The sequence below is a fragment of the Proteus sp. HMSC14B05 genome (assembly GCF_001808035.1).
Lineage (GTDB): Bacteria > Pseudomonadota > Gammaproteobacteria > Enterobacterales > Enterobacteriaceae > Proteus > Proteus mirabilis.
This window is the reverse complement of record NZ_KV791984.1, coordinates 299,080-407,312: the sequence shown is the minus strand read 5'-3', so window position 1 is coordinate 407,312 and position 108,233 is coordinate 299,080. Positions and strand designations below refer to the sequence as shown.

81 protein-coding genes and 1 riboswitch are annotated in these 108,233 nt (G+C 38.8%); of the genes, 45 read left to right on the top strand and 36 right to left on the bottom strand.

Annotation, left to right across the window (positions count from 1 at the left end; all coding sequences use genetic code 11):
- Positions 1-108: 108 nt before the first annotated feature.
- The 8 genes from HMPREF3129_RS08675 to HMPREF3129_RS08640 form a co-directional block, all read right to left on the bottom strand.
- A complete protein-coding gene (locus HMPREF3129_RS08675) occupies positions 109-3,150 on the bottom strand; it encodes a chondroitinase family polysaccharide lyase (RefSeq protein ID WP_070486947.1) in 3,042 nt (1,013 codons plus the stop codon).
- A gap of 57 nt (positions 3,151-3,207) precedes the next feature.
- Complete coding sequence (locus HMPREF3129_RS08670; RefSeq protein ID WP_012368258.1) at positions 3,208-6,273, bottom strand: chondroitinase family polysaccharide lyase; 3,066 nt, start codon at positions 6,271-6,273, stop codon at positions 3,208-3,210.
- Between the two features lie 12 nt (positions 6,274-6,285).
- Positions 6,286-8,451 carry an autotransporter family protein gene (locus HMPREF3129_RS08665; protein WP_070486945.1) on the bottom strand — a complete coding sequence of 722 codons (2,166 nt, stop codon included), beginning with the start codon at positions 8,449-8,451 and terminating at the stop codon, positions 6,286-6,288.
- A gap of 37 nt (positions 8,452-8,488) precedes the next feature.
- Complete coding sequence (locus tag HMPREF3129_RS08660; protein WP_004244192.1) at positions 8,489-9,373, bottom strand: OmpG porin family protein; 885 nt, start codon at positions 9,371-9,373, stop codon at positions 8,489-8,491.
- 144 nt (positions 9,374-9,517) lie between these two features.
- The gene (locus tag HMPREF3129_RS08655; RefSeq protein WP_036918854.1) at positions 9,518-11,077 is read right to left on the bottom strand and encodes a sulfatase-like hydrolase/transferase; all 1,560 of its coding nucleotides are present in this window, start codon (positions 11,075-11,077) and stop codon (positions 9,518-9,520) included.
- A 331-nt stretch (positions 11,078-11,408) separates the two neighbouring features.
- Positions 11,409-11,897, bottom strand: a complete 489-nt coding sequence (locus tag HMPREF3129_RS08650) for a GNAT family N-acetyltransferase (protein ID WP_036918853.1) — start codon at positions 11,895-11,897, stop codon at positions 11,409-11,411.
- A gap of 209 nt (positions 11,898-12,106) precedes the next feature.
- Positions 12,107-12,862 carry a trimeric autotransporter adhesin AipA gene (aipA, locus tag HMPREF3129_RS08645; RefSeq protein ID WP_036918851.1) on the bottom strand — a complete coding sequence of 252 codons (756 nt, stop codon included), beginning with the start codon at positions 12,860-12,862 and terminating at the stop codon, positions 12,107-12,109.
- A 203-nt stretch (positions 12,863-13,065) separates the two neighbouring features.
- Positions 13,066-13,890, bottom strand: a complete 825-nt coding sequence (locus HMPREF3129_RS08640) for a MurR/RpiR family transcriptional regulator (protein WP_004244186.1) — start codon at positions 13,888-13,890, stop codon at positions 13,066-13,068.
- A gap of 1,075 nt (positions 13,891-14,965) precedes the next feature.
- Between HMPREF3129_RS08640 and HMPREF3129_RS08630 the strand changes: the two genes are divergently transcribed.
- From HMPREF3129_RS08630 to tehB, 5 genes are all read left to right on the top strand, one after another.
- Positions 14,966-15,520, top strand: a complete 555-nt coding sequence (locus tag HMPREF3129_RS08630; protein WP_004244184.1) for a cytochrome b — start codon at positions 14,966-14,968, stop codon at positions 15,518-15,520.
- Positions 15,521-15,565: 45 nt separating this feature from the next.
- On the top strand, positions 15,566-16,144 hold the full coding sequence (locus tag HMPREF3129_RS08625; protein ID WP_004248606.1) for a YceI family protein: 579 nt from the start codon (positions 15,566-15,568) through the stop codon (positions 16,142-16,144).
- A 245-nt stretch (positions 16,145-16,389) separates the two neighbouring features.
- Positions 16,390-17,475 (top strand): linear amide C-N hydrolase, encoded by a 1,086-nt coding sequence (locus HMPREF3129_RS08620; RefSeq protein WP_036918849.1) that lies wholly within the window; start codon positions 16,390-16,392, stop codon positions 17,473-17,475.
- A 16-nt stretch (positions 17,476-17,491) separates the two neighbouring features.
- Positions 17,492-18,661, top strand: a complete 1,170-nt coding sequence (locus HMPREF3129_RS08615) for an NAD-binding protein (RefSeq protein ID WP_017627913.1) — start codon at positions 17,492-17,494, stop codon at positions 18,659-18,661.
- 81 nt (positions 18,662-18,742) lie between these two features.
- Positions 18,743-19,597, top strand: coding sequence for an SAM-dependent methyltransferase TehB (gene tehB / locus HMPREF3129_RS08610; protein WP_036918847.1), 855 nt, complete (start codon positions 18,743-18,745; stop codon positions 19,595-19,597).
- 64 nt (positions 19,598-19,661) lie between these two features.
- Here tehB and clcA read toward each other — a convergent pair whose 3' ends face one another.
- A complete protein-coding gene (gene clcA / locus HMPREF3129_RS08605) occupies positions 19,662-21,062 on the bottom strand; it encodes a H(+)/Cl(-) exchange transporter ClcA (protein ID WP_020946041.1) in 1,401 nt (466 codons plus the stop codon).
- Between the two features lie 196 nt (positions 21,063-21,258).
- Between clcA and HMPREF3129_RS08600 the strand changes: the two genes are divergently transcribed.
- A complete protein-coding gene (locus HMPREF3129_RS08600) occupies positions 21,259-22,659 on the top strand; it encodes an alanine/glycine:cation symporter family protein (protein ID WP_004244176.1) in 1,401 nt (466 codons plus the stop codon).
- 190 nt (positions 22,660-22,849) lie between these two features.
- Here HMPREF3129_RS08600 and HMPREF3129_RS08595 read toward each other — a convergent pair whose 3' ends face one another.
- Positions 22,850-24,331, bottom strand: coding sequence for an aldehyde dehydrogenase family protein (locus tag HMPREF3129_RS08595; RefSeq protein ID WP_036918844.1), 1,482 nt, complete (start codon positions 24,329-24,331; stop codon positions 22,850-22,852).
- 485 nt (positions 24,332-24,816) lie between these two features.
- Between HMPREF3129_RS08595 and hcp the strand changes: the two genes are divergently transcribed.
- The 4 genes from hcp (at position 24,817) to HMPREF3129_RS08575 (ending at position 29,586) form a co-directional block, all read left to right on the top strand.
- Positions 24,817-26,469, top strand: coding sequence for a hydroxylamine reductase (gene hcp, locus HMPREF3129_RS08590; RefSeq protein WP_004244173.1), 1,653 nt, complete (start codon positions 24,817-24,819; stop codon positions 26,467-26,469).
- Positions 26,470-26,526: 57 nt separating this feature from the next.
- Complete coding sequence (gene hcr / locus HMPREF3129_RS08585) at positions 26,527-27,531, top strand: NADH oxidoreductase (RefSeq protein WP_004248592.1); 1,005 nt, start codon at positions 26,527-26,529, stop codon at positions 27,529-27,531.
- A gap of 220 nt (positions 27,532-27,751) precedes the next feature.
- Positions 27,752-28,084 carry a DUF6694 family lipoprotein gene (locus HMPREF3129_RS08580; protein WP_004248591.1) on the top strand — a complete coding sequence of 111 codons (333 nt, stop codon included), beginning with the start codon at positions 27,752-27,754 and terminating at the stop codon, positions 28,082-28,084.
- Positions 28,085-28,264: 180 nt separating this feature from the next.
- Positions 28,265-28,436, top strand: a riboswitch (M-box (ykoK) riboswitch).
- Positions 28,437-28,512: 76 nt separating this feature from the next.
- On the top strand, positions 28,513-29,586 hold the full coding sequence (locus HMPREF3129_RS08575) for a magnesium transporter (protein ID WP_004244168.1): 1,074 nt from the start codon (positions 28,513-28,515) through the stop codon (positions 29,584-29,586).
- A gap of 164 nt (positions 29,587-29,750) precedes the next feature.
- On the opposite strand, the gene HMPREF3129_RS08570 is transcribed toward HMPREF3129_RS08575, so the two are convergent.
- From HMPREF3129_RS08570 to HMPREF3129_RS08555, 3 genes are all read right to left on the bottom strand, one after another.
- On the bottom strand, positions 29,751-30,161 hold the full coding sequence (locus tag HMPREF3129_RS08570) for a type II toxin-antitoxin system YafO family toxin (protein WP_004248590.1): 411 nt from the start codon (positions 30,159-30,161) through the stop codon (positions 29,751-29,753).
- Entirely contained in the window at positions 30,152-30,748 is a 597-nt protein-coding gene (locus HMPREF3129_RS08565; RefSeq protein ID WP_036918840.1) for a hypothetical protein, read from the bottom strand. Before HMPREF3129_RS08565 ends, HMPREF3129_RS08570 begins: the two co-directional genes overlap by 10 nt.
- A 488-nt stretch (positions 30,749-31,236) precedes the next feature.
- Positions 31,237-31,743, bottom strand: coding sequence for a SprT family zinc-dependent metalloprotease (locus tag HMPREF3129_RS08555; RefSeq protein ID WP_012368246.1), 507 nt, complete (start codon positions 31,741-31,743; stop codon positions 31,237-31,239).
- Between the two features lie 104 nt (positions 31,744-31,847).
- Between HMPREF3129_RS08555 and HMPREF3129_RS08550 the strand changes: the two genes are divergently transcribed.
- From HMPREF3129_RS08550 to HMPREF3129_RS08540, 3 genes are read left to right on the top strand one after another with little or no spacing between them, the layout of a single operon-like run.
- Positions 31,848-32,171 carry an ArsR/SmtB family transcription factor gene (locus tag HMPREF3129_RS08550; RefSeq protein WP_004248583.1) on the top strand — a complete coding sequence of 108 codons (324 nt, stop codon included), beginning with the start codon at positions 31,848-31,850 and terminating at the stop codon, positions 32,169-32,171.
- A gap of 3 nt (positions 32,172-32,174) precedes the next feature.
- Positions 32,175-32,609: a YeeE/YedE family protein gene (locus HMPREF3129_RS08545; protein WP_004244158.1), complete on the top strand. Its 435-nt coding sequence runs from the start codon at positions 32,175-32,177 to the stop codon at positions 32,607-32,609.
- Between the two features lie 4 nt (positions 32,610-32,613).
- Positions 32,614-33,027 carry a DUF6691 family protein gene (locus HMPREF3129_RS08540; RefSeq protein ID WP_004250328.1) on the top strand — a complete coding sequence of 138 codons (414 nt, stop codon included), beginning with the start codon at positions 32,614-32,616 and terminating at the stop codon, positions 33,025-33,027.
- Between the two features lie 84 nt (positions 33,028-33,111).
- On the opposite strand, the gene bcsC is transcribed toward HMPREF3129_RS08540, so the two are convergent.
- From bcsC to bcsR, 5 genes are all read right to left on the bottom strand, one after another.
- Positions 33,112-36,387: a cellulose synthase complex outer membrane protein BcsC gene (gene bcsC, locus HMPREF3129_RS08535; RefSeq protein WP_070486943.1), complete on the bottom strand. Its 3,276-nt coding sequence runs from the start codon at positions 36,385-36,387 to the stop codon at positions 33,112-33,114.
- A gap of 3 nt (positions 36,388-36,390) precedes the next feature.
- Positions 36,391-38,682 (bottom strand): cellulose biosynthesis cyclic di-GMP-binding regulatory protein BcsB, encoded by a 2,292-nt coding sequence (gene bcsB / locus HMPREF3129_RS08530; protein WP_036918838.1) that lies wholly within the window; start codon positions 38,680-38,682, stop codon positions 36,391-36,393.
- Positions 38,683-38,748: 66 nt separating this feature from the next.
- A complete protein-coding gene (bcsA, locus tag HMPREF3129_RS08525) occupies positions 38,749-41,346 on the bottom strand; it encodes a UDP-forming cellulose synthase catalytic subunit (RefSeq protein ID WP_036918835.1) in 2,598 nt (865 codons plus the stop codon).
- A 5-nt stretch (positions 41,347-41,351) separates the two neighbouring features.
- On the bottom strand, positions 41,352-42,083 hold the full coding sequence (locus HMPREF3129_RS08520; protein ID WP_036918833.1) for a cellulose synthase operon protein YhjQ/BcsQ: 732 nt from the start codon (positions 42,081-42,083) through the stop codon (positions 41,352-41,354).
- An 8-nt stretch (positions 42,084-42,091) separates the two neighbouring features.
- Positions 42,092-42,283 (bottom strand): BcsR/BcsP family cellulose biosynthesis protein, encoded by a 192-nt coding sequence (bcsR, locus tag HMPREF3129_RS08515; protein WP_004244150.1) that lies wholly within the window; start codon positions 42,281-42,283, stop codon positions 42,092-42,094.
- Between the two features lie 827 nt (positions 42,284-43,110).
- Here bcsR and bcsG point away from each other — a divergent pair.
- Positions 43,111-44,820: a cellulose biosynthesis protein BcsG gene (bcsG, locus tag HMPREF3129_RS08510; RefSeq protein WP_036918831.1), complete on the top strand. Its 1,710-nt coding sequence runs from the start codon at positions 43,111-43,113 to the stop codon at positions 44,818-44,820.
- Between the two features lie 160 nt (positions 44,821-44,980).
- Here the strand turns inward: bcsG and metK are convergent, their stop codons facing one another.
- Positions 44,981-46,135, bottom strand: a complete 1,155-nt coding sequence (metK, locus tag HMPREF3129_RS08505; protein WP_004244148.1) for a methionine adenosyltransferase — start codon at positions 46,133-46,135, stop codon at positions 44,981-44,983.
- Between the two features lie 691 nt (positions 46,136-46,826).
- On the opposite strand from metK, the gene speA reads away from it, so the two are divergent.
- The 5 genes from speA to HMPREF3129_RS08480 all read left to right on the top strand — a co-directional run bounded on the left by speA (position 46,827) and on the right by HMPREF3129_RS08480 (position 51,719).
- Positions 46,827-48,734 (top strand): biosynthetic arginine decarboxylase, encoded by a 1,908-nt coding sequence (gene speA / locus HMPREF3129_RS08500; RefSeq protein WP_004244147.1) that lies wholly within the window; start codon positions 46,827-46,829, stop codon positions 48,732-48,734.
- A gap of 98 nt (positions 48,735-48,832) precedes the next feature.
- Positions 48,833-49,753: an agmatinase gene (speB, locus tag HMPREF3129_RS08495; protein WP_004248574.1), complete on the top strand. Its 921-nt coding sequence runs from the start codon at positions 48,833-48,835 to the stop codon at positions 49,751-49,753.
- A 330-nt stretch (positions 49,754-50,083) separates the two neighbouring features.
- Positions 50,084-50,863 carry an acetoin reductase gene (locus HMPREF3129_RS08490; RefSeq protein ID WP_004248573.1) on the top strand — a complete coding sequence of 260 codons (780 nt, stop codon included), beginning with the start codon at positions 50,084-50,086 and terminating at the stop codon, positions 50,861-50,863.
- Between the two features lie 180 nt (positions 50,864-51,043).
- Positions 51,044-51,385: a type II toxin-antitoxin system RelE/ParE family toxin gene (locus HMPREF3129_RS08485; protein ID WP_004244144.1), complete on the top strand. Its 342-nt coding sequence runs from the start codon at positions 51,044-51,046 to the stop codon at positions 51,383-51,385.
- Complete coding sequence (locus HMPREF3129_RS08480) at positions 51,375-51,719, top strand: helix-turn-helix domain-containing transcriptional regulator (RefSeq protein ID WP_004244143.1); 345 nt, start codon at positions 51,375-51,377, stop codon at positions 51,717-51,719. Before HMPREF3129_RS08485 ends, HMPREF3129_RS08480 begins: the two co-directional genes overlap by 11 nt.
- A 78-nt stretch (positions 51,720-51,797) precedes the next feature.
- On the opposite strand, the gene mutH is transcribed toward HMPREF3129_RS08480, so the two are convergent.
- The 6 genes from mutH to leuA all read right to left on the bottom strand — a co-directional run bounded on the left by mutH (position 51,798) and on the right by leuA (position 59,721).
- Positions 51,798-52,475: a DNA mismatch repair endonuclease MutH gene (mutH, locus tag HMPREF3129_RS08475; protein WP_004248572.1), complete on the bottom strand. Its 678-nt coding sequence runs from the start codon at positions 52,473-52,475 to the stop codon at positions 51,798-51,800.
- A 602-nt stretch (positions 52,476-53,077) separates the two neighbouring features.
- Positions 53,078-54,757, bottom strand: a complete 1,680-nt coding sequence (sgrR, locus tag HMPREF3129_RS08470; protein WP_036918829.1) for an HTH-type transcriptional regulator SgrR — start codon at positions 54,755-54,757, stop codon at positions 53,078-53,080.
- A gap of 282 nt (positions 54,758-55,039) precedes the next feature.
- On the bottom strand, positions 55,040-55,642 hold the full coding sequence (gene leuD, locus HMPREF3129_RS08465) for a 3-isopropylmalate dehydratase small subunit (protein ID WP_036918827.1): 603 nt from the start codon (positions 55,640-55,642) through the stop codon (positions 55,040-55,042).
- A gap of 11 nt (positions 55,643-55,653) precedes the next feature.
- On the bottom strand, positions 55,654-57,063 hold the full coding sequence (leuC, locus tag HMPREF3129_RS08460; protein ID WP_004248569.1) for a 3-isopropylmalate dehydratase large subunit: 1,410 nt from the start codon (positions 57,061-57,063) through the stop codon (positions 55,654-55,656).
- A 1-nt stretch (position 57,064) separates the two neighbouring features.
- A complete protein-coding gene (gene leuB / locus HMPREF3129_RS08455) occupies positions 57,065-58,156 on the bottom strand; it encodes a 3-isopropylmalate dehydrogenase (protein WP_004244138.1) in 1,092 nt (363 codons plus the stop codon).
- A gap of 5 nt (positions 58,157-58,161) precedes the next feature.
- On the bottom strand, positions 58,162-59,721 hold the full coding sequence (gene leuA / locus HMPREF3129_RS08450) for a 2-isopropylmalate synthase (RefSeq protein WP_004244137.1): 1,560 nt from the start codon (positions 59,719-59,721) through the stop codon (positions 58,162-58,164).
- Between the two features lie 882 nt (positions 59,722-60,603).
- Between leuA and leuO the strand changes: the two genes are divergently transcribed.
- From leuO to lpxC, 19 genes are all read left to right on the top strand, one after another.
- On the top strand, positions 60,604-61,548 hold the full coding sequence (gene leuO, locus HMPREF3129_RS08445; RefSeq protein ID WP_036918822.1) for a transcriptional regulator LeuO: 945 nt from the start codon (positions 60,604-60,606) through the stop codon (positions 61,546-61,548).
- A 529-nt stretch (positions 61,549-62,077) separates the two neighbouring features.
- Positions 62,078-63,886 (top strand): AMP-dependent synthetase/ligase, encoded by a 1,809-nt coding sequence (locus HMPREF3129_RS08440; RefSeq protein WP_036918820.1) that lies wholly within the window; start codon positions 62,078-62,080, stop codon positions 63,884-63,886.
- 221 nt (positions 63,887-64,107) lie between these two features.
- Positions 64,108-65,115: a catabolite repressor/activator gene (gene cra / locus HMPREF3129_RS08435; RefSeq protein WP_004244128.1), complete on the top strand. Its 1,008-nt coding sequence runs from the start codon at positions 64,108-64,110 to the stop codon at positions 65,113-65,115.
- Positions 65,116-65,802: 687 nt separating this feature from the next.
- Positions 65,803-66,261, top strand: coding sequence for a division/cell wall cluster transcriptional repressor MraZ (gene mraZ / locus HMPREF3129_RS08430; RefSeq protein WP_004248567.1), 459 nt, complete (start codon positions 65,803-65,805; stop codon positions 66,259-66,261).
- Positions 66,262-66,264: 3 nt separating this feature from the next.
- Positions 66,265-67,212 carry a 16S rRNA (cytosine(1402)-N(4))-methyltransferase RsmH gene (gene rsmH, locus HMPREF3129_RS08425; protein WP_004244125.1) on the top strand — a complete coding sequence of 316 codons (948 nt, stop codon included), beginning with the start codon at positions 66,265-66,267 and terminating at the stop codon, positions 67,210-67,212.
- Entirely contained in the window at positions 67,213-67,530 is a 318-nt protein-coding gene (ftsL, locus tag HMPREF3129_RS08420; protein WP_004244124.1) for a cell division protein FtsL, read from the top strand.
- Between the two features lie 11 nt (positions 67,531-67,541).
- Positions 67,542-69,338, top strand: coding sequence for a peptidoglycan glycosyltransferase FtsI (gene ftsI, locus HMPREF3129_RS08415; protein ID WP_004248565.1), 1,797 nt, complete (start codon positions 67,542-67,544; stop codon positions 69,336-69,338).
- Positions 69,325-70,812, top strand: coding sequence for a UDP-N-acetylmuramoyl-L-alanyl-D-glutamate--2,6-diaminopimelate ligase (murE, locus tag HMPREF3129_RS08410; RefSeq protein ID WP_017827190.1), 1,488 nt, complete (start codon positions 69,325-69,327; stop codon positions 70,810-70,812). The genes ftsI and murE overlap by 14 nt, the downstream gene beginning before the upstream one ends.
- The gene (gene murF, locus HMPREF3129_RS08405; RefSeq protein WP_036918816.1) at positions 70,809-72,191 is read left to right on the top strand and encodes a UDP-N-acetylmuramoyl-tripeptide--D-alanyl-D-alanine ligase; all 1,383 of its coding nucleotides are present in this window, start codon (positions 70,809-70,811) and stop codon (positions 72,189-72,191) included. Before murE ends, murF begins: the two co-directional genes overlap by 4 nt.
- Positions 72,185-73,267 (top strand): phospho-N-acetylmuramoyl-pentapeptide-transferase, encoded by a 1,083-nt coding sequence (gene mraY, locus HMPREF3129_RS08400; protein WP_004248563.1) that lies wholly within the window; start codon positions 72,185-72,187, stop codon positions 73,265-73,267. Before murF ends, mraY begins: the two co-directional genes overlap by 7 nt.
- Position 73,268: 1 nt before the next feature.
- Positions 73,269-74,579: a UDP-N-acetylmuramoyl-L-alanine--D-glutamate ligase gene (murD, locus tag HMPREF3129_RS08395; protein ID WP_036918813.1), complete on the top strand. Its 1,311-nt coding sequence runs from the start codon at positions 73,269-73,271 to the stop codon at positions 74,577-74,579.
- Positions 74,579-75,772, top strand: a complete 1,194-nt coding sequence (ftsW, locus tag HMPREF3129_RS08390) for a cell division protein FtsW (protein ID WP_004244117.1) — start codon at positions 74,579-74,581, stop codon at positions 75,770-75,772. The genes murD and ftsW overlap by 1 nt, the downstream gene beginning before the upstream one ends.
- Positions 75,769-76,851 (top strand): undecaprenyldiphospho-muramoylpentapeptide beta-N-acetylglucosaminyltransferase, encoded by a 1,083-nt coding sequence (gene murG / locus HMPREF3129_RS08385; protein WP_004244116.1) that lies wholly within the window; start codon positions 75,769-75,771, stop codon positions 76,849-76,851. Before ftsW ends, murG begins: the two co-directional genes overlap by 4 nt.
- Before the next feature lie 41 nt (positions 76,852-76,892).
- Positions 76,893-78,356, top strand: a complete 1,464-nt coding sequence (gene murC, locus HMPREF3129_RS08380) for a UDP-N-acetylmuramate--L-alanine ligase (protein WP_004244115.1) — start codon at positions 76,893-76,895, stop codon at positions 78,354-78,356.
- Between the two features lie 5 nt (positions 78,357-78,361).
- Positions 78,362-78,709: a hypothetical protein gene (locus HMPREF3129_RS08375; RefSeq protein WP_004244114.1), complete on the top strand. Its 348-nt coding sequence runs from the start codon at positions 78,362-78,364 to the stop codon at positions 78,707-78,709.
- Positions 78,710-78,720: 11 nt separating this feature from the next.
- Positions 78,721-79,509, top strand: coding sequence for a cell division protein FtsQ (gene ftsQ / locus HMPREF3129_RS08370; protein WP_012368234.1), 789 nt, complete (start codon positions 78,721-78,723; stop codon positions 79,507-79,509).
- Positions 79,510-79,554: 45 nt separating this feature from the next.
- The gene (ftsA, locus tag HMPREF3129_RS08365; RefSeq protein WP_004244110.1) at positions 79,555-80,811 is read left to right on the top strand and encodes a cell division protein FtsA; all 1,257 of its coding nucleotides are present in this window, start codon (positions 79,555-79,557) and stop codon (positions 80,809-80,811) included.
- Positions 80,812-80,880: 69 nt separating this feature from the next.
- Positions 80,881-82,047: a cell division protein FtsZ gene (gene ftsZ, locus HMPREF3129_RS08360; protein ID WP_004244108.1), complete on the top strand. Its 1,167-nt coding sequence runs from the start codon at positions 80,881-80,883 to the stop codon at positions 82,045-82,047.
- A gap of 98 nt (positions 82,048-82,145) precedes the next feature.
- A complete protein-coding gene (lpxC, locus tag HMPREF3129_RS08355; protein WP_012368233.1) occupies positions 82,146-83,063 on the top strand; it encodes a UDP-3-O-acyl-N-acetylglucosamine deacetylase in 918 nt (305 codons plus the stop codon).
- A 30-nt stretch (positions 83,064-83,093) separates the two neighbouring features.
- On the opposite strand, the gene HMPREF3129_RS08350 is transcribed toward lpxC, so the two are convergent.
- Entirely contained in the window at positions 83,094-83,612 is a 519-nt protein-coding gene (locus HMPREF3129_RS08350) for a DUF721 domain-containing protein (RefSeq protein ID WP_004244106.1), read from the bottom strand.
- Between the two features lie 43 nt (positions 83,613-83,655).
- On the opposite strand from HMPREF3129_RS08350, the gene secM reads away from it, so the two are divergent.
- Positions 83,656-84,183: a secA translation cis-regulator SecM gene (gene secM, locus HMPREF3129_RS08345; RefSeq protein WP_004244104.1), complete on the top strand. Its 528-nt coding sequence runs from the start codon at positions 83,656-83,658 to the stop codon at positions 84,181-84,183.
- Between the two features lie 107 nt (positions 84,184-84,290).
- Positions 84,291-86,999 (top strand): preprotein translocase subunit SecA, encoded by a 2,709-nt coding sequence (gene secA / locus HMPREF3129_RS08340; protein ID WP_004244101.1) that lies wholly within the window; start codon positions 84,291-84,293, stop codon positions 86,997-86,999.
- Positions 87,000-87,145: 146 nt separating this feature from the next.
- On the opposite strand, the gene cueR is transcribed toward secA, so the two are convergent.
- The 4 genes from cueR to hpmB all read right to left on the bottom strand — a co-directional run bounded on the left by cueR (position 87,146) and on the right by hpmB (position 96,860).
- Complete coding sequence (cueR, locus tag HMPREF3129_RS08335; RefSeq protein ID WP_036918811.1) at positions 87,146-87,553, bottom strand: Cu(I)-responsive transcriptional regulator; 408 nt, start codon at positions 87,551-87,553, stop codon at positions 87,146-87,148.
- Between the two features lie 108 nt (positions 87,554-87,661).
- Positions 87,662-90,151, bottom strand: coding sequence for a heavy metal translocating P-type ATPase (locus HMPREF3129_RS08330; RefSeq protein WP_004248556.1), 2,490 nt, complete (start codon positions 90,149-90,151; stop codon positions 87,662-87,664).
- 268 nt (positions 90,152-90,419) lie between these two features.
- Positions 90,420-95,141 (bottom strand): calcium-independent hemolysin HpmA, encoded by a 4,722-nt coding sequence (hpmA, locus tag HMPREF3129_RS08325; protein ID WP_070486941.1) that lies wholly within the window; start codon positions 95,139-95,141, stop codon positions 90,420-90,422.
- A 33-nt stretch (positions 95,142-95,174) separates the two neighbouring features.
- Positions 95,175-96,860 (bottom strand): hemolysin secretion/activation protein HpmB, encoded by a 1,686-nt coding sequence (hpmB, locus tag HMPREF3129_RS08320; protein WP_070486938.1) that lies wholly within the window; start codon positions 96,858-96,860, stop codon positions 95,175-95,177.
- A gap of 695 nt (positions 96,861-97,555) precedes the next feature.
- Between hpmB and mutT the strand changes: the two genes are divergently transcribed.
- Positions 97,556-97,951 (top strand): 8-oxo-dGTP diphosphatase MutT, encoded by a 396-nt coding sequence (mutT, locus tag HMPREF3129_RS08315; protein WP_017627934.1) that lies wholly within the window; start codon positions 97,556-97,558, stop codon positions 97,949-97,951.
- Positions 97,952-98,003: 52 nt separating this feature from the next.
- Here the strand turns inward: mutT and yacG are convergent, their stop codons facing one another.
- The 6 genes from yacG to ppdD form a co-directional block, all read right to left on the bottom strand.
- Positions 98,004-98,219, bottom strand: a complete 216-nt coding sequence (gene yacG / locus HMPREF3129_RS08310) for a DNA gyrase inhibitor YacG (protein ID WP_004244091.1) — start codon at positions 98,217-98,219, stop codon at positions 98,004-98,006.
- 52 nt (positions 98,220-98,271) lie between these two features.
- Complete coding sequence (gene zapD / locus HMPREF3129_RS08305; RefSeq protein WP_036918808.1) at positions 98,272-99,024, bottom strand: cell division protein ZapD; 753 nt, start codon at positions 99,022-99,024, stop codon at positions 98,272-98,274.
- A 2-nt stretch (positions 99,025-99,026) separates the two neighbouring features.
- Positions 99,027-99,641 (bottom strand): dephospho-CoA kinase, encoded by a 615-nt coding sequence (coaE, locus tag HMPREF3129_RS08300; protein WP_004244087.1) that lies wholly within the window; start codon positions 99,639-99,641, stop codon positions 99,027-99,029.
- Positions 99,642-99,918: 277 nt separating this feature from the next.
- Entirely contained in the window at positions 99,919-101,118 is a 1,200-nt protein-coding gene (locus HMPREF3129_RS08295) for a type II secretion system F family protein (RefSeq protein ID WP_036918804.1), read from the bottom strand.
- Positions 101,115-102,218 (bottom strand): ATPase, T2SS/T4P/T4SS family, encoded by a 1,104-nt coding sequence (locus HMPREF3129_RS08290; protein WP_004248550.1) that lies wholly within the window; start codon positions 102,216-102,218, stop codon positions 101,115-101,117. The genes HMPREF3129_RS08295 and HMPREF3129_RS08290 overlap by 4 nt, the downstream gene beginning before the upstream one ends.
- Before the next feature lie 98 nt (positions 102,219-102,316).
- A complete protein-coding gene (gene ppdD / locus HMPREF3129_RS08285) occupies positions 102,317-102,760 on the bottom strand; it encodes a prepilin peptidase-dependent pilin (RefSeq protein ID WP_004248548.1) in 444 nt (147 codons plus the stop codon).
- 210 nt (positions 102,761-102,970) lie between these two features.
- On the opposite strand from ppdD, the gene ampD reads away from it, so the two are divergent.
- The 4 genes from ampD to HMPREF3129_RS18915 form a co-directional block, all read left to right on the top strand.
- Positions 102,971-103,513: a 1,6-anhydro-N-acetylmuramyl-L-alanine amidase AmpD gene (gene ampD / locus HMPREF3129_RS08280; RefSeq protein WP_004250361.1), complete on the top strand. Its 543-nt coding sequence runs from the start codon at positions 102,971-102,973 to the stop codon at positions 103,511-103,513.
- Between the two features lie 326 nt (positions 103,514-103,839).
- Complete coding sequence (gene pdhR, locus HMPREF3129_RS08275; RefSeq protein WP_012368227.1) at positions 103,840-104,610, top strand: pyruvate dehydrogenase complex transcriptional repressor PdhR; 771 nt, start codon at positions 103,840-103,842, stop codon at positions 104,608-104,610.
- 163 nt (positions 104,611-104,773) lie between these two features.
- Positions 104,774-107,440 carry a pyruvate dehydrogenase (acetyl-transferring), homodimeric type gene (aceE, locus tag HMPREF3129_RS08270; RefSeq protein WP_070486936.1) on the top strand — a complete coding sequence of 889 codons (2,667 nt, stop codon included), beginning with the start codon at positions 104,774-104,776 and terminating at the stop codon, positions 107,438-107,440.
- Positions 107,441-107,452: 12 nt separating this feature from the next.
- On the top strand, positions 107,453-108,233 hold a 781-nt coding region (locus tag HMPREF3129_RS18915), incomplete at its 3' end, for a biotin/lipoyl-containing protein (protein WP_302622746.1).

The window sequence follows — 108,233 nt, the reverse complement described above, 5'->3', positions numbered from 1 at the left end:
AATAAACAACAGGCTTCTGCTCTAATAATAGATTCGCTAAATTGATTTATAAATAAAAAGAGTCTCGATGTTTTATATCGAGACTCTTTAATTTAAAAGTTACGACTTTTACTTGATTAAATAAACTGTTATTGGTATTGCTTGTATAGTCGTTGTTGTAATTAGCGTATTACTATTTTGATATCTAATATTAACACCTAATTGTGGTGTGGCTAATTTCCAAATCCCTTTTACAGTAACTGTACTACTTATTGGTTGAGGATCGGCTGTAAGCCATTGGCGAGAATAAACACTCACTTCAACCTGGTTACCCTTATTATCAATTTGGTCAGCTTCAATACCCTGATATAAATTTAAATCAGGATTAACAATACTTAGCGTTAATTGTTGTTTTTGTTTTTTTACCATTACCATAGTGGGGGAATCACTTGATAATAATAAAGCTTGAGATGAATTGACTTCGGTGGCATTAAAAAAAGCATATCCCTCTTCTTGCGTGATTTTATCTTTTACTGCATGAAGTTGATTATTATGCTGCAATACGGTGTATTCAGGCGCTTTATTATCTTGTGCTTCTATGGCTATTGCATATTCATAATTTGCATTTTTAGGGGCTTTACCGTGAGAGATAACGGCTGTTGCAAACAATTGTTCTGTTTGCTGTGAATTTCTGTCATCAACAGAGTATTGTTTTTGATAACTAAATTCTACCGTTTGCCCTTTAGCTAATTTATACAAGTTACCCGCCGGATCAATTAATGTATCGGCATTATTTAAGGTTAATTGAGTACCGAGTTGGTTCACTTTTTTACCATTAATTATAATTGATTGTAACTTAGGAACAGCAAACTGGAACAGTGTCGTTTCTGTTGTATGTTGTTTATCATTATTTTCAATACCAGAGCCTAATGCGATCACTCTATTATCAAATAAGAAATAGGATTTATTCGCTCTTAGACTTTGTTGTTGATATTTACTGTGACCATGTAATTTCATGGCAAACATACTGTTATTATTTAGTGTATTGGCACCAGCATAACGTTGTGTTGAAAGCAACATTTCTTCTATGCCTGCACTTGGCAATTGGCTTAGTTTTGCTTCTAGTTCATCATAAGGAAGGTGGATCGTAGTCGTTCCTGGATATCGATTCCAATCCCAACCTGCATGACTAAAACCAGATTTAGTTAAATCCGCAGGAATAATTTCAAGTTGCCCATATTGCAAGTAACGACCATAACGGTTGTTATTCTCATAACTTTCATTACCCACTAAATAACGACTAAAACCACGAGCGATAGCAAGCCAGCTTTGCTGTGGCGCTGTTATTGATGCTCTACGCTGGATTGCCATTGAAGCATAATTCATTGCCCATGCACCTACCGGTTCATTTTCTGCTTTAATACCTTCAAAGCTATCTTTGTTTGCTAATTTTGCATAAGCGGCTGCTAATGTAGTATCTAGCTCTTGTTTACCATCGGGCGTACCTGCAAGAGCCATCCATTTGAAGGGATCAATACTTATTTTATGTAACCCCGTAGGATGTCTGCCACTTAATACCAGAGGAATTTGTGTTTCTTTGGTATAGATACGCATTTTTAATAATACATCTTTTAAGCGTGCATGTGCTGGTGATGAAAGACGAAAAGGGGAATGACTTAAGGCATAAACACTAGGCGCTAAGCCACCAAATGCATCTTTGGCATAAGCTGGATAATGTTGTGAATGGTGAAAAATAGAGCCATCAGATTTAAAGCCACCAGCGACACCTTTAGAACTAAGAATGGTTTTGTTTAGCCAACTTTGCAATTGTGCTAAGGCTTGTTGGCGCTGTTGATAATCTGGCAACATCAATAAACTTTTTATCATCCACTGTAATTGGGTATTGAGAATATCGACATTTGCATCAACGATTTCATTATCTTTTTCAAATATGCGCCCTGTTGCGTTATACCACATCATGGCTTGTTGTGTCGGTGCTAACAGATTATGTTTTGCTAGAATATGGCGACCAATAAACCATGCATCAAAAAGCTCTCTTGTTTGATAACCTACGTGAGTAATAATTTGGTAACCACTCCCCCGTGTGAAACCTTGTTCAAGAACGTAACGAGTGCCTAATAAATAGAGCGTTTCTAATTTTTTTCTATCGATTGCTGATAAGGAGTGACTACGCAAGTAAATCGCTGTTTGAAGAAGCGTTTTGCCTACATCTCTTAGCATGTTGGCATCAAGTAATGCTTTTTGGGTTTCTTCACTAAAGACCCCCTCGACTTTGATAAAATTCTGGCGATTAGGATGATCAAGGGCTTTTGCGGTTATTGAGCCATCAGCATGTTGTTCTAAGGCTAATTTTTTCCATAATGCTAAATTTTTGTCGATCATTTCAGCGGTGATTTTTTTATCACGACTGACACCTTGATAGTATTCAAAACGTTGATAAATAGATGCCACTTCAGGCTGATCATCGCGAAACTCAGTCGCAAAATTTAATGTAGGATAATGCGCTGTGAACATTTGATCGTACATCAATAATGCACTCCAATTTTTACTCACCATTGTATTTACTGCATTATTAACATATGGAATTTGATAGTCAGGAATAGGCCAACGATTATCTAAAGGTACGCTCATAATTATTTGATCAAAAAAAAGCGTACCTGCTTGATCTGGTGCAGTAATGACTAATTTATCTAATTTGCCTGTTGCTGAGCCTTTCATATCACGAAAAGGAACTGCAATACCTCGCCAACCCGTGAAATTCAGTTCCGTGTTAAAACTTAATGCTACTTGATTATTTTGTTTAAATTGTAATGTAAGGGGCGTTGACTGTGGTTTTTCATTGTAAATCCACATCATAAAAGTGAGTGGTGTTGCTGTATTTTTATCATCTTGATAATTAACTTCATTATTAAGTGTTAATGTTGATTGGGGTTGATACTGCCATTTGAGTGACTGTACGCCATCTTTAGCATGCTCTTTACTTAGTGATAGCTGATGGTCATTTGAGGTGCTCAAGGTATTTGGCATTTCATCTTCAAAAAGATAAAGATCGCCAAAAGGTTCATGAGAAAGAGAAGGTAATGCTTGTGCGGGTAAGGATAAGCAGAAACTTAGTGTAATCGCATAAGCTAAAGAATTTTTTATTAGCATAATCAGATTTCCTGCAAAATAAAAAAGGAACGCGAATGCGCTCCTTTAAAGGTTTAATCAAGAGAGAGGAGAGAGTTTAATTTCTTGTGGAATGCCAAAGTAACTGGTGAAAATAAGTTCGGTATTATCCCCAGAAACGTTATATTTTACCTCACTGTCTTGAGCTGTGGGTTGCCATTTCCCTTTCACTGTCACATTAATGGTGACGGGGGTTGCCGCTTTTTGGCGAGTCATATTTAAATCAGGTGTTACAGCACTCACCGTCAGTATATTTCCTTCCTGATGTGTCATAACAATGGACGGCTTATCGACTTTTTTGATCCATTTATCGTCAATGACTGCTGGTTGATAAAATGCATAACCTGTTATTTGACTGAGTTTATCGTAAATAATATGTACATCTTTATCTTTACGAATAACTTGGTATAACCCATTGTTAGCACGGAATTTCTCGGCTAATTGCGCCATTTTTTCCGGTGTTGCATCTAAGAAAACCATGTACTCATAACTATGATCTTTGGGTTGAATACCGTGGTCGATCCATGCGGAGCTAAAATTTCCTTGCGTGGGTTGACGATTTTTATTTTCAGCCGAAGTCTGGTGTTGGCGGCTGACATTCACTTTTTCTGCTTGAGTAATTAAATAACCGTTACCATTACTATCGATTATCCAATCTCCTTGTTTTAGCGTAGTTTGATAAGGAAAACCTTCTATTTTTTGGCCATTAATCCAAATAGTGTTTAACTCAGGCGTAATAGCATGTTGGAATAACGTTGTTTCCACAGGGTGATCTTTATCGCTGCTATTAATATTGCTACCGACAAAAATTAAATGGTTATCCGCCGCTAAGACGGTTTTTTTAGCGGTAAAGTTAGCATCAAAACGCGCAAGATTAGCGGGATAAAGAAGATCAAACGCCATCATGCCATATTTTCCTTCAAGGGCTGATGTGCCGCTAAATCCTCGCTCACCTCGTTGCATCAAGGTGTGTGGGTTAGGGCTATCAAGTTCTTTAAGCGGAAGATGAATGGTTGTGGCGCCAGGCATTCTATTCCAATCCCAGCCTTCTTGCTGATAGCCTTGTGAAAGTTGAGATCCATTGCGAACGATTTGAGCAACACCATGACTTTGATAACGGCCATAACGGTTATCTTTATTGTAAATTTCAGATGACCATACATTGGTATTATAGGCTTTTAATGTCACCATTTTGTCTTGCCAACGGTGAATACCAAAGGCACCACCGTTAAAGGCATAGAACCCTTGAGGAAGGGACGCTGGCGTTATCTCTTCACCAAAAATAGTGGGAGATTCATTTCGCGATTTACCACTAATTGCTAAATAAATAGATGCTAACTGTTTATCTGGCGCTGGTTGGGCAGACATCGCGAGCCAATAGTAACCTTGTGCTATAGATTGTAGGGAAGGTGAGTTAAAGGGGTGTCTTCCCGCTAAAGGTAAGCCAACTTCAGGATTACTATAGATCCATGCTGAAATCATTGCCTTTTTTAGGTTATTCCAGCCACTTTCACCTACAGCAAAAGGTGTTTCTCGTAATAAATAAATCAGCTGTGAGGCATTTTTAAATGCTGGGAAAGAGTAGCCGGGATAATTACCTTCATGTCGCCATGCCGTACCATCAGGACGCAAACCGTCTTTACTCCCCGGTGGTACTTGAGTTAAGGCACCAGTGATATAATGACTAAAAGAATTGACTAAGTTAATACGTTTTTGATCATCGGGTTCAAGTAATAATAGCGCTAAATGTTGACGAGATAAGGTATTAAAATAGTCTAAATCAGAGCTATTTGCGCCAACTTTCATATCAAAACTACTTTTAAATTCTCGTGAATACCAAAGTAGAGAATCATAGACTTCTGTCTGTAGATTAGCTTCTTTTAGTGCATCAGCCATTAATAATGTAGAGATATACCACCAACGTGAACTATATCCCCAGTGGTGAGTGGTTACTAGGGCACTACCTTTGACAAATCCTTGATCTAATAGATGCTTGGTCATCAAGAGGTACATCTGTTTTAGCTGTTCTTTTTGTGTTGGATCTTTTTCGAGCACATAAGCACGGCTAATATTAAACATTAATGTGGTGTAGTTACCAAGAATGACGTAATTATCAAAAAGTTGCTTGTCTTGAGAATTAAGCTGTTCTGGCTGATAGATGATAGTTTGTTTATCGGTGATAAGATGTCGACCTTGCATTCCTCCATCCGAAAGAGGGCGAATATTCAGTGCTTCAAAATCCGTTTTTAGCTTGCTGATATTCTCTTCTAAAGCAAGATTCGTCTCTTTTTCACCACCAACAAATTCATTGATAAGACGTTGGCGAATAAGATCTATCGCAGCTAAATTTTCTGGTGTTACAGGTAATTGAGGTTGTACGGTGTGAAATTCAATTTCCGGCTCTGATAATCGTGTTTTTATTTGATAATCAGACCATTGGTAACGGGCGTCATCAATAGAAAACATAATACGGTCGATATAGATTTCACCCTGACTGATATTAGAAGGGGCTTTAAAACGAATGCTGTCAACATTCGCACCTAAAGAGCGACCAATACTATCTTGAGTACCATCGGATGATGTATTTGTTGCATTTAAAGTCATCTCACGATTTTCAAGATCGTTATTTAAAGAGATACCAATAGCACGCCAGCCAGTGAAATTTAGTTTTACTTTAAAGCCAGCTTGGGCTTCGCTGGTGGCATTGAGCTTTTCCCCTAAATCAACAGTGAGATAACCATCAATAGGTTTTTCGTTGTAAAGCCAAAATGATAAAACAGGTGTAGAAGCGCGTCCCCATGCTTTAGAGGCTTCTTTATCTGTGGGAACTATAAGCTTTTTATGTAAAGTAAAACTACTGCCACCTTTCCATTGCCATAAAAGGGATTGGTTTCCCATAATGCTACGTTTATCAGATAAAGTTAGTGTTGAATTTTTATCTGATGAAAAATCAGCTAATGGATCACTTTGTGCAAAATGATAAATTTCTGATTGCATAAGATGATTGGGATCAAATGCAGGATTGCTGGTGGCAGCAATAACATGATAGGGGGTTGATAATAACCCCAATGTCATTGCAAGCGCAGTAAAACGAAATATCGGCATTATATTTTCTCCTTAGAAACGCTGGCTAACAGTAAAGCCGATACGCCCTTCATTGAATTTGTCATAACGCTGATATCCCATTGTTGTACCTAAATTTAACGATTGGGTAATATCAAGGTTTGCACCTAATTCAGCACTAATGATGTCACCACCAACGGTATTTCCTTTAATATCGAAGGTGCTTCCTCCAGTATTAAAATAGGTAAGGCTGTGGCGTTGATTAATATCGTTATTACCTGCAATATCTTTGATATAACGAAGGTTAAGAGAAGGGGTTAATTTGCCATAAGAGGTTTGGTAGTCATTCCATAAAGCAACAGAGCCACCTAATTGATTAACTGCGTAGCGTTGGCCATAAGTACGCATAGATAATGTAGAGCCTGTTTCTTCCCAAGAATCAATATTGAGCCATTGATATTGGTAAGTTAGCATCGGTTTAATATGGATAAAATCAAAATCCAAATAGGTGCCAGCGTTAATCTGATAGCCTAATTGCACACCAGAGTAGTCACCTTTTGCTTTGGTATTTCCTTGCCATCCCGTATTACCACCGATATCCCTCTCACTATCGACAGTGTAATAACCAATATTTAAATTACCGTTTAAGAGTAATGTATCACTATACCAACCGGCATAAGGCATAAATTCAAAATGGCTAATTTCTTTGCTTGCATTACGTTGTTTAGCATCGGCTTTAGCGTAGTTATATGCTAAAGAAACGCCAATTAGCGCATCTTGATTTATTTCATAATCAGTACCGATTTGAATACCAGTGCGATAAGTATTGTAGCCGTTAATTCCACCTTGTTGACTTTGCGTACCATAACCGTACAGAATATTTGCCCAGCTATTCCAACCTATTTCTCTTTCTTCAATGGGGAGCTGATTATCATAGCGTAAGTAGCGATGAGCAATATTGTTGCGCATATCTTCAACCATGATTAATCCTGCTTGAATATCACTACCGTCAGCAATGGGCGCCAGATCATTTGATAGTGCAGCAATATTATTATCATTATTACCAGCGGCGACTAATAAACTTAAAGCTTCATCTGAAATCTGGCTACGTGTATTATTAAATTCATTTAATACTGTTGGAATAATAAAATTAGCTGCTGCTAATCCATTCTCTGTGACATTGCCACGTTCAGCAGCGCTAATAAAATTATCCCCCCCTTCGTAGCTAATACCATAACGCGCAATTAATTGATTACCACTGACACCACCGCTAATATTTGGTGGTGTCGTTTCTAACCATGAATCTGTTTTTTCTAATAAAGGTGAAATATCTGGCGCTATGGCATTTGCATCAGTCACTGTAATGCCCGCTTCATCTTTAATTGCCGAGTCTGAAGCAATTAATACAATATCTTTATTAATGATGTTATCAACACTGGTGCCTTTAAAATCAAGTTTTGCTTGGCTACCTTTTTTAAAGGTGACATCGCCGGTAACATGTAAGATAGTTTCATCAGTATTGGTATTATCATCAAGGCGGAAAATAAGCTGGCTATTTTCCTTATTCATGAAGTTACCTTCCCATTGAATGGTTTTATCTTTACCTTGGATAGTTAAATTGCCATGGTTTTCAATTAAAGGAACACCGGTAATTTTATAGCCGTCAAATAATGCATTTTGTGCTCCTCCCTGATAAGCAAAATTGATTTTGGTATCCACATGATTATTCCCTAAAATATCACCGTGGATCTCGCCATTAACATCACTTCTAAAGCCTGTTTTTAAAGTGCTAAAATCAATCGCTGCGGTTTTTCCTCTGATAATAGCGCCATCTCGGATATAAACACCTGTTCCTCGTTTAGGAAAGTTACCTTCAACTAATATTGCTGTACCATTTTCACTAGTAACGTTAGCGCCATTTAAATTAATATTACTACTAAAAGTAGCTCCCTGATTTATTTTAATTGCATTTGCTCCATTACCAGTAACAGTAATATTTTTTGTAATTGCTTGAGCTTTATATTCTGTTGATGAGCCATTAAATACTACACCGTCACCTTGTGATATATTAACATATTTATTTATTTGCGCTGTATCGCCATTATTAATGTTTACGGTTTCACAAATGTTTAAAGTACTATCGCAATCAGCCGCTACGGCTGAGCCATATATAGCTGAAAGGACAGCAGCACTTAAAAATAACAAATTTTTATTTTTCATGAGATATAACCTTATGACTATTATATGGTTTTAATTATTAGAAAGTTGCTCTTACTGATACTTTAAAATAATCTTGAGTTGACTTGCTGCCGTTATTTTTATTCTCAACACGCTCATTATAATATTCTGTCATAACACGCCATTGAGGAGATATTTGGTAAGCCATTTGTAAGGTATAACGAGTCATATCTTTATCGATATATTCACCTTTATTTGTTCTGTCTTCTATTTTTCCAAAAATAGACTTACGCATTGAGGGAGAAATAATAACACCGATAGGTGTCGTCCAGTTTACATACATACGTAATTGCTGGTTGTGATTTGTTTCTTTTGTATCATACTCTTCATGTCTTATTGCTTGTTTTCCACCATCAAAATAAGCCACTGTTGTATTGAGATTCGGGGTGATAAAGTAGCGAATACCGGGTTCAATTTCCCAACCTAAATAATCCGTATTAGTGACGCCATTACTTCGTTTGTCCTCTTTTTTTTGTAATCCAAACAAAACACTACCGGTTAAAACCCAGTCTTTATTAATAGGAAATTGATAATTTGTTTTTGATTCATAAAAGTCGATAGTTAAACGGCTACCATTATCATAGTTAGTTAAATCTTGACGTATTTTTAATCCTGGTTGTATCCAACCATTATTTAATTTAAAACGATAACTACCTTGTAAATCATAACGCTGATAACGATTTTTATTGTCATGTTCACGCTGACGAAAACCGACGTCAAAATACCAGTTCGATTTGTCTGGATTAATGTTAAAATCAACACGATAACCAGAATAGTTATTCGATGTATCATAATCAGCAGATTCCCACGAGAACATCGCATTAACTGTTGCTGCGTGAGAATGAAAAGAAGTTAAAGCTAAGCCAAAAAGAGGTAAGAAAAGCACAATACGAAGTTTGTTCATGGTCTATATCCAATTCTTTATTCGCTTTTATTTATATCTATTTTTAGATGTAGGACGTCTTCCTTTTATTTTATTAAAAGGATTTTTATATTAGCGAATTAGGTTTATATATAGCGCCATAAGGTTATGGCGCAGATGTTTTTATTATTTTTCTTCACATATTGATATTTTTTTATTTAATTTATTCGTTGTCGCTGTAATAAACTCAGTCGCTCTCCAAGAATCTCCTGTTTTTTCTAACCAAGGGGTTAATTCTTCTTTAATTAATTTATCAATTAAAGGCATATTATCTTTGGCAATATTTTTCATTTGATATGGATCGTTCACATTGTCATATAAAGTATATTTTAATGGTTGCCCATCTTGCCTATCTATCACCAAAGTATGAGTTTTTGTTCTTACACCTCGTTTACCGAATGAAGGTTCACCATAAGGAATAAAAAGATAAAGCTGAGAGTTTGCTGTGTCGCCTTTGCCTGTGATGACTCTATCTGCAAGATCTGTGCCTTCTACTGAATCAGGGATCCATTCTGATAAACCAAGTAACCCTAAAATAGTTGGGTAAATATCAGGTGCTGACATTAATGCATCATCAAAACCTGGTTTGATTTTACCCGGTAAGCGAAACATCATAGGGACACGCATCGATTCTTCATACGGATTATTTTTTGTTGCTTGTCCATTTGATCCTAAGCAACTGCCATGATCAGAGAAGAAAACGACGAGAGTATTATCTGCAAGGCCCTGTTTTTCTAATTCATCGACAATGCGACCAAATTGCTCATCAACACCGTTGACCATTGCCATATATTCTTTGAAATATTGAGGCCCATAACCTTCTTGATATTCACTGTCCCACTGTACATTAGGGCGTGTATTTAACTCTTTTGATGTCTTACCTTGATAAGCATCGAGGTATTTTTTCGGTACTTGATCATAAGGAGAGTGAGGTGGGTTCATTGAAACCACTAATGCAAATGGTTTTGAATTATCTCTAAATTGATTATTTTCATTTTTGAGGAACTTGATTGCCATATCGGCTTCATGTTCAGGCCCCCATTGATCGATATAAATCGGTTTATCACGAGGTGTATCGTTTGCCCAATACATCGGTTTCAAGTGTAAGTCATAAGTACCATAAGAATACCAAAAATCAAAACCATGACGCCTATCTGGAGCAGCCCATTCATTCCAATAACGACCTTCCATTGGATTATTGTAACTTTCAATAAAAGGCTCATAGGGAGCATCAAGGTGCCATTTGCCAATATACCCAGTGCTATAATCTAAGGATTTAAGTACGTCAGACCAGCATTTTGCGTAAGGAGACAAGTCAATACCTACTTTTCCACCGTAATCATGGGCATTACCTGTGATACCATTACGCACAGGGTACTGACCCGTCATAAACATGCCTCGAAAAGGGGAGCATAGAGGGTAATTTGATGCCATTTGTGTCATTACTTTGGCTTGTTTGGCAAATTTATTAAGATTTGGTGTAATCGATGGATCTTCCCCCATAAACTGTAGAGCATGGGCTCGCATTTCATCAGGAAAAACAATTAATAAGTTAGGTGCATTTTCTGGTCGAGTGTGTTTGCTTGCTGTAAAGTCACCTGAAGTAGCAAGAGCAGGTGTAGAAACAGAGATTGCAGCCCCACTGGCGGCAAGACCTTTGATAAAAGTTCTACGGGAAACAGTCATTGCTTCCTCCTATTTTACGTTTGCTTTCGAATTGGTGGTATTTATCTTATTTATACTTTTATGTAAGATCAAAAAGTAAGTTAACGAAAGATCTAGAATTGAAGGAGAGATCACAGAATGGTGTCAAATTGTAAGCAATTTGATAGAGAAAAGTCGGATTCAAATATTGTTAATAATTATGAGTTAATTTATGAAATATTAATAAATTATTGATTTTTAATTAATTTTATATATAAATTGATTTTTATTATAAATAATACTCATTATCACTGTTCGATATCGTAACTCATTGAAGAATACATATGCGTACTTTTTCTTTCATTTGTTTTCATTATCCACTAATTACCCACCATGCTTTTCCTTGAAATTGAAAATTTTCAACAATATTCATACCTAATTTTTGATGTGCTTTTAGCGAGCGGATGTTTTCACTATTAATAAATGCAATCGGGCGACCACCTTGTAACGCACCAATATATTGGTAAAGCTCGGTTAATAGCGATTTTCCGCGGTATGATTTATCAATACATACAGGACCGTAAAACCAATTATGGTATGTAAGGCTAGGAAAACGTCGAGTAATTTCTTGAGCAATAGGTGGAAGAGAAAAAGAACTGACCGGAAAGCTGAAAACAACCGCTATAATCTGTTCTTGGTCAGTTGCGACTATGGCATTGGTACTACTTTGGTACATAGCTTCAACTTTATCGTGTGGATAATCACCATATAATCCACCTTGCTGTGACTGTGAGTTTTCTTGTAGTAATGAAGTCACTGCTTTGATATCAGCGAAGGTCATTTTTCGTAATGGATAACTCATGTTGTGTCTCTTTTAGTCATGGGGAATTATGTCATTATAGGAAAAATGTCACTATCACAAAAGGGAATAAAAACAGAAGATAAGCTTATCTTTTTAATAAGTGTAATGCATTTATTTTATTTAGAAAAATATTGTTAAGCAGCAATAAGGATACTACTGCTTAAATAATAAAAAACTTTCTTATTAAGTGGTGAGGCTAATTAATAAGATCACCAGCCATAAGCTAATCCGCCACCAAAAATAAGCTCTTGTTCACTATTAATTGATGAGTTAAATCGAAATGCTATATCGTTATTTGGCTGATATTGGATACCTCCAGCAAGTGCTATGCCAGTACGATAATTACTAATACCGAGGCCACCACTAAAAGTATGATGAGTAAGATAAGGAATATTGGTCATGGCAATTGAGGAAGCAATACCTGCATAGACTTTTTTTTCTAATGAAATAACTTTTTTATCCAGTGCTTCAATTGCATCGGTAATTGATGCTTGGCGTCTTCGATAATAATCATCAAATTCATGGATGGTTTTTTTGATGGTGTTTAAGTTATTATTAGTTTGATTTCTAAAAACATTTATTTGGCTATCAGTTAACCTTTTATTTTTACTAAGTAGTGCTTTTGTTTGTGCCAGATTGACTGCATCAGTATTATTTTTACCTTCACTGACATTGGTGAGTCGTGCTGTTTGTTTCTCTTCACTATTACCAAATGAAACCGTATTTTCCTCATTGGCTAATGCACCATAACCAATAGCAACCGCTCGAGTATTGGTGGCTTGGCTATTGATACCTATAGCAGTGGCACCGCTGCCGGATGCTTGACTATTGTCACCGAGTGAAAAACGGGCAAGATTATCATGGTTGGGAGTTAGTGAATTATCTATATTTGATGTTGGTAAGGTATTAGCGTAAGAGAGAGTAGGGAATAAAAAAGACACTAAAAATATTTTTTTTAATAGCATGTTATTCGTCCTGTAATGGATAACAGAGTTGCCAATAAATGCTAAATGATTCTTTTTCTCATCACAATCTAGAATAAATGAAATCACTCTTAAAATTAATTTTGTTTAATATAGCATGCTATTTAATTTATTTTTATTAATTATTATTTATTCTATTTTTAATAAAACCGCACCTTATATAAGATGCAGTTTTAAATAATATGTTAATGGCTCTTTTTTCTAAAAGCGAATGCAACTGAAAGTGCTTGTAGTAAACATAATGTTGAGGTTTGAGAACGAAACATTTTTATTTGTGCTTCTTTTACAGTTAAACAAACATCACTTAGACTTGCTAATGGGCTTATGGGGCTATCTGTTACAATAATTTGTTTAGCCTCTTTATAAGCTGCAATCTCACACATTTTTTGCATTTCTTCTGAATAAGGGTGGAAATGGATGCCAAACAGCACATCTCTATGTGTAATATTCCTAAGTTGTTCTTTATACATTCCCCCTAGGCAATTAACAAAGACGGTTTCACAAGGGATATGAGAAAGCGCGTGAAAAAAATAGCTCGCAGCACTAAAAGAATGGTGAAAACCACCTATATAGATAGTTTCTGCATACTCAAGTAGTTGTATAGTTTTATTTAACATATCCTTATGGGTTTGATGAGCTAACTGTTGCAAAGCGTGGCTATTGGCTTGTGCAAACTCTTGCAGAATATAATCTGGCTCATTTAAGTTTGGTGGTTCCTTTTTGTATTGCTGCTTATAGGTTAATTTTTCATTGTCCATTTCACCCATTAAATGACGTTGAAATAAAAGTTTCATTTCATTAAATCCTTTGAAATGAAATGCATTGGCAAAACGGATTAATGTTGATGGAGGAACATTTGCTTTATCTGCAAGGATCGCGATTGTATCAAATGCTACACTGTTTTTATTATCCAAAAGATAATGTGCAACCTGCTGTAGCCTTTTACTTAATCCATTATAGCGGGAGCGAACTTGTTCCTGTAGTTCATTCAGATTTGTTGCAGTAGACATAGTGCCCTCAATAAAAATACGGCTACAATTGTAGTGTTTTTTCAAGTCAAATTGAATGTTTTTAGTTAATAACTATTAAAATGAAATCATGAGTTAATTTTAATTAAATAAATAACCTAAAGGTAATTATTCAATGTTAAAATCTCTATTCGTGTTAAAAGTAAGATGGTTTATTATCATAATGTGAAACTATTTTTTTGAGTTTAACTTTGGGTGAAATAATTATTTCAAGTCTAAAGTAAAACCCATTATATTATTTTAAGTCTTATGGTGGGCTATTTTTTATTTGTGATTGTATTTTTTAATTCATTTTAAATTTAACTTATTGCCATATTTTAAGTTGTTTTGTTGGTGTTTATTACTAATTTAAAATAGATTAGTGTTTTTGTGCGCAATGGCTAATATTTATAATAGGTTACTTGCCTTATTAGATAATAATAGTAATTTATTGCTATCTTTATTTTAAATTATTTTGAAGGCTTAGATTGTTGTATGGATAGTGAGGATGTTTGGTTTTATTTCTTGATGTGTTATTTTCATGAACACTATTCTGAACTTATTTCAGTTATTTTTATTATTAGCTTTATTGGAATTATTTGGGGTATTATTCATGAAATGCGCTGGCTATCTGTTTTTTTTACACTACCGCTGTTAATTTTTGTGGTTGGACTCATTTTTTCTAATTCTTGAGTTTAGGTGATGTTAAGTAAATCATATATAGCTTTGTAAATTTTTTCGATATTAAAATTAACTGACTCGCCTATTTATTCTCACTTCATTCGCTACTTTTCTTTTATCGTAACAATATTAATACAGTAACAATATTAAGTTAATTTTTTGTTACACCTTCGACTTTACTGTTACATAAATCGCCTATATACTGTTTTTTGTATATATTATAATCAATAATTATATTGATAAATTAATCAATAAGGCAACTAATAAGCGATAATGACTCATTGATTATTATTGAAAAAGATAAACAAATAATTTGTTGAATTTTAGACTAACATTTTATATTTAATCTACTAATATAGTTAACGGCTTGTTAATAAAATATCGATTGAGGATCATTATGCAGTGGCGGAATACATCTACTCGCTATGGGCACTTGTCGCTTCTTTTACATTGGGGGACAGCATTAACCGTCTATGGCATGTTTGCCCTAGGATTGTGGATGGTAAATTTAGGCTATTACGATAGCTGGTATCATTCAGCCCCTGAAATACATAAAAGTATAGGGATAATTCTATTTATTGTTCTTCTTTTCCGAGCAATTTGGCGTTGGATTTCTCCTCCACCAACAGCATTATCCAGCTATAGCCGACTTACTCGCATTAGTGCCCATGTGGCTCATATGCTGTTATATCTAATTTTATTTGCCATCATTATAAGTGGCTATTTAATTTCTACTGCTGATGGTCAGCCAATATCTGTATTCGATTGGTTCTCAGTACCTGCTGTTTTCACAGGGGAAGGGGAACAAGCTGATTTAGCCGGTGATGTACATCTTTATTTAGCCTGGGCGGTTGTTGTGTTATCGCTATTACATGCCGCGGGTGCATTAAAACATCACTTTATAGATAAAGATATTACATTGAAACGTATGCTTGGCATAAAAACACAATAATTAAATTTATATTACCCTGTTAATAACAATATTATGGAGAGAACAATGTTTAAGAAGGCGTTATTGAGTTTAACTGCAGGTGCATTATTATTTAATGCTAGTTCAGCATTAGCGGCTGATTATCAAATTGATAAACAAGGGCAACATGCTTTTGTGCAATTTCGTATCCAACACTTAGGTTATAGCTGGTTATACGGCACATTTAAAGATTTTGATGGAAGCTTCACTTACGATAAAGAAGATCCTTCAAAAGATAAAGTCGATGTTGTGATTAAAACGGGTAGTTTAGATACTAATCACGCTGAACGTGACAAACACTTACGTAGTGCTGATTTCTTTAACGTCAGTAAATATCCTGAAGCTAAGTTTGTCTCAACCAAAGTGACTCGTGATGGTGAAAATTATACGGTGACGGGTGATTTAACACTTAATGGCGTTACAAAACCAATTTCACTAAATGCAAAATTAATTGGTGAAGGTACTGATCCGTGGAAAGGGTATCGCGCTGGTTTTGAAGCAACAGGTAAAGTTAATCTGAAAGAGTTTAACTTTAAATCAGATTTAGGACCAAAATCGCAAGAAGCAGAATTAATCATCTCTGTTGAAGGCGTGAAAAAAAATTAAACGTAGTGAATATTGATAAGCAATAATTTGCGATATCACCTAATAGATTAAAAACTGATGCTTTTAGCATCAGTTTTTTTTTACTTAAGATACGTAACTTGTCTTATACTTACTTAAGAAAATTTCTGTAAGATAGATAAATCGTTATTAATTATTAGAGAGTTTATTTTTTATAAGTGATAAGAAAGTGGTCAAAATGAGGAAAATAAGATTAAGCTTATCTAATAATTTAAAGGTGAAAAATTATGCTAAAAAAATTACGACATACTTTATTAAGTACATTAATTATTTCAGGTACCTTCTTAGGTAGTATAACTACGGCGCAAGCTTGTACCCGAGTTGTTTATTTAGGTGAAAATAACCAAATAATTACTGCTCGTTCTATGGACTGGAAATACGAAATTGGTACTAATTTATGGATATTCCCTCAAGGAATGCAACGTTCTGGTGAGGCTGGTGATAATTCAATTCAATGGCAATCAAAATATGGTAGTGTGATTGCATCAGGTTATGATATTTCTACTACTGATGGTATTAATGAAAAAGGATTAGTGGCTAATTTATTATGGCTTGCTGAATCAGATTACCCAAGTTATTCCAAAGATAAGCCTGCAATGGCTATTTCTGCATGGGCACAATATGTATTAGATAATTTTGCTACTGTTGAAGAGGCGGTAACTGCTTTAAAAGATGAGCCTTTTATTGTCTTAACAGACAAAGTACCCGGACAGGATAGAGTCGCAACGTTACATTTATCATTGTCTGACAGTTCTGGTGATAGCGCAATTATTGAATATATTGATGGTAAACAGGTGATCCACCATAGCCGAAAATATCAAGTGATGACTAACTCCCCTATATTTTCTGAACAGTTAGCATTAAATAGCTATTGGCAGCAGATTGGTGGTACGGTAATGTTACCGGGTACTAATAGAGCATCGGATCGTTTTGCAAGAGCCTCTTTTTATATTAATGCTATTCCTAAATCGCAATCGAGCAAAAAATCACTTGCCAGTGTATTTGGGGTGATCCGCAATGTTTCGGTGCCTTATGGATTAAGTACCGTAGAATCTCCAGAAATATCATCGACTCGTTGGAGAACTGTCGCTGATCATAAAAATCAGCTCTACTTTTTTGAATCTGCATTATCACCAAATACTTTTTGGGTTGATTTGAAACAAATTGATTTTTCAAAAGAAACAGGAAAAGTGATGATGTTAGCGTTAGGGCAAGAGCAGTCAACGATTTATTCAGGAGATGCAAGCTCTCAGTTTAAGCCAGCGAAACCTTTTAAATTTAAAGGGTTAGAAAATATACCAATACAAAATTAATAGAAATTAGATAAAAATGAAGTTATCGGCAGTCGTTAATTTTATGGAGACATCGTCTTTTAGCAGAAAGATGATGTCTTTCTTATTGATCTTGAATAGTCTTTTTATTATTTACTCAATATTACTTTCTCGTGGTGTTTATCTTGATTGGGAAATACACGGTTTTGCTGACTGGCTAAAATCGTTAGGTATATTGAAATTACTTGACATTCCTAAAGTGATGTTAGCGAGTGCACTTATTTTGCTCTCTTTCTTTATGTATATGGGGGCGCGGATTGCGTGGTGCGTTTCATTAATATTATTAGTGACGATCGTTTTTTTAGATGTCGCGGTTTATCACCAAGCTGGTACTCAAGCCTATACTTCATTAGCATTAGCCATTGTATTGGTTATCAGCCGGCGTGCTTTTCCTCATCATAGCTTAACCAGTGCCGGTTTTGTTGCTTTTATCTGTACGATTTCGCTACTGTGTTTCTCTATGTTAGGCAGCCTCTATATTGGTGATGAATTTAAACCACATATCACAACGTTAATGGATGCTTTCTACTTTTCCATTGTCTGTATGACAACACTTGGTTTTGGCGATATCGTTCCTATCTCAAGTAATGCGAGAATGTTTACCCTAACAGTGGTTATTTTGGGGATCACTGTTTTTACGACTTCTATTGTTTATGTGATGGGATTTTTGGCTCGTGGTACTCGCGATATTGTGAAGAAAAGGATCGCTAAAATGCATGATCATTTTATTATTATTGGCTCTTCAATGTTGGCAGCACAATTAGAGAAAGGGCTTAGAGAGCAAGGTAAACCGGTTATTGCGATTTGTTCGGATAAAAAGCAAGCCATGTATGATAAAGAAGCCAATATTATTGAAGGTGATCCAACCAATGTAAAAACATTACAAACGGCAAATATTCGCCAAGCGAGTTGGGTGGCGACGTTATCTGAAAGTGATGCGGAAAATACCTTTATTTTATTAACTATTCAAGAGTGTCCAGACCTTCAAGCGAAATTAATCACTATCATTAATAAAGATGAGAATAGAGAAAAAATAAGTCGATTACGTCCAGATATGCTGTTGTCTTTAGCTTCGTTAGGCAAAGAAATTATGATGAAAGTCCTTTGTGGTGAATCTATTAATTCGTCTGATGTTACTGATTTGTTAATCAATAAATATTTAAAATAATGTATGTCAAAAATCACCCTTTACCTAAGAGAGTGATTGCAATAAGATGTATTTAAAATGCATCTTAAGAGAGGTTGAATTATGGAACTTGTTACGTATAAAACGCTACCTGAATGGCACTTAACAGCGATCCCTTTAGCATTATTAGAGCGTCATAACACAAAAGAAGGCACTTATGCGCAAATGCGGATATTACAAGGGAGTATGACATTTGTGCTATTTAAGGATGATGGAGAACAAGTGTTCTTAGAGTGTGATAGCGAAAATCAGCCTCCGCTTATTCAACCTCAGCAATGGCATAAAATCGATAAAGCGAGTGATGATGTACTTTGCCAGCTCTCTTTTTTATGCACTCCCGAAGATAAATTTTTTAAAGAAAATGATTTGTCATTACCTCATTCAGAAGTGCGTTATATGGCAACATTGACTACCCCATGTAAAGTGCTTGATTTAGGCGCAGGACGTGGTCGTAATAGCTTCTATTTAGCATTACAAGGTTATGATGTGACCGCATTAGATATTAATGCCGCTCATATTGATGCGATTGAAGCCGTCAAAGCTAAAACCGGTTTAGCGATCAAAAGCGGCTTATATGATATTAATGAAGCAGCATTAAATGAGAAATACGATATTATTATTTCTACTGTGGTTTTGATGTTTTGCCAGCGTCAACGTATCGCAGATATTATTAAAAATATGCAGGAGTGTACAAATCCTGAGGGGATTAATGTCATTGTTTGCCCTGTTGAAACAGCAAATAGTGGATCTGATGAAGTTCCTTTCAAAACCTTTTTGCGCCAAGGTGAATTAGCGGATTATTACCAAGACTGGGATATTATTAAATATAATGAAAACCCTGGGCATCTACATAAAACTGATGCTAATGGTAATCGTATCAAACTTAATTTTGCGACATTAATTGCGCGTAAAAAATAATAAATAGATGGTGAGAAAAAATACCCTCGTTAGATCACAGCGAGGGTATTTTAGTATTTGAAAACTATAGGGGCTCTTTGGGAGCCTCTGTTTTTTCTTTGGCTTCTGAGCGTTGTAGTATTCTTTCGAGTAGAACCGTATAAATAGGTCGTCCGCCTAATAATTGCGCCAGCATGGTTGCGCCAAGACAGGTAATTATCATCGGCAAAATAAGTTGATAGTTATCGGTCATTTCTAGAACTAACACAATCCCAGTTAGTGGTGCTCTCACCGTTGCGGCAAATAAAGCACCCATTCCAGCAATAGCAAAAGTGCCAATTTGAATTTGATAATCGGGGAAAAGATAGGTTGCCATTAATCCAAAAGCGCTACCAAAGAGTGTGCCTAAGGCTAATGTGGGGGCAAAAATTCCTCCTGGTGCTCCGGAGGAGAAGCTGATAATGGTGGTGATGGTGCGTAACACAAAAAATATTAGCAGTGCAGTTAACGAATATCCTCCGGCACTTAATGCAGGAATAATACTAAAACCGCCTCCGGTTATTTCAGGAATAATCAACGCAAGTAAACCACATGCACCACCAATCACGCCACCGGCTAAAACAAAACGTGAGGTTTTATCTTGATAAAAATGTTGGAATTGTGTTTGAACATAAAATAGTAATTTACTAAAAATAACCCCAACAACACCAAATAACATTCCTAACACTAAATAGAGCCACAGTGTATTCATCGGCGCTGAAGAAAATTTACCTATCTGTATTACGCCTCCTTCACCATTAATTAGGCGAAATACAATACAAGACATGATCACGCCAATGAAGACGGATTTAATAGAGATAAGATTATATTTAAATTGTGGTCTCATCTCTTCAATAATAAATAGAATGCCTGCCAAGGGAGCATTAAAGGCAGCCGTTAAACCGGCAGCAGCACCTGTGGCTAATAGTGTTTGGCGTGTTCCTTTATCTTTAACGCGAGAGACATCATTAACGAGTTGACCAATATTAGCCCCTAGTTGCACGGTGGGGCCTTCACGACCAAGTACCATACCTGAGCCTAAGGTACCGATACTGGCTATAAATTTTACTGGCAATACCCGCCACCAACGAACTGGCCGAATATCTATCATTGCCCCTTCAATTTCCGGTATACCTGAACCACCAGATTCTGGAGAAAACTTCTTCACTAAGTAGTAGCCACTCATGGCTAAAAGAGAGGAAACAAGTAACGTGCCAATAGCCAAAAGATAAGGGTTGGTTAATGCCTCAGCTAATTTAGCTTGTCTTAAATGAATGACCCAGCCAACGGCTTTTTCAAATAGTACCCCAATTAATCCGGCTAACGTACCGATAATGGCGGAAAGAATAAGCGTTTTCACCGGGGCAAGGTTAGTTTCTTTCGCTTTTCTAAACCAATTAAAGCGTTGTTGATTTTGCGATTTTTTGATCGTGTTTCGCTGATACATAATTTATGTTTTATATATAAATAACAATGTATCTAATAATAGCGTAATTTAATCATCAAGTGATATTTCTCACATAATGTAATCAATTTCATAATTAGTTGATTTTTTTTCTAGCATATTTCCTTTTTTTCATCTTTAGTGTATCTGATAACAAAAAATATATATTTACATAACATTTGGATAAAAAGGGTAACGTATGGATTTCATCACAAATATATTAAGCGCTATTAATGGCGTGGTGTGGGGAGTACCGATGTTAGTCGGTATTCTAGGCATCGGTCTATTTATGCAGTTTAGACTCTCTTTTCTGCCAATTAGAAAATTAGGTACAGGATTTAAACTCTTATTTGAGAAAAATGATAAAAGAGGTGAGGGGCAAATCTCACCTTTTAATGCATTAATGACGGCGCTTTCTGCCACTATCGGTACGGGCAATATTGCTGGAGTCGCTACAGCGGTTGTATTAGGTGGACCGGGAGCGCTATTTTGGATGTGGATGACTGCTTTAGTCGGTATGGCGACTAAATATTCAGAAGCTGTGTTAGCGGTACGTTTTCGTGAGGTTGATAAATACGGCAACTACGTTGGCGGACCGATGTATTATATTAAAAACGGTTTAGGTAAAAAATGGCTTTGGTTAGGAACGCTATTTGCTATTTTTGGTAGTTTTGCCGGCTTCGGTATAGGTAATACGGTACAGGCAAACTCAGTGGCGGATGTTTTGCAAAGTAATTTTGGTATTTCTACCACAGTGACAGCAATTGCATTAGTTATTTTAGTCGGTGCTGTATTAATTGGTGGAATTAAGCGTATTGCTGATGTTGCCGGTAAATTAGTGCCCATTATGACAGTAGGGTATTTTGGGGCAGGGATTGTCGTACTCGCACTGAATATTACTGCTATTCCTGATGCATTTATGTTGATTGTAAAATCTGCTTTCACACCGGTTGCTGCGCAAGGTGGGTTTGCTGGTGCGGCTGTTTGGGCGGCAATACGTTTTGGTGTTGCACGAGGTGTATTCTCCAATGAAGCAGGATTAGGTAGTGCACCCATTGCTCATGCGACAGCCAAAACACAAAACCCGATCCGTCAAGGCTTAATTGCCATGTTGGGGACTTTCATTGATACCATTATTGTCTGTTCTGTCACCGGATTAACGATTGTGATCACCGGACAGTGGCTGACAGGGCAAAGTGGGGCAACACTTACTGCAAGTTCGTTCTCTATGGCTATCCCTGGAGGTAACTATATTGTTGCGATCGCATTGGCTGTTTTTGCTTTTACCACTATTTTAGGTTGGAGCTATTACGGTGAGAAATGTGTGCAATATCTATTTGGACCGAAAGCCATTATGCCTTTTCGTATTGCATGGTTAATTGCCTTGCCAATTGGCGCGACTCAATCCTTAGAATTTGTTTGGTTACTTGCTGATACATTAAATGCGATGATGGCTATTCCTAACTTAATTGCATTAGCACTGCTTAGCCCCATCGTTTATCGTCTAACAAAAGACTATATAAAAGATGTTAATGCGGTTGATATTGATCTAAATGAACAAGTGAATTCTGTAAGCAAAAAAGAAGCAGAAGCGGAATAAACGCGTTTGTTTATCTAAGGATAAATGACCATCTAAACGAATAACCGTATGTGAGCAGTTAATATTAGATATTAGGAAAAGCGCATACGGTTTTTTGTTGCTTACAGCAAATAAAAAGCCTTCTGGGGAGAAGGCTAAGAGATGAGTATAGATAATTATATTTATAAGAATATGCTTAACTAGAGGTTAATTATTCTTTGGTACTAATGAAGATGTTTTTCACTTGGCTGTAGGCATCTAACATCATTTTATGCGTTTCACGACCTAAGCCTGATTTTTTATAACCGCCAAATGGTGCATGGGCAGGAAGTTCATGATAAGTATTTACCCACATACGGCCAGTTCTAACGGCTTTTGCAACTCGTAGTGCGCGGTTAATATCTTGAGTCCAGACACCACCACCAAGGCCATATTCAGAGTCATTAGCCATTTCAATAACATCTTCTTCATTATCAAATGGGATCACACATAATACAGGGCCAAAAATTTCTTCACGTGCGACACGCATTTGGTTTGTGGCATTGATAATAATGGTTGGGCGAACAAAAAAGCCATCATCAAACCCTTCACCCGTAATACGCTCACCTCCTGTGAGTATGGTTGCACCTTCTTTTTTGGCCAGCTCAACATAACCTAAAATGGTATCCATTTGCGCTTGGCTGACTTGGGTACCCATTTGTGTATTAGGATCAAGTGGATCACCAACACGGATACGCTCAAATTCTTCTTTTAACTCTTTTAAGAATGCGTCATGAATATCTCTATGTAAGAATAAACGGGAGCCAGATTCACAGGCCTGTCCTTGGTTCATTAATATCGCTAATGCGGAATATTTAACGGCTTTTTTCATATTCGCATCAGGGAAGACGATATTGGCTGACTTACCCCCCAATTCTAAAGTGGCTGGTACCATTTTTTTCGCCGCCGCAGCTGCAACGGTATAACCTACATTGGTTGAACCGGTAAATGCTAGTTTATCAATGTCTTGGTGTTCTAGAATAGCTTGTCCAGCAACAGATCCACGACCAGTAACAATATTTATAACACCGGCTGGTAATATTTCATTTAAAATACGACCTAGCTCTAATAATGAAAGTGAGGTGAGTGTGGCTGGATTAATAACAACGGTATCTCCAGCGGCGATGGCAGGGGCTAATTTCCAAGCAGCCATTAATAATGGAAAATTCCATGGAATAATTTGTCCAACGACACCAATGGGCTCACGAATAACAAGACTCAGGGTATTTTCGTCTAAGACAGCACTTTCATCGGTATGAGAGCGTATCACGCCTGCAAAATATCGAAAATGGTCAATAGAGGCGGGTAAATCGATGTTTTTCGATTCATTGAGTGGTTTACCGTTATCAAGAGACTCAATCCAAGCAAAACGTTCTTGCTCTTGTTCTAAACGGTCAGCAATTTTTAATAATAGCGCTTGGCGTTGAGCAGGAGAGGTTTTACGCCAATGATCAAAAGCTTTACGAGCCGCTTTTACAGCAAGATCAACGTCTTCAGCTGTACCTGATGGATATTCACTTAATAACTCACCGGTTGCGGGACTATAGGTTTTGGTCGTTTGTTGCGATGTACTGGATACCCATTCGCCGCCGATTAACATTTTGTAGCTTTCTAAGGGACGAAATTCGGATGGAACATTATTTAATTTAATCATTTTTAATCTCCAGTGTAGGGGGAGTATCGTCAAATTCTATAGTTTCATTTCGTAATACTCGTACTATTAAAATATATCAATTGTAGTAATTTTATTAGCTATTGATGCAATAGGTAATATTAACTATCAAAAATAATAAATAGATATTATATATACAATGAGAACTAATTAATTTAATCGATTCATCTCACTCTTTTTTAGCTGAGATGTAACAAAATCATCCCGTGCGACACTGCAACATTTCTTCTCAATTTCCCTTATAAGAAAAGCCCTTTAGTTTGTTTACTCACCCTCTTACGAGGTGTGAAGCCAAATCAACAGAAAAAAAAGCAAGCTCTTAAGCACAGCAATAAATTGCGTTAGATCAAACATGGCGTAGATTATTTCATCTGACACTTTTCCTACTATAAAAATGGCGTATTCTTATGTTGCATATTTAATGCAACTTATAAAAATAAAGCGTCATCTTATAGAAGGAATTCGATATGTATTGTGTGCAATGTGAACAAACAATGAGAACACCTGTTGGTAATGGTTGTGCCTATGCACAAGGTATGTGCGGTAAAACAGCAGAAACCTCTGATCTACAAGACTTATTGGTGGCAGTATTAGAAGGGCTGTCAGCATGGGCATTAGCTGCCCGTAGTGTTGATATTATTGATCACGATATAGACAGCTTTGCGCCACGGGCTTTCTTCTCGACGTTAACCAATGTTAATTTTGATTCTGAACGTATTGTTGGATATGCCAAAGAGGCTATTTATTTACGTGAAAGCTTAAAATCACGTACGTTAGCCAAAAATGCAGCCATCCAAGTCGCTCATCCTAAAGCCGAAATTCAATTAGAAGGCAACGACTTAGCCAGTCTACAGAAACAAGCCCAACGCTTTGCATTAAATAATGATAAAGCGCAAGTGGGGGATGATTTACATGGTTTACGTATGCTTTGCTTGTATGGCTTAAAAGGTGCTGCTGCTTATATGGAGCATGCTCATGTTTTAGGCCAGTACGATGATGAAATTTATGCTGAATATCATCGTTACATGGCATGGTTAGGTACCGATCCTGCGGATATGAATGAGCTGCTAGACAATGCAATGGGCATTGGTCAAATGAACTTTCGTATTATGGCGTTATTGGATAAAGGTGAAACTCAAGCTTATGGTGATCCAACCCCTGTTTCCGTTAATGTACGCCCAGTAGCAGGTAAAGCTATTTTAATTTCAGGCCATGATCTGAAAGATTTACAGATGCTACTTGAACAGACCGAAGGTAAAGGCATTAATGTTTATACGCACGGTGAAATGTTACCCGCCCATGGTTATCCAGAGCTGAAAAAATATAAACACTTAGTCGGTAACTACGGAAGTGGTTGGCAGAATCAACAAAGTGAATTTGCCAAATTTCCTGGCCCTGTGTTAATGACATCTAACTGTATTATTGATCCTAATGTGGGGAACTATGGCGATCGTATTTGGACGCGTAGTATTGTTGGTTGGCCGGGTGTGAAACACATTAAAGGTGATGATTTCTCTGAAATGATTGAGCAAGCGCTCTCTTTAGAGGGATTTCCGTACAGTGAAATTGAACACTTAATTACTGTTGGATTTGGTCGTCAAACACTCTTAAATGCGGCTGATACAGTGATTGATTTAGTTTCACAGAAAAAACTTCGTCATGTCTTCTTAGTTGGGGGATGTGATGGTAGTCGTGGTGAACGTAGCTACTATACCGATCTTGCTCGTGCCATTCCCCAAGATTGCTTAATTATGACATTAGCTTGTGGTAAATATCGCTTTAATAAACTTGATTTTGGCACATTAGAGGGCTTACCGCGCTTACTTGATGTGGGTCAGTGTAACGATGCCTACTCTGCGATTATGCTAGCGGTTAATCTTGCAGAAAAATTAGGTTGTGGTGTAAATGATTTACCCCTGTCCTTGATTTTGTCGTGGTTTGAACAAAAAGCGATTGTTATTTTATTAACCCTACTCTCATTAGGAGTAAAAAATATTTATACTGGGCCGACTGCGCCTGCATTTTTAACCGATAATTTGCTCGCAATACTTAATGAAAAATTTGGTATGCGTGCGATCACCACGCCAGAACAAGATCTTCAAGAAATTCTTTCTGCTTAATTTATTTATTCATCATCATTGCCGAAGCCTAAAGGCTTCGGTAAGGAAGCAATATCCATGACGATGCCAACAGCTCTTTGTCCTAATCGTATGCAAGTTCACTCTATCCATCAGGAAACCCCGGAAGTGTGGACACTGAATTTAATTAACCATGATTTTTATCGCTATAAACCCGGCCAATTTGCACTAGTCAGTATTAATAATAGCGATGAAACGATGCGAGCTTATACGCTCTCGTCTTCTCCGGGATTAAGTCCTTTTGTCTCTTTAACGGTTCGTCGTATCGACAATGGGGTGGGGTCAACGTGGTTAACATCTCAAGTTAAGCCGGGTGATTATCTCTGGCTATCAGATGCACAAGGGGAGTTCACCTGTGCAGATAGAGAAGGAACGCGTTATTTAATGCTCGCTGCGGGGTGCGGTGTGACCCCTATTATGTCGATGACGCGTTGGTTGTTAAATAATCAACCTAAAGCGGATATCACGGTCATCTTTAATATTCGCGAACAGAGCCAATTTATTTTTGAAAAAGAGTGGTTAGAGTTAGCTAATGCTTATCCCTATAATCTCAATTTTATTATGATGCCTAAGTTGCCGGATGATAAGGGAATTTTTAGTGGACGTATTTCTCAAGAAAAACTAGCCGCTTTAGTGCCTGATATTGCCAGTCGTACTGTTATGTGTTGTGGGCCTAATAGTTATATGGAAGATACTGCGCGTTTTGCCAAAAATCTTGGTGTTTGTGCAGAGAATATTTTTATGGAACGTTTTGGTGATGAGCCAATGTGTGTTGATGAAGCACAACAACTTACTATGACTATTCGTCATCCGTTAAAGCAAATTAACGTACCGGTGGGGATGACATTATTAACAGCGATGGAAGAAAACAGTGTTCCTGTTTTGGCTGCTTGTCGTGCTGGAGTGTGTGGTAGCTGTAAAACACGCATTGTGAAAGGTGATTATGAGGTCACCAGCACCAGTACTTTAACTGCTGATGAGATAGCACAAGGTTATGTTTTAGCCTGTAGTTGTCGATTAACAGGTGATGTTGAACTAGCCTAATCATTCATTTTATTATCTATTCTTTATCTATCCTTCTATTTTACCCTGCTAATTTATTAGCGGGGTTTTTTGTTATTATTTTTAAAAAGAGAGTTTATTTATTCAATATAATATATAACACGTAAAGCTATAATGAATTAAATATTTATTTTACTTAATTAGCAGTTTACTGATACACATTCTGCTATTATTTAATTTATGATAGGGAAAGGGGGGATATATGAGAAAATTGTTATTTATTTGTTTATTTACTGTCATACTTTCTGGTTGCGAAAAAAATCAAACCCTAGATGGCTCTAATGTTGAGTCATTACGAATATCGATTGTAGAAATGCGCAATTCATTACCGCTTGAAGAGCAGCAACGCTTTGATGAAGCAATAGAATTAGCCATGCTAAATGATATTAATTTTAATGATTTAGTCATTGCTGGGCGCAATAAAAATGCTGATATCATCACGCGAAAAATGTGTCAATCGTTAGATGGTAAAACAGTCAATGAGATCTTCTCACAAGCTGAAGAAATAAAAGTACAAAAATTAGCATTAAAATAATCAATTAATAACCAATTTATTTAAAACTATTTTATTCATCTCTATTTGAGGTGAGTATTTAATTAATGATGTAAAAAATAAGCGATTTAAGATTTATCAATAGAACTTAAACAAAACTACGATGAGACTTTTCATTATAATGTGAGTGGTTATAATGCGCGCCGCATTCGCAAGAAAAGTGCAGTATCTCGTTAGGCGAGGCTCCTATACAAACACAGGTTACTGATCTGACGACGTCGAGAGACGCCCAAGATTAGGACAAGATATATCGACCGAAGGTATATCTCCATGTAACTTCCAGTATTCATCGGATACGTTGTATAGTGCTAAAACCGAGACGTGTAGATAGCTTTTGCATTCTCGCATCTGGTTTCGCCCCTATTGAGAACTGATTTGCTAAACACAAACAGTCATAGGGAACCAAAAAAATGAAATTTACTCCTCAACATAAAATGGATGCTGCATTAATGGCAGGCGCATCCTTAAACACACCCAATAATCATTCAATACAAGAGCAACATCATCGTTTAAAAGATGATGCTACCGTTAGTGCTTATATGAGCCAGAATTATATTTCTGTTTCTGTCGCAGATTCGGTTGAACATGTAAAAGCACAGCTGGTTAATGATTTAAAAGATGAATTAATTCCGACTTATCTGTATGTCGTAGATAAAGATAATTATCTTAACGGTATTTTGCCGGTTAAATCATTACTACTTGCTGATAATGGGCTTTTTGTTTCGGATATTATGCGCCAAACATTTTTCTCAGTTTCACCGGAGCAAAGCCGACATGATGTTTATCAGTTAATTAGCCAAAGTGGTTTAGACAGTGTACCTGTGATGCATTTTGGTAAGTTAGTTGGTGTATTACGACCTCAAGATATTGCTGATTTAATTGAAGATGAAAATACGCTAGATGCACAAATGCAGGGGGCAACGTCGCCATTAGAACAACCTTATTTAGAGACAAGTCCGGTTACTTTGTGGCGTAAACGTGTTGTCTGGCTATTAATGCTGTTTATTGCTGAAGCTTATACCAGTACGGTGTTACATGCTTTTGAAGACAGACTTGAAGCTGCTATCTCTTTAGCTTTCTTTATTCCATTATTAATTGGTACTGGTGGCAATAGCGGTACACAAATTACCTCAACATTAGTACGTGCCATGGCATTAGGTGAGGTGAGCTTGCGTAATGTATGGTCAGTATTAAGAAAAGAGATCACGACCTCGATAATGGTGGCTTTAACCATGGGAATAGCAGGATTTATTCGTGCTTGGACCTTAGGGGTTGGCATGGAAGTGATGATAGTGGTGGGATTAACGCTAATTTCAATTACGGTTTGGAGTGCTATTGTCTCTTCTATTATTCCAATGGTATTAAAGCGTATTGGTGTTGATCCAGCGGTGGTGTCTGCACCTTTTATTGCAACATTTATTGATGGTACTGGGCTTATTATCTACTTTGAAATAGCATCTCATACCATGAGTGTGTTTGCTTAATATATCAATCCTCTCTTATTTATACCGAATAAAGCCGATAAACTAACAAGTTATCGGCTTTATTTTTTGTTATGGGCTTTAGCCTGTTTAAGTCGCGTCAGCGTCTTAAATATAAAACCACCCGCTATGTGATCTCAAGCAAGTCGTCCTTGAGCTATGTGTGGCTAGAACTGATCTAATCCAGCTAACTCTTTAAGCGATAAAGAATGAAAATAAGTTTCTGCCATATCTGCCAATATTGGAAGCAACGCATCTGAACGAGCATGTGCATCAGGAGTTATGATTGCCAGAATTTGGTAATAATCATCGTACATACAGTGCTTACAAAACACTAAAAAGTTATCGCTCACTCTAACAGCCTGTCGAGTTTCGCCATCCCAAGGTTTTTCATTTGGCGTTCTTATATGAACCTTTTCAATGAATGACTGACGCGCTATGGCGCTATTCCTAAAATCAGCAAATTTACCTACATACCCAGAGAGGGATGAGCCATTAAGAGCAGCTGATAGCTTAGCCGCATACTTCCGATAAACACCGTTATCTTTATATCTGGGCGTGATTGTGACTATCGGCATTGCAAGTTACCTGCAAGCAGATCTTGATTAAATTCAGCTATTGAGGAATTAAACAATGCTATATCCTCTTCACCGAATCCATCTTCAACCTCCATTGCGGGTAACGGGTTAATATGCTGATTAAATTGTCTATAAAGTGCTTGTGTATGGTTTCTTAGTGCAGCCATTTTAAGAATAACTTCTTTGAAGTAACCATCAGCTATGCTTTCAAATGGATGAAAAACCTTGGTAGTTTTAGCAATGCTATACATTGCCTCAATCATCATAATTACATTATTACCATGGTTAATCACTCGTTCCAATTCACGCATAACCTCATCAGGGTTATTACCTGCATATTTTTTTATGTCATCTTTTGTTGGGTCATCAAGTAAAGCCACTATTTCATCGATTGATGTAACAAGGGTCGTTAGCACGGTCTTACCACCAACAATTAAATCTATAATTTCATCTGGTGATACATCACCTTTTGCCTTTTTATCAACAATGGTAGCTATCGACATGGCTAAATTAGCCAAGCCTGAATCCACATCTTTTTTATCCATTGGATTTGATAGCATTGCCATCATAATAGCCTCAGAAATCATAGTTTATTACCTTCGCTGAAATAGATACGCATACAAAGTATACATCATTTAAAGCTAAAGGATATATACCATCACCCATCCCAAGGATGGGCTAGATGATTTGATCTTGGCTATATGACTCAGTGAGAAATTACTCTTGATCTTTTTTAGGAGGAATATTTTTCTTTGGCTCTTCAGGCTTTACTTGAATTACATGCGATATTGCATTTGCCTTTCTATTTTCATCATAAACTTCCTTACTTGCAATGATGCAACGCTTGATAAATTCACTGTAATTTTGTGAAGTATTTGAATATAGTTTGCATAAAATTCAATAAGTTTCTCTATCTTTTTGCCTGATATACTTTTACTTAATTGATCATTTGAATTCATCAAAATTTGAAATGACTTCCCGCAGTTTTATTGCCAGTGTTTATACTAACATCCCTGCTCAGTGTCACTCAGAACCTCGGCTGACGTTTAGTCTTAAAGACCAAGCTTACTTTTTTTTACTCTTTAATTAATTGTAAAATCGCCTGACAATGACGACAACGATACTGGGTTTCTCCTCGTTGTACTTTATTGTGTCGGCGAAGAGTTAACTGATGTATTTCTTGGCAGCGACAAGCATAGCTAAACGTTTTTGCTGTTACATTGCTGATATCAAAATGATGGGTCCGTTTCGCACTCACCTGTAACACAGTTTCCATCATCCATTTCCACTCCTTGCCATGAGGTGCCACACGACCAAAATGGCGACTAACTAGCAGATGTGCTAATTCATGAGGAATAACTTCTTCAATAAAATTCTGTTTATTTTCAATCAATAATGTAGGATTAAGACGGATCTCCCAATTTGCATAATAGGCACTGCCTGCAATAGTTCCTCTCTGGTTATATTGTAGAGTGGGTTCTGGGTAATCTGTATTAAGATATTTATTGGCCTGTTGCAGTTTTTCACGCAGTGTACGCATAACACTTTGCACTAAGGCGATAGGGACTCTTACTGTTTTCATATTAGAGAGCATATAGCGCCTTATTAAAACACGCAATAAAAGAAAACTTGCACAATATATAAATTAACATATTATTAAAAAGTATATTGATTATGGAGTTTACCATGACACAACGAGTTCAACCTGATTTATTGGAAGCCATGAAATTAGCGGCTAATGAAGCCTCTAGTATGCTGAAAACGCTAGGCAATGGTGATCGACTACTCTTATTGTGCCAATTAAGTCAGGGCGAAAAAAGTGTCAGTGAATTGGAAGAAAGTTTAGGGATCCGCCAGCCTACGCTTTCTCAACAACTTACTGTGTTAAGAAATGAAGGGCTTGTGAATACTCGTCGTGATGGAAAACGTATTTTTTATTCTATTGCTGATGAAAAAGTATTGGTGCTATTAAATACACTTTATCAGCTATATTGTCCTATAGCAGGTTAACTTATGAATATAGATTGGGTTCACTTTACGCCTTGGAGCTCGGCATTGGGTGGGCTATTAATAGGTTTAGCAGCGGCTATTTTATTACTGTTTAATGGTCGTATTGCAGGTATTAGTGGGATTTTAGGAGGAGTATTAACCACTAACCAACAAGGTAATGGGTGGCGATGGGCATTTTTACTCGGTATGTTGATTACACCGACACTATTTTATCTATTTGATAAACCGTTAACACCTATTATCGACGTTTCACCTTGGCAGTTGATCATTGCCGGTGTACTGGTGGGAGCAGGTACACGTCTGGGGAATGGCTGTACCAGTGGGCATGGAATTTGCGGATTAGCACGATTATCGCGTCGTTCTATTGTTGCAGTTCTTGTCTTTATGGTGACGGCATTTGTGACTGTGTATATTCAACGCCATGTCATCGGAGGCTAAGATAATGACCAAATTAATTGCTTTTATTAGTGGCCTATTATTTAGTGCTGGATTGATCATCGGTGGTATGAGCAACCCACAAAAGATCTTGGCATTTTTAGATATTCGTGGGGATTGGGATCCGTCATTGTTATTTATTATGGGGGCGGGGCTTATCGTCAGTGCTATTAGTTACCAAATTGCACGTCATCGTCAACAAAGTTTATTAGCCTGTCCTCTGGCCATTCCAACTAAAACAGTGATTGATAAACCTCTCGTCTTCGGCAGTATCTTATTTGGTTTAGGATGGGGGCTTGCGGGTATTTGCCCCGGACCGGGTTTGGTATTAGCGGGGGGGGGTTTTACCCAAGGTGTATTATTTGTGTCAGCTATGATTGTTGGGTGGCTATTTATTGGGTTAATTCGCAAACCACAATAATCATCACTATTTTAATCACGCGCGATAAAAAACAACAAACGGACCGCATTAGCTGTCTGTTTGTTGTTTAATCTTGTTACGGGATTATTTAAAATCTGCGTAAGGAATAAGCGGGTTAGGCGGAAGATCTAAATCACCATTCCATCCATCAAATGAATAGCGTAAATACATTAGTGCATGGCTTGGCGTATAGTTTTTCGCTTGCTGAATATCGATAGCGGCACCTATAAACCAATGTGGTGTTATTCGATGTTCAATTAATGCTCTTGCTGTATAACCAAAACCATGACCCGAATCCCCCTTATCAATGATATTTCTCTCATGCTTAAATATTTCTTTTATGGGATCAGAATTAAATTTATCGCTTGAAACGAGATTTTGTAATGGATAACGTCTGCTATCATCGGTTTTTGAATAAGACCAAGAGAGAGAGCCAGATACTTCCCATGACCAATTTTCAGTACGTTGACGGTAATTAACGGGCAGTGAGAATGAGAGATATTGTTGTGGGCTATAATAACCCCCTTGCCCCAAGGTATAGCCACTAAGATCTTTATTGTAATGCCAAAGCATGCTATTTAAGCCAACAGAAATGCGACGATCATTTTCATTGATTAACTTATAGTAATAACCACCCATGGCTTTTACACTGCTGTTATTTTTAACATTTTTTCCTGTTAATCTATCAAACGATATTTCTCCCCAATACCCATCCTTGCCTCCCAGATCATAACTGCCACTTAAACGAAGCCCCGTTTTTCTTACTCCCCCCCAAACTTGATTGGTCCAACTATCACGTTGGCCTGCAAAGGCAAGTAATGAGCTATTTACCGAGCGACGGTGAAGATCTACACTCCAACCGAGATGATAAAAACTATCGTTATAAGCAATTTTACCTACCCAATCAGTCACATTAAAACCGAGTGGCGTGGTACCTAAATCCCATTGCCATTGCTCATTTTCCCAACCGATAGCAGGACTAACACCAAAGGCTTTTTGCTTTAGAGGGAAACAACCTGTGCGATAACAACTACCAAATTTAGCATCGTATGGCGCTGTACCTAATGTGCCACTATTTAAGTGCACAAAATCAGTACGCCAAAAGAAACGGCCATGATAAATAGGATGATCCAGTTGTAACATGGTGGTATGAGCGCGTAATTTAGAGTATCCCTCACTGCCATTTGATCCCCAATAATCATGCTCTAGGGTAAAACGCCACTCTTGTTGACGATAAAGGGTACTTGCATCATCACGTACACTACGTGATAGCCAATTATCATTTGGGTTGTTACGCATAAGTGTGGTGTATTCAATATTGTTTTTTGGCAGTGTATGCGTGATACCCTCTTTTAGCATCGCTTGTTGATAATAGTGATGAGCGGATTGAACTTGTTGGCTATCACGATAAAAACGACCAATATCACGTAAAATTAATCCATCAGCACTATCTGGCTCCTTGTCAACTTGGCGAGCTAAATAGATAAAATAGTGTTTGGCTTTATCAATATTTCCCGCCGTTTTTTCAGCGTTTGCTAAACGTCTTAGTGAATAGTGGTTAAATTTTTCAGGAGATAATTGTTTTATCTGAGCTAAGTAATAACGAGCTTGATCTATTTGATGTTGCGCTAAAGATATCTCTGTTGCACCTAATAGTGCTGTTTCATTATTAGGCGCTAAATTTAATACTGTATGATAATAATTTAATGCTTGATTGAGTTGGTCATCTTCTTCGGCCCATTGCGCTAATAACAGATAGCTTTCTATTTTTTGCTCAGGAGGAATATGGGTGAAAAGATATTCGACAGCTTGCTGTTGTTGGTTATGTTCTCTTAGTGATTGCACATGCGCCATAATTTGACCAAAACGTAATTGGCTATCTAAGGCGTTCATACTTTCACTGCGCTGCGATAAAGGGATCGTCTTTAAGGTGTTAAGTGCTTGTTGTTCTCGCCCTGTTTTATTGAGATATAACGCATAGGCATATCGTCGAGAGGGATCATTAGGTCGTCGTTGATTAAGTTGATTAAAGTAATCCTCGGCAAGTTGGGGTTGTTGAGTGATAAGTAAATCATCCGCCAGACGATAAATATTCCAGACTTCATCGGGATACGCTTTAGCGATAGCCTTACGTTTCTCAATCGCACTGAGATAGTGTTGTTGCTGTTCATCATCAGCAGCTAAGTCTTGTTGTATACCTGAAATGATATACCCATAGTCTTGGGCTAAATTTTTGTATTGCTGTGATGTTAAGTTAGCCATAAATTGGGCGGCTTTTTGATGCGATTGTTGACGATAGAGCTTGGTCAGGCTATGCAAAGTCGCCGCATCATTAGGCTGATATTGTAGCGCTTGTTGGTAATAACGTTCAGCTTGCTCTAATTGATGTTGCGCTAACTCGATATCCCCTAAACCAATATAAGCTTCACTTTTATAGGGGCTGAGTTGACGTACTTGGGTAAAATAGCGCTTAGCGGTAGAGTACTCTTGATTTAATAACGCTTCATCAGCCTTGGCAAGTAAATGCCAATATTGATTTGATTGCAACAGCGTACGCCACAAATCACTATCGTTGTGTTTGGGAGCCAATGTGAGTGCTTGAGAAAGATAATAAATCGCGGGTGCTCGTTGATTTGCGCGCGAATAGCGCACGCCTAATGTTCCGATTATATCTGCATTATCAGGCTGCTGGCGTAACTGCTGTTTTAATGCACGAATAGATATTGTGTTATTGGGGGCAGAGGTCGCTGAGGCAGTAGATAATGCTGGGGTAAGATGATATTGCTGATAGATATTAGCTATCTGTTGGTTATTGGGATAAGTGTGATAAATCTGCTTAATACGTGCCATTTTGTTGGCATGGTTTGCAGCAATTAATACATTGAGATACTCAAGGGCTAACCCTTCATCGGGGGGCGTGCCTTGGTAAATATCATCATATAATTGCAAGGCTTCATCATAACGACCCGCAGTCTGATAAAGGTAGGCTTTTTGTAGGATTTGGCGGTTATCTTCATGGGTTAATGATAGTAGCTTAATCGCACGTTGATATTGTTCAGTATTTTCGCCATGCATACGTAATTGCTCAACCAGTTGTTGTGCTTTTGCTGTTTCTTTTTGTTTTACAGCAAATTGGATACGCATTAACAACACACTAGGATCGTTCGGTTTTATAAGTGATAAACGATACAGTGATTGAGAAACTAAAACATCGTTACTTTTCGAGTTACCTAGTCTAACTTGCTCATATAAAAAAGTTTCAGTCGGATCATCTGCGGCTTGCGTGACAGGCAATATGCCTGCCAGCAAACCAAGAGCAAGGAGATATTGGCGATATTGATAACAAATGCGCCACATCATAACTTACTCCTTATCCGCAAGACGACGTTGGCTTCTTATTTTCATTGCTCGCCAAATAAGAAGAGAAATAAGCACAATACCGACAATGGCAGCTAACCCCAGCCAAATAGGGTGTGAAGCAAAAACATACCAAACCTCTTCCCACCAAGGTAAATAACCGACGAAATAGGTATCACCAACACGTAAACTATGGACACCAGACTCTCTGACTAATACTACAGAGCCATGCATTGCATCACGTTTACCACTATCACTTATCGCTTCATTTAATAATCGATAACCTTGGGGACTATCGGCTAATAGCGCCACGACACTACGCTGTGAAAAGAACGGAGATTGAAAACCAATAATAGTGCCGAGTGATCCGGTTGATGTTAAAGATGTTCTGCTATCTGGACGCTTATCTAGATCTTGATAATTGGTATGACTAAAAATGGTGATTTCACGTGATGGCAGTGTAATTTCGCTACGAGCTTTATCAATCAAGACATTCATCTGTTTATCATTATTGAGTGCTGGGGGAATTGTCCCGATTAATAATAAATCAGCTTCTTGTTTTGATAATTCCTCTAATGATGCAGTTAAAGAGACATTTAACGCGGGATAGCCAGTTTGTGCACCAATATTACCTAATGATATCAATAACGTTGTTAATTGCTCAGGTGAAGGGGATTGGTTGACATAAATAAGAGTTTCTGACAAATCTGCATAACGGCTAAATGGGAACCCAGCATGACTATAAACACGCAAATCAGGTAGAGCAATATAGTGGCGATAGTTACCAGTAAAATTAAAGCTTGATAATTCATCTAATGCTACCGTGTTAGGGACTGGGTGATAAGTAATACATTGATCAACGGAGCCTCCGGGGATCGGATTTGTATAGTCAAAAGAGAAACGGATCTGATTACGTTCACCTAATTTTACCGCGGGGATATTGAGGAGATTTTTGTTTTCGATCCAACCTTGAATTAACGGTAGATAAGCCACAATAAAGTTCTCTTTTTTATCTCTCTCTAAAGGGTAGGCTTTGATAAAGTGATCGTTGACTGAAATCGACATACGAGAATCATCTTGAAATGCCGGAGCGGTATAACGATAACGCAATTGCATCTGTAGTCCTGTATTATTAAACATAAATAAATCAGGAGGTAAGGTCATATTGAGTGTGATGGGAGCAGGCTCTAGTCCACGAGATTGCAACTGACCTTGATAATCTTGCAAGGTATTAAAGTAGATTGGTTTATTTAATTGTACCCACTTAGGTGCATCATAAGGCTCACGTGGTGCCAATAGATTGACATCATTAATGGTGACGCTATCCCCTCTAAAAATAACTTGTCCCCGGGCAATACCATTGACGGCGGTAATTAAGTCATTGTCATCGCGACCCATTACTAACAGCAGTTTTACATAAGGATCCGTTGGGTGTGAGACTAATTCAATGGTGGGAGCATTGACATTGGCATGTGTATTAAGAAAGTCGGGGCGCTGTTTATTAGTGGCAAATACAATGCTGTGTTGATTGGGCAACTGATTGTAATACACAGGATAGTGTTGCTGGCGCCAATCGACTTGTGTACCAAACCAAGAAGCGAGTATTCCCGCCGCTTTTTGTTGGGTAAGATTAGGGGATTGGCTAAACACCATAGGTAAGGTAAAAGTACCAAAATCGCGACTATCAAAGAAAGGCTCGGGGAAATTGGCTAATTCGTTACTCAATTTCAATGATTGATAGGTGAGATGCAGTTGGCTATTTTTGCTGATATCAAGCCATAAGGTGGTATTGGCTTGGTTTTCACAAATTTCTCGGTAATGGCCGATAAAAGTAAATTTTAAATGATTAAAATCTTGAATAAACCGTGGATCGAGCGGTAATGTAATGTGGTTTTTATGGCCGAGATCTTCTTTTTTCAGGGGGATCACGCCCATGATTTCATCATTTAAATAGATATTAAGATGTGATTCTATAGGCAGTAATGAAGGCGAGGGGGTAAACTCTAGATCTAATATTGCCTGTGAAACATATTCATCACTACGAACACCAAATTCTAGATAACCATCAGGGCTAGCGCCTTGTAATTTTAGAGCACCATAAGTAGGTGCTGTTGTTGCAAATAGTCGTGTTTCTTGGCGAGATGGGATTATCTGATCCGGTGATGTTAAAGTGATTTTCTCTTCTTCAACCGTTATGAAAGGTTGTTCTGTTATAACCGCTGGCGCTTCTTTTTCGTCATCACTATAAGCTAAACCGGAAAGCATAAGTAAGGCGAATAGTAGAAAATATTTTTTCATTATTATTACCCATAGATCTTATTGTTCATTAATAAATTCCCAAAAAGCTGAGTTTTACCGTTAAGATTAATGAAATATTTGTGAAACATTGACACGTCGTGGAAGTAGCGATAATAGCCACAATAAACACTGCCCTAATAAACGAAATAAGAGGTAAACAAGATACGGGGCGCGTTTAAGTAAGGTGTTATAGCCCCGCATACTGATATAAATGATATTTCTTAAACTATTCAGTGGATTATCGGCAGGGAGAGCGTGTTGCCAATTAGCCCAAGTGTCGGCTCGTTCAAAAGTACAGGCGGTAAAATCAATGGATTTTTGTGTATCCATATTAAGCAGTTGTAAGCCAATAATGCGATTATCAATCCGTAAAATACGTGCTTCAAAAGCATATTCACGTTGATTTTGTTTGAGAATAACGGTGATCTCTTGGTGACAAGATAAGGGAACTGTAAAATTATCTGGTAATACAATGGCACAGCCATTATCAGAGAAGTCATTGAGCTGACAAGAATAAAGCGAACCGTCTTGGAGTAATAGCATTGCGGGCACTTTTAGACGTACCCGTGGGAACTGGCGCTCTTGCTTTGCTTCTACAGAAACAGCAATGGCAACACCTAGTAATACTAAGTTATAGCATACCCAAACTAAGCACATGAGTACGGCTAACCTTTCATCGGGATCGCCTGTTGCGATACGCCAGAAAGCAAATAGAATTCCTAACAAATTAAGATTAAGAAACAGAATATAGGGGCGATTAATTTGCCAATCGACAAAACTTTTCTTCATAATTGCCCCTTTCTCTGTGACATTAAATTTACCTTTATAAGGTGAGAATAGGGTGCTTAATACGGGGCGAGTGGTGTACCAAGCTAAAATCGTTTCATAAATCTCTCCCCAAAATGAGTGGCGATAAGGACCTTGTAATTTGGTCGCGGCTAACCAAATGTGTAATAAATAAGGCACGACATACAAAGCGATAGCGATGGCGGGTGCGTAAATAATATAGGCATGAAAGATAAGGAACGTTAGTGGTGCTAATAAGAAGATTATCCTTGGTATGCCTGATAAAAAGTGCAACATGGCATTGAGGTAACAAAAGCGCTGTGGCAGTGTCAGCCCTTTGCCAAAGAGTGGATTATCTAAACGAAATATTTGTATCATTCCTTTTGCCCAACGTATGCGTTGGCCAATATGTGCTGAAAGTGATCCTGTTGCTAATCCTGCGGCAAGAGGGATACGAATATAAGCGGAAGTCCAACCATGGCGATGTAAGCGTAATGAGGTATGTGCGTCTTCGGTTACAGTTTCAACTGCCAGCCCGCCAATTTCATCCAAAGCACAACGACGTAATACAGCACAGGAGCCGCAGAAAAAAGCTGCATTCCAAGTATCATTACCATCTTGCACTAATCCATAAAAAAGCGTGCCTTCATTCGGTGTTTCGCGGAAATTGCCTAAATTACGTTCAAAGGGATCAGGAGAGAAAAAATGGTGTGGTGTTTGTACCAATGCCATTTTTTCGTCTTTTAGGAACCAGCCCATAGTAAATTGTAAGAATGAGCGTGTCGGAATATGGTCACAGTCAAAAATAGCGACATATTCTCCGCAGGCTTTGCTCAATGCATGGTTGATATTACCGGCTTTAGCAAAATCATGTTTTTCACGAGTGATATATTGAATACCAATTTCTTTAGCAAAAGCCGCAAACTCAGGGCGAGAGCCATCATCTAATAAATAGATAGTTAATTTATCTTTAGGCCAATCAATGTTTAAACAGGCATAAAGTGTTGGTTTTACAACTTGTAGCGCTTCGTTATATGTGGGAATAAAAATATCGACAGTAGGCCATTGTGTTGTATCTTGAGGCATTGAAATAGGTTGTCGATGGAGTGGCCAAATACATTGCATAAAACTAAGAAATAACACAATCCATGCATAGGTTTCAGCCAGTAATAGTAAGATCCCAAAGAAAAGGCTCAGATTATCCACCCAGTAGAGTGTGTATTGATAGCGCCACCAAATATATCGGCAAGCAATAGTCAGCGATAAAATAATAATGGTAATAGAAGACAGTCGTCCAGGGATATCGCGGATAGCTAAGGCTATCAGCCAAATCACGAGAACAAAAACAAATTGTAGTTTTAAATCAAAAGGTTGAGTAATACTTAATAAGATAATAAAAATGGCAAAAACAGCAACGAGCGATAATAGAGCGTATTGCCATAGTGGCGTGTTTGTTTTCTTATGATGGATCATATCTCGCGCAACAGGAGATAAGCGAGCAAAGAGATTTTGATAATACTGTCTAATATAGACAATAAATTGAATCGGTTTTTTCACCAAGGTGAGCATCAAATAATGGCAAATAAGCCAAATACTTTGTAATAAGTATCGGATCGGATCGCATAATTTAGGGCGACGCGGATTAATATGAGGAAATAGTTGTTGTTGTTTTTGTGCTATTTTCTGCCAAAAAGGGGATTCCATACGCAAAAAGAGCCACATTAATACCCAGAAAAGCTCATTCACGATAGCCGCACTGAATGAAGCCCCATTATGACGATAAAATTTGTAATAACGGGTTAAGATATGCGACTGCATAGTAGCCTGTTGCCTTATCGAGCGGGACGCTTTTTTCTCTGGATAATCGATAGTTGACATTGTGGCTATCCTTTTTTGCTTAACAATAAAGGCAAACACCATTGTAGAAGTTGATTAATTTCTTCAACTAACATGCAATTAGCGCGGTAATCATATAAAGGTAAGCGTGAAGCACAGGCTTCTAATAATGCTTCATCGCGATGAAGTTTTATTGGGCAGAAAGGAAACTGACTGGTTTGCCAAAATTGATAAAAATCTTGATGGATTTGGCTAGTGGCACAAAATTGATTCACCAGAATATACTCATTGGCAGCAAAGGTATGTTGGTTAAGCCGAATATGACAGTTACTTTCAGGTGTGGTAAGGGTTAATACGATATTGGCTTTCGCAACCCATGATTTAAAAAGGGTATCGTGCTCTGGTTGTAAATCGAGAAAAATTAAAGTGTCTGGGTATTGTTGAGTAAAAGTGGTAAAAAAATGCTGCAGATGTTGATTGGCAGCGGCAGATGCTTGCAAGTGCAATTTATCTTCTAAATTAACGACTCCAAAAGGTAAAATTTGATAACCGTTTTGATAATCACAAATCGCTTGTTCTATTGGGGTATGCGCGAGTAGTGCTTGTCCTAATGTGGTGACTTGTGATTTTTCTGGAAAATAGAAATGTAAGATATTATTCACACAGTTATCGATAACAATGACATTGTATTTATGGTGATGAAATTGGCGAGCCAGTGCAACGGTTATTGAGGTGGTTCCTACTCCACCTCTGAGACCTTTTAATACAATTAGTGGCATAGTTTTTCTCATTTAGTTATTGAATTAAATGTGTTGAGTAATGGCCAACGATAAATAAGGCTATGTTGATTTTCTTCGTTATTAATATCTCTATAGTGATAGTTGTTTATTGAAAATAATTTCTTTAATTTATTTATATCTTGGTTTGTACTCTCTTTTTCTCTTTTTATCTCTGAGCGAATAAATTTTTTATTTTCCATTTTTTAACCCTCATATAAAAATAAATTCTTAATCTGTAATTTTATTTTTCTTAGTCAGGGAAGGGGTAAGTGTTAAATAAAATATTAATATTCTTTATTTAAGGATATGCCTTAAAAATAGTTATTTCAATTACGTATAAATACATAAATTAAATATACGAATTTAAACTCCATTGGGAATGAATAATAACCCTCTTTGACAATGATAATATTATCAATAAATTCATTTAAATAATAACTAAACCATTGTTAGTCAAAAAAATGAAATATAAGATAATTGTAAATTACCTATTTATAACAAATTCTAAGGTAGTCTTTTTTAGATGATCAAAAAAGATTTGATTTTTATCAAGTAAAATACCATTAAATTAGTTAAATCATCTATTTATTCTTGTTTTCATTTTATTTTTTAGCTTTATGTTCTTGTGGTGTTTGTTTTGTAATGCTCATGTTAATTTAATCGATCTATTTGTGATTATTTTGTTTGGTTTCGGATATAGGAAAATAAGATAACTCTGTGTTGCTATTTATTTTTTAAAATAACAACACAAATATAAAATTTATGTCTATTATATAAATATAAAGTGGCGTTTTGTTTATTAATCAACTTAATTGTTTTTAAGTTGATTGCTTATATTTATTTGTCAGTAATTTATTTTTATGTACTCTTTCTTTTACATATAAGTAGTTTTACTAATTGATGGGGGAATATTCTATTAAGAGTTAACTTTATAGTTATTTATAAAAATAAGAAGTATAAAAAGGCAAATATGAATATTCATATCAATGTCGGATATTATATAGATACGAATAAGTAGGTAATTAAAATGAACAAGACTAAAACAACCCGGTTAAGTTTTTTACATTACTGGCATGGGTTGGGTGCCTGGAATTTTTATTTTTTGCTAAAGTTTGTTTTGCTTTGGTATGGTTATTTAAAATTTGATGCATTTAGCAATTTACTCTTTCTAGCATTTTTATTATTTCCATTACCGAAAACATTTTGGCATAAATTACGTAATTGGATAGCGATCCCTATAGGGGTTATGCTTTTCTACCACGACACTTGGCTACCTAGTTTTTCAACGGTATTAGAACAAGGAGGGCAGTTAAAAAACTTTTCATTCTCTTACCTCATTGAATTAGCTGTTAATTTTATTAACTTAAAGATGATCGGGGTGGCATTTATTTTACTGGTAGGGTATCTCTTTATTGAACAGTGGGTAAGAGTGTCGGTGTTTATTATCGCGGGTGTAGTGTGGCTTAATATTAGTGGTTTTACCCATTTTTCAGGCGCTATGGCTTCTGCTGTTTCTGCCAATAGCTTTACTCAGCAAACCAACACATCTATCGATCAGCCACAACCGCAAAATACAGAAATATTATCGACAGCGCAGACTAGAGCGCCAAATAATAACGTACTGAGTTCACCTTACCCGCCACAAAAACAGCCGGCTAATAACAAAGTGTTAGATGAATGGCTTGCTCAGTTTTATCGTTACGAAAATAAACGCAGCACACCCGCTCCCGCCCAGCTCTCTTCCCATGCACAACCCTTTGATATTTTAATTATTAATATTTGTTCACTCTCTACGGCAGATGCGGCAGCCGTCGGATTACAGCAACATCCTATTTGGGGCAACTTTGATGTGTTATTTAATCGCTTTAATAGTGTTGCTTCTTATAGTGGTCCCGCTTCATTACGTTTATTAAGAGCCAGTTGTGGGCAAACACAACACGCTGATTTGTATGATCCTGCCGATATGCAATGCTTATTGATGGATAATCTGGCTGCTTTAGGTTTTGAGAAGAAATTGGTGCTCGATCATAATGGCGAGTTTGGTCATTATCTTCAAGAAATTAGGGAGTTAGGTAATCTTAATGTGCCGTTGCAAGATCAACGCGGACTCTCTCATCAAATTACCGCTTTTGATGGCTCTAAAATCTATAACGATAAAGAGACCTTAGAGCGTTGGTTAAAAGCACGAGAAAAATCAGATGAAAAATGGACGGTGACCTTTGTCAATTTAGTGTCACTTCATGATGGTAATAGGTTCGTTGGCGAAAATACAACGGCTGATTATGGTAAAAGAGCCTCAGCGCTACTTGATAACTTAAATGCTTTTATTAATACCCTTGATAAACGTGGCAGAAAAGTGATGGTGGTAATTGTTCCTGAACATGGAGCCGCATTACAAGGTGATATAACTCAGATGTCTGGTTTGAGAGATATTCCAAGCCGAAGTATTACTACGGTTCCTGTCGGTATTCGTTTTACTGGACTTAAAAATCAACGTTTACCTCATACGCCTATGATGATCGATAAACCAAGCAGTTATTTAGCATTATCCGATTTTATTCTCCGTAATGTGAATGGCGATATCTTTAATCAACCCACCATTGATTGGAATGCTTTAACCCGTGAATTACCACAAACCGCGACGGTATCAGAAAATCAAAATACCATTGTGGTTGATTATCAAGGGAAATCTTATATCAAATTAAATGAAGGAGAGTGGATAGACTACCCTGATTGATTTGTTTATTTCATCATCACTCCCTGTTCTCTTACTGACTTTGAGTTCCCCGTTAATATTGCGGGGTTTTTTTATGGTTAACAAAGAGATAAATTTCAGGAATAAAAAAACCACACCTAAAAGATGTGGTTTAATGAGTTTGCTATGAAACAAGGGAAATTTATTTTAAACCCGCAGCTTCACGTAAAATCTCAGCTTTATCTGTTGCTTCCCAAGGGAATTCAGCACGACCAAAATGACCGTATGCTGCTGTTTTTTGGTAGATCGGATGCAGTAAATCCAGCATTTGAATTAAGCCATAAGGGCGTAAATCAAAGAACTCACGTACTAATAAGATCAGTTGTGAGGTAGGGATTTTTTCAGTACCAAATGTTTCGACCATAATAGATGTTGGCTCTGCAACACCAATAGCGTAAGACACTTGAATTTCACAGCGATCTGCTAAGCCCGCAGCAACAATATTTTTTGCAACATAACGTGCAGCATAAGCCGCAGAACGGTCAACTTTGGAAGGATCTTTACCAGAGAATGCCCCACCGCCGTGGCGTGCCATACCACCATAAGTATCAACAATGATCTTACGACCTGTTAATCCACAGTCGCCCATTGGGCCACCGATAACAAAACGACCTGTTGGGTTAATGAAATATTTGGTTTGTTCATTTAACCATTCTGTTGGCAGAATAGGTTTAATGATCTCTTCCATTACCGCTTCATGTAAGTCTTTTTGTGAAATATCCTCAGCATGCTGAGTTGATAAAACCACGGCATCAATACCAACAATGTTGTTATTGTCGTATTGGAAAGTGATCTGGCTTTTAGCATCTGGACGTAACCATGGTAGTGTGCCATTTTTACGTACTTGAGCTTGGCGCTGGACTAAGCGGTGAGCATAAGTAATAGGCGCTGGCATCAGAACGTCGGTTTCATTAGTGGCATAACCAAACATTAAGCCTTGGTCACCGGCACCTTGTTCAAGAGGATCTGCGCGGTCAACACCTTGGTTGATATCTGGGGATTGTTTACCAATCGCACTGATAACGGCGCAGGAATTAGCATCAAAGCCCATATCTGAACTGGTATAACCGATTTCACGTACTGTTTTACGTGTGATCTCTTCGATATCAACCCAAGCTTTGGTGGTAATTTCTCCGCCTACCATCACCATGCCTGTTTTAACGTAAGTTTCACAGGCAACACGTGCTTTTGGATCTTGTTCTAAAATTGCATCCAATACGGCATCAGAAATTTGATCCGCAATTTTGTCTGGATGACCTTCTGATACTGATTCAGAAGTAAAAAGGTGTGTAGTCATTATATCTCGTTACCTTAATACAGATGGTCTAAGGATGGATGTTTTAACATCTAGACGTCCATTTTAGGACTATTTTCTCTTTAATTCCAGCTTTTTTTAATCAAATATAGGGATAAACTCGCATCCAATAGTTGATATCATTTTTTGTGTGACACAATTTTTCAAGTGAGCAAAAAGAAAAATAATAAAAAAAAGCGATTTATCTATTTTGTTTTTGCATTTTGATTCAACTACAGGTATAACCTCGCCGTTACTGTGAAAACTGAATCACAGTGTAAACCGCAGGATTGCTGATCCTGTTTCTCTGTTAGGGAAATGGCTTATAAGGTTAAGCCATGTGTGGAGTGAATGGGTAATGATCCATTGTCTACTGGTTATTCTTTTCAAAAACCAAAACAGTACTCGCCAATACTATACCCGTAGTATGTCTAGAGTGATTTCCTCTTTGAGCTCTTTTTCTTTAGAGCGAAGTTGTCTGTTACTTGCCAATAGGTGATTGTGTTAACTATTAGTCGGTTAACTTCATCGCTTTCTACTACTATATCCTGCATTAGGCTGGATAATCATACAAAAATATATAGTGAGTCATTACTTCTAACTGTTATTTATCGGTCATTTCAGCTAGCCATGAAATTATTGACTACTATAGTGACAGGCAAGGTATAAACTCATACTCCCTAAGGAGAATGTCATGAATGATAACATCGCTCGTAAGATGCAACAGACTTATAACATCACATATTGGGGGGGAGGATACTACTGCGCGAATAATCGCGGCAATATTAGTGTTTGCCCAAATCCTGATGTGCCTGAAGCAACGCTGGATTTAACAGAATTAGTTAAGCAAGTACAAGAAGAGCATTCACATTTACGCCTTCCTGCGCTGTTTTGTTTTCCACAAATTTTACAGCACCGTTTGCGCTCAATTAATGCCGCTTTTCATCGTGCACGTGAGTCTTATGGCTACAAAGGGGATTACTTTTTAGTTTATCCAATTAAAGTCAATCAACAGCGTCGTGTGATTGAATCGCTAATTAATGCTGGAGAGCCATTAGGATTAGAAGCTGGCTCTAAAGCTGAATTAATGGCAGTGCTTGCTCATGCCAACATGACCAGTTCGGTGATTGTTTGTAATGGTTACAAAGATCGCGAATATATTCGTTTAGCCCTTACAGGAGAAAAGCTCGGTCATAAAGTGTTCTTGGTCATTGAAAAAATGTCTGAGATAAAAATGGTACTTGAAGAAGCCGAACGTTTAGAAGTGATCCCCCGCTTAGGGGTTCGTGCTCGCCTTGCTTCTCAAGGCTCCGGTAAATGGCAAGCCAGTGGGGGTGAAAAATCTAAATTCGGCCTAGCTGCAACACAAGTACTACAACTGATTGATACGCTACGCCAAGCTGGTCGTTTAGATAGTTTGCAGTTATTGCATTTTCACCTTGGATCACAGATGGCTAATATCCGTGATATTGCGACAGGTGTGCGTGAATCAGCCCGTTTTTATGTTGAGTTACATAAATTAGGGGTCAATATTCAGTATTTTGATGTTGGTGGTGGCTTGGGCGTTGATTATGAAGGTACGCGCTCACAATCTGATTGCTCTGTTAACTATGGCCTGAATGAATACGCTAATAACGTGATTTGGGCGATTGGTGATGCTTGTGATGAAAATGAATTACCTCATCCAACCGTTATTACAGAATCAGGTCGAGCATTAACTGCGCATCATACGGTGCTTATTTCCAATGTTATTGGTGTTGAACGTAACGAATTTACTGCAATCACGCCGCCGGCCGAAGATGCTCCAAGACCTATCGCAAGCCTTTGGGAAACATGGGAAGAGATGCAAACCAAAGGGAATAGCCGTTCATTGCGTGAATGGCTGCATGATAGCCAATTAGATTTACATGATGTCCATACTCAATATGTACACGGTATGTTAAGTCTGACAGAGCGTGCATGGGCGGAAGAGTTATATCTGAATATCTGTCGTCATATTCAATATGATTTAGATCCAAGTAATCGAGCCCATCGCCCGATTATTGATGAACTGCAAGAGCGTATGTCAGATAAGTTCTATGTCAACTTTTCACTGTTCCAGTCATTGCCTGATGCTTGGGGAATTGATCAATTATTCCCTGTATTGCCAATTGAAGGTTTAGATAAACCGCTCGATCGCCGTGCTGTATTGCTAGATATCACTTGTGATTCAGATGGTATTATCGATCATTATGTCGATGGTGATGGGGTCGAAACCACGATGCCAATGCCAGCTTATGATCCTGAATATCCACCAATGATTGGCTTCTTTATGGTGGGGGCGTATCAGGAAATCCTTGGTAATATGCATAACTTATTTGGTGATACAGCAGCCGTTGATGTTTATCTTGATGAGAAAGGCAATCTTACTTATCAGTTGAGTGAAGAGGGTGATACCGTTGCGGATATGCTTCAATATGTAAAACTTAATCCAGCGGTATTGTTGGAGCGCTTCCGTACTCAAGTGAAAAATGCACAGTTAGATAAAGCACTCCAAGAGCAGTTCCTAACTGAATTTGAAAGTGGCTTATACGGTTATACCTATCTGGAAGAAGAGGAGTAATGCTTACTTCCTAATGCAGAGTGGTGTTGATACATCACTCTTTATCTATCATATTGATTTATATGTTGCTTGTTAAAATAAGTAACAGAGGTAATGGCATGAAAAATTGTACGTTAGGTAATGAGACTGATAATTCTTTGATCTCAAATGCATTTGGTTTTTTACGTTTTCCACTGAATTTTCAACCTTATAGCAGTGATGCTGATTGGGTGATCACTGGGGTGCCTTTTGATATGGCAACTTCAGGTCGTGCAGGTACTCGCCATGGGCCCGGCGCTATTCGCCAGATTTCGACTAACTTAGCGTGGGAAGGACATCGCTGGCCTTGGCACTTCGATATGCGTGAACGCCTCAAAGTTGTTGATTGTGGTGATTTAGTATTTAACTTCGGTGATGCACAAGATATGAGTGATAAGCTACAAGCTCATACGGAAAAATTGCTAGCAGCAGGTAAAAGATGTTTAACCTTTGGTGGTGATCACTTTGTGACATTACCTCTATTACGTGCTCACGCTAAACACTTTGGCAAAATGGCCTTGGTGCATTTTGATGCTCATACCGATACTTATGCTAATGGCAGTAAGTTTGATCACGGTACAATGTTCTATCATGCTCCTAATGAAGGTTTAATTGATCCACAGCATTCAGTGCAAATTGGTATTCGTACCGAGCATGACACTAATAACGGCTTTACTGTCTTGGATGCTGCACAAGTTAATGATCGTGGGGTTGATGATTTAGTCGCGCAAATTAAAGAGATTGTGGGTTCACTTCCTGTTTATTTGACTTTTGATATTGATTGCCTTGATCCCGCATTTGCACCGGGTACAGGAACACCGGTTGTGGGTGGATTAACCACGGATAAGGCGCTGAAAATGCTGCGTGCTTTACAGCCGTTAAATATTGTAGGCATGGACTTAGTTGAAGTATCGCCAGCGTATGATCAATCAGATATTACTGCCCTTGCCGGAGCAACCATTGCACTTGATATGCTATATCTGCAAGCGGCTAAAAAATAATTACTTTTTTTGTCATAAATAATGTCAAGGCAATATCTATTTAGATATTGCCTTATTTTTATCCATTAAATGAATGAGTTAAGCATTTTTTGCTAACTATAAAGTTAATGAGTAAAAAAGATCATCTGCTCTTTTGCAACAGATGATGGCCTTTTGGTAACTTGTTATTCTAAATGATAATTATTTTCACTACATTCTATTCTACTTATTGTGTTTACTAGTGAATGATCATTTCTTTGTCACATCGCACTTTAATTGCTACTGTTAAATTATTAATAAAGTTCTTTTTTGGAAGAGCTTTTTCATCTGTAAATATTCAGGAGAAAGACAATGGCTTTGAATGGTAAAGTAATTTTAGTTACAGGTGCTGCTCAGGGAATTGGTCGTGGTATCGCATTACGTCTTGCTAAAGAGGGTGCCGATATTGCTCTGGTTGACTTAAAAGCAGATAAATTATCCGATGTAGCAAAAGAAATTAAAGCGTTAGGGCGTAAAGTAACGACCTTTGCTGCAGATATTAGCAACCGTGATGAAGTCTTTGCGGCTGTTGAACATGCTGAAAAAACCTTAGGCGGTTTTGATGTTATGATCAATAACGCAGGTATTGCACAGGTGAAACCTCTTGCAGATGTGACTCCGGAAGATATGGATCGGATCTTCAAAATTAACGTTAATGGTGTGATGTGGGGTATTCAGGCCGCTTCTGAGAAATTTAAAGCATTAGGCCATAAAGGGAAGATTATTAATGCATCTTCTATTGCTGGGCACGATGGTTTTGCCATGTTAGGGGTTTATTCTGCCACTAAATTTGCAGTACGTGCATTAACACAAGCGGCAGCTAAAGAGTATGCGAGCGCAGGCATCACTGTTAATGCTTATTGCCCGGGCATTGTCGGCACCGATATGTGGGTTGAGATTGACGAGCGTTTCGCTGAAATTACTGGAGCACCAAAAGGTGAGACCTATAAAAAATATGTGGACGGTATTGCTCTAGGACGTGCTCAAACTCCTGATGACGTAGCTGCGTTAGTTTCCTTCTTGGCAAGTGATGATTCCGACTATATTACGGGCCAAGCTATCTTAACCGATGGCGGTATTGTCTATCGTTAATTATTGATTACTTAATCATAATTGTTATTTGTGCCCCGAGTTATTCACTAAGATAACTCGGGGCATTTTTTTATGATATGTGTACGAAAAATATTTCCTATTTGATTTTTGTCTGTTATAAGTTACATTTTTAGTGTGATTTATAAGCAACAATTAGGACTTTGGCAATAAGGAAAGCAAATGCCATATAAAATAGTGCGTTATCAGGACAGAAACCAAAAAGTACCCTATCGAGAGTGGATACAAAAGCTTAGGAAACGAGATCCTCAAGCGGCTGCTAAAATTGAAGTACAAGTAACTCGAGCATGTTATGGTAACTTCGCCGATCATAAATTTGTTCGTGATGGAGTCTGGGCTTTACGAATAAACTTCGGGCAGGGATATCGGGTTTATTATTCAATAGAAAATGAATTTATTATTCTTTTACTTGTTGGAGGGAATAAAAGTACTCAACAAGCAGATATTGATAAAGCAGTGAACTATCTTGAAGATTATCATGTAAGGATGAAAAATGACCAATAAAATAGATGTAGTAAAAAGAAAAACTGTTCCTGCATATCTTGACCATGATTTAGAGATGATAAATGAACTACGAGAAGATCCTGATTATGCTGAGGTGTATTTGCAAACGGCGTTAGAAGGTATTTATGAGCCTGGGGGAATAGGTGCATTTTTAATTGCATTACGGCAAATTATTGAGGCTCATGGTGGAGTGGGCGTGATTGCGAAAAAATCAGGATTATCTCGACAACATATTTATCGAGCATTATCTGAAAATGGTAATCCAACACTGACAACATTGACAGAAATCACCAGAGCAGTAGGCGTTCGATTAGCATCAACTCACTGTGTTTAATAATTTACCAGCAAAAAATACGATGTGCCCCGAGTTATTCACTAAGATAACTCGGGGCATTTTGTTTACTGTAACGCATTAAAGTTGGAAATAACGAGCAATCAGTGGCGCAGTAAAGTTCTTTTTTAAATAAAAACCACGGGGAAGTGTCATGATGCGTTGTCCATTTTCACCAATGGCTTCGGTTAATGCCTTACTGTTAGCAGCCTTAGGGCGAATTTGTAATACTTGTCCGTGACGCGCAGTAATGCTTTCTACTTTTCCTAAGACAATCATATCCATTAACTCTTCCCAATCGTGACGCAGTAGCTCTTCTTCAAGATGATTGGGGCTCCAAAGTAGCGGGGAAGCGACTCTACGCTGTGCTAATGGGATCTCCCGTTCTCCCTCTACAGGCACCCATAATACTTTTGACAGCTTACGTTTTACATGGCTATTCTCCCATGTGATCCCACTGTTTCCTGTAAGTGCGGCTACACAAACAAAGGTCGTTTCTAATGGCATACCAAAACGGTCGATAGGGATGGTTTTTAGCTCAACTCCGATATGAGAAAAATCTTGTTCAGGTTTACTGCCGGCACTGGCACCTAAATAGTATTCCAATAGCATACCGACCCAACCTTTATCACGCTTTAAATTTTCAGGAATAGGAAGCTGTGCAAAAGCGGCGAGTTCACCGAAGGTATAACCAGCCAGCGCTTGTGCTCGTGCGAGTAAAACGGATTCATTTTCAGGTGCTGCTGGTGGCGTAAACATAAATAACTGTCTTCCTGTACAATAAATAAACAGAAAAAAAGGATGATGGAAAATGTTTTTTCACTGATTTAAGTTAAAACATAATAGCATGATATATCATCATTTTTTTATGTGAATCGAGGTTTTAATAATAAATGATATAAGTTGTTCAGGGTTATCCTTAGATCATAAACAGGCTTTTGCACTAGGTTATCCACAGCTTTGTGGGATAACTCCGCAAAAGTGAGATCACTGTTCTGATTTACAGCCTTGACTTTTGCCGATATTCCCCAAAATCTGCCTATTTCGATTAACTAATCGGCACAACCTGTGGATAAAACCGACTATGGTTGTTTTTCGTACAATTTAACCATTGGACTTTATTCATTGGTTTATCCAATCGTTGAAATAGGGATAAAAACTTATCTACTAATTTGAATTATAAGTGATATTTTAAAAAATGTTTCAACAGCCTGTACGCTAATATAAAAACTATACCCTGATTATCTCACTCTTTTTCACATAGATATCCACAGAAAAAGTGAATAAATCCCCTAGGCCTTACTGTTGGTGTTTATAACTTTGCGGGTTTCTGTGAATTAACATAGTTATAAGTGAAAACGCTATTTTAATGGGGGCGTTTCTAAATCAGGTATAAACCATGCCGATTTAAAATCAAACCAACCAAAGGTATTCATTTTTACACCGCGTATCGTACGTTGCCCTTGTAATTCAAGTAAATGGTGAAATAACGGGAAAAGCCAATTATTTTGTGTTAATTGGCGACACCACTCTTCAAGCGGTAATACTTTTTGACGCCATAAGGCTAGGGCATCTTTATAACGTTCACCCATGCACTGGTGAAATAGGGGCAGTTCATAAAGTGCTGCAAAAATAGAAAACTCGAGCGGTTTATAGAAATTGACGGTAGCTAACCAGATATCACTCTTTGCATCACCATAATACCACTGTTCATAATCAAGCACTTGAATGGATAATTCGATATCATAGTTAGATAAGATTTTTTTGATCAGTTCAGCAATAGTGCTGTATTCGTGGTGCTCTTTATACAGTGTAATGGTCAGTTTTGTGAGTGAAGCGGGTTTAGTATGCGGTGGGATCAGTTTGCTATGGTGCCAGTGTAACAATAAACCATAAGCAGGTGACCAATGGCGTTGATAAGAGGGCGCACAATGGGCCAACATATTCACCGGTGTTAATACACTACTAAGCCATTCGCGGATCTCAGGTTGTTGGCATTGTGTTGAGCGGCTATCGTAAAGTAAAAAATAACAGCCTTCCTCTTTGCGGCTTTCCAGTGAGTTGTTATGAGTATCATCATCGGTTAAATGAAGGGTAGAGCAAACCATTTTGTCTTTTAATTCAGGAACCACCCAAATATCGATGTTATCTAATAATGCGCGCAAACCAAAATAGCGATCAAACGCTTTGATTTGCAGTTTATGTTGATCATTGCTCATCACTTGGTATGCCCCTGTGCCAATGGGGTGCTGAGAAAAATTAACGAGAGTTCGCCATTCTTGGGGTAAGATCGCTGCTTGTGGACTACCTAATAGGGTGGCAAATTGTTTATCCGGTACGGTTAAATAAATATCAATAACATAAGGTTGCGGTGAGGTTATTTTCTCAATATGTGCATAAAGTGGATTGCAGACTTTCATTCTCATTAAAGAGGTGCTGATATCCTCTATGGTTAATTCTCGTCCATGGTGAAAATAGATAGCAGGGCGTAAATAAAAGCGCCAATGTTGCTCGCTGAGCATCTGCCAGTGATGGGCTAATTCCGCTTCGACTTCCCCATTTTCCTCTTTTAAGTGAAGTAATGAATTAAATATTTGGCTCATTAAATGTAATTCAGAGCGCCGAAGCGGCGTACCGGGTAATAAATTACGAAAAGGGCGATAGTAAATTATTCGTAGACGTTGTTGGCTAGGGTGAAAGCTTTTTTCAATCTGTGAAAGCACCATTTGCCGTAACGAGTCTTTATCGCCCATCAGTGCAACGAGCTTTTCTATATCATTTTCTTCCAGTAATCGCTCTGCTCGGCTTTGTTGGATGTCAAAGGCGTTAGAATGAAAAGTCAGGGTGGATTTTTTTCCTCTTCCTACTTCTGCTTGCCAATCTATCCAACCAGTTTGATGCATTTTGTTTAGTAACGAACGCACATGGCGACGAGTGCAATGTAATGTTTCAGCAAGCTCTTGTAATGTGGTTTCAGTCTCTTTTCCCTCAAAAGCTTGCCATAAGCGAATAAATTGCAACTCTAAGCGGGGTGATGTCATAAAAGAGGAAATCCCTTATTAAAGTGATCAATTTTAATTTCCTTATATTAGACCGATAATGCTTGTGTTTAAAGTTAGCTCTTATGTTAGTTATCACAAATTATGAATACTAACAGACTCCCCCTTTGAGCATGCGGTGATTACCGGCCAGTGATAATAGGTCACTGGCTTTTTTTGTTCGTTTTACTGAAAAAAAATGCCGCGAGGTAAATAGCGGCGAGAATGACAAAGTTTAAATTTTTACAGATAACAAACAGTGAAATAAGGTAATTGAGTCAGTGATTAACGCATAAAAGCTGGTTGTTTAGCTTCATAAGCACTTATCTCTGCTTGGTGTTGTAACGTTAATCCGATACTGTCTAATCCCTCAATCATGCAATGACGGCGAAATGCATCGATTTCAAATGAGAAGCATAATTCACCAGCGATCACTTGTTGGGCAACTAAATCAACGGTAATAGGCGTACCAGCATGCTCTGTTACCCAATTAAATAACTGGGTAACTTGCTCATCGCTTAATTTGATTGGCAATAACTGGTTATTAAAGGAATTGCCGTAAAAAATATCAGCAAAACTCGGCGCGATCACCGCATGAAAGCCATAATCTGTGAGCGCCCAAGGCGCATGTTCGCGAGAAGATCCACAACCAAAATTCTCGCGCGCCAATAAAATAGAAGCACCTTGATAGATGGACTGATTTAAAATAAATGATGGGTTAGGCTGGGTGCCTTCATCATCTAAAAATCGCCAATCATGAAATAAGTGTTTACCAAATCCTGTGCGAGTGACTTTTTGTAAAAATTGTTTGGGAATAATCGCATCAGTATCCACGTTGGCAGCATCTAAAGGTACTGGAATTCCAGTGTGTTGTGTGAATTTATTCATTAGGTTCTCCTTTATGATACTGTTGCAAAAGTGCGAATATCAGCGAAATGCCCATGAATGGCGGCGGCAGCGGCCATTGCCGGACTGACTAAATGAGTTCTGCCACCACGACCTTGGCGACCTTCAAAATTACGATTGCTGGTCGATGCGCAACGCTCTCCGGGATTTAATCGGTCATTGTTCATTGCCAAGCACATTGAGCAGCCGGGTAAACGCCATTCAAAACCGGCTTCAATAAAAATTTTATCTAAACCTTCTGCTTCTGCTTGGGCTTTAACAGGGCCTGAGCCGGGAACAACAATTGCCTGTACATGGGAGGCGACTTTATGCCCTTTAGCTATCTTTGCTGCTGCGCGTAAATCTTCAATACGAGAGTTAGTGCAAGAGCCTATAAAAACTTTATCTATTGTAATATCAGTTAAGTTAACACCTTCAGTTAATCCCATATAAGCTAAGGCTTTTTCGGCGCTAGCTCGTTCAACAGGATCGTTAAAACTGTTCAATCGCGGAACAATTTGGTCAATAGCAATCACTTGTCCCGGATTCGTCCCCCAAGTCACTTGTGGTGCAATATCTGCAGCATTAATCGTCACAGTAGCATCAAAAATAGCATCTTCGTCCGACTTTAACGTTTTCCAATAGGCGACAGCTTCATCCCACAATGGGGCTTGAGGGGCAAATTGACGTCCTTTTAAGTAAGCAAATGTAGTCTCATCAGGAGCAACTAAGCCTGCTTTTGCCCCCATCTCTATCGCCATATTGCATAATGTCATTCGCCCTTCCATACTCAAAGCTTCAATAGCTTCTCCCGTAAATTCAATAATATACCCCGTACCTCCCGCACTACCCAATTTTCCGATAATCGCCAATACGATATCTTTTGCCGTGATGCCATTGGCTGTTTTGCCTTGTACTTCGATTTTTAAGGTTTTAGCACGTGATTGTTTTAAGGTTTGTGTCGCTAATACGTGCTCAACCTCAGAAGTGCCAATACCGAAAGCTAATGCGCCAAAGGCACCATGTGTTGCTGTATGTGAGTCGCCACAAACAATTGTCATGCCTGGTAAAGTTAAGCCTTGTTCAGGCCCCATAACATGAACAATTCCTTGATATGGGTGATTTAAGTCATACAAGGTCACACCAAATTCTTGACAGTTTTTCATTAACTCTTGCATTTGAATACGCGCCATATCACCACAGGCGTTGATATCTTTGGTTTGAGTTGAAACGTTGTGATCCATTGTGGCAAAAGTTTTGTTGGGTTGACGAACAGCACGACCTTTGGTTCTTAAACCATCAAAAGCTTGAGGTGAAGTCACTTCATGCACTAAATGTCTATCGATATATATAATAGGTGTTTCATTCGCTACTTCTCTGACAACATGTGCATCGTAAATTTTTTGATATAATGTTTTACCCATGTTATGCCCCTTCTTGAATAAACTGAGCGATATGATCACCCATTTCTGCGGTTGTTATTGCGTTTCCTTCTCCCGCTAAATCTGCGGTGCGATAGCCTGTTGCTAGTACTCTTGTAATTGCTTCTTCAATGGCTTGGGCTGCTTTATCTTCATTAAAGCTATAACGCAGTAATAGGGCGGTTGATAAAATTTGTGCTATTGGATTGGCGATATTTTTACCGGCAATATCTGGTGCGGAGCCACCTGCGGGTTCATATAAACCAAAATGTGCTTCATTTACGCTTGCAGAGGGCAACATGCCCATTGAACCGGTGATCATGGCGCATTCGTCTGATAAAATATCGCCAAAGATATTGGAGCACAGCAATACATCAAATTGCGCTGGATCTTTAATTAATTGCATTGTCGCATTATCGATATACATATGTTGCAAGGTCACATCAGGGTATTGTTTAGCGACCTCAGTGACGACTTCACGCCATAAAATAGAGCTTTGTAAAACGTTGGCTTTATCAATCGACGTGACTTTATAACGACGTTTTTGCGCTGATTTGAAAGCAAAATGAGCAATACGTTCGATTTCATAGCGATGGTAAACCTCGGTATCAAAAGCACGCTCTTCGCGACCTTCACCATCACGGCCTTTAGGTTGACCGAAATAGATCCCCCCAGTTAATTCACGGACACATAAAATATCAAAACCGCGTTGTGCAATATCAGCACGCAATGGACAATAAGCTTCTAAACCTTTATATAAACGAGCTGGGCGCAGATTGCAGAATAATTTAAAGTGTTTACGTAAAGGTAATAATGCGCCACGTTCCGGTTGTTGATCTGCCGGTAAATGCTCCCATTTAGGCCCCCCCACAGAGCCGAATAAAATCGCATCAGCTTGCTCACATCCAGCCAAGGTGGTTGCCGGTAATGGTGTGCCATGATTATCGATAGCAATACCACCAATATCGTACTCTTTGGTCGTGATATTCAGTGAAAATCGTTTATTTACCGCATCGATCACTTTTTGTGCTTGCGCCATAACTTCAGGGCCAATGCCATCTCCGGGCAATACTGCAATATGATAATGTTTAGACATAATGATTAAACCGCTTCTTGTGTTGTATGGTGTTTGCGTTTTTCTATTTCGACTTGCTCTGAACGCCAAATACTGTTGATAACATGCATCATGGCGTTGGCGGATGAACCGACGATATCAGTTTCTAATCCCATGCCATGAAATTTACGTCCTTGGTATTCAACCACGATATCAACTTGTCCTAATGCATCTCGTCCTTCACCTTTGGCTGTTAATTGATAAGTCACCAGTTTTAAGGGATAACCTGTAGCACGAGAAATAGCTTGATAGACAGCATCAACGGGACCATTTCCTGTTGCTGCTTCAGTGATTTCTTCATTTTTACGACTAATGCTGACACTGGCCGTGGCAACTGTTGAGGAGCCGGATTGAGTATTAAAATAGTTCATTACAAACTCATCAGGCTCTTGTTGCTGTTGCCCCATAAAAGCCAATGCTTCTAAGTCATAGTCAAAAACTTGGCCTTTTTTATCAGCTAAACGTAAGAAAGCGGCATATAAAGAATCTAAGTTATAATCTGTTTCGCGATAGCCCATCTCTTCCATACGGTGTTTTACCGCAGCTCGACCAGAGCGAGACGTTAAGTTCAATTGCACCTCTTTTAAACCAATTGATTCAGGTGTCATAATTTCGTAAGTTTCACGATTTTTCAGTACGCCATCTTGGTGAATACCAGAGGAGTGGGCAAAGGCATTCGATCCAACGATGGATTTATTGGCATGAATAGGGGTATTACATAATTGACTGACTAACTGGCTGGTACGGTAGATCTCTTTGTGATTAATACGCGTTTGTACATTCATCATTTGTTCACGTACTTTTATCGCCATAATCACTTCTTCTAAAGCGCAGTTACCGGCTCGTTCACCTAAGCCGTTGATAGTCCCTTCAACTTGTCTTGCACCTGCTTGTACTGCGGTAATAGAGTTTGCAACAGCCATACCTAAATCATCATGGCAATGAACGGAGATCACCGCTTTATCAATATTAGGTACACGTTCAAATAAATTAGTGATAATGCCACCGAATTGATAAGGCGTGGTATAACCTACGGTGTCTGGAATATTAATGGTTGTTGCGCCCGCGTTGATGGCACTTTCCACAATGCGACATAAATTATCAATATGGGTACGCCCCGCATCTTCGCAAGAAAACTCAACATCATCAGTATAGCGTCGGGCGCGTTTAATTGAGCGTGTTCCCATTTCAATAATGTCATCAAAGGATTTTTTTAACTTATGTTCAGCATGCAAAGCGGAGGTGGCTAAAAAAACATGAATACGAAATGCCTCGGCAATGTTTAATGACTCTGCGGCAACGTCAATATCATTATCAACACAGCGAGCTAACGCACAAATGCGACTATTTTTAATTTCTCGAGCGATGGTTTGTACAGATTCAAAATCCCCAGGGGAAGAGACAGGAAAACCCGCTTCAATGATATCTACACCTAAACGTTCTAAGGCATAAGCAATTTGTAACTTCTCTTTTACGCTTAAGCTAGCTTGCAATGCTTGTTCGCCATCTCTTAATGTGGTGTCAAAAATAATCACATTGTTGCTCATAATCTGTTCCTTATACTTTTTTATTTCGTTTTTTGCGCTCTCCCAGGTATAAAAAAACCCGCGATTAGCGCGGGTTTTTCTCTAAGGGTAGGTATGTTTCATTTTTTACCCATCAGCCGACCGCGCATCAATGTTGCGAATAGTAGTAGGCTTGATAGTAAAATTGCGTTTAACATGAAACATCCTTACATTTGTTCTTAATAATGTTTATTTATTGATACCGGATACCAATCATCATGTCAAGCATTGGAATTTTTTAATTTGTTTTGATGTGTGAATTATATTTTATTCTTAGTAATTCTGACTAATATCTAAATTTTTAGTAATGATTATATCTATCAAACAATCATTGATTAGGTTAATGTTTCACATAATCGCTCTCGGGGAGTGAAATAAAAAATTAAACAATTGTTTGCTTTTTTTTTGAACAACTAACTATCAGGGGGATGAGCGGTTGTAGTTAACAACAATATCAATAAATTTGAGCAACATTTTGAATATAAGAATAAAAATTATTACCGTGGTGACTGTAATAGTTCTGAAAGTGTCCTGTAAGGTGATAGATTTTATTATTTTATTATGATTTTTATCATATTTTGTTTTATTATTTGCAAGGCATAAGGTAAAACAGGTTGTAATATATATCGGTATAATCATTTCATTAATATGTAATTTAAATGTCAATTTATTCTCTTTAATATAAAGATGAATTATTTTTTGGTGTTTGTGTTATACATTTTGTGATGTACATGGATGATGAATAATAAGTAGTAATATTTTTATAAAAGTTACAGTCATGGTTAGATATATAATTTATTAATATGCTTTTATATTATTAATAAGTTTTAATTCGCCAATTATAATAACATAGTGGAGTAAAAAATGACGGATTACACATCAGCAACAACGACCAATAAAGAGTCAGCAGATATGCATTTACGTAATGTTGATCTTAATTTATTAACGGTGTTTGATGCTGTTATGCAAATGCAAAATGTCACACGAGCAGCACAGGTGTTAGGTATGTCTCAACCGGCAGTCAGTAATGCAGTTTCTCGTCTTAAGATCATGTTTAATGACGAGTTATTTGTTCGGTATGGCCGAGGTATTCAACCAACATTAAGAGCCAAACAATTATTTGGCCCTGTTCGACAAGCATTACAATTAGTCCATAATGAATTGCCAGGGGCGGGATTTGAACCGGAACACAGTGATCGTGTGTTTAGCTTATCTATTTGCAGTCCATTAGATATCAAGTTAGCGCCAAAAATTGTAGAGAGAATAAAAAATAAAACCCCTAATATTAATGTAAATATTAAGTCTTATTTGAATAGTAATATTGAACACCAATTAAAATATCAGGAAGTTGAGTTCTTTATTAATTATAAACAATTTGATAAACCAGAGTTTCATTCACACCCTTTATTCAATGATGAAGTGGTTTTGGCTGTCTCTAACCAACACCCACGAATTAAAGAGAGCGTTACTGAAGAGATGTTATTAAATGAGCATCATTCTATTGTTTCTTTAGAAGATGTGGGGTCTTTTAGTGCGGCTTATTATAAGAATACAGAGTTAGAAGATTTAATTACTTATGAAGGTACTGATTTAAATAGTGTATTAAATCTAGTCTCAAAAACTTATTCGGTCGCTATTGCGCCTAGATGGTTAGTTGAAAGCTATTCAGAACAATTGAACATTAAGGCGATATCATTACCTTGGGAGAAGGTAGAACGTCCATGCTATTTAATTTGGCATGAGTCAACGGCACGAGATAAAGGCCATTTATGGATGAAAAATTTACTTAGTGAGGTTTGTCAAAACTAAGAGTGATTCACTCATAATTAGCACTCTATGCTAATTATGCAGAAATAGTGGCAGATAACGTTAGCTTACTGCTAATAACCAATAAAAGATATTCTTTAATAGTAAATAGTAAAGATAAGTCTCTTGGGTAGCTGTCACTATTTTTGCCCTAATTGTTATCCTATCCCTATCAGTTGCAACTATTGTCATCTAATCGATTTTTTTCTTTATTTTCTCTGTTATTAATCTTGTAAATGAATAAAATTATATAATTACTTTTTGATTTTATTATATTTTTCTTATTAATGCTTTGTTTGTTCACAAAGTGTTCAGGCTCATTTTTACATTTTCATTAGTATGATGAAATTGACAAAACTTTTCATGACTCACAATTTTACAAATTTATGTAAAATTAGATTCCTTTATTTTTGAGGATCACTTAGACTTTCAGATAAGTCAGCGAACAGGTGTAAGCTGAAATTAGAAGATGACATTATTCTTTATTTCAACTTAATTATTCCTACGCTTTTCCATAAATAACAGGAAAATCATGATAAATAATAATAATCTATATGATTATCATATAATTAGAAGATTGCAGATGCAATTTTCATCTTCTGGGGAAAAAACGGCTTATCGTCAGTGGGATGCTAAGTCTGAAATCGCCATGTCATGGGCGTCAGTAGCAAAGAAAACACGTGCACTCTCAAATGCATTACTCGATATGGGCGTGGCTGTTCAAGAAAATGTGGGGATTTTTTCCCAAAACAGCATTGATTGGTCTATTGCCGATATTGCTACTTTGCAGTTGCGTGCTGTCACAGTTCCTCTTTATGCAACAAGTAGTGTGGAACAAGCCGCTTATATCATCAATGATGCGGATATTCGTATTCTTTTTGTTGGTGACCAAAAGGAATATGACGTTGTTTCTGAGTTAGCGCTATTATGCCCGCAACTTAAACATATTATTGTGTTTAATTCTCAGGTCGTTTTAAATCCAACAATACCTTCTTATCATCTGACAAACTTAATCAGTGACTGTCAATCTCGATATGACTCTCTGCTACAACAACGTATTGATGAATGTTGTTTAGATGATTTGTTTACGCTGATTTATACCTCGGGTACAACAGGTGAGCCTAAAGGTGTTATGCTGGATTACACCAATCTGGCTTCTCAACTTTATCTGCATGATCAGCGCCTTTCATTATCGGATAAAGATGTTTCATTATGCTTTTTACCGTTATCACATGTATTTGAACGAGCATGGAGCTTCTATGTTATGCATACTGGGGCTATTAATGTTTATCTCACAGATACCCATGCCGTAAGGGAAGCAATGGCTGCAGTAAAACCAACGGTTATGTGTGCAGTGCCACGCTTTTACGAAAAAGTATATAGCGCCATTCAAGAGAAAGTTTCTCAAGCACCCCGACTACGCCGATGGATGTTTAAATGGGCTCTTAAACAGGGTGAAAAACAACGTCAGGCACACTTAGCTGGACGTTCATTAGGCATGCTATCTCAATGGAGTTATCGCTTTGCGGATAAAAAAGTTCTTCAACCACTACGTCAAATTTTAGGTGGGCGAGTTCGTTTTTTACCTGCCGCAGGCGCTCGTTTAGATGATGCGGTGATCGGCTTTTTCTTAGCCGCGGGTATTAATATTAAATATGGTTATGGCATGACAGAGACTTGTGCCACGGTATCTTGTTGGGAAGAAAGCCATTATAAACTAGGCTCTATTGGTACTCCGTTACCGGGGGTTGAGGTACGTATAGGCGAAGAAAACGAGATCCAAGTGCGTGGTAGTATCGTGATGAAAGGTTATTTTAATAAGCCTGAAGAGACGGTTGCGGCGTTTACTGAAGATGGTTGGTTACGTACCGGTGATGCGGGTGCATTAGATGAAGAAGGGATGTTATATATTACCGAACGTTTGAAAGATCTTATGAAAACCTCAAATGGAAAATATATTGCACCGCAAATGATTGAAGGTACATTAGGGCAAGATCGCTTTATTGAGCATATCGCTGTGATTGCAGATACCCGTAAATTTGTTTCTGCACTGATCGTGCCTTGCTTTGATGCATTAGAAGAACATGCTCGAGCATTAAATTTAAAATATCACGATCGGATAGAGTTATTACGCCATACTAAGATCAAAGAATTATTTGATGAACGCTTGCGTGAAATGCAACGTAATTTTGCTAGTTTCCATCAAGTTAAACGATTTACCCTATTAGCGGAAGGGTTTACGATGGAGTCTGGAGAATTGACACCTACCTTAAAATTAAGACGTAAAATAATTTCTGAACGCTATCGAAATGAAATTGAGCAGATGTATCAAGAGTCGTGATCACCAGACAAAAAAGCACCGTAAAGGTGCTTTTTTATTGCACTTTAGGTAAGTCATAGGCAGTAACAATGCAAGTAATTGGTAAAAGGTATAAACGGAAACGTTGACGCATACGGTTTTATCAGTAAATTGTGTTAAAATGCAGATTCAGATCAGCATGATGACTGAAAACCATAGCAATAATGTAATAAATACCCTATTAATAATTAGAAGAGGCTAAAGTGAAACTGGATGAAATCGCCCGCTTGGCTGGTGTTTCACGAACAACAGCGAGTTATGTCATTAATGGTAAAGCTAAACAGTACCGTGTAAGTGACAAGACTGTTGAAAAAGTGATGGCGGTGGTCAGAGAGCACAATTACCACCCGAACGCTGTTGCCGCGGGATTACGTGCTGGTCGTACGCGTTCTATAGGTTTGGTTATTCCTGATTTGGAAAATACCAGTTATACCAGAATTGCCAATTATCTTGAACGACAAGCGCGTCAACGTGGTTATCAATTGCTGATTGCCTGCTCAGAAGATCAACCTGACAACGAAATTCGTTGTGTAGAACATCTACTACAACGCCAAGTTGATGCCATTATTGTATCAACGGCATTACCCCCAGAGCACCCATTTTATCAGCGTTGGGCTAATCGTTCGTTGCCTATCATTGCCTTAGATAGGGCGTTAGAGAGTGAACATTTTATTAGTGTCGTCGGTGATGATTTAGAAGACGCAAAAATGTTAGCGAGTGAGCTTAAAGCTTTTCCTTCTCAATCGGTTCTCTATCTAGGCGCATTGCCCGAACTATCAGTCAGTTTTTTACGTGAACAGGGCTTTCGTAGTGTGTGGCAAGATGATCCACGACAAGTGACTTATCTTTATGCGAATAGTTATGAACGAGAAGCGGCGGCAGAGGTATTTTCGGAATGGTTAAATAATAACCCGATGCCTGATGCACTCTTTACGACCTCCTTTGCGCTATTACAAGGTGTGATGGATGTAACGTTGCAAAGAAGTGGACGCTTACCTACGCAGTTAGTGATTGCTACATTTGGTGATCATGAATTATTAGATTTCCTCGAATGTCCAGTATTATCGGTGGCTCAGCGACATCGTGATATTGCACAACGTGTATTAGAGCTGGTTTTAGCAAGTCTTGAAGAAGAGCAAAAACCACAAGCGGGTATTACACGTATTCGACGTGATTTATGTCGCCGAGGTAGTTTAGGACGTACTCGTTAATTAGCGTTCACTTTCTGACTCAGCATTTTTTATAATGACTATCCCTGCTTTATTAAATTAAAGCAGGGATAGTTTATTTGGTTAAATAATGTCGGGTGACTTAAATAAAATAAAATTTGAGATTAATCTTAAACGTTTTTTTACAATTTATCCTGTTTTGTTTAATTCGCGGGTGAAATTTTGATATTTCTATAAGTGATATTACTTAAATAAAATAATTTATTTATTAACTTTGCAGAAAGAAAACTCGACAGTAAAAAATTATCTACATGATATCACATTATTTTTTCAGTAGATTAAGCCAGTTTTTTAATTTAAAGAGGGCTTTGTATTGTTATGTTGGTTAAAGGCAAATGAACGACAATAAATAGGCATTATCTCATTAAATAGGTCATTTTCTTTTTATGACTTCTTTATCTTATTTTTCCCTTTTTCATCTCTATAAATAATCACTATTTGAGAACAAATAAGAAAAATAAAAAATAACCGATAGGAATCATAGTGTTAATATTCTGCTTTTTTAGCCTGCTGATAATTTGTTCATTTCGATGAGATTATAAAATTACTGTAAATATCAATAAAGCGTCCTACAACTGGCTTGACAACGTTTTCATACGATCCGTAAACTCTATTTGTGGGGATTTGTGGGATAATGTGGTGTAAATTATAACGCTGAGGGAAATGAGGATGTTTCGTGGTGCAACACTCGTTAATCTCGACAGCAAAGGGCGAATAACAGTTCCTTCCCGTTATCGAACAACGCTGAACGAGGCTTCTGAAGGTCAAATGGTCTGTACCATTGATCTCAATCAGCCATGTTTATTGCTGTACACCCTTCCTGAATGGGAAAAAATTGAGTTAAAACTGGCGGCGCTTTCTTCCATGAATCCCGCCGAACGAAGAGTGCAGCGTTTATTACTTGGGCATGCCAGTGAATGCCAAATGGATAGCGCAGGACGTCTTTTGTTAGCTAGCACGCTAAGACAGCACGCGGGGCTAACCAAAGAGGTCATGTTAGTCGGTCAATTCAATAAATTTGAATTGTGGGATGAACAGGTCTGGTATCAACAGATCAAAGAAGACATTTTGGCAGAGCAAACCTCACAGGAACCGTTATCGACACGACTATTGGATTTATCACTTTAAATAATGACAACGAATAATTTTAGCCATACCAGTGTATTACTGGATGAAGCAGTAAACGGCCTGAATATTAAACCTTCAGGTATTTATATTGACGGTACTTTTGGCCGTGGCGGGCACTCTCGTCTGATTTTATCGCAACTAGGTGAACAAGGCCGTCTCATTGCGATTGATAGAGATCCACAAGCTATCGCAGTGGCAAATGAAATTGATGATCCACGATTCTCTATTATTCATGGGCCTTTTTCAAATATTGAACACTATATCAATGAGTTAGGTTTAAGTGGCAAAGTTGATGGCGTATTATTAGATTTAGGCGTTTCTTCACCGCAATTAGATGATCCTGAACGAGGATTCTCTTTTATGCGTGATGGGCCACTCGATATGCGTATGGACCCAACCACAGGACAATCAGCTGCACAGTGGTTAATGAATGCCGAAGAAGATGATATTACTTGGGTGCTAAAAACCTTCGGTGAAGAGCGTTTCGCGAAACGCATTGCCCGTGCCATTGTGGCGCGTAATAAAACTGAAGAGCCATTAACACGTACTAAACAGTTAGCGGATTTGATTAGTGAAGCAAGTCCAGTAAAAGAGCGGCATAAGCACCCTGCAACACGTAGCTTTCAAGCGATCCGTATCTATATCAATAGCGAGTTAGATGAGATTGAAAAAGCATTAAAAGGCGCCGTGTCTATTTTAGCGCCAGCAGGGCGTTTATCGGTGATTAGTTTCCACTCTTTAGAAGACCGATTAGTTAAACGCTTTATAAGAGATGAAAGTAAAGGGCCTGTTGTTCCCGCGGGGATCCCATTAACAGAAGAACAAATTAAAGCACTAGGAAGTGCTCGCCTGAGTAGTATTCATAAAATGAAACCTACCGGTGTTGAAGTTGAGGAGAATCCACGAGCGCGAAGTTCTGTTTTACGTGTCGCACAGCGTATTGAGGAATAAATGTCTACTGAACGCCATTCATTACCGGGAGTAATAGGACAAGATTTACTGCGTCATGGCAAATTGCCACTTATTCTTTTTTTCGCCGTTATTATCTCCGCGATCTATGTGGTAACGACAGCACATAAAACACGCTTACTGACAGCAGAAAAAGAGCGCTTAGTACTAGAAAAAAATGTATTGGATATTGAATGGCGCAACTTGATCCTTGAGGAAAATGCATTGGCGGATCATAGCCGAGTTGAACGTTTTGCAAGTGAACAGTTAGGCATGGTTCATGTTGATCCAACTAAAGAGAATATTGTGGTTACTAAATAATTAAGGCAAGTATGAAATTTTCACGTTCGGCAAAAGCGAAGACAAAGACAAAGTCAAATGCCAAACTCCGTAAACCTGAAGAAAAAACAGGATTTGTGAGTTGGCGTTTTGCGTTGCTTTGCGGTGGTATTGGTATTGCTTTAGCGGCGTTATTAATACGAGTTGCCTATTTACAGATTATTAACCCAGATCCCCTGATCCGCGAAGGGGATCTGCGCTCTTTACGTGTGCAAAAAGTCCCCACTGCTCGTGGCATGATAAGCGATCGTATGGGAAGACCATTGGCGGTGAGTGTCCCTGTATATGCTATTTGGGCTGATCCTAAAGTTGTGTTAGAAGCTAACCCTGATATGACCGATTCACGTTGGTTAGCACTTGCTGATGCATTAAAACTTCCCGTTAATCAAATTTCTCAAAAAATTTCTGCAACACCTTCCGCTCGTTTTATCTATCTTGCGCGCCAAGTTAATCCTGAAATTAGTGATTACATAAGTAAGCTGAAAATCAAAGGGATAAACATGCGCCAAGAGTCCAAACGCTATTATCCTTCAGGAGAAGTGACCGCTCACATCATTGGTGTTACAAACATTGATGGCGATGGTATTGAAGGGGTTGAAAAAAGCTTTAACCAATGGCTTACCGGTGCCCCCGGAGAGCGAGTTGTACGCAAAGATGGCTTTAACCGTGTGATTGAAAATATCGCTCAAACAGATAGCCAAGCTGCTCACAACTTAATGTTAAGCATTGATGAGCGTTTACAATCTGTTGTGTATAGAGAGTTAACCAATGCAGTCATTGAAAATAAAGCAGAATCAGGTACGGCGGTTTTGGTTGATGTCAATACAGGCGAAGTGTTAGCGATGGCAAATAGCCCGTCCTATAACCCGAATAATTTAGCGGGAACGCCGAAAGATGCGATGCGTAATCGAGCTATCACCGATATTTTTGAGCCAGGCTCTACGGTAAAGCCAATGGTGGTTATGAGTGCGCTAAACAATAATATTATTAAAGAAAATACCGTTATTAATACTGTTCCTTATCGAATTAGTGGGCATCAGATAAAAGATGTTGCGCTTTATCGTGAGCTTTCGATAACTGGAATTTTACAGAAATCGAGTAACGTAGGGGTATCTCGCCTTGCGTTAGCGATGCCGGCGTCTGAACTGGTAGATGTTTACTCCCGTTTTGGCCTCGGAAAACCAACTAACTTGGGGCTAGTTGGTGAAAGTAGTGGCATATTTCCAATAAAAAAACAACGGTGGTCCGATCTTGAAAGGGCCACCTTCTCATTCGGATATGGGCTAATGGTAACGCCATTACAGTTAGCGCGTGTCTATGCAACTATCGGTAGTTTTGGTATTTATCGACCGCTTTCTATTACTAAAGTCGACCCTCCTGTACCGGGTACTCGCGTTTTTCCTGAAAAAGTCATGAGAACAGTGGTTCATATGATGGAAAGTGTCGCCTTACCGGGCGGTGGTGGCGTTCGTGCTGCGATCAAAGGGTATCGTGTTGCGATTAAGACCGGGACCGCGAAAAAAGTCGGCCCAGATGGAAAGTATATTAATGCCTACATTTCTTATGCAGCCGGTGTTGCACCGGCAAGCCGTCCACGCTTTGCCTTAGTAGTGATCATTAACGAGCCAAAAGCGGGCAAATATTATGGGGGTGCAGTTTCTGCACCAGTGTTTGGCACAATTATGGGCGCGGTTCTACGTACGATGAATGTAGAGCCTGATGCATTAACGCCAGACGATAAAAGTGAAATAGTGATTAATAAAAAAGAGGATACAAGTGGCAGATCCTAATTTAAGTGACCTATTAGGGGCACTCGGGATACAAGCACCGTCTTTAACGCTTAAAGACATGACACTCGATAGCCGAAAAGCCGCGAGTGGTGATCTGTTTGTGGCAATTAAAGGCCATGAAACGGATGGTAGACGCTATATTCCTCAGGCAATTGCACAAGGTGTTTGCGCTGTTTTAGCGGAAGCTGAAGGTATTGCTACTCATGGCGAAATTCGTGAAAGTCATGGTATACCCGTTATTTATATTGAAAACCTAAATTGTCAATTATCAAAACTTGCAGGAATTTTTTATCATCAGCCAGCGGATAAATTAAAGCTGATTGGTGTCACTGGTACTAACGGAAAAACGACAACAACACAATTGTTAGCACAGTGGGCGCAAGGTTTAGGTGAAGTCAGTGCCGTTATGGGAACGGTAGGCAATGGGTTATTAGATCATATTGTTCCGGCAATGAATACAACCGGTTCAGCGGTTGATATCCAATTAGAATTACAGCAATTAGTTAATCAAGGCGCTACCTTTACCGCAATGGAGGTTTCGTCACACGGTTTAGTTCAAGGGCGCGTTAGTGCGCTACCTTTTGTCGCCAGCGTATTTACCAACTTAAGTCGCGATCACCTTGATTATCATGGTGATATGGCCAATTACGAACAGGCTAAATGGTTGTTATTTTCGACCCACCATAGTGGCGAAAAAATCATTAATGCTGATGATGCGGTAGGGCATAAATGGTTGACGCATCTACCCGATGCAGTGGCGGTGACTATGGCGGATAAATTGCCGGCAAATTGGCAAGGACGCTATGTGCAAGCGACACAAATCAATTACCATGATGCGGGTGCCACTATCCATTTTAATTCAAGTTGGGGAGAAGGTGAAATTGAAAGCCCATTAATGGGGGCTTTTAATGTCAGTAACTTACTCTGTGCTTTAGCTACACTTTTGGCACTTGAATACCCTCTTGATGCAGTGATTAAAGCTTCCAGTGCATTAACGCCCGTTTGTGGTCGTATGGAAGTATTTAGTGCGGATAATCGTCCTACGGTGATCGTTGATTATGCCCACACGCCTGATGCCTTAGAAAAAGCGTTACAAGCGGCACGCTTACACTGTACAGGCAAACTGTGGTGTATCTTTGGTTGTGGTGGTGATAGAGATAAAGGTAAGCGCCCACTAATGGGAGCTGTAGCAGAGCAGTTTGCCGATAAAGTGGTTATTACCGATGACAATCCACGTAGTGAAGAGCCACAAGCCATTATTCAAGATATCCTTTCTGGGTTAATGGATCCTGGTCGTGCATTAGCGATTGAAGGTCGAGCAGAAGCCGTGACGAATGTAGTAATGCAAGCCTCTCCCGCTGATATGATCTTAGTGGCAGGAAAAGGGCACGAAGATTATCAAATCGTTGGCACTCGCCGTCTTGATTATTCTGACCGATTAACTGTTGCACGGTTATTGGGGGTGATCGCATGATAGCGCTTTCTCTCGAAACCATTGCACAAGTCACTCAAGGCGTGTTGAGTACTATTACTCAAAGCCAAGCCAATCAATTAATGATCAAATCAATTTCTACCGATAGCCGTAAAATTGATGATGCATGTCTGTTTATTGCTTTAGCAGGTGATCGTTTTGATGCTCATGACTTTATTGCTGATGTCAAACAAAAGGGTGCCGTTGTGGTTTTAGTTAATCGGAAAATCGATGTTGAATGTCCACAAATCATCGTAAAAGACACCCGTTTAGCAATGGGGCATATTGCCGCTTATATCCGTTCGCTTAGCAATGCTAAAATTGTGGCGTTAACGGGCTCTTCGGGTAAAACGTCCGTTAAAGAGATGACGGCTTCGATACTGCGTCACTGTGGTGAAACCTTATATACACATGGCAATTTAAATAATGATATTGGTGTTCCCCTGACACTCTTTCGTCTAACCCCTGAACATCGTTTTGCCGTGATTGAACTTGGTGCTAACCATATTGGTGAAATAGCCTATACCGTGGATATGGTTAAACCAGATAGTGCATTGGTCAATAATCTCTTTTCTGCACATATTGAAGGTTTTGGTTCCTTACAAGGGATTGCTCAAGCTAAAGGTGAAATATTCACTGGCTTAAAAGAGCAAGGCACTGCCATTATTAATCAGCAAAGTAATGATGTTGCGCTATGGCAACAGCATTTTAACTCACGTCAAACTCAGTGGTCTTTCTCTTTATCTGCAGACACTCAGGCCGATTTCTACCCAACGGATATCGTTGTTAATCAACTCACCACCGATTTTACATTGCATACGCCAGAAGGGGGTGTAGCAATCACCCTACCTTTACCTGGTCGCCATAATATTGCCAATGCGTTAGCCGCAAGTGCGTTAGCCTTGTCGGTAGGGGCGACATTAACGGATATTCAGCAAGGTTTAGCGGTACTGAAAGCCGTACCTGGCAGACTCTATCCTGTTGAATTAACAACAGGAAAAATAGTGTTAGATGATACCTATAATGCTAATGATGGGTCGATGATAGCAGGGCTGCAAGTTTTATCTCAATTACCAGGATATAAAATCTTTGTCGCTGGAGATATGGCTGAATTAGGCGAAGATTCAGAAAAATGTCACCGTGATGTGGGACGTTTTGCCCATCAAGTCGGTATCGATCGGGTATTAACCGTGGGTCATTACAGCCAGTTTATTAGTCAAGAAAATGAAGGCGGTGAGCATTTTTCATTTAAAGCTGATTTGCTTACCCAATTAATTCCATTATTACAGCAGCATGATGTTGTTTCAGTTTTAGTAAAAGGTTCACGAAGCTCAGCAATGGAGGATATCGTGAACGCATTAAAGGAGTGCTTTGAATGTTAGTTTGGCTAGCCGAATATTTGGTTAAATATCATACATTTTTTAATGTGTTTTCTTATCTGACATTCAGAGCGATTGTTGGTTTATTGACGGCATTAATTATTGCGTTATGGATGGGACCCCATTTAATTGCATGGTTACAAAAAATGCAAATCGGGCAAGTGGTGCGTAACGAAGGCCCTGAGTCACACTTTAGCAAACGTGGTACGCCGACCATGGGTGGGATCATGATCCTATTTTCTATCGCTGTATCAACCTTATTGTGGGCGCGATTAGATAATCCTTATGTATGGTGTGTACTCTTGGTGCTGATTGGTTATGGCATCATCGGTTTTATCGATGATTATCGCAAAGTAGTGCGTAAAGATACTCGAGGCTTAATAGCGCGTTGGAAATATTTCTGGCAATCGGTATTAGCTTTAGCGGTTGCATTTAGTATGTACGCGATTGGTAAAGATACCCCAGCAACGCAACTTGTTGTGCCTTTCTTTAAAGATGTCATGCCACAACTTGGCATGTTGTATATCTTACTGGCTTATTTTGTCATTGTTGGCACCAGTAACGCGGTAAATTTAACCGATGGTTTAGATGGCTTAGCTATTATGCCTACGGTGTTTGTAGCGGCTGGATTTGCATTAGTTGCATGGGCTACAGGTAATGTCAATTTTGCCAGCTACCTAAAAATTCCTTATTTAATGCATGCAGGTGAATTGGTGATTGTTTGTACCGCCATTGTCGGTGCGGGATTAGGCTTCCTTTGGTTTAATACTTATCCAGCCCAAGTCTTTATGGGTGATGTTGGCTCTTTAGCATTAGGTGGCGCATTAGGTACTATCGCCGTGTTATTACGCCAAGAATTTTTATTAGTGATTATGGGGGGCGTGTTCGTTGTTGAAACGCTCTCGGTTATTTTACAAGTAGGTTCATTTAAACTGCGCGGCCAACGTATTTTCCGTATGGCGCCAATCCATCATCACTATGAATTAAAAGGTTGGCCAGAGCCTCGTGTGATTGTCCGCTTTTGGATCATCTCTCTTATGTTAGTCCTTATTGGTTTAGCGACATTAAAGGTACGTTAACATGGCAAATTATCAGGGGAAAAAAGTTGTTATCGTGGGACTAGGCATTACCGGTCTATCCTGCGTTGACTTTTTTATCCGCCAAGGTGTAACACCTAAAGTGATAGATACTCGCCAGCATCCCGCGGGTTTAGATAAGCTACCTGCTGATGTTGAGTATCATACGGGGAGTTTTCATCAAGTATGGCTTAATGATGCTGATTTAATTGTCTCAAGTCCGGGTATTGCGTTATCAATGCCTGAGTTAGTTGAAGCGCGAGATCATGGAGTGGAAATTGTCGGTGATATTGAGCTATTTTGCCGTGAGGCAAAAGCACCTATTGTTGCGATAACAGGCTCTAATGGCAAAAGTACCGTAACGACGTTGGTGGGGGAAATGGCTAAAGCTGACGGGATCGCTGTCGGTGTCGGTGGCAATATTGGTGTACCTGCTTTAACGTTATTAACACAGCCTTATGACTTATATGTCTTAGAGCTATCGAGCTTTCAATTAGAGACAACCTATAGCTTAACAGCGGCGGCTGCCACGGTATTAAATATTAGCGAAGATCATATGAATCGCTATCCGTTAGGATTAGAACAATACCGTGAAGCTAAATTACGTATTTATGATAATGCTAAAACCTGTGTCTATAACGCAGATGATGTTCTGACATTGCCTTTAGCTGGCAAAGATGCACGTTGTGTGAGTTTTGGTATCGGACAAGGGGATTATCAACTTGATAATACCAATCGTTACTTGAATGTAAATGGTGAAAATATTCTTGCCACTTCACAGATGTTCCTTTCTGGTCAACACAATTACACCAATGCATTAGCCGCATTAGCGTTAGCTGATGCGGTGGGAATTTCTCGTAAAGCATCACTGGCTGTTTTAAACACCTATCATGGCCTTGCTCATCGTTTCCAATTAGTTTACTCCCATAATGGGGTACGTTGGATCAATGATTCTAAAGCGACTAATGTAGGTAGCACAGAAGCAGCTTTAAGAGGGCTTGAAGTAGAAGGGACTTTGCACCTGTTGTTAGGTGGGGACGGTAAGTCTGCTGATTTTAGCGCGCTATTACCTTATCTCAGTGGCGATAATATTCGCTTATATTGCTTCGGACAAGATGGTCAAGCATTGGCAAATTTACGACCACAAGTCTCACAATTAACCGCGACTATGGAAGAGGCGATGCGATTACTTGCACCAACAGTGCAAACTGGCGATATGGTGCTACTTTCACCCGCTTGTGCAAGTCTAGATCAGTTTAAAAGTTTCGAACAACGTGGTGATGAGTTTGCCCGTTTAGCGCAGGAGCTTGGCTGATGAGTGTATACGCAATGCGAAGATTAAAACAGTGGCTGGTGGGAAGTTATCAAACAGATAACAGCGCGTTCGTGCCTTATGATCGCACTTTGCTCTGGTTTACATTCGGATTAGCAGTTGTCGGGTTTGTGATGGTAACTTCGGCGTCAATGCCTGTTGGACAACGTTTAGCAGAAGATCCTTTTCTATTTGCTAAACGTGACGGCATTTATATGATTGTTGCCCTTTGCCTTGCATTAGTGACAATGCGAGTGCCAATGGCGGTATGGCAACGCTACAGTAGCTTAATGCTGTTTGGTTCTATCTTGCTATTACTCGTGGTATTGGCAGTGGGCAGTTCAGTAAATGGCGCATCACGTTGGATTGCATTTGGGCCTTTACGTATTCAGCCGGCAGAACTTTCTAAATTGGCACTGTTTTGTTATCTCTCCAGTTATTTGGTGAGAAAAGTAGAAGAAGTGAGAAACAATTTTTGGGGATTCTGTAAACCTATGGGGGTGATGTTAATATTAGCCGTGTTACTGCTATTACAACCCGACTTAGGTACGGTGGTCGTGTTGTTTGTGACCACATTAGCGTTGCTTTTTTTAGCCGGTGCAAAAATTTGGCAATTCCTCGCCATTATTGGTACAGGTATTGCCGCTGTTGTGATGTTAATTATTGTTGAGCCTTACCGTGTACGACGTATCACTTCGTTCTTAGAACCTTGGGAAGATCCTTTTGGTAGTGGTTATCAGTTAACACAATCCTTGATGGCTTTTGGACGCGGTGATCTACTGGGGCAAGGGTTAGGAAATTCAGTACAAAAGTTAGAGTATCTACCTGAAGCTCATACTGACTTTATTTTCTCTATTTTAGCAGAAGAACTTGGTTATATCGGTGTGGTTTTAGTGCTTTTAATGGTATTCTTCATCGCTTTTCGTGCGATGCAAATTGGACGCCGTGCTTTGCTGCTCGATCAACGTTTTTCAGGCTTTTTAGCCTGTTCGATTGGGATCTGGTTTACCTTCCAGACTTTGGTCAACGTCGGTGCGGCAGCAGGTATGTTGCCAACAAAAGGGTTAACGTTACCTCTTATTAGTTACGGTGGTTCGAGTTTGATTATTATGTCAACGGCTATCGTGATGTTGTTACGAATTGATTATGAATCACGCCTAGCACAGGCTCAGGCGTTTGTAAGGAGTCCTAAATGAGCGAACGTAAACGCCGATTAATGGTGATGGCCGGCGGAACAGGGGGGCATGTCTTTCCTGGATTAGCAGTTGCTCATTATCTGCAATCCCAAGGCTGGGATATTCGTTGGTTAGGAACCGCGGATAGAATGGAAGCACAATTAGTGCCTAAGCATGGCATTGAAATCGAGTATATCCGTATTTCGGGTCTGCGAGGTAAAGGGGTAAAAGCGTTAATTGCGGCACCTATTCGTATTATAAAAGCGATTTTTCAAGCCCGTCGGATTATGAAGCGCTATCAGCCTGATGCCGTATTAGGCATGGGAGGCTATGTTTCTGGACCAGGCGGTGTTGCAGCATGGAGCTGTGGTATTCCCGTTGTTTTACATGAACAAAATGGTATTGCAGGCTTAACTAACCGTTGGTTGTCAAAAATAGCCAAACGTGTGTTACAAGCATTCCCCGGTGCGTTTGCTAATGCGCCTGTTGTTGGTAATCCGGTTCGTGACGATGTCTTAGCACTTGAAGCCCCAGCAGAGAGATTAAAAGGCAGAGAAGGTGCTGTCCGAGTGCTGGTTATTGGTGGTAGCCAAGGTGCGCGTATCTTAAATCATACAATGCCCGTGGTGGCTGGATTATTAGGAGAGCGAGTTACAATTTGGCATCAGGCCGGCAAAGGGAGCGAAAGTGATACCAAATTACGCTATCAAAATGAACTTTCTAAAAATTCAGTTAAATCTGAGTATAAAGTTACTGAATTTATTGATGATATAGCGCAAGCTTATCAATGGGCTGATGTTGTTGTATGTCGTTCAGGTGCATTAACAGTTAGCGAGATTGCCGCTGCGGGGTTACCCGCTATTTTTGTTCCTTTTCAACATAAAGATAGACAGCAATATTGGAATGCATTGCCATTAGAAAATGCCGGTGCGGCGCGTATTATTGAACAGAATGATTTAACGCCAGAAGCGATAGCTGACACCCTAGAAAATTGGGATAGACATCAGCTAATGCTAATGGCAGAAAAAGCACAAAGTGTTGCGATTACGGATGCTACTGAGCGAGTCGCTAATGTAATTATCGAAGTGGCTAAAAAATAAACGTAACTTGTAACCATTAACTTAGAGTGAAGAAGTAAATAGTGAATACACAACAGCTGGCGAAATTAAGATCTTTTGTGCCTGAGATGAGAAAAGTTAGGCATATCCACTTTGTTGGCATTGGTGGTGCCGGCATGGGCGGGATCGCCGAAGTGTTGGCTAATGAAGGTTATGCAATCAGTGGTTCTGATTTAGCGCCTAATGTAGTCACACAACAACTCGTTGCATTAGGGGCGACAATCTATTTTAATCATCGCCCTGAAAATATTCGTGATGCTAGTGTTGTGGTGGTTTCTACCGCAATTAGTGCAGATAATCCGGAAATTATTGCAGCAAGAGAAGCGCGTATTCCTGTGATACGTCGTGCAGAAATGTTAGCGGAGTTAATGCGTTATCGTCACGGGGTTGCGATTGCAGGAACCCACGGTAAAACAACAACAACGGCGATGATTTCGAACATTTATGCACAAGCAGGATTAGATCCAACCTTTGTTAATGGCGGTTTAGTGAAATCAGCAGGTACCCATGCTCGTTTAGGTTGTAGCCGCTATTTAATTGCAGAAGCGGATGAGAGTGATGCTTCTTTCTTACATCTTCAACCTATGGTTGCGGTGGTAACGAATATTGAAGCTGACCATATGGACACTTATCACGGTAATTTTGATAATTTAAAAGAGACTTTTATTACTTTTTTACACAACTTACCGTTTTATGGTCGCGCAGTGATGTGTATTGATGACGATGTTATTCGGTCAATTATTCCTAAAGTAGGGCGTTATATTACTACCTATGGTTTTAGTGAAGATGCTGATGTACGCATTACTCATTACGAACAAAAAGGTGCGCAAGGATTTTTCACTATTTCTCGTGAAGATATGCCTGATTTAGATGTGGTATTAAATGCGCCGGGACGTCATAACGCCTTAAATGCAACCGCAGCTGTGGCTGTTGCTACAGAAGAAGGGATTGCGGATGAGCATATTTTAGCCGCACTACTTAATTTCCAAGGCACTGGGCGTCGTTTCGATTTCTTGGGAAATTTCAGTCTTGAGCATGTGAATGGCCAAGAAGGGGAAGTCATGCTGGTGGATGATTATGGACATCACCCAACAGAAGTTGATGCAACGATAAAAGCGGCACGAGCAGGTTGGCCTGATAAACGTTTAGTGATGTTATTTCAACCACATCGTTATACACGTACTCGTGATTTATATGAAGATTTTGCAACGGTGCTTAATCAAGTTGATATTTTATTATTAACCGATGTTTATGCAGCAGGAGAGGCGCCTATTCCCGGTGCAGATAGTCGTTCACTGTGTCGTACTATTCGTCAACGTGGCAAACTAGATCCGATTTGGGTTTCTGATGTTGAGAACATCTCCTCAATATTAGCGGGTGTATTAACAGATAATGATCTTGTTTTAGTTCAAGGTGCTGGAAATATTGGTAAAATAGCGCGTCGCTTAGCAGAAACAAAATTACAACCATCTTTAAGCGAGGATTAAGACGGATGTTTGAGCAAGTGAACATCATTTATGGTGAAATGGTTAAGAAAATGACTGTAATGGTGGGAGATTTTAGTCAAAAAGAGATCTTATTTGCGAAAAATACGATCGGTAATTTGCTTGCTCAAAGAGATGTGGGAAAAATTTATCAGTTAAAAGTAGCGAAATTTAAAGAAAAACTCGCTATTTTGACTTTTAAGGTAAATAATTCTCAACAGATTGAACAATTTAGTGATTTAATTATCAAAGCTAAAGGTATTTATAGAGTATATATATCTAGTGGAAGTATTAATCGTAGGAATATCGTACAAAAGAATAGCCGATTCTCTTATTTGAATGTTGCGCAGGGGTGAATGAATTTACTATGTCACAAGCAGCGCTAAATAATAAAGAGATAAAAGAGAAACGTCATTCTGATAGACCAAGTAATGGTAGCTATTTATCAGGATTAATCTTCTTCTTATGTGTGATTGCCACCATTATTTGGGGCGGAATACAAGTTGTGAATTGGATGAAAGATGCTAATCGTCTGCCGATATCAAAGCTTGTACTTACTGGTGAGCGGCATTACACAACGAATGATGATGTGCGTCAGGCCATTTTATCTTTAGGCCAACCAGGCACTTTTATGACACAGGATGTCAATATCATTCAGCAACAAATTGAACGTATGCCATGGATCAGGCAAGTGACCGTACGTAAACAATGGCCAGACGAATTAAAAATCCATCTGGTGGAGTATGTGCCATTTACCCGTTGGAATGACACACATTTTCTTGATAGAGAAGGCCGAATTTTCAGTCTGCCAACGCGATTGGAAACACAAGGAAATTACCCACTATTATATGGGCCGCAAGGAAGTGAGAAAATGGTATTAGCAGGTTATTTAGCAATGAGAGATCAGCTTCTTGCCAGTAATCTGAAATTAAAAGCAGCATCAATGTCAGCTCGTCAAGGATGGCAATTAGTCTTAGACAATGATGTCCGATTGGAGTTAGGGCGTAAGGATACCGAAAAACGGATTGCTCGCTTTATTGAGCTGTATCCTATCTTGCAACAACAGACTGACAAACGGGTTGATTATGTCGATTTACGTTATGACAGTGGTGGTGCAGTTGGATGGGCTCCTTTATTACTTGATGTGAATGAATAAACAAGACGTGGCAGATGACACGATGAAGGCGAAGGCAGAACAATAATGATCAAAGCGACGGACAGAAAATTAGTAGTTGGTCTTGAGATTGGTACGGCCAAAGTAGCCACCCTTGTCGGTGAGATCCTGCCTGATGGCGTAGTGAATATTATCGGGGTGGGAAGTTGCCCATCTCGGGGTATGGACAAAGGTGGCGTGAACGATCTCGAATCCGTCGTAAAATGTGTACAACGGGCTGTAGATCAGGCTGAATTGATGGCAGATTGCCAAATATCGTCAGTATATTTGGCGTTATCAGGCAAACATATTAGCTGCCAAAATGAAATTGGTATGGTGCCAATTTCAGAAGAAGAAGTAACACAAGATGATGTTGATAGCGTGGTGCATACTGCGAAATCCGTCAAAGTAAAAGATGAACACCGTGTTTTACACGTAATACCGCAAGAGTACGCCATTGATTACCAAGAAGGGATCAAAAACCCTGTTGGGTTATCTGGTGTACGTATGCAGGCTAAAGTACATCTGATTACCTGCCATAACGATATGGCGAAGAATATAGTAAAAGCAGTTGAGCGCTGTGGTTTAAAAGTAGATCAACTGATTTTTGCAGGACTGGCTTCAAGTTTTGCTGTGCTAACAGAAGATGAGCGCGAATTAGGTGTTTGTGTCGTTGATATGGGTGGCGGAACCATGGATATCGCCATATATACCGGTGGTGCATTAAGACATACTCGTGTCATTCCTTATGCAGGCAACGTTGTGACTAGCGATATTGCTTACGCTTTTGGTACACCACCAAATGACGCTGAAGCAATAAAAGTGCGTCATGGCTGTGCATTAGGCTCTTTAGTTGGCAAAGATGAAAATGTCGAAGTTCCAAGTGTCGGAGGTAGACCACCAAGAAGTCTACAACGGCAAACACTTGCTGAGGTGATTGAACCGCGTTATACCGAGCTTCTAAATCTTGTTAATGAAGAGATTTTGAGTGTTCAGGAACAATTACGTCAGCAAGGAATAAAGCACCATTTAGCGGCAGGTATTGTTTTAACAGGTGGTGCTGCACAGATAGATGGACTTGTTGAATGTGCTCAACGTGTTTTCCACACGCAAGTACGGATCGGTAAACCGTTAAATATTACCGGGCTAACAGATTATGCGCAGGATCCCTTCTATTCTACGGCAGTCGGGCTTTTGCATTACGGTAAAGAATCTCACTTTGGTGAGGAAACTGAAACCGAAAAACGCTCTGCAGTTAGTGGTTGGCTAAAAAAACTCACTGGCTGGTTAAAAAGAGAGTTTTAATCATCAGACAAATTTAAAAAGAGGTCGTTTGAGCAAGCGACCCTAAAAGGCACAAAACGGAGAGAAATTATGTTTGAACCTATGGAATTAACCAACGATGCGGTGATCAAAGTCATCGGCGTTGGTGGCGGCGGCGGTAATGCGGTTGAGCACATGGTTCGTGAACGTATTGAAGGCGTTGATTTCTTCGCGGTCAATACTGATGCTCAAGCATTACGTAAAACAGCAGTTGGACAAACTATCCAAATCGGTAATGCCATTACGAAAGGCTTAGGTGCAGGTGCAAACCCTGAGGTAGGCCGTAATGCTGCCGAAGAAGATCGTGAAGCGTTACGCGCTGCACTAGAAGGTGCGGATATGGTGTTTATCGCTGCAGGTATGGGCGGTGGTACTGGTACAGGTGCTGCGCCAGTCGTTGCTGAAGTTGCGAAAGAGTTAGGTATTTTAACGGTTGCTGTTGTGACTAAGCCTTTTAATTTTGAAGGCAAAAAGCGTATGGCATTTGCTGAGCAGGGAATTACTGAGTTATCTAAGCATGTTGACTCATTAATCACTATTCCAAATGACAAGCTGCTAAAAGTACTCGGCCGTGGTATTTCGTTACTTGACGCATTTGGTGCGGCAAATGATGTATTAAAAGGTGCTGTTCAAGGTATCGCAGAACTGATCACTCGCCCAGGTTTGATGAACGTCGACTTTGCTGACGTGAGAACGGTGATGTCAGAGATGGGTTATGCCATGATGGGATCTGGTGCAGCTAAAGGCGAAGATCGTGCTGAAGAAGCCGCTGAAATGGCGATTTCAAGTCCATTACTGGAAGATATCGACCTGTCTGGCGCACGTGGTGTGTTAGTTAATATTACAGCAGGCTTTGATTTACGTCTTGATGAGTTTGAAACCGTCGGTAACACCATTCGTGCATTTGCATCAGATAACGCCACAGTGGTGATTGGTACTTCTCTTGACCCTGAAATGAACGATGAACTGCGTGTTACTGTGGTTGCTACAGGTATCGGCATGGATAAACGTCCAGAAATTACGCTGGTAACTAATAAGCAAAATCAACAAAACGCTATGGAAAATCGTTATCAGCAAATGCAAAATAGCATGTCCTCTTTCTCTACAGTAGAAGAGAGCAAGCCTGCAGCTAAAGCGGTTAATGAACAATCTACTCAAGCTAACAAAGAGCCAGATTATTTAGATATCCCTGCTTTCTTAAGAAAACAGGCTGATTAATCGTCAAAAAGATTGGCATCTCCGCTTTTTGTGCTAAACTGTCCTGCCAATTATAAGTATAATAATTGGTAGGACGGATAATATTGCGAGATAAAATGATGATCAAACAACGGACATTAAAACGAATTGTACAAGCAACTGGTGTGGGGCTCCACACGGGTAAAAAAGTTACGCTTACAATGCGTCCGGCGCCAGCTAATACTGGGGTCATCTACCGTCGTACTGACTTAAATCCACCGGTGGATTTTCCAGCAGACGCAAAATCAGTTCGTGACACTATGTTATGTACTTGCTTAGTGAATGAAGATGATGTGCGTATATCAACCGTTGAGCATTTAAATGCAGCACTGGCTGGTTTAGGCATTGATAATATCGTAATTGAAGTGGATGCACCTGAAATTCCTATTATGGATGGCAGTGCAGCACCTTTTGTTTTCTTATTGCTTGATGCAGGTATTGAAGAGCTTCGCACTGCGAAAAAATTCATCCGTATCAAGGAAACAGTACGTGTTGAAGATGGCGATAAATGGGCGGAAATGCGTCCTTATAATGGTTTTAAATTAGATTTTACTATCGATTTTAACCATCCTGCTATCGATGCAAGTACTCAGCGTTATAAATTAGATTTCTCTGCTGAATCCTTTATGAGTCAAATAAGTCGTGCTCGTACATTTGGATTTATGCGTGATATTGAATATTTACAATCGAAAGGATTGTGTTTAGGCGGTAGCTTTGATTGCGCTATCGTGGTTGATGACTATCGTGTCCTCAACGATGATGGTTTACGTTTTGAAGATGAATTTGTTCGTCATAAAATGTTAGATGCAATCGGTGATTTATTTATGTGTGGCTATAACATTATCGGTGAATTTACCGCGTTTAAATCAGGTCATGCACTAAATAATAAATTGCTCCAAGCTGTTTTAGCAAAAGAGTCTGCTTGGGAATTCGTCACCTTTGAAGACGAAGCGAAAATGCCAGTGGCATTTAAAGCACCATCGACAGTTTTTGCTTAATCGCTCAATTGGAAAGCACGTTAATTATCTCTAATTAGCGTCATCTTTGGCTGTACTTGTACTCTCTCCGGCAAGTGCAGCCAACCGTTCTAATCTTTCTCTTAATTTCTTCGGGCTTTTCTCTGCCAAATATTTCAATGATTGTGCACTCTCTACACTTAAATGGCGTTTTTTTACGGGTGTTGGATCTTTTAATGATGAAGTGACACTCTTTTTTCCCGCTTTTATGCTTAAAGAAGGATTTATTTTGATGTCTATTGAGGATAACGATGGTAAAATTTCCTTTCTTAATGCAGAAAGTAATGATGGAATTTCATAACGTAATCGGGTCATCCAACTTGCGTTTGTGACTTCAATAATTAAAATAGCATTGCGATAATTGGCGACACGGCATTTACCTTGTAACGGTGCTGGTAAAAGTGCCATGACGGTACGATTTAATTTGAGTAAAATTGTTGCACGCTGTTGTATAAGCTGTAATGTGCTTTTATTGGAACCTTCAAGCTCTTTTAGGATGTTTTCCAATGATTGTGGGTAGCTATCCCGCATAGATTTTGACTCCACAAATTATAAAATTAAATAACGAAGGTTAATGAGCATTATAAATTTTTGGCGACAATTTGGCAGACGATATTTTTGGTCGCATCTGCTATTAGGGATGGTAGCAGCAGGTATTGGTATGCCTTCGCTGGTGTCTGCCCATGCTGAAAATCCATCACAAACGGATACACCTTCCTCACAAAATCGTCAAAGCCAAGCATTAATCGCTTTTGATAATTTATTCTTACGCCAGAGTGTACAGAATCCTGCTTCATCCTTCACCTTTAATTACTGGCAACAGCATGCTGTTAAAAATGTGATTAAGCAGCTCTCTTTTGCTTTTACCATTCATTCACCTGAATTGATGGTAAAAGCAAAAGATGAGCCATCACCTGTTGCGAATGTTGCTGAGGTCATGCTTGATACGCTTTATGCGTTACTGACTCAAGCGCCATCTTCTACCCTGGTTAATTTACCGATTTCCCGTGGCGTATTAACGGAAAATCGTATTTCCTATCATACCGGATTATGGCTTGCTCAGATCCGCGGTATCCGTGCTGGACCTTACCTAACAGCTTAATTGAGTTTGTTAATCTTTGTTAGATTATGCTTATCTCTATGATTTATCGTCGATAAACATAGAGGCTGTATTCGGCGTATTTACGCCATAAATGAGAATAAAGAGTTATGTTAGGTAAAATTGTAACCAAAATTTTTGGTAGTCGTAATGAACGCGCTATTCGTCGTATGCGTAAAGTGGTTGCTCAAATCAATCAACTAGAGCCAGAATTTGAAAAATTAACCGACGATGAATTGAAAGCCAAAACAGATGAATTTCGTGAGCGTTTAAAAAAAGGTGAAAAAGAAGAGGATATTTTACCTGAAGCTTTTGCCACTGTACGTGAAGCGAGTAAACGTGTTTTTGGTATGCGTCACTTTGACGTACAGCTTATTGGCGGTATGGTACTAAATGATCGCTGTATCGCAGAGATGCGTACAGGGGAAGGTAAAACCTTAACTGCAACACTGCCTGCTTATTTAAATGCGCTATCAGGTAAAGGGGTGCACGTTGTTACCGTCAATGACTATTTGGCGCAACGGGATGCGGAAAATAACCGCCCACTATTTGAATTCTTAGGGTTAAGTGTTGGTATCAACCTCCCTAATATGGCACCACCAGCAAAACGTGAAGCTTATAACGCAGATATCACTTACGGTACAAATAACGAATTTGGTTTCGACTATTTGCGTGACAATATGGCGTTTAGCCCTGAAGAGCGTGTCCAACGTAAATTACACTATGCATTAGTGGATGAGGTTGACTCCATTTTAATTGATGAAGCTCGTACTCCACTGATTATTTCAGGGCCTGCTGAGGATAGCTCTGAACTTTATATTAAAATGAATAAAGTTATTCCTCATTTAGTGCCTCAAGAAAAAGAAGATTCAGATACCTTCCAAGGGGAAGGGGATTACTCTGTCGACGAAAAAACGCGTCAAGTGAATATTACTGAGCGTGGCTTAGTTAAAATTGAAGGGTTATTAGCCGAAGCAGGTATGATGAAAGAGGGCGAGTCACTTTACTCACCTGCTAACATCATGCTTATGCACCATGTAACGGCAGCCTTACGTGCCCATGCATTATTTACAAAAGATGTTGATTACATTGTTAAAGATGGCGAAGTTATCATTGTTGACGAACATACCGGTCGTACCATGCAAGGTCGTCGTTGGTCGGATGGTTTACACCAAGCGGTAGAAGCAAAAGAAGGTGTGAAGATCCAAAATGAGAACCAAACATTAGCGTCCATTACATTCCAGAACTATTTCCGTTTATATGAGAAATTAGCGGGGATGACCGGTACTGCAGATACCGAAGCTTTTGAATTTAACTCTATCTACCGTTTAGAAACTATCGTTATTCCAACTAACCGCCCAATGGTACGTAAAGATTTACCTGATTTAGTTTATATGAATGAAAAAGGTAAATTTGCCGCGATTATTGAAGATATTCGTGAACGTACTAAAAATGGACAACCGGTACTGGTGGGGACCATCTCGATTGAAAAATCTGAAGAGATCTCCCAAGCACTTACAAAAGCGAATATTCATCATAATGTCCTGAATGCCAAATTCCATGCTATGGAAGCAGATATCATTGCTAATGCGGGGTTACCATCAGCGGTGACTATCGCAACTAATATGGCTGGTCGTGGTACCGATATCGTATTAGGGGGAAGTTGGCAAACTGAAGTTGCGAAGCTGGAAAATCCAACAGAAGAGCAAATTGAAGAGATCAAAGCACAATGGCAAAAACGCCATGATGCGGTATTAGCTTCTGGTGGTTTACATATTATTGGTACTGAACGCCATGAATCACGTCGTATCGATAACCAGTTACGTGGTCGTGCGGGGCGTCAAGGGGATGAGGGTTCTTCTCGTTTCTATCTGTCAATGGAAGACTCCTTAATGCGTATTTTTGCCTCTGATAAAGTATCAGGCATGATGCGTAAACTGGGAATGAACGAAACAGAAGCTATTGAGCATCCATGGGTAACTAAAGCGATTGCTAATGCACAACGTAAAGTAGAAAACCGTAACTTCGATATTCGTAAACAATTACTTGAGTATGATGATGTAGCCAATGATCAGCGTCGAGCTATTTATACTCAACGTAATGAGTTGTTAGATGTTGCTGATGTCAGTGAAACTATCGACAGTATTCGCCAAGATGTGTTTACTTCGATGATTGATAACTATATTCCACCTCAATCACTAGAAGAGATGTGGGATATTGAAGGTTTAACGGCCTGTCTGCAAAATGACTTTGATTTAAATTTACCTATCAAAGAGTGGTTAGATAAAGAGCCTGAACTACACGAAGAAACACTGCGCGAACGTATTTTAGAAAAATCAATCGAAGTCTATAAAGCAAAAGAAGAGATTGTCAGTGCTGAAATGATGCGTAACTTTGAAAAAGGTGTCATGTTACAAACACTGGATTCACTGTGGAAAGAGCACTTAGCGGCGATGGATTATCTGCGTCAAGGTATCCATTTACGTGGTTATGCACAAAAAGATCCAAAACAAGAGTACAAACGTGAATCTTTTGCTATGTTCGCTAATATGTTGGAATCACTGAAATATGAAGTGATCAGCACATTAAGTAAAGTACAAGTTCGTTTACCTGAAGAAGTTGAAGAGTTAGAGCGTCGTCGTCGTGAAGAGGCGGAGCGTTTAGCTAAACAGCAACAACTTAGCCATGAAGTGACAAAAGAATCACAAATGTCAGCCGTTGATGGTCAAGTGGCATCAGGCAAAAAAGTGGGTCGTAACGAACCTTGCCCTTGTGGTTCAGGTAAAAAATATAAGCATTGTCACGGTAAATTAGGTTAATTACTTATTGCTTATTATATGGGTAAGAATGTAACACCATTTTAAAAATAGAAAGCCCACCTTCGAATAAAGGTGGGCTTTTTTTATCATGGATAAAAAACCATAAAATAGGAGAGTGGAGGTAATAAAGGTTGTTTTTTTGTTGTTTAATGTTCTGTCCCTGTTTGGGGTTCGACTAGCTTAGCAATAATTGGGCAATCAGGATTATTATCACCTTGGCACTCTTGTGCTAAATACGATAATGTTTGCGTCATTCGTTGCAATTGCGCTATTTTACGGTTTAATTCATCGATATGAGAAAGGGCAATAGCTTTTACATCAGCACTTGTCCGTTCTCTGTTATTCCATAAAACTAATAATGTTGATATTTGCTCTGTTGAAAAACCAAGAGCACGTGAATGGCGGATAAAGCGAAAACAATCTACATCGCTATCATTGTAATCGCGATAACCTCCGTCAGTACGAATTGCCTTAGGTATTAAACCAATTTGCTCATAATATCGGATCATTTTACTTGAAATACCGGATTTTTTTGCAGCTTGACCAATATTCATCTTATTCTCCTTATCTGATAATAAAGCGCTTTTCTTCTAAGTAGAGATAATTGCTTTATCAGCATGAGCCAGATCTTTTTCGGATCTGGCAATAAAGATAATTTATGTTTAATGTGTTTTCATGGGCGCTTGAAAACGTTTTAGTCGTAGTGCATTTCCTAAAACAAATACACTAGAAAGCGCCATTGCTGCGGCAGCGAATATAGGCGAAAGTAACATGCCATTGATAGGATAAAGCATACCCGCAGCGACAGGGATTAATAATGCGTTATAAGCAAATGCCCAGAATAAGTTTTGTTTGATATTACGAATGGTTGCTTGGCTAAGTGCAATCGCATCAACAACACCGCGTAAATCACCTGACATTAGTACTACGTCAGCAGCTTCAATGGCAACGTCAGTTCCTGTACCAATTGCCAATCCTACATCAGCTTGTGCAAGAGCTGGGGCATCATTGATACCATCTCCGACAAATGCAACTTTATCTCCTTTCTGGCTAAGTTGTTTTAATGCTGCAACTTTTCCATCAGGAAGGACTTCTGCAACTATTTCATCAATACCAAGTTGTTTTGCTATTGCTTTTGCTGTTGCTTTGTTATCACCTGTGATCATTGCTACTTTTAAACCTAATGCATGTAATGCTTTAATAGCTTCAGGTGTTGTTTCTTTTATTGGATCTGCAACGGCAATAATCGCAGCAAGACGGCCATCAATGGCGGTATACAGTGGTGTTTTACCTTGCTCACCTAATTTTTGAGCGGATGAAGCGAACTGACTGACATCTAACCCAAGCTGTTTCATAAAGCGGTCGGCACCCACAGAGACAGATCTTCCATCAACTGTTGCACTAACACCAAAACCAGGAATAGCTTCAAAATTATCCACACTAGCAAGCGTTAATTTTGCCTCGTTTGCTGCATTAACAATTGCTTGTGCAATAGGGTGTTCTGAATAAGTTTCAATTGAAGCGACAAGACTTAATATCTCGTTATATTCAAATTTTTCTGCTGGGATCAGATCAGTTAGCTCAGGGCGGCCTTTTGTCAATGTACCAGTTTTGTCGAGTGCGACCACACTAACATCACGTAAGGCTTGCAAAGCTTCACCTTTACGGAAAAGTATTCCTAATTCAGCAGCTCGTCCTGTGCCAACCATAATTGATGTTGGTGTTGCTAATCCCATTGCACACGGACAAGCAATAATGAGTACCGCAACAGCATTGATGAGCGCAAAGGTTAGTGCAGGCTCAGGACCAAATGCGAGCCAAATAAAGAATGTGATCGTTGCACCTATCATTACTGCGGGCACAAACCACATGGTAACTTTATCAACAAGCGCTTGGATTGGTAATTTTGAACCTTGAGCTTCCTCAACTAAGCGAATAATTTGTGCGAGTATCGTATTGGCACCCACTTTGGTCACTTTAAAACTAAAAGCGCCTGTTTTATTGATGGTGCCACCGACAACCTCAGCCCCTATCTCTTTTGCTACAGGAACGGGTTCACCGGTTATCATGCTCTCATCAACATAAGAATGGCCTTCTACAACCTCACCATCAACAGGGATTTTTTCACCAGGACGAACAACAACGATATCGCCCATCATAACTTGATCTAATGGAATTTCTAGTATTTCACCATGACGTGAAACACGTGCTGTTTTGGCTTGAAGACCCACTAAACGCTTAATCGCTTGTGAGGTATTTCCTTTGGCTTTTGCCTCAAGATTTCGCCCTAATAAGATCAAGGTAACAATCACGACAGCAGCCTCAAAATAGATATTTGCCGTACCTGCAGGTAAGACTTGGGGTATAAAGGTTGAAACGACAGAATACCCATAAGCGGCTACTGTACCGACTGATACTAATGAGTTCATATCAGGAGCACCGCGTAATAATGCGGGTATTCCTTTTTTGAAAAAGCGTAAGCCAGGGCCAAACATCACTATGGTGGCAAGAACAAATTGAATATACCAGTTGAGCTGTTGCCCTAATGTTTGCGTTACCCAATGATGGACTCCGGGGATAAAATGTGAGCCCATCTCAATAACGAACACTGGTAATGTGAAGATAGTGGCAATAAGTAATGCTCGGCGTAACGAGCGGGCTTCTTTTTCACGACGCTCTTCACTTAAATCACGAGTATTGGCTGGATTATCTGATAGCCGCCGTGGTTTATAACCGGCATGGACAACCGCCACTTCTAAATCAGTAATAGATACTACGCCGGATAAATGACGCACACGAGCACGCTCAGTGGCAAGATTCACGGTGGCTTCTAATACACCAGGAATTTGAGCTAATGCTTTCTCAACACGCCCGACACAGGAAGCGCAGGTCATTTCTTCAATAGCTAATTCAGTGATCTCTTCAGGAACTTTATAGCCAGAGCTTTCAATCGCGCTTACAGCAAGTACAGGATTGGGGGTACTGCTAAATGTAATATCAGCACGTTCTGTTGCAAGATTCACGACAGCATCTTTTATTTCAGGTACTGCCTTTAATGCTCGTTCAACACGTCCGACACATGAAGCACATGTCATACCTTCTACAGGTAAGCTCAGCCTATTTGCTGAGGATAATGTTGTAGGTGTATTCATCAAACTTTCCCTCTTAAATATGGTATGGGACAAAGCTTAAGCTTTACCATTAGGGGAAGGTCAAGGATTATATAATTATTTTGTTTTCTTTTATTTTGTTTATATTCAATGGGTTATATTTTCTTGGTTTATTTTAAATATTAAAGAATTGTAAGTTTATCGGGAGCAGATGCCATAAGTACGATAATAAAAAGCCCACTTGTAATAATGACAATCAAGTGGGCTTAGCTTACAAAAAATAGGCAGTTACTCTTTTATGAAGTATCGACTATTTTTCAGAAATAGATGCTTTTGTATTGACGGTTTCATTCGTTTTAACGGGGGATTTAAAAGAAATATCTCCACCTACCAGTTGTTTTGCTAAATCCACCACAGAGGATTTCAGATCAAGATCAGCGCCGGCTTCATAATGATGTCCTTCAATATTTTCTAATTTAACGCTACTTCCCCCTAAATCAACTTGGCCTTGTTTACTCGCAATTTCTGCTCCGGTGAGTTTTGTCGAGCCATTCACATTTAATGATAGGTCGTTGTTGCTAGTTAAGGAGGTGGTTTTAGTGACAGCATCATTATCTACATGAGTGACTTTGATATCTGCATTAGCAGTATGACCCTCAGCACCTGTGACGATATTCTTAATACCATTACCGACTTTACCAAAACCTTGATCAATTTTGGCTTTAGTTTCATCACTGATACCTGTTTTATCTGCAATAGTTGAAGAGAGGGAGTTATATTTATCAGAGATAGCATCGGTTGATGATTTAATTCCTGAATCAATCGTATCTTTGATAGTTTTCTCTAATAATGACCCTCCGGCTTTAGCCGTTTTATTCACTTGGCTTGATTTAGGATCATTGGTGTGGTTATAGCCAACATTGACATGGCGATCACTCTCTTTTTGGCTAGCAATATTGAGTGAACCACCGACATTACCCGTAACGCTATCAGCAGTCACATTAGCACCAGATAGTGTCAGATCTTTATTACTATTAATCGTTAATGTACCTGTTTCTAAGGTTGCATTTTGGTGGCTAGTTTTTTGTTGATCTTCCACGTTAACCAGTAATTTACCCCCTATGTTATGAATAGAGGTAGCAGGTTTCTCCTCTGTAACTTCTTTTGGGGTGGTACTGGTTTTTTTGCCATTAAAGCCAATATCTGTTCCCCAATTGTTTTTATAATCAGTAGACTGCGCAGATGTGATCTCGATATCACCGGATTGTGATGTTAACTGAGTATCTTTACTATTAACTTGTGCTCCTTGAAGATGGACGCTATTGCCATTAATCGTTAAGTTTCCTGAGTTATTAATCGTTCCTCCTTCTCGAGATACGCTTTTCTCATCTTGTTTACCAATAGCAAATTGGGCACTACCTAAACCATTCACAGATGAAGCATCATCGGTCATTTTTTTACCAAAACCTGCTTGTACTCCTCCAGATAAATTATTGCCTTTTTCAGTACGCTCAGAGCTCGCTGATTGTAGGTCGACTTTATTAGTTGCATTTAATGCAATATCTTGTTCGCTACTTAAATGAGTACCTTGTAAAGTCAGGTTATGCCCAGCGTTTAATTCAATACCTTGAGAGCCAGTGATAGCGCCCACTTTTGCGGTAGTCTGCTCTTTGCTGTGATGAGTGGTCCCTGCATTGAAACCTCCACCATAGTCTTTACTCTCTGGCGTGGTGCCCACTTTCAGATTTGCACTACCATTAACATTAGATTGACTTTCGCTATGAGTATCAGTCGCCTGTGCAAGAGTGAGATCACCCCCCGCATTGATAACTGTTTTGCCCTTTTGTGCATCAAATTGAGCACCTTCATAATGGGCATCTTCACCTACATTAATCGAAATATCGCCATTTGAGGTAAATTGGCTACCTTTAGCCTTTGTTTCCATTAAGGCGTTATCAGTTGTTTGGCCTTCACCTTTAATAGCAACGGTAATATCACTGCCCGTTTTAGTACTGACACCAACTTGTCCACCGCCTTTTGTTTCATGGAATGTCGTTTGATGTTTATCTTGCGCGACCTCACTTGTGTGGGTGTTTGCTGTGAGAGAAATACCTTCTTGGGTTGATTGATAGTGAGTACCTTGATCATGTAACTTATTATTACTATCAATGTTGATTTTTCCTGCATTGATAGAGGTTGAAACGGCTTGGCTATCGGTTTGTGATTTCTGACTACCACCACCTTTAATACCAACTTCAACACCGACATTGGGGGTCTCTAAATTGCTAAGGTTAGCTAAATTAGCAATTGCATCTCTTGCTGTAACTTTTTTAGTTAAATCGGTATTGTTACCCGGTTTGGTTGTGTTAACACCATCTTCGATTGCTTTCTTAACTGGCTTCGTTACACCGCTATAATCAAGATTAACGCCAACATCGATACCAACATTTAAGCTGTCAGTTTTAGATGTTTCACTATCATTGACGGCAAGATGCTGAATATTTTCACCAGACTCTTGATAACGCCCCTCAACATGGTGAGAAGCTCCTTCGTGAAGCAAATCTTTGTTCGCGGTAATAGTCAAATCACCTGCAACCTCTGTTTGGCTGCCTCTATTTTTTGTTACCTCTGTTTGTGTATGTTGTTTGTCATATTGAAAATCGGCTTTAGAACCGACTTTATCTACACCTCCTGTGTAGCTAAAACCCCCTGAAATAGTGGTATCTGTGTTGTCCGCTTGTTTTTTATTTTCCGTACTAACAAAGGCAACATTATCACCCGTAATAGAGGCATTCCCTGCGGTAGTCTTTAGATCAGATCCCGCAAAAGTCACATCTTTATTCGCTTGCAGATCAACATTGGCGCCACTAATGGTTGAGTTAGCTTGTTCTGTTTCAGTGCTAGTATTTTTATTGGTGGTATGAGTGATATGAAAGCCCGCACTATATTGCTTGTCTTCAACTTCTTTGGCGTGCCCAGTAATGGCTAATGATGTTTTTTCATCATCAATCTTAGTGACTTGTTGTGCTGATTTAACGTTGATATCACCTAAAGAATGAATACCTAATTTATCAGCGCTTTTGATCAAACTACCAATGACATTAACATCATTGCCACTGACAACGGTCAATTGTGCATCGGAAATGAGTTCACTACCTGTAGATGTTTGTTTATTAGTTTCATTTTTATGTGAACTTTTAGTGATATTAAACGCGGTTCCTGTGCGTTCATCGATTTTACTGATGGTTTCACTCAGCGCATTATCAATGACGACATCACCTTGTGTGGTTTTAACAAAAGCACCTTGGTTGCCTTTTACTTGGCTACCGGTAATGTTGACATTGTTATCTGCAGCAAGGAGCAATTGACCATCAGCGGTTAATTGTGTTGCATGACTAACTTGTTGTTGATTATTATTATTTTTATTCTGACCACCACCAATACCTCCCCACATAACATGATTATCGGTGACTGTTTTATCATTATTGGTTTTTTGGACGTTTAAATTAATATTATCTTTGGCATTGACCAGCACATTTTCATTCGCATGCAGTTTAGCACCTTGCGCCGTTATTGAGCCTTGAGCATCTAAACCAAGATCTTTACCTGCCGTTAATTCACTGGCTTTCAACGTCTCAGTTTGGTGGCTATTACTCCAACTACCACTTTCTAAGCGAGAAGTATGATTACGTTTATTGCCATTTTCACTACGACTTTCTTTCTCAACTAATCCATTGATATGGATATCTTTATTGGCATTAATTGCAAGGTTATTCCCCGCATTAATTTTAGCCGCGTCTAAGGTAACATCTCCTTTAGTTGCGGTTAATGTCGCATTATTTTTAGCATCAATTTGGCTACCAATTTGCTGTATTTGTTCTTTCTCTTTAGTCACATCGTATTTCCACGAGTAGAACCAGCGATTATCAATATCGGTCTCTTTTTGCTGTAGCTGTTTACCATCGATAGTTAAATCAGCGCCTTGTAACGTGATATCATCCCCCATTAAATCAGAGGCTTTGATTTGATTATGGCTACTCGCTACTAATGTGATGTTTTTACCTTTTAATTCGGTTTTAGTGAGTGTTTGACTAGAGCCACTATTATTAACCGTGATCCCGCCACGATAGTTTTGGTAATTTTCACTGCCATCTTTATCGTAACTGTCATAACGGACTTGACTATCTGTTTGAATATTATCGGCTTTAACACTTAGGTCGTTATCTGCGGTAAATTTACCTGCTAATTTAACTCCACTACCTTCAGCCGTATTAATAATGCGGATACGACCCGATTGCATACTACCAAAGAAATAGCTATCTAATGCTGAAACGGGTTTTTGTGAAGAGAGAATATCAAAATGTTGTGAGAAGGTGTTTTGTCCAGTAAAGGCTGAAATTTCAGCGGCAGTGATTTTCCCTCTACTATCAATACGAGGAGCAATTAAGTCTAACAACCCTGTTGTATTTAAGCCATTTTTACCAAGCGATAGTAAATTGGTGTTGTTGAGGGTGCTATAGCCTTTTAGCTGACCATTTTCAAAGAGCGGATTACCAACAACTAATGAAGAGCGGCTGGTATTTATAAAACCACAACCATCACATGTGATACCATTTGGGTTAGAAAGCACATATTCAGCAGCGATACCAAAGACCTCTTGCTGACCTAATAAGAATGATGGGTTGCGGCTAACAACTTCATTCAAAATTAAAGAGGCAGCTTGACCATTTAAATTGCTGTTAGCGTTTAAATGACCCGCAAGTTGAGATTGTCCCGCTTCTAATGCGTTATTAAATACAGCCCCAGGCTTGCCAACATTGAAGTCTTGGTATTGGTTATGAGAAATCCCTTCGTTATTTGGCGTGACTATATTAATCACTTGCGTACCACCATTAACAGCAGAGACATCCGGCCCTTGATGGCCTGCATCGGGCACGATGCCATTGCTATAAGCATTAAGAGAGACAAAAATTATTGCTAAAGACGCAGCAAGTCGCCCGGAGGGTGAAAGTTTAAAGTTTTTTGATTTCATAGAGTTATCTCCATTTGTTGCTATGAATGTAGATCAAAATAAGTATGAAAATTTAACCAGTAGTTGAGTAGGATCTTTGGTTTTATTGGAATTTGTTTGGTGATACAGTAACTCGCCTTTTGCAACTTCAAGGTCGAGTTGTGCTTGTTGATATTGAATATTTAAGCCGGAGCTTAGGCCGTAACCACCTTGCCATCCTTTGTAGTTACCATGTTGTTTTACTTGACCGATATCTATCCCTATACGAGGTGTGATAGAAAAGTGGTTAAGTCGATAGGGATAGGAGAGGGTATTGCGTAAATAGCCACCGTTATCACCAGAAAGTGTGCTTTGATCAAAACCACGAATAGCGTTTTTGTCTGTTAAACTTAGCCATTCAACGCCGGGGAGTGTGTCGTGGCTGTATTGGCCTAAAAAAGTACTATTGAATAAAAATGTAGAATGCCATAGAGAAAAGCGTTGATACCAATTGGCAAATAGCTTAACTTTTGTAAAGCGATAGTCGTTACCATTACCGTTAGCGATATAGGGTGTTTCCTCTGCGCCAAACCAGCCGACCGCTTTTTCAACACTTAAATTAGTGCTCAATACGCCATTTGGAATAATCTGCAAATGATTAATCCCTAATTCAACCGTGGTTAATTTAGGGCTACTGAGATCTAAACGAATTTGGCTAAAGTAGTTGCGTATACGTTTATGAGTGACTTGAATATTTAAGGTATCAATTTGTTTTTGGCTACGGCTAAAAGCATAATCGCCTCTAATACCTACTTGAGTGGTATCGCCATATAAGCTGACAGTACGTGTTTGTAATTTTTGGTGAAATTGGTACTCCGAATAACTACCAAAAGAGCTAAAAGTAAAACCACCATAAGGAATTGAATAGAGCAAAGTATAAGCGCGATTAAAACGGGTATTCGGGTTATCTGTTGTTATGTTGGCATTTAAGCTTACAAAATCAGATAAACCTAATGGGCTATCTAAACTAGCATTCGTTCGTATTAACCAGCGGCCTGAATTTTTCTGTCCATAATTATCACTAGCGATATTGAGATGCCAAGGTGATTTTCGTTGATTAGACAACTTAATGACAGATCCCCCCAATTCGGTACCGGGAAGAATATCCACTGTGACTTTATTTGATTGCAAGCGGTTAGCTTGATCTAAGCCTTGATCGAGTGTAGCGAGTTTTAATGGTTGCCCTTTGATTCGAGGAAATAGTAGTGTGGTGTTAACACCTCGATCACCTCCTTCAATACGTTCAACAAACCCTTCAATAGCATACAGACCTAATTCGCCATGTTGGTTAGGACGTAAGAATTGGATACGTGCAGTAATATAACCATGTTGAAGATAACGCTGAGTGAGTTCTTTCACGAGGCGATTAATATCAGCACTCTTAATACATTGATCTGGTAATGGAGATAATGAATTGAGATCCTTCTCAGTAAGTAAAGTAATACCTTGAATATAAACGCCTTTTATAGGCAAACAGTGTTCTGACTCAGTAATTAAAGTTGGGGTAGGTGAAATATTTACCGCTTTTTCTTGCAGTTGCTGATAGCGATTTTGTTCTATTAATTGATTAATTTCACGTTGGCTATCTTGCAATGCACGCCTTGATTCACTGATTGAGCCTAAATTTCCTGTTTCATTTGCGCTTAATCCACTGGTAGAAAAACAGCTTAATAGTGTTAATAAAACAACTTTTTTTTTCATTTTACCTCGAGATAAAGGTATTAATTCAAATATAATAATAGGGCTTTAATATATATAGATAATAAATAATGTTTTATTATTATATTGAAATTAAAAATAATAAATACCAGTTACTCTTTAATTGAATATATTTTTAAAATTGATGGATTTAAGTAAAACTTTTCCTTTTTTTAGTATTAACTATCAATAAACGTAAAATAATTAGTATGATTTTGTTAGAGAGAATAAGCGTTATCTACAAATAAAATCATTTGTTTAATTTTTATTGTTATTGTATTTGTTGTGATTTTTGCTATGTAAATTACCAGTTGGAAAAAATCAATTAACCAAAAAATAGGTTTTTTAGAGAAAAAAGAAGAATACTGAGAGCGGTTTTGAAAATATTTAATTAAGTTAAAAGCGACTTTTCATTTGTTGGCAGTGATTTATTTATTTCATTATATAAAATATTCATTCTGTGAATAATTATTTCATTTTAATAAATAAAATATAAAAGCATTTATACTTTTACTATTTATTTATCTTAATAAATAGTGATGATTGAGTTTAAACGAAAAGAGTCCAACTTTTGCGGGTCGTTCATCAGAGGGGAGCAGGTGCTGAATAGTGAAGAAAGAAAATCAACCTCATACTATTGGATCTACGGTATAATGGTGAAGTTTGTCAGTGAAACGTATGATCTAATAAGGCTGTTTATGATAGATAAAAAAAAACTACATATTGCTGCAGGTGTGATTTGTGATAAGCAAAATAATGTATTTATTACCCAACGCCCTTTGACATCTCATATGGGAGGATATTGGGAGTTTCCTGGTGGAAAACTAGAAGATAAAGAGACGCCAGAGCAGGCATTATACCGTGAGTTGCAAGAAGAAATAGGTATTAATGTGACGCAATGCCAGTTGCTTGAAACGGTAGAGCATGATTTTATTGATAGGCATATTACATTATCATTCTTTTTAGTCACAGAGTGGGAAAATAAACCTTACGGTAAAGAGGGGCAACTTTCCCGCTGGGTACCTATTATGTCCTTAAATGCCGAAGATTTTCCGCCAGCTAATCGCTCTATTGTTGCCTTATTGCAAAAATAATCAATACAGCCACTTCATGATTGTTGTGGCTGTATGAGTATGCTGTGGGCGTTTAATTAAACGGCTTAGGATCTTGCTCTGGCATTTCACTCCATTCATCGCTGTCATTGCTTTCGCTTTGACTTGGAATTCGCTTCTCTTCAGCCGCCCATTCGCCTAAATCGATTAACTGGCAACGCTTACAACAAAAAGGACGATAAGGGCTACTTTCATCCCATATTACCTCGGTTCGGCATGTTGGGCATTTCACTATTAATTTTTCGCTCATTATCTCTCCTGAATTTAATTGAGATGATTTCTGTTGTTGATATTAAGCTATATTAACAACATGAAATCTCAAAAGGTAGCTCAGAAGGGATTGTGCCATGCTCACTATCAAGAGGCAAAAAGCGAATAGCATAACGGTTTTTGTGTCCTGAGACTTGAGGGTAAATTTGCTGGCTGGCAAGTAGCTTGATCCGTAATAATTCACCTTCTTCCGTACTGTCTTGATAAAAACCATTATGGCTTAATACCGATTTAAATGTATCTGATTGACGAATAAGTGTTAATAGGGCATTTAATGCATTTTGTAGAGGATATAACCCTTCCTGCCAACAAGTTAACTTTTCAGTACGCACCGTTTGAGGAAGATTTAACCACAAATGCAAAGTAGGGACATCAAAGCTACAACATCCTCCCGGAATGCTGAGGCGTTGTTTTACTAAGCTGATGATTTTATCTTGTTTTAAATGTTGTCCAATACGTGGTGCTTTACTTAATGCGCAAGCACTTTCTGATAACTCATTAATAATATGACTGACAATCTCTTTATCGACATTAGGAAAGGATAACCACTGTTGCAGTTTTTTTTGTCTTTTTTCTAACTCTTTAAGTAGCTCTGCGCGGATCTCTCCGCGATCTAAAACTTCAATAAATTCTGAAACGGCACGAAAAAAAGATAATGCAGAAGATAATGAATTAATAGATTGAAAACTATTTAATTGAATTAATGAGTTTTCAATTCTAAGCCATGAACGCATTTTCTCATTAAGCGGGTGTTCAAAAATAATTGTTGAGGTTTCTTCACTCATGGCTATTGTCCTGTATTGCTTTTTTGAGCTAATTCTAAGTAATGCTGATGAAGTTGTTTTATTTGTTCATCTTGATTTAAGCTATTATCGTGATTTTCAATAATATCATCAGCAACGGCTAATCGTTGTTCTCTTTTAGCTTGGGCTTGTAAAATTTTGAGTACATGATCTCGGCTTACACCATCACGTTGCATAGTTCTGGTAATTTGTTCTTCTTCAGTCACATCAACCACAAGAATACGATCGGCTAAATGTGTTAGTTTATTTTCAACTAATAAAGGAACAACCCAAATAAAATAAGGGGCGCGAATTTGTTGAATTTGTTTTTGCGTCTCTTGTTGTATAAGTGGATGGAGTAACTGGTTTACCCACGCTTTTTCTTGTTGATTTTGAAAAATAATATGACGTAATTGCGCTCTATTTAACTTGCCATCAGGCAATAAAATTGTGTCACCGAAGTGTTGCTGTAAGGCTTTTAATCCCGGCGAATCTGGCTCTACCACTAATCGTGCAATGACATCCGCATCCACAAGAGGGACGCCGAGTGAGGCAAAACCATTAGCGATGGTCGTTTTACCACTACCAATACCACCTGTAAGAGCAACTGTATAAGTCATTGCGTTCGTCTATTTTTAATTAATCAAAATTTACTGTTGATTGCGATATTCTAAAGCTTAAACTGATTTTTATCACAAGATAATAACCGCAATATTTGGGTTTTATTCAGTTATTATGATAAGCGATTTTCTGCTACCCTGACAGCCTAGCTTACAGTAAGTGGCTAAATCTTCGCTTAATCGGCTATTAATATATCAAAATGTAATGATGATGCATTGTATCACTGATGTTTTGATTATTAGACGCATTGTTAATGACTTTAGGATATTGCTAGCATCAATGTATGGTATCACCTAGTTGTAACACCGGAAGATACATCGCAATAATAAGCGTGCCAGTAATCAATGCGATCAGTGTCATTAAAATAGGCTCAAGCCATGTTTTTACACTATCAAGGCGTTCTTCTAATTGATGATAAAACCAGTGGGTAAGTTGCTGGCAAAAAAACTGTAGTTGTCCAGAATTTTCTGCTGAAGAGATAAATTGATAACAGATTGGCGGGAATAGAGGATTATGTCGCATAAATGAGCTAAGTGATTTTCCTTGAGTAATATGCGCTATCATATCAGTGAGTGCTCGTTGATACAGTGAATGCGTTAATTGCTCTGTAATAATTTTTAATCCCTGTAATAGTGGTAATCCAGCTTGTTGTGTAATCGTCATTATCTGAAAAATAATATGTAGCTGGTGATATCTTAATAAGATGCCCAAGTAAGGAAGATTAAGCCAACATCGTTGTTCAATGTCGCGAAATTTAGCATTGTGATGTTTAATAGTGTAATAGCTATAAGAAATTATTAATATAAACAGCAGGATAATTAAACTATATTGAGAAAACCATTGAGAACATCTAATTAAGGTTAATGTTAGTGTCGGTAGCTCAGTATTAAATGCACTGTATAAAGATTGATATTCAGGTAAAACATAGCTCAACATAGATATTGTAATAACGATTAATGTTAATAATAAGAATAGAGGATACTGAAAAGCTTTTATTATTTTTTTTATTAAATCCCGCTGGTTTTTTAATTGTGTTGTTTGTAATAAGAGAACTTCATCAAGCTTACCACTCTCTTCACCAATATAAATAAAATGGGTTAAATTAGCAGGAAAATAGAGTGGATAACGACTTAACTGTTTAGACAGCGCGCCTCCTTGATTTAGGTGAAAAATAATATCATTTAAAACACATTGCCAATGTAAATAACGACATTCTTCTTTAAGCAGTGTTAATGCGGGCAAAAGTGCTAAGCCTGAATGAAGTAATAACGCTAACTGTTCAAGAAGTTGAATGCGGTATTGTTTATCACTATTTTGAAAGATTATTACCCTATATAGGCGAATTTTTACTGGTAATTTTTGTTGTTGAATAAGTTGATCAATAACTTCATGTTTAGATTGAGCGACAACGTTGCCACTTAGCCATTTTCCTTGATAAGTTAATGCATTATAGCGATAGATAAAATGTAATTTCATTCAATATCTCCGACTACTTGATAAACTTCATCTAAAGACGTGATCCCCTTTTTTATCAGTTCAATACCTGAGTTAAATAGTGCGTAAGGTGAGGGGAGTGATTGCTTGGCAAGTTCAAAACAATCATAAATAGCTGTTCTGCCTTTGTAGCCGGAATAACAAAATTGACAACCTGTTGCTTGCCAATTGGGTAATATAATTTGTTGATTATTAATAATGAAATTTTTCTGTTCCGGTGATGGGTATTTACAGTTGCTACATAAGCAACGAACTAAACGTTGAGAAATAATTAATTTTACACAAGAGTCGATTAAATCTTTTGCGATGCCTAAATTAGCCAAACGGGCGAGTGTTGCTTGGGTAGAGTTAGTATGCAGTGTTGATAAAACTAGGTGGCCTGTTTGTGCCGCTTTTATTGCTATTTCTGCTGTTTGTTGATCACGTATTTCACCTATCATAATAACATCGGGATCTTGGCGTAATAGTGCCCGTAATATTGTTGCAAAAGTAATACCAGCTTTTTCTGTTATTTGTGTTTGATTAATGCCATGGATAGGTAACTCAATAGGATCTTCAATACTATTAATATTACGATTATCTTTATTTAAATATTGTAAACAACTATAGAGTGTTAAAGTTTTACCACTCCCTGTGGGGCCGGTGACTAAAATCATTCCCTGAGGTTGAGTAAGATATTTTTTTAATAGTGTTAGGTGAATTGTTTGAAAACCTAACTGTGCTAATTGTGGCTGTTGCAGATTATTCATGAGCCGTAAAACTATTTTTTCTCCATATAAAGTAGGAAGTGTCGCAACACGTATTGAATAATTGTTTTTCTGGTAAGACCAATTAAATTGACCATCTTGTGGTAGGCGTTTTTCGGCAATATTAATATTCGCGAGGATTTTTAAACGTGTCAGGATCTCGTTAGCTAATTGATTGTCAGGGGGAGAAAACAACACTAGATGATTATCAATTCTCGCGCGAATTCTCAGGCTATTTTGTTGTGGCTCTAAATGAAGATCAGAAACACGTTGAGCAAGGCTGTGACGTAACAATTGCTCAATAAACTCTGTTGCTGTATGGATAGTATTATTCATGAAAGCTCTTTTTTACGATAAATGATTTATGGATGGTAAGGGCTAGAAACAGAGCCTATTGGCTTTTCCACCTTGGTTGAGGTTGTCGTTAGATTGGTTTAATGAGATTTAAAAACCTTATGGCATAGCTTTTGTAACGCGGTGTTAGTTGATGTGCAGTTAATTTGCCAATGGGGAAGTGTCTCTTTACTGTTTGTTGCAGGAGTCATTACGATGGTTAGCCCTTCTAGTTGAGCCTTACCTTTTGCACTAATAACGCCATTGGCAACATGAATATCAGTAAGGTATCGACTACGAAATTGTTGAGGCATAAAACTGGCATCAGCATGGCATTGGTTATATTGATGTTCATAGTGACAAAGTTCCACTGCAGAACGATAAGGCGACAGGGTTTGTAATACATCAGTTAAGGCGGCCTTTTGGATATAACCATGATAAGCAGGGATCGCCACTGAGCTTAAAATTGAGATAATGGCAATCACAATCATCAATTCCATTAGCGTGAATCCATTCTCTGTTGAGTGATAATTTAATGTATTCATTTTTCTCTCCTTGATAAATAACCTGTTGAAGTATGAGAAAAAAGCGTTTTATTGGCGAATAGAGAAGCTAAGAATTGAGTAAAATATCGAAAAGAAAAAGGCGTGATACAAAATTAACCACTATTATTGAGAGCAAGTTCGCATTAATTGGCGGATATTATTAATAAAAATAGCTAATATGATTTTAAATGTAGAAAAAAGAGGGGTGTTGTGGAGATTAAGCAAGGCTGGCTAACGGGAGTAAAGCACGTTCCATCGCCAAATTATGACAATAGACCTGAAGGTGAAATCCCTTCATTGTTGATTATCCACAATATCAGTCTTCCTCCTGGGCAATTTGGTGGACCTTATATTGATCAACTGTTTACCAATACGCTTGCTGTTGATGATCATCCTTTTTTTAATGAGATTGCACATCTGCGTGTTTCTGCGCACTGTTTAATTCGCCGTGATGGTGAAATTGTGCAATATGTGCCTTTTACGGCACGAGCGTGGCATGCTGGGGTTTCCTTCTATAAAGGGCGAGAGAAATGCAATGATTTCTCGATTGGTATTGAGCTAGAAGGAACCGATGAGTGTGACTTTACGCCGCAGCAATATCAGCAATTATCGACACTCACTCAGCAACTTATTGAACACTATCCGGGCATTAAAGAAAATATTACCGGACATAGTGATGTCGCACCTGGTCGGAAAACAGATCCAGGACCTCATTTTAATTGGTCATATTACCGAGCACTATTAGCAAAATAACACAACAAAATGCATTAATAATTGATATTTTTGCATTGATAATCAATATATGAATGCTGTCACGCTTCAGTGTGACTGTTTATGTGTTTAATCAATGTTAAAAAATAGTGTTTTTAATCTTTTCTAATAATGCGATCTAGTTATCAAATTTGATGAATTTATCAAATAATTTGTTAAAATTTGCAGGTTTTTATGATTTCGCTCAACAACTGTATGGACAGTTAGTAAATACTTTGTTACTTTATTATCCATTACATTAAATTGGTATTACCAATTGACATTTCAATAACCAAGGTAATAGTTATCCAATAATGGCTTCTAGCAATATGGCTTACACAAAGATCCGCCAACCAAAGCTTTCTGATGTGATAGAACAACAACTTGAGCATCTTATTTTAGAAGGCACCCTACGTCCGGGGGAAAAACTCCTGCCTGAACGTGAGCTGGCAAAGCAATTTGATGTATCGCGTCCTTCATTGCGTGAAGCAATCCAAAAATTGGAAGCAAAAGGTTTTTTATTACGCCGCCAAGGTGGTGGAACTTTTGTGCAAGATAACCTTTGGCAAAGCTTTAGCGATCCTCTCGCTCAACTCCTCAGTGGGCATCCAGAATCTCAATTTGATCTGTTAGAAACACGCCATGCCCTTGAAGGTATTGCGGCTTATTATGCTGCATTACGCGGTACTGATGATGATCTTGAGCGTATTAAAGCCAGTCATGCTCGCATTATTGATGCTCATGATAAAGGGGATATCGCGGCGGAGTCGGATGCGGTATTGCAATACCAATTAATCGTTACGGAAGCTGCTCATAATGTCGTTTTGCTACACTTATTAAGGTGTATGGTGCCAATGCTTGAGCAGAATATCCGACAAAATTTTGAGTTTCTTTATACACGTAAAGAGATGTTAACTGCTGTAAGTGAGCATCGCACACAGATTTATCAGGCGATTATTAATAGAGAGCCAGAAGCAGCCCGTGAAGCTTCACACCGCCATCTGGCCTTTATTGAAGATGTTTTGTTGGATATGAGTCGTGAACATACTCGTCGTGAGCGTTCTTTACGCCGGCTCCAACAACATCCTGATTTATTTTAGTAGCACAGATCCTGACCGCTGAGTCTGTACTACCTATCTCCCTGCAATATTCAGGGGTAGCGGTAATAACAGCAGGGCCTATCTTCCCGTCATATCCCCGTGGTATCACGGGAAGATAGGCTCCTATAACCATTAGAAACAGATAACAGATAAGGAATACACCATGTCAGATATGCTGAAAAATGACGTGGATCCGATCGAAACTCGCGATTGGTTACAAGCGATCGACTCGGTCATCCGTGAAGAAGGTGTTGAGCGTGCACAGTTCCTGATTGATCAGGTATTAAAACAAGCCCGTAATGGCGGTCTTGATATTGCTTTAGGTGGCTCTGTACACAGTGATTATATCAATACTATTCCTGTTGAAGATGAACCCGCTTACCCTGGCAATCTGGAATTGGAACGTCGTATCCGTTCTGCTATTCGCTGGAACGCAGTAATGATGGTTCTGCGCGCGTCCAAAAAAGATTTGGAACTCGGCGGGCACATGGCGTCATACCAGTCTTCTGCAACTTTATATGAAGTTTGCTTTAACCACTTCTTCCGTGCTCATAATGACAATGATGGCGGTGACTTAGTTTACTTCCAAGGTCATATCTCTCCGGGGATCTACGCACGTGCATTCTTAGAAGGGCGTCTGACTGAAGAGCAATTAAATAACTTCCGTCAAGAAATTGGTGGTAAAGGTTTATCCTCTTATCCACACCCTAAATTAATGCCTGAATTCTGGCAGTTCCCAACCGTTTCAATGGGCTTGGGGCCACTATCTGCGATTTATCAAGCAAAATTCTTGAAATACTTAGATCACCGTGGCTTAAAAGATACCACTAAGCAACGTGTTTATGCGTTCTTAGGTGATGGTGAAATGGACGAGCCAGAATCTAAAGGTGCTATCACTATCGCTGTACGCGAAAAATTAGATAACCTGTGCTTCGTGGTTAACTGTAACTTACAGCGTCTTGATGGCCCAGTTACAGGTAACGGCAAAATTGTTAACGAATTAGAAGGTATCTTCGCCGGTGCTGGCTGGAACGTGATCAAAGTGATGTGGGGCGACCGTTGGGATGCACTACTACGTAAAGACACTTCCGGTAAACTGATCCAGTTAATGAATGAAACACTGGATGGTGACTACCAGACTTTCAAATCTCGCGACGGTGCTTATGTTCGTGAGCATTTCTTCAATCGTTACCCAGAAACTGCCGCATTAGTTAAAGATATGACTGATGACGAAATTTGGGCGTTAAACCGTGGTGGTCACGATCCGAAGAAAGTTTTTGCGGCATTCCAAAAAGCCAAAGAAACCAAAGATAAACCAACCGTTATTTTAGCTCAGACCATCAAAGGTTATGGTATGGGTGAAACGGCAGAAGGTAAAAACATCGCTCACCAAGTGAAAAAAATGAACATGGACGGTGTGAAACATTTCCGTGATCGTTTCAATATCCCTGTTAGCGATGAGAAAGTAGCAGAACTGCCTTATATCACTTTTGATAAAGATTCAGAAGAGTACAAATATCTGCATGCTCGCCGTCAGGAACTAGAAGGTTACTTACCTGCTCGTCGTACTCGTTTTGATGAAAAATTAGAAATTCCTACACTGGAAGATTTCAGCCAGTTATTAGAAGAACAATCTAAAGAGATTTCTACTACTATCGCATTCGTTCGTGCGTTGAACGTAATGTTGAAAAACAAATCTATTAAAGATCGTTTAGTCCCTATTATTGCTGATGAAGCACGTACTTTCGGTATGGAAGGTCTGTTCCGTCAAATCGGTATCTACAGTCCGAATGGCCAGCAATATACGCCTCAAGATCGTGAGCAAGTTGCTTACTATAAAGAAGACGTTAAAGGTCAGATCCTGCAAGAAGGTATTAACGAATTGGGTGCGGGTGCATCTTGGTTAGCGGCTGCAACATCTTACAGCACTAACAATTTGCCAATGATCCCATTCTATATCTACTACTCAATGTTTGGTTTCCAACGTATTGGTGACCTATGTTGGGCTGCGGGTGACCAACAAGCACGCGGTTTCTTAATTGGTGGTACTTCAGGTCGTACAACGCTAAACGGTGAAGGTTTACAACACGAAGATGGTCATAGCCATATTCAATCACTGACTATTCCTAACTGTATCTCTTACGATCCGGCCTTCGCGTATGAAGTTGCTGTCATTATGCAAGATGGTTTAGAGCGTATGTATGGTGATAAACAAGAAAACGTTTATTACTACATCACAACGTTAAACGAAAACTATCATATGCCAGCAATGCCAGCTGGAGCAGAAGAGGGTATCCGTAAAGGTATCTATAAACTGGAATCTCTGGAAGGCGCGAAAGGTAAAGTTCAGTTACTGGGTTCTGGCTCTATTTTACGTCACGTATGTGAAGCGGCACAAATTCTGTCAACTGAATATGGTATTGGTTCCGATGTGTACAGTGTAACATCATTCACTGAATTGGCTCGTGATGGTCAAGATTGTGAACGTTGGAACATGCTACATCCATCAGAAGAGCCTCGTGTACCATACATTGCTCAAATCATGAATGATGCACCCGCTGTTGCTTCAACAGACTATATGAAACTGTTTGCAGAACAAGTTCGCACTTATGTGCCAGCTGACGACTATCGTGTCTTAGGTACAGATGGTTTCGGTCGTTCAGATAGCCGTGAAAATCTGCGTCACCACTTTGAAGTTGATACTTCTTATGTGATTGTTGCTGCATTAGGCGAATTAGCTAAACGTGGTGAGATTGATGTGAAGGTTGTTGAAGAAGCAATCAAAAAATACAACATCAACCCTGAAAAAGTAAACCCACGTCTGGCGTAAGAGGTAAAGTGAATGTCTATTGAAATTAAAGTCCCTGATATCGGTGCAGATGAAGTTGAAGTCACCGAAGTGATGGTGAAAGTCGGTGATCATATTGAGGAAGAACAATCCTTGATCACTGTAGAAGGCGATAAAGCGTCTATGGAAGTGCCATCACCACAAGCGGGTATTGTTAAAGAGATCAAAATTGCCGTGGGCGACAAAGTCGAAACTGGCTCTCTTATCATGATCTTTGATACTGAAGAGGGTGCTCAGGCACCCGCTCAAGAAGCCGCTCCTGCGCCTTCTGCTGCCGCACCTGCTGCGAGCGAACTGAAAGAAGTTCATGTACCGGATATCGGTGGTGATGAAGTTGAAGTCACCGAGGTGATGGTGAAAGTGGGTGATACCATTTCAGAAGAGCAATCTCTGATCACGGTTGAAGGTGACAAGGCTTCAATGGAAGTCCCAGCACCTTTTGCTGGCGTAGTAAAAGAGATCAAAATTGCTGTCGGTGATAAAGTGAGCACAGGCTCTCTTATCATGGTATTTGAAGTAGCAGGTAGCGCGCCAGCACCTTCTGCATCAGCTCCGGCTCCTGCAGCATCAGCACCAGCAGCCTCTGCTATTAAAGATGTTAATGTACCAGATATCGGTGGTGATGAAGTTGAAGTCACCGAAGTGATGGTGAAAGTGGGTGATACCATTGCTGAAGAGCAATCTCTGATCACGGTTGAAGGTGATAAAGCTTCTATGGAAGTTCCAGCACCTTTTGCCGGTGTAGTAAAAGAGATCAAAATTGCTGTCGGTGATA

Coding starts and splice junctions, on each gene's coding strand:
- HMPREF3129_RS08330 (WP_004248556.1), bottom strand. CDS start 90,151: ATGAATACACCTACAACATTATCCTCAGCAAATAGGCTGAGCTTACCT.
- HMPREF3129_RS08290 (WP_004248550.1), bottom strand. CDS start 102,218: ATGAATAATACTATCCATACAGCAACAGAGTTTATTGAGCAATTGTTA.
- rsmH (WP_004244125.1), top strand. CDS start 66,265: ATGACAACGAATAATTTTAGCCATACCAGTGTATTACTGGATGAAGCA.
- pdhR (WP_012368227.1), top strand. CDS start 103,840: ATGGCTTACACAAAGATCCGCCAACCAAAGCTTTCTGATGTGATAGAA.
- HMPREF3129_RS08630 (WP_004244184.1), top strand. CDS start 14,966: ATGCAGTGGCGGAATACATCTACTCGCTATGGGCACTTGTCGCTTCTT.
- HMPREF3129_RS08520 (WP_036918833.1), bottom strand. CDS start 42,083: ATGCCACTAATTGTATTAAAAGGTCTCAGAGGTGGAGTAGGAACCACC.
- hcp (WP_004244173.1), top strand. CDS start 24,817: ATGTATTGTGTGCAATGTGAACAAACAATGAGAACACCTGTTGGTAAT.
- ftsW (WP_004244117.1), top strand. CDS start 74,579: ATGAGTGTATACGCAATGCGAAGATTAAAACAGTGGCTGGTGGGAAGT.
- murD (WP_036918813.1), top strand. CDS start 73,269: ATGGCAAATTATCAGGGGAAAAAAGTTGTTATCGTGGGACTAGGCATT.
- mutH (WP_004248572.1), bottom strand. CDS start 52,475: ATGTTTACGCCACCAGCAGCACCTGAAAATGAATCCGTTTTACTCGCA.
- secA (WP_004244101.1), top strand. CDS start 84,291: ATGTTAGGTAAAATTGTAACCAAAATTTTTGGTAGTCGTAATGAACGC.
- bcsB (WP_036918838.1), bottom strand. CDS start 38,682: ATGAAAAAATATTTTCTACTATTCGCCTTACTTATGCTTTCCGGTTTA.
- ftsZ (WP_004244108.1), top strand. CDS start 80,881: ATGTTTGAACCTATGGAATTAACCAACGATGCGGTGATCAAAGTCATC.
- mraZ (WP_004248567.1), top strand. CDS start 65,803: ATGTTTCGTGGTGCAACACTCGTTAATCTCGACAGCAAAGGGCGAATA.
- hpmA (WP_070486941.1), bottom strand. CDS start 95,141: ATGAAATCAAAAAACTTTAAACTTTCACCCTCCGGGCGACTTGCTGCG.
- sgrR (WP_036918829.1), bottom strand. CDS start 54,757: ATGACATCACCCCGCTTAGAGTTGCAATTTATTCGCTTATGGCAAGCT.
- HMPREF3129_RS08655 (WP_036918854.1), bottom strand. CDS start 11,077: ATGACTGTTTCCCGTAGAACTTTTATCAAAGGTCTTGCCGCCAGTGGG.
- HMPREF3129_RS08375 (WP_004244114.1), top strand. CDS start 78,362: ATGTTTGAGCAAGTGAACATCATTTATGGTGAAATGGTTAAGAAAATG.
- HMPREF3129_RS08485 (WP_004244144.1), top strand. CDS start 51,044: ATGCCATATAAAATAGTGCGTTATCAGGACAGAAACCAAAAAGTACCC.
- speB (WP_004248574.1), top strand. CDS start 48,833: ATGAAAAATTGTACGTTAGGTAATGAGACTGATAATTCTTTGATCTCA.
- HMPREF3129_RS08670 (WP_012368258.1), bottom strand. CDS start 6,273: ATGCCGATATTTCGTTTTACTGCGCTTGCAATGACATTGGGGTTATTA.
- HMPREF3129_RS08640 (WP_004244186.1), bottom strand. CDS start 13,890: ATGTCTACTGCAACAAATCTGAATGAACTACAGGAACAAGTTCGCTCC.
- HMPREF3129_RS08570 (WP_004248590.1), bottom strand. CDS start 30,161: ATGCCGATAGTCACAATCACGCCCAGATATAAAGATAACGGTGTTTAT.
- HMPREF3129_RS08600 (WP_004244176.1), top strand. CDS start 21,259: ATGGATTTCATCACAAATATATTAAGCGCTATTAATGGCGTGGTGTGG.
- ftsL (WP_004244124.1), top strand. CDS start 67,213: ATGTCTACTGAACGCCATTCATTACCGGGAGTAATAGGACAAGATTTA.
- secM (WP_004244104.1), top strand. CDS start 83,656: ATGAGCATTATAAATTTTTGGCGACAATTTGGCAGACGATATTTTTGG.
- HMPREF3129_RS08545 (WP_004244158.1), top strand. CDS start 32,175: ATGAATATAGATTGGGTTCACTTTACGCCTTGGAGCTCGGCATTGGGT.
- bcsC (WP_070486943.1), bottom strand. CDS start 36,387: ATGATGTGGCGCATTTGTTATCAATATCGCCAATATCTCCTTGCTCTT.
- zapD (WP_036918808.1), bottom strand. CDS start 99,024: ATGAGTGAAGAAACCTCAACAATTATTTTTGAACACCCGCTTAATGAG.
- HMPREF3129_RS08650 (WP_036918853.1), bottom strand. CDS start 11,897: ATGAGTTATCCATTACGAAAAATGACCTTCGCTGATATCAAAGCAGTG.
- speA (WP_004244147.1), top strand. CDS start 46,827: ATGAATGATAACATCGCTCGTAAGATGCAACAGACTTATAACATCACA.
- HMPREF3129_RS08625 (WP_004248606.1), top strand. CDS start 15,566: ATGTTTAAGAAGGCGTTATTGAGTTTAACTGCAGGTGCATTATTATTT.
- HMPREF3129_RS08665 (WP_070486945.1), bottom strand. CDS start 8,451: ATGAAAAATAAAAATTTGTTATTTTTAAGTGCTGCTGTCCTTTCAGCT.
- leuO (WP_036918822.1), top strand. CDS start 60,604: ATGACGGATTACACATCAGCAACAACGACCAATAAAGAGTCAGCAGAT.
- HMPREF3129_RS08295 (WP_036918804.1), bottom strand. CDS start 101,118: ATGAAATTACATTTTATCTATCGCTATAATGCATTAACTTATCAAGGA.
- HMPREF3129_RS08575 (WP_004244168.1), top strand. CDS start 28,513: ATGAAATTTACTCCTCAACATAAAATGGATGCTGCATTAATGGCAGGC.
- HMPREF3129_RS08490 (WP_004248573.1), top strand. CDS start 50,084: ATGGCTTTGAATGGTAAAGTAATTTTAGTTACAGGTGCTGCTCAGGGA.
- murF (WP_036918816.1), top strand. CDS start 70,809: ATGATAGCGCTTTCTCTCGAAACCATTGCACAAGTCACTCAAGGCGTG.
- leuC (WP_004248569.1), bottom strand. CDS start 57,063: ATGGGTAAAACATTATATCAAAAAATTTACGATGCACATGTTGTCAGA.
- leuA (WP_004244137.1), bottom strand. CDS start 59,721: ATGAGCAACAATGTGATTATTTTTGACACCACATTAAGAGATGGCGAA.
- HMPREF3129_RS08660 (WP_004244192.1), bottom strand. CDS start 9,373: ATGAACAAACTTCGTATTGTGCTTTTCTTACCTCTTTTTGGCTTAGCT.
- bcsG (WP_036918831.1), top strand. CDS start 43,111: ATGAACAAGACTAAAACAACCCGGTTAAGTTTTTTACATTACTGGCAT.
- metK (WP_004244148.1), bottom strand. CDS start 46,135: ATGACTACACACCTTTTTACTTCTGAATCAGTATCAGAAGGTCATCCA.
- mraY (WP_004248563.1), top strand. CDS start 72,185: ATGTTAGTTTGGCTAGCCGAATATTTGGTTAAATATCATACATTTTTT.
- HMPREF3129_RS08550 (WP_004248583.1), top strand. CDS start 31,848: ATGACACAACGAGTTCAACCTGATTTATTGGAAGCCATGAAATTAGCG.
- ftsA (WP_004244110.1), top strand. CDS start 79,555: ATGATCAAAGCGACGGACAGAAAATTAGTAGTTGGTCTTGAGATTGGT.
- tehB (WP_036918847.1), top strand. CDS start 18,743: ATGGAACTTGTTACGTATAAAACGCTACCTGAATGGCACTTAACAGCG.
- HMPREF3129_RS08620 (WP_036918849.1), top strand. CDS start 16,390: ATGCTAAAAAAATTACGACATACTTTATTAAGTACATTAATTATTTCA.
- aipA (WP_036918851.1), bottom strand. CDS start 12,862: ATGCTATTAAAAAAAATATTTTTAGTGTCTTTTTTATTCCCTACTCTC.
- ftsQ (WP_012368234.1), top strand. CDS start 78,721: ATGTCACAAGCAGCGCTAAATAATAAAGAGATAAAAGAGAAACGTCAT.
- murG (WP_004244116.1), top strand. CDS start 75,769: ATGAGCGAACGTAAACGCCGATTAATGGTGATGGCCGGCGGAACAGGG.
- lpxC (WP_012368233.1), top strand. CDS start 82,146: ATGATCAAACAACGGACATTAAAACGAATTGTACAAGCAACTGGTGTG.
- coaE (WP_004244087.1), bottom strand. CDS start 99,641: ATGACTTATACAGTTGCTCTTACAGGTGGTATTGGTAGTGGTAAAACG.
- aceE (WP_070486936.1), top strand. CDS start 104,774: ATGTCAGATATGCTGAAAAATGACGTGGATCCGATCGAAACTCGCGAT.
- HMPREF3129_RS08675 (WP_070486947.1), bottom strand. CDS start 3,150: ATGCTAATAAAAAATTCTTTAGCTTATGCGATTACACTAAGTTTCTGC.
- HMPREF3129_RS08540 (WP_004250328.1), top strand. CDS start 32,614: ATGACCAAATTAATTGCTTTTATTAGTGGCCTATTATTTAGTGCTGGA.
- bcsA (WP_036918835.1), bottom strand. CDS start 41,346: ATGTCAACTATCGATTATCCAGAGAAAAAAGCGTCCCGCTCGATAAGG.
- HMPREF3129_RS08480 (WP_004244143.1), top strand. CDS start 51,375: ATGACCAATAAAATAGATGTAGTAAAAAGAAAAACTGTTCCTGCATAT.
- leuD (WP_036918827.1), bottom strand. CDS start 55,642: ATGAATAAATTCACACAACACACTGGAATTCCAGTACCTTTAGATGCT.
- mutT (WP_017627934.1), top strand. CDS start 97,556: ATGATAGATAAAAAAAAACTACATATTGCTGCAGGTGTGATTTGTGAT.
- HMPREF3129_RS08565 (WP_036918840.1), bottom strand. CDS start 30,748: ATGATTTCTGAGGCTATTATGATGGCAATGCTATCAAATCCAATGGAT.
- hpmB (WP_070486938.1), bottom strand. CDS start 96,860: ATGAAAAAAAAAGTTGTTTTATTAACACTATTAAGCTGTTTTTCTACC.
- HMPREF3129_RS08440 (WP_036918820.1), top strand. CDS start 62,078: ATGATAAATAATAATAATCTATATGATTATCATATAATTAGAAGATTG.
- HMPREF3129_RS08595 (WP_036918844.1), bottom strand. CDS start 24,331: ATGATTAAATTAAATAATGTTCCATCCGAATTTCGTCCCTTAGAAAGC.
- HMPREF3129_RS08580 (WP_004248591.1), top strand. CDS start 27,752: ATGAGAAAATTGTTATTTATTTGTTTATTTACTGTCATACTTTCTGGT.
- ftsI (WP_004248565.1), top strand. CDS start 67,542: ATGAAATTTTCACGTTCGGCAAAAGCGAAGACAAAGACAAAGTCAAAT.
- ppdD (WP_004248548.1), bottom strand. CDS start 102,760: ATGAATACATTAAATTATCACTCAACAGAGAATGGATTCACGCTAATG.
- bcsR (WP_004244150.1), bottom strand. CDS start 42,283: ATGGAAAATAAAAAATTTATTCGCTCAGAGATAAAAAGAGAAAAAGAG.
- HMPREF3129_RS08615 (WP_017627913.1), top strand. CDS start 17,492: ATGAAGTTATCGGCAGTCGTTAATTTTATGGAGACATCGTCTTTTAGC.
- yacG (WP_004244091.1), bottom strand. CDS start 98,219: ATGAGCGAAAAATTAATAGTGAAATGCCCAACATGCCGAACCGAGGTA.
- cueR (WP_036918811.1), bottom strand. CDS start 87,553: ATGAATATTGGTCAAGCTGCAAAAAAATCCGGTATTTCAAGTAAAATG.
- hcr (WP_004248592.1), top strand. CDS start 26,527: ATGACGATGCCAACAGCTCTTTGTCCTAATCGTATGCAAGTTCACTCT.
- HMPREF3129_RS08350 (WP_004244106.1), bottom strand. CDS start 83,612: ATGCGGGATAGCTACCCACAATCATTGGAAAACATCCTAAAAGAGCTT.
- HMPREF3129_RS08555 (WP_012368246.1), bottom strand. CDS start 31,743: ATGAAAACAGTAAGAGTCCCTATCGCCTTAGTGCAAAGTGTTATGCGT.
- clcA (WP_020946041.1), bottom strand. CDS start 21,062: ATGTATCAGCGAAACACGATCAAAAAATCGCAAAATCAACAACGCTTT.
- leuB (WP_004244138.1), bottom strand. CDS start 58,156: ATGTCTAAACATTATCATATTGCAGTATTGCCCGGAGATGGCATTGGC.